Origin of the sequence: Phenylobacterium sp. SCN 70-31, from assembly GCF_001724605.1 — a bacterium.
Classification (GTDB): Bacteria; Pseudomonadota; Alphaproteobacteria; order Caulobacterales; family Caulobacteraceae; genus Phenylobacterium.
Window position 1 is genome coordinate 1 of the sequence record NZ_MEEX01000012.1, and the last position, 103,544, is coordinate 103,544.

Consider the following 103,544-nt stretch of genomic DNA (forward strand, 5'->3'; position numbering starts at 1 on the left):
GCCGCTGCGCCTCTCTCTCGACTACGGCTACAACCCCAGCAAGATCAAGAAGAGCCCGCTGCTGGTCGACGTGAACGACAACATCACCACGGGCGCGGTTAGCGTCGTGGGCAATTCCCTGCCCCAGGCGCCCAAGCACAAGCTGGCCCTGAACGGCCTCTACACCTTCGACATGGAACCGGGGAGCCTGACCCTGGGCGCCACCTACCTCTACCGCTCGAAGTCCTACGCCAACGTCTTCGAACGCGACTACAATTCGGCCCCGTCCTGGGACCAGGTGGACCTGCGGGCCATCTGGGCGCCCACCGGTGGCAAGTACACGGTCATCGCCTACGTGAAGAACCTTCTGGACGACGACGGCTACGCCGCCGCGATCCAGGCCTCGCAGCGGAACAACAACGCCGCGGTGCCGTCCGACCGCTTCCCGAACGGCGCGCAGGTGTACGAACTCACCCCGCCGCGCACCTACGGCGTGGAACTCCAGTACCGCTTCTGACGTCGAAATCCCGGCAGACCCCGTTTGTCCGGGGCTGCTGGGACACCCGACGCAGAGGACGACCGAAACAGGAAGGGCCGGCGGAGCGATCCGCCGGCCCTTTCGTCTTTCGCGGCGTCAACGCGCCGTCGGCAACCGGATTTCGGCGCGAGCGCCGCGTCCGTCCATTCCAGGCGTCCACCGGACCTCGCCTCCATGCCGGGCGGCCCGATCGCTCAACCCGCCCAGGCCCGCGCCTCGCGCCACCGACGCCGGATCGAAACCCACACCGTCGTCCTCGACCACCACCGTCAACCGGCCGTCCGCCGCCGAGAGCGCCACCCGCACCCTGGAAGCGCCCGCATGCTTCAGAATGTTGTTCGTGATCTCGCGCAGCATTGCCCGCAGGGACTGGGCCACCCTGGAGTCCAGTTCGGCGCCGGGCGTCGCTTCCGGCGGCCAGTCCAGCTCGATTCCCCGTGCGCCCAGGCGCTCAGCCATCTCCTTGCGGCTGCCGGCCAGGGTCTCGGCCAGGCCGGCGTCGTCGCCCGCCGGCTCGGTGACGATGCTCCGCAGGTCGGCCAAGGTCTCGCGGATGTAGCGGTCCTTGCGCTCACCGTCGCGGCTGTGCAGGGCGCTGAGCAGTGTGGCGCCCAGGTTGTCGTGGATGTCGCCGGCGATCCGCTGGCGCTCGACGATCACCCCGCGTTCGTAGGCGCGACGGCTCTCGACCACGAACCGCAGCATGTCGGCCAGCGCCTGAGCCTGGGCGATGTCGGCCGGCGAGAACAGCGAGCGCCCGCCGTGGGCGTAGGCGAGTCTGAACGACGGCAGGCCTTCTATCGCCGGCGTCACCAGCGCGAGACCGTCGGTCTCCAGCCGCGGCGCCTCGTCCGGGTCCGCCGGCTCCAGGCTCAGGGGATCGAAGCGCGACCTGAGCACTTCGGCCCAGCGCGTCACCTGTTCCTCGGATGACGCCGTCAGGCCGATCTGGACCACGCCTTCGAACAGCGCCCGATCGTCGCGGGGCCGACGCCGCAGGACACGTTCCGCGATCCAGCCTCGCGCCGGCAGCCAGATCAGGCCGCAGATCAGGAGCGCCAGCGAGAGGCTGACCTCGGCGGAGAAGCGCAGGCCGGCGAGGAACAGGAGATCCAGCATCACCAGCAGGACGAGGCCCAGCGTCCACGCGACGATGCGCACCCACCATTCGCCCAGCTCGAACAGCCGGTAGCGCATGATCCCGACCGCAAGGCCGGCATAGATCAGGATGAACAGCAGGAAGCCGTAGGGTTCGGCCGCGGACGTATCCACGCCGAACATCTGCGGCGCGAGGATCGTCAGGCAGAAGGCGGTGGCCACCACCACCCACGACAACAGGAACCAGCTCAGCGCCGCCCGTGCGATCGGATCGCGCCGCGTCAGGCGCCAGTGGATGGCCGCCAGCACGAAGGTGCCCGCCAGCGCGCACATCACGTGGAAGCGGCGCGCGAAAGTCAGATCGGGGAACCAGCCGAGCGCCTGGGCCGCATACCAGGCCAGGACGGCGCCGACCACCGCCACGCCCACCCAGCGCGGCGCGAGCTGGCGCGGATAGTAGAGCAGGAGCGAGAACAGGGCCGCCGCGAACAGGCTCCCGCCCAGGAAGTTGAGGCCGTTGATGAGATAGAACGGCAGTTCGGGAAGACCGAGTTCCCGGCTGGTATAGATGGGCCCCATCGGCGCGCAGATGAGCATGCCGAAGCCGCTCAACAGCACATAGCGCGCGGCGGCCTCCCTCGGGCGGAACACGAAGATCGCCGCGGCGACCAGCCCGGAGACGGCCCCGACCACGGCTCCGATCCAGAAGTCCGCACCCAGGGTGGCGATGGGCCGGCTGGGCGCAGGCCGGAGAGTCCAGTCCCGCCCCGAGGTGTCTGTGAACGTGATCTCGGGCTGGCGCTGCATGGAAGCGAAGCGGCCCTGGCGCGCCATGAACCGCTGGAAATCCGCGAACGGGCCGAAGACGCCATCGACCTGGCCCGTGAGGTCCAGCCGCTCGAAGGTCAGTTTGTCGCCCCCGGCGCGCACGCGTGTCATCACCACGCCGACCGGGACGTCCGACGCGGGCCCGGTCGCCGAGCGCACCACCATGCCGCCCGCCCCGGCGTCCCAGCTCAGGTCCAGGCCCAACCAGGGCTGGCTGACCGAGAAACCGATCGCCCCGCCGATCACCGCCGCCACGGCCACGACGGCCAGCACCAGCAACCGCAGCGGCGCGGCCACGCGGCCGACGGGCCCTGCTCTGGGCGTCGCAATACTCGCGTCCATCCTGCCCACTCGCCCCCGGGGGCAGACCCACGCCCCTGGACTTCCTTAGGGGAATCATTGGCCTGGGCGCCATCCGATATTAACGTCGACGTCAGAAACGTGGAGCGCGGCGACTCCCCGATGGTGCAGAACGGCGAAGGCCAGGCGGGCCCGGGCCAGGAGGGCTCAGGTCAGGATGGGGGCGCGCGGCCCGGGACGCCCTTCGGGCGCGGCTGCCTGATCGTCGAGGATCGCCCCGACACCCTCGAGTGGCTGACGGGCCTGGTCGCCGAATCGTTCCCCGACATGACCATCGTCTCCGCCACCAGCCTGCGCGAGGCGCGCCGCCGGATTGAGGAGCACAGGACCGCCCCCCGTTGGCGCCTGGCGCTGGCGGTCATCGACCTGGGCCTGCCCGACGGTTCGGGCGTCGATCTGGTGCGAGAGATCGCCGACGGTTTTCCCGAGGCCCAGCCGGTCGTCGCGACGATCTACGACGACGACCTGCACCTCTTCGATTCGCTGGCCGCGGGCGCCCAGGGCTACATCCTCAAGCAGGACGATCCCGAACAGGTGGCCGCCTGCCTCCGGCGGATCGAAGGCGGCGAGCCCCCGCTCTCGCCCTCCATTGCGCGCCGGATCCTCGAGCGCTTCCGCCCCAGGCCGGACGCGAGGCCAGAGGCGCGGCCCGCGGACGAGGCCAGGCTGAGCCCGCGCGAGACCGAGGTTCTGACGCTTCTGGCCCGCGGCATGTCCGCTCCCGAGGCCGCCAGGGCCATCGGCCTGAAGCCCCAGACCGTGGCCGGCTATGTGAAGGTGATCTACCAGAAACTCCACGTCACCAGCCGCGCCGAGGCCGTCCTGGCTGCGGCCCAGAGGGGCCTCACCTGAGCCCCCAAGGCCGCCCGAAGTCCGTTCCGCGGCCCTCCCCGCAAGTGACGCTTTCTTCCCTTTTGATCGAGCGGTACGCCGCAGTTCACATTTCGTCGTTCGACTATCCCTGTGCGGGAAAGGATTCGAAGATCATCGTTCGATTTTGGCCGCCCATTTCGAAAATGCGGTCTTTTCGCCACAGTCGGAAAAAAGGCGTCTGGCGGACGCCGTAAGTTATCATTGGTGAGTTGACCTTGGCGGTGAGGCGGGCCGAGGGTCCGGCCCCAAGGGCGCCTCCCCGCGCCCGTTCCGAAAACTCGATCAGAACACGAGGCGAGCGGCTCGACCGCACGCGCCTTGGGAGGACCATATGTCTCGTAAAACCGCGCCCGCCCGGGCGATCCTCGTCGCTGGCGCGTCGTTCGCCGTCCTGGCCGCGGCCCAGCCCGTGCTGGCCCAGGAAGCGACCCTCGAAGAACTGGTCGTGACGGCGGAGAAGCGCGAGCAGTCGCTCCAGGACATCCCGGTCGCCGTGTCGGCCTTCACGTCCGCGCGCCGCGACATCGCCGGCATCACCGGCATCCAGGACTTCGTGAACTTCACGCCGGGCATGAACTATTCCGGCACCGACCGCGTCAGCCTGCGCGGCGCGGGCCGCAACACCTTCTACATCGGCAACGACCCCGGCGTGGCGTCCTACTCGGACGGCTTCTATTCGGCCTCGTCGTCCGAGCTGTTCAAGACCCCGCTGTTCATCGAGCGGACCGAGATCCTGCGCGGTCCCCAGGGCACGCTGTACGGCCGCAACGCCATCGGCGGCGCCATCAACCAGATCTCGAAGCGCCCGAGCCAGGAGTTCGGGGGCGAGATCCGCGCCGGCTACGGCAACTACAACCGCACCAAGATCGAAGCCGTGGTCTCCCTGCCGGTGGCCGAGAACCTGCGCTTCAAGGTGGGCGGCAGCCAGGACCACCAGCGCGACGGCTTCATCAAGAACATCGGGACCGCGAACGACGGCGCCACCATCAAGCGCACCTACTTCGAGTTCCAGATGGAGGCCGAGCCCACCGAGAAGCTCGACATCTTCGTCCGCTACAATCGCTCGTCCTGGGACGACACCATGGGCGTGGGCGACCGCCTGTCGAACCTGGTCACGCCGTATGACACCACCCGCGTGTTCGGCCTGATCGGCCAACTCCAGGTGAACCCGCAGTTCGGCTACACGACCCCGAACCCGGGCGTCGAAGATCCCTATGTGATGAACACCAACACGGACGGCTACGGCCAGCTCCGGGGCAACCACGTCCTGACGACGACGATCACCTATGATCTGGGCTTCGCCGACCTGAAGTACACGGGCGGCTTCCAGCAGTACAACTATCAGACCGGCGGCGACTACGACGGCACCAGCCGCACCCAGCCGATCCTGGGCGTCCTGGCCGTGCCGTACTTCCCGACCCAGACGACCGACTTCAACGAGAAGAAGCGCTACTACTCCAACGAGATCAACCTGACCTCGAACGGCGACGGCCCGCTGCGCTGGATCCTCGGCGTCTACCAGTACGAGGAGGAGTACCGTCAGCGCATCCAGCTCGGGAACCCGAACCAGGCGTCGCTGGCCACCCCCCTGACCCTGGCCGGCACGCCCGCTGCGCCGAACCCCCTGCGCAACTTCGCCGACACCCAGGCGACCCTGAACTCGAAGGCGTTCGCCGTCTTCGGCCAGGCCACCTACGAGTTCAACGAGCAGTTCGCCCTGACCACCGGCCTCCGCTACACGAAGGACCGTAAGTCGGGCACCGAGTTCCAGCGGCTGATCATCCAGTCGCCGGCCATCGCGGGCGGTGCGGCGGCGTTCGACGTCTCCACCGACATAGACCCGCTCACGCCGGGGGTGCAGAACTTCCGCAATCTCAAGAACAGCTGGGACGCGGTCACGGGTGTCGTGAACCTCGACTGGACGCCCGACGCCGACACCCTGGCCTATGCGAAGTACAGCCGCGGCTACAAGTCGGGCGGCTTCCTGCTGGGCACCCTGTCGCCCCAGCCCGAGGCCGATCAGGAGCAGGTCGACGCGTTCGAGCTCGGCCTGAAGAAGACCTTCGGCGGCCGCTTCCAGCTGAACGCCGCGGCCTTCTACAACGAATACAAGGACCTCCAGCTCAATCTGGCCCAGTTGAATCCGGCGGGCACGGCGGCGTCCAACAACTTCGTCAACGTGAACGCCGAGGCCTACGGCCTGGAACTGGAGGCCATCTGGCGTCCGATCCGCGCCCTCGACCTGTCGGCCAGCTATGGCTACCTGCACACCGAGATCACCAAGGGCTGCTGCTTCTACGACCCGGCGGACCCCGGCGCGCTGGATCCCCGCGCGACCCCCTCGGGCGGCTTCGTGGTCTCGAACGGCACGCGGCTGGTGTTCCAGACGCTGGAAGGCTCGCGCATCTACCAGTCGCCGAAGCACAAGTTCGCCGGCAACGCGAACTACACCTTCAATTTCGACGCGGGATCGCTGATCCTCTCGGCCACCTACACGTGGACCGACGAAACGTACTACCAGCCGTTCAAGAGCGACGCGAACAAGGTCAAGGGCTACGACGTCACCGACTTCCGCGTCCTGTGGAACGACGGCGCCGACCGCTACACCGTGATCGGCTTCGTGAAGAACGCCTTCGACCAGAAGGGCTTCACCTCCAACGGCTCCACCACGCCGACGGCGATCTTCGACAATCCGAACCCGGGCGTGACCTCGATCGTCCAGACGCGCACCGCCATCACCCGCGGCCTGATCCAGCCGCGGACCTACGGCGTGGAGTTGCAGTACCGCTTCTAGGACGCCGGTTCCGGCTCGAGCGTCGGCTTCGCGCGGCGGCGGACTCCCGGGTCCGCCGCCGTTGTCGTCTGGGATCGCCGGAACGGCGCGATGCGCGACAATCCGCGCCCACGCACACCCCAGAATTGCAAATTCCGCCGGGAAAGCGCCCGGACTTAACTTATGTGCAAGCCGTAGACCACAAAATGGGTACCTGAGGTTCCTCCAGTACCGGCGGCCCATGTCCCTGCCAGAGTTCATTTCCGACCGCATCGCCGCCGAAGTCCGGCAGCAGATGGAAGGCGTCCTGGCCCTGACCGGCCAGCTCGCCCGCCAGCGGCTGACGCCCGATGGCGAGGCCTGCGTCGCCAGCGTGACCGAGGCCGCCGAAGGCCTACTTCGCATCATGACTGCGGCCGCCGATCTGCGGGCCACCATCAACCCGGGACCGAGAACCGTTCCCGAACCCGTCGTGCTGCGCGAAGTGATGGACGAGGTGCAGCAGCGCTGGGAGCCGCGGGCCGCCGAAGCCGGCGTCACCCTCCTGGTGTCGTTCAGCGGCGAACCCGAAGCGGCCGCCCTGGCCGATCGCCGCCGCCTGATCCAGATCTTCGACGGCTTCATCGGCGAGGCGGTCGGCGCCCAGGGGCGCGGCGCCGTGGAGGCCGGGCTCAGCGCCTTCGCGGGGCCCGACGGCGTCGTGCTCGAAGGCCGGGTGCGCGGCCCGCGAGACACGGGCTGGGACGACCGCGACGTCGAAGCCCGGGTCCGCAGCATCGACGAACGTCTGGGCCTGGAAGTGGCGCTGGGCGCGCTGCTCGCGCGCAGCGCTCTGGACGAGATGGGCGGGGAACTGCATCGCGAGGCCAATGCCGGCGCCTCCGACACCGCCGCCTTCACCCTGCGGCTCGACACCGTTCCGGAAAGCACGCCGACCGCCGCCGGGCCGACCGAAGACGCCGGCCGCGCGGCCCACATCCTCGTGGTCGACGACAACGCCACGAACCGGATGGTCGCCCAGTCGCTCGTCGAGATGTTCGACTGCACCAGCGAAGCTGCGGAAGATGGCGAGGAAGCCGTGGAGGCCGCGCGCAGCGGCCGCTTCGACCTCATCCTCATGGACATCCGCATGCCGCGCATGGACGGGGTGGCCGCGACCCGCGCCATACGCGCCCTGCCCGGCCGCATCGGCGCCACCCCCATCATCGCGCTGACGGCCAACGCCGACCCGGAGGACGCCGAAGCCTATCTCGCCGCCGGCATGAACGGGGTGGTGGAGAAGCCGATGAAGCCGGAACACCTGCTCCAGGCGCTCCAGGCGGCGCTGGACCCGGGCGGCGCGGCCGCCGCGGCCTGAACGACCGTTTCACCTGCAACTTTTTTGCGGAGGAGCGGCCTATTGCGCCCCCCTGCGCAATCCCTTAGTGGCCGGGCTCCTGTTTCGAGGGAGATTTATGTCCGCGCCCGGGCCAGAGGCCGCGCCGTCCCTGGAGAGCGTCCGCCAGCGCATCGATACGCTGGATGGCGAACTCCTGCGCCTGCTGGACGAACGGGCGAGCCTGGCGCGGATCGTGGCCGCAGCGAAGCACGCCCGCGGGGAAGGCGACCGCTTCGCGCTGCGCCCCGCCCGCGAAACCGCGATCCTGCGCCGGCTGCTGGCCGAAGACCGCCAGGCCGCGAGTCCAGGCCTCGTCGTCCGCGTCTGGCGCGAGATGATCGGCGACAGCCTGTCGGTCCAGGGGCCGTTCCACATCAATGTCTGGGGCGGGCGTGACCCCGGACGCGCCGTGGAACTTGCGCGCCATCGCTTCGGGGCCGCGCCGCCGCTCCGCCAGTTCGCCAAGGCCGAGGATACGATCGCCGCGGCGCGCGAGGCCGGTGGCGTGGCCGTCTGCGCGCTCACCCAGGACAGCGCGTGGTGGGGCCGCCTGCTGGCCGAGCCCCAGCTCAAGGTCTTCGCCGCCCTGCCCTGCCTCGCCGCATGGGGGCCGATGTCGGCCCTCGCCGTCGCCGCTGTCGACGTGGAGCCGACCGGCGACGACCGCACCTTCTGGGTCACCGACGCCCCCGTGTCCGCCGCCGCCGTGGAAGAGGCCCTGGGCCGCGACGGCGTGGCCGGCGAACTGGTGATCGAGGCCGGTGGCCTGAAACTGTTCGTGCTGGCAGGCTTCTATCAGGCCGACGACGCCCGCCTCGCGCGGGCGCCGGGCCGCCTGTCTGGGATTATTGGGGCTGCGCCTTCGCCGTTGGACGTGTAGACCAGCCCAACTGGTTTCACTTGCAACGAATTCACGTGACCGACATGACCGAAGCTCCCGACCGCGCCCGCGCCGCCCGCCCGCTCCCGAAACCTGGGATCATGGACATCCATGCCTATGTGCCGGGCAAGGCGCAGGCCGAGGGCGTGGCCAATCCGGTCAAGCTGTCGGCGAACGAGAACATCCTGGGCTCCAGCGAGGCGGCGCGCGAAGCCTATCGCGCCCATTCCACCGACCTCGAGGTCTACCCGGACAGCCGCACCACGATCCTGCGCCAGGCGATCGCCGAGCGGTATCGACTGGAGCCCGAGCGGCTCATCTTCGGCTGCGGCTCGGACGAGGTCTTCGCCCTCCTGAACCAGACCTTCCTCGAGCCGGGCGACAATATCGTGCAGGGCGAGTACGGCTTCGCCGCCTTCGCCATCGGCGCCCGAGCCTGCCAGGCGCAGGTGAAGTACGCGCGCGAGCCGGGCTACCGCATCGACGTGGACGAGTTGCTGAAGGAAGTGGACGAACGGACCCGGCTGGTCTTCCTGGCCAATCCCGGCAATCCCACGGGCACCTGGATTCCCTTCTCGGAAGTCCTGCGGCTGCATGCGGCGCTACCGCCTAGCGTGGTTCTGGTGCTGGACGGGGCCTATTCCGAGTTCGCCACCGACCCGGCGTTCCAGGACGGCCTCGACTTCGCGCGCGGGTCCGAGAACGTGGTGGTCACGCACACCTTCTCGAAGCTTCATGGACTGGCCGCGCTGCGGGTGGGCTGGGGCTATGCGCCCGCCGACATCGCCACCGCCGTTGACCGTATCCGCCTTCCGTTCAACACCTCGATCGCCGGGCAACACGCCGCCGTCGCCGCCCTCGCGGACGAGGATTTCCAGGCCCGTTCCATCGCCCACGTCGAACAGTGGCGCGCGTGGCTGACGCAACAGCTCGGCGGCCTGGGCCTGGAGGTCGTGGGACCGTCCGCCACCAACTTCGTCCTGATCGGCTTTCCCCGGACGGCGGGCCGGACGGCGGCCGAGGCGGATGATTTCCTCAGCGCCCGCGGCCTGCTGATGCGCCGGGTGCTGAACTATGGCCTGCCCGACCATCTCCGCATCACCATCGGCCTTGAGGAGCACAACCGCGCCGCGGTCGATGCGCTGGCCGAATTCATGAAGACCTGAGCCCGTGACGACGACGCCGATCTATCCCCGGATGGCCGTGATCGGCTGCGGCCTGATCGGCTCGTCGGTGATCCGCGCCGCGCGCGAGGCCGGCGTCGTGGGCGAGATCGCGGTCGCCGAGTCGTCCGAGGCCGCCCGCGCCACGATCGCCGACCTGGGACTGGCCGACCGGCTCACCGCCGATCCCGCCGAAGCGGTGCGCGACGCCGATCTGGTGCTGTTCGCCGTTCCGGTGCTGTCGATGGAGGCGGCCGCCCGCGCCGCCGCGCCGGGCCTGAAGCCGGGCGCCACGGTCACCGACGTCGGCTCGGTCAAGGGGCATGTGGCCGAGGTGCTGAACGCCAGCTGCCCCGACACGGCCCATGTGATCCCGGGCCATCCGATCGCCGGGTCAGAGCGCTCGGGACCGGAAGCCGGCTTCGCCGAACTGTTCCAGAACCGCTGGACCATTCTGACGCCGCAGGAGCGGGACGATCCGACCTACGCGGAAGCCCTGGCCCGGCTGACCGCCTTCTGGACCGCCCTGGGCGCCAACGTCGAGACGATGGACGCCAAGCATCACGACCTGGTGCTGGCCATCACCAGCCACCTGCCGCACCTGATCGCCTACAACATCGTGGGCACCACCGCCGACCTTGAGACGGTGACCCAGGCCGAGGTGATGAAGTATTCCGCCGGCGGCTTCCGGGACTTCACCCGTATCGCAGCCTCCGACCCCACGATGTGGCGCGACGTCTTCCTGACCAACAAGGAAGCGGTCCTCGAAATGCTGGGCCGCTTCAGCGAAGACCTCCAGGCGCTCAGCCGCGCCATCCGCTGGGGCGAGGGCGACAAGCTGTTCGAGCTTTTCAGTCGGACCCGCGAGATCCGGCGCGGCATCGTGGCCCTGGGCCAGGAAAGCGCCGAACCCAACTTCGGCCGCGACCGCGGCAAGCACTGATCCCGCCACAATGGCGTCGTATGACTCGGCGCGGGCGAGCCTCCAGCCTGCCGAACCAGAGGACCTGCTGATGCGCAAGACCACCTTCACGATCCTGGCCGCCGCCGCGGTCGCCGCCGCCCCGATGGCCGCGCTCGCCCAGATGCCCACGCCGGCCGACCTGGTGAAGAACTGGGACAAGGACGGCGACGGCGCCATCTCCAAGGCCGAATGGGTCGCCGCCGGCCGCCCGGCCGAGCGCTTCGACGCTGTCGACACCAACAAGGACGGCAAGGTCACCGTGGCCGAACTCGACGCCGCGATGAACGCGCTGCGGCAACGAGGGGGATGAGGCCTACGGCTTGCAGACGATCGGGAAGGTGACGTTCACCAGATTGACAGGCGGCGCCGACATGGCGGCTGGCGCGACGCGATAGGCGATCCCGTTCTCGTCGAGGAACGCCTGGAGAATCGTCACGGGCGCGGCGAAGTTCACGTTCTGCGGGAACGTCCCCGTCTCGCTGACCAGCCGGACCTCGTCCAGCTTGGCGGCGGTCACGCCGATCAGAGCGCCTGTCGCGTCGATCACAGGCCCGCCGCTGTTGCCCGGCTGGATCGGGGCCGAGATCTGGAACAGGCCGCGGTCGCCCTGCGGGCCGCTGAGTCCGGCCACCACGCCGGTGGTGATCTTCAGGCCGCCGCCCAGCAGTCCGCCCAGCGGAAAGCCGCCCACGCTCAGCGGCTCGCCGAGCCGCGGCCCGCGGCCACGGAGCGCCAGTGACTGACCGCTCGCCGACTCGAGCTTGAGAATCGCGAGGTCCGCGGGCCGATCGATGGCCACCCGCCGGGCAGGCCCCCAGCGCGGCGACTCCACCTCCCGGCACTGCGCGACGACATGGGCGGCCGTCACCGCGAAGCCGTCCGGGGTGATGAAGAACGCCGACCCCGAGCCGCCACCACCATTCCCGCGACCTGAGCCGCCCGGCGTGGTGTTTTGCGATCCGACATCCGGGGTCGAACGGGCCCCGGACGGCGGCGCGGACGATGGGGAGAGTCCCTTGCCCCACCAGCCCGACTTGCCGGCCACGCAGTCCGCCAACCCGTCGAGCACGCCGTCGATACCCGTGCCTTCCAGATTCATGGTCAGGACGGTTCGCCCATCCACAGCGATCCGGAACCGGCTCGCCAACCGAAGCGCCGCGAGCGCCCGATTGTTCAAGACGTCGTCCAGATAGAGATAGCCCTCGTCGTAGCTGGGCTCGAAGTCGAAGCTCCACGCGTCCGTCTCGAACGCGCCCTTCCGACCGGGTTTGACCGAGCGGGACGGGACCGCGCCGAACGAGACGCCGTCGCCTGTCGCGCTGAGCATGAACGCTCCGCCGCCGTCGAGGACGGAGATCGCCGCGCACCGTCCATCCTCCTCGTCCACGCTCAGCCGCCAATATCCTTCGGGGTTCAGCACGCCCGGGGGTTCGTCGGCGGCAAGCAGGGTCTGATCGACGCCTTCGCCCCACCAGCCGGCCTGCCCCTTGCCGCACGCCAGCACCGCATCGAGCGCCGCCTCGGCGCCCGTGCCCTCGAGGCCCACGTCCAGAACGGTGCGGCCATCGACCTTGATCTTGACGCCGCGGGCCAGCCGCAGCGCCGCCAGGACCCGCTCCGACACCGCCTGCTCCAGCATCAGGAAGTCGCCGCTGTCGTTGTATTCGGGGACGAACTGGAAGACGTGGGTGTCGGTCTCCAGCACGCCCTTCTTGCCCCGCCGCTGGGGCCGCTCGGTCAGCACCGACAGCCCCACCGTCGCCCCGGAGGCATTGATCATGAACAGCGCCTTCATAGAGGTCGGCACGCTCGCCAGGCAGTGCCTGCTGTCGGCCTCGCCCCGGCCGACCGACCAATAGCCCTGCCGTTCGAGCACCCTCTCCTCGGCCGCCTGTGCTGCGCCGGCGCATGCCGCCACTATCGCCGCCAGCAAACCGGCCAAAACTCTCCGCAACATCGGCATTCCCCCCGAAAGCCTCCGGCGCACACGTTGCGTGTCAACGGTGAAGATGAACTTACCCGACACTCAACCGTGACGCGTCGCATCCGTCAAGAACATATCGGGAACATCAACTCGGGCCGATGTCCGCCTTCCCCAGGAAAGCCGCCACCTGCTCGATCGCCTCCACCAGGCCCACACGCTGAAGCTCCACGCCCGGCGGCAGGCCGGCGAAGAGGCGCGTGGGGGACGAGGCGTCCAGCAGCACGAAGCAGCCCCTGTCGTCCGCACGGCGGATCAGGCGGCCGAAGGCCTGGGCGATGCGGGCGCGGGCGATGGCGTCGTCATAGCTCTTGTTCCCGAACCGGCTGCGCCGCGCCTTGTGCAGGATGTCGGGCCGAGGCCAGGGAATGCGGTCGAACACCAGCAGGCGCAGCGAGCGGCCCGGCACGTCCACCCCGTCCCTGACGGCGTCGGTGCCCAGCAGGCAGGCGTCCTCCTCGGCGCGGAAGATGTCGACCAGCGCGCCCACCTCCAGCGGATCGGCGTGCTGGGCGTAGAGCGCCACGCCCTTGTCGGCCAGCGGGCCGGCGATCCGCTCATGCACCGCGCGCAGGCGGCGGATGGCGGTGAAGAGGCCCAGGCCCCCGCCGCCGGCGGCCAGGAACAGCTCGCGCATGGCAGCCGCCACCTGGCGCGGGTCGTCCTTGGCCACGTCGGTCACCACCAGCGCGCGCGCCTGGTTCGCATAGTCGAAGGGCGAGGCCGCCTTCATCGTCTTCGGCCGCTCGGGCAGGCGGGCGGCGCCGGTGCGCATCTCGGCGAGGGCGAAGGGGTCGTCCAGCGTCGGGTCGGCCAGGGTCGCCGACGTGACCAGCACCCCGTGTGCGGGCGCGATGACGGCGTTGGTCAGGGGCTCGGTGGGATCGACCCAGTGCCGGCGGCTGGCGGCGTCCACCACCCGCCCGAACATGAAGGTCGCGTCGAACCAGTCCACGAAGTCGGGGTCGTCCTCGGCGTCCTCGTCGATGGCCGACAGCATCGAGCGCCACGCCGGAAGCTGCATCCGCGCGCGCCGGTCCAGCCCGCGCAGGGCGCCTTCGATCCGGGCCCGCTCGGATGGCGACAGGACCTCGGCCTCGACGTCCATCACGTCCTCCAGCGCCCGCGCCAGCGCCAGCAGCGGCTGCTCCAGCCGCGCCAGGGCCGAGGCCGCCGCCCGCGCCGTCTCCCGCACGAGGTCCAGGGCGGGCCGCGCGGCGCACTCCATCCCCACCTCGCTGGGCGCCGCCCGCGCCTTGAGCTGCTCCAGCACCGCCACCAGAAAGGCCTCGATGGGGCCGCTCGGGCGCACCTCGCCGTTGGGCGGTGCGATCCGTCCGCTCCAGCCTTCGCCCGGCAGCGCCGCGGCCGCTTCGAGCGCCGTGTGCAGCGCCCGCCGGGCCTCCTCCCGATCGCCCAGCAGGTCGGAGAGCCGCGCCTCCAGCCCGCGCCCACGCCGGCCGCGCCCCTCGGGACCACGGATCCAGCGGCGCAGCTCGGCCGCCTCCTGGCCGGAAAGCGCCGCCGAGAAGGCCGCATCGGCGGCGTCGAACAGATGGTGGCCCTCATCGAAGACGATGCGCTTCAGCCGCGCGGTCTCGGCGTCACCGGGGCTGCCGCGCGCCGCCCGCGCCCCGTCGAACGCCGCCTGGCTCAGCACCAGCGCGTGGTTGGCGATCACGATGTCGGCCCTCCGGCTGCCGCGGATCGCCTTCTCCACGAAGCAGGCGCGATAGTGCTGGCACCCGGCGTGGACACACTCGCCCCGGCGGTCGACCAGGTTCGCCGCACTGGCCTGGGCGGCGGGCGAGACGGCGAACAGGCCGGGCAGCCAGGCGGGGAAGTCTCCGCCCGTCATGTCGCCGTCGCGGGTGGCCCGCGCCCAGCGCGCCGCCAGCGCCACGCCCACGAGGTCGGCCCCGCCCAGTTGCGCCGCGTTCGCCTGTTCCTGGAAGTTCAGCAGGCACAGGTAGTTCTCGCGCCCCTTGCGCACGACGGCCTTCTTCGCGCGGGCCTTCTCGTCGGGCCAGATGGCGGCGCTCTCGCGCTCGATCTGCCGCTGGAGCGCGCGGGTGTAGGTGGAGACCCAGACGGCCGGGCCGTTCGCCTCGGCCCACAGCGAAGCGGGCGCCAGATAGCCCAGCGTCTTGCCGACGCCGGTGCCCGCTTCGGCCAGCATCATGTTGGGCTCGCCCTCGCGCTCGCGCGGCTGAAAGACATGGGCCGTCTCGGCGGCGTAGTCGGCCTGGGCCGGGCGCGGCTCGGACAAGCCCGCCTGGACCAGCAGGCCGGCCAGCCGGCCTCGTGCGTCGTCGGGTTGCACCGGTTTGCTTCCCGGCTCGCCCGGCGGCGCCTCGGCCTCCCACTCCGCCAGCCGCGTCCAGACATCCAGGCCCGAGCCGCGGAACATGTTGCCCGCCGGCGCCGAGCGCAGGGCGGCCAGCACCGCCACGCCCCAGGGCCAGCCGGCCCGCACAAGGGTCTCGGCCTGGGCGATCGCCTCCTCGCGGCTGGGCGTCGGCGCGGCGCCCAGTTCGGTCAGCAGCGCGCGGGCGGCCTCATGCAGACTGGCCGCCTGCTCGGCCGGCGCGCGCGGAATCGCCAGCCCCAGCGCCTGCGCCAGACCCACCGCCGAGGGCGCCGCGAACCGCGCCGGTCGCACGAAGGCGAACAACTCCAGCACGTCGAACCACCGCGGCCCGCGCGGCGGCGCGTGGAGGCCCAGCCGTCGCGCCGTCATGGCCGCATGGGCCACCACCACCGGCGCCCCTTCGAACAGGTCGCGCGCGTCCGGCGGCCGTATCGGCTGGGCGTCCCCGTTCGGCGCGCACACCCCGCACCGCGGCCCGGGCAGGACCACGAGCGCGGGCGCAAGCTGAAGCTGGGCGACGGTGAGCGGGAGAGTCACCCGCGGAGGTTAGGCCGGGCGGGCGGCGAACGGAAGGGGAACCGCAAGCTTCTGAATGAGTCCCGAAAGCCGACCGAAGGACCGTCGTCGTCTCCACTTGCATGCGCTGCACATGCGACTAGACTAATTACATGTCCATGATCCAGATCCGCAATGTCCCCGAGGCGCTTCACCGCCGGTTGAAGGCGCGGGCGGCGATGGCGGGCCTGTCGCTGTCCGACATGCTGCTGCGGGAGATCGCCGCCGTCGCGGAGCGCCCCTCGCCCGAGGAAATGCGGGCGCGTCTGGCGAAGCTCACGCCCGTCGACTTCGACGCGGCCGCCGCGGTGAGGGCCGAGCGCGACTCGCGGTGATCGTCCTCGATGCGTCGGCGGCGCTCGAGATCCTGCGGCGCGGTCCCGCGGAAGACACCCTCGTGCAGCGGCTGTTCGCACGGGACGAGACCTTGCATGCGCCGCACCTCATCGATCTGGAGATCGCCCAGGTGCTGCGACGCCTGGTGCTGAGCGGACAGTTGACGGAGTCGGCCGGCGCCGCAGCGCTCGACGTCTGGCGCGGGTTCCCCGTCCGCCGGCATGGGCACGAAACGCTCATGCCGCGCGTGTGGTCGCTCAGGACGACGATGACAGCCTATGACGCCGCCTATGTCGCCCTGGCGGAGGCGCTCGGCGCCGTGTTGCTCACCAAGGATGCGAAGCTGGCGCGGACGCCCGGGCACCGGGTGAACGTAGAGGTGATCTGAACCCCTACTTCTCCATCAGCGTCCACACCCCGTCCCAGCCCGCGTCCGGCGGCGCCTCGGCCAACACCTGGCAACGCTCCAGGTAGATCGCCGAGGGCCGGTCCCCCGGGTCCAGCTCCAGGGCCGCCCCGAACGCCCGCGCGGCGCCCTCGAAGTCCCGCGCCCGGTAGGCCGTCAGCCCTTCGCCGAACACCTTCAGCAACCCCGGCAACGCCGCTTCGCCGGCGCGGTAGCCGAGGGACTCGTAGACCGCCACCGGCCGGTCCTTGCCCTTCACCCGGATCAGGTCGATCTCGCGCAGCGTGGCGGGGCGCTTCAGGTCCCGGACGGTCATTTCGGAAAGCAGGACCTTCGCCCCGTACTGCTTGGTCACGCCCTCAAGCCGCGAGGCCAGGTTCACCGTATCGCCGATGGCCGTGTACTCCATCCGCCGCTCCGAGCCGATGTTGCCGATGACCGTGGGGCCGGTCGAGAAGCCGATCCCGATGTCCAGCGGCTCCTGGCCCGCCGCCATGCGTCGAGCGTTCAGCACGGCCAGCCGGGCCATCATGTCGTCGGCGGTCGACAGCGCGTTGTCGGCGTCGTTCGGCCCCACGAACGGCGAACCGAACAGGGCCATGATCCCGTCGCCCATATACTTGTCGAGGATGCCGTCGTGCTGGAAGATCACCTCGACCATCTCGGTGAAGTAGGCGTTCAGGAGCTGCACGGTCTCACGCGGGCCCAGCGCCTCGGCGATGGCGGTGAAGCGGCGGACGTCCGAGAACATCACCGTCACCTTCTGCTCCTTGCCCCCCAGTTCGGCCTCGCCCGCCGAGAGGAGCTGGTCGGCCACCTCCTTCGACATGTAGCGGCTCATGGTCGAGCGGACCCGCTTCTCCTCGGTGATGTCCTCCAGGACCAGCATCGAGCCGATCCGCTGCTCGGTGGCGTCGATCAGCGGCATGGCCGTCAGGTTCACCGAGGCCCTGGCGCCCGACCACTGGGCCAGCTCGGCGTCGACCGCGAGCACGGTCTCGCCCGTGGCCTGGGTCCGGGCCAGGCCGTCCAGCACCCAGGGGTTGGCTGCGAACAGCTCGCCCGAGGCCCGGCCCACCAGCGCCTCGCGGTTCTGGTCCAGCAGGGTCGTCGCCGCATCGTTCGCCGTCACGATCCGCCCCTCGGCGTCGAGGGTGACGATGGCGTTCGACGTGCTCTTCAGGATCGCCTCGTTGTAGTTCTTCATCGACAGCACGTCGTCGAAGAGCTTGGCGTTCTCCAGGCTGACCGCAATCTGGGCCGCGAAGGCCTTCAGCCGCGACTCGTCACGGGCCGTGAAGATCCCGTCCTTCTTGTTCAGGGCCTGGACCACCCCGATGCGGGCGCCCGCCTTGTTGGTGATGGGCACGCACAGGATCGAGCGGGTGCGGAAGCCGGTGCGCGTATCCACCTCGCGGTTGAAGCGCGGATCCTCGTAGGCGTCGGCGATGTTCTCGATCCGCCCCGTGGTGAAGACGGCGCCGGCGATGCCGCGGTCGGTGGGCACATGGATGCCGCGCGTCTCGACCCCGTCGGCGTAGACGGTGAACAGCTCGTCGGCCTTCTCGTCGTAGACGAACAGGCTGGCGCGCTCGGCGGCGAGCAGGCCGGTCGTCGCCTGCATGATGCGCGCGATCAGCACCTCCAGCACCAGTTCGCCGGCGAGATCCTGGGTCACCTCCAGGATCTGCTGCTCCTCGCGCAGCGAGGCGAGCATCAGGGCGAAGCCGCGGTTGATCTCGGCGTATTCGTCGGCGGTCAGCACCTCGACCCGGGCCTCGTCCAGCCGGCCGCGCTCCACCTGGCGGATCGCGTCCACCAGTCGCCCGGCCGAGCGCGAGACGTCGGTGGAGGTCAGGATCGCCATCGACACCGCGCCCAGGATGCAGACGGCCACCACCGCGGCGCTCCACAGATTGAGCGCGAACAGGTCGGCGTCGGGCACCGCGAAACCGTAGCCCGAGATCATCCGGTCGAACTTGTAGAGGAACGATCCCGCACTGAAGATCAGCGGCAGGGCGCAGACGAAAATGGCCAGGAACAACAGCTTGCTGCGCAACGGCACGGCGATGAGGTCCGCCTGCTGCTCGGGCGGTATCGGCCCGCCCAGCGCCCGGGCCAACCTCTGGATCACCGGCTCGACCGTGCGCCCGACGGCGAAGTACTCGAAGATCGCGTGGGCGGGCGAGGCGAAGACCAGGATCAGAACCGCCAGCCCGACGAACTGCCACATGGCGATGCCGCCGTGGAAGTAGGTGTTAATGGTGTAGATGGCGGCGCAGAGCGACAGTGTCGCCATCGGTCCGTGCAGCAGGGTCACCCGCACGGCCGACATCTGGGGCAGATTCAGCGCGCGGACAGCCGCCTCGGCCAGCGCCGTATCGGACGGTCGCTCACCCCGATCAAGGGCGCTCAGCACGGGCCCCAGGGGCTTCAGATGGCTGCGGATCACCAGGACGTCGATCGAGGTGAAGAACGCCGTGGCCGCCGGCACGCAGGCCCAGAACAGCAGCCATTGGCGCGGCGTGAACTCCAGCCCCAGCAGGCCCAGCCCCATCGAGACGGTGACCGCCGTGACCGTGGCCAGCAGGTAGATGGTGATGAGACGCCAGAACAGCGCGCGGCCAGAATCGGCGGCCGGCGGCGCCGCGGCTCCGGGAGAAACCCCAGGCGCGAACTGAGGCTTGATCTGGGGCGCGAGCTGCGACCCGACCTGATGGACGTGCGAGGTCTGGGTGCTCACGCGGGCTCCCGGCTGTGCGCGACCGTCCGACGATCCATGACCCAGCCCTAACCGACGCTCCCCGAACAGTATTCTAACGCCCGTTCGACGCCGCGCACAGACCCGGGGCTCGCCTTCACGTCCACGACATGGTTGAGTGTCCTTCGGGGAACACAAAGACTGCAACCAACGCCCGCGCCGGAGTCCCCGCCATGCCGCCATTCCGCATCCCCGCCGCAGGCGTCGCCACCCTTCTGGCCCTGGCGTCCACGGGGGCGGAGGCGACTCCGTCTCAGACAGCCGAACAGGCTGTGACCCACCAGGTTCTGGCCCAGGCGGTGCGCGCCCGGCCAGCACCCGAGGTCCGAATCTCGTACTCCCCCGAAGCGGCCGAGGCCCTGGCCCTGCGCCGCGCGGGGCTCGCCAAGACCTCGGTGGATCGTCGCCTGAGGGACGAGGACATGACGGGATCGCTGGGTTTCCTGTGCGGTCTCCAGTCCGGCGCCGACCGGGGCGGGGCCGCCGCAGCGCGCGGCGTCGATCCCCACGGCCGCTTCCTGGGCGCCAAGCTCAGCCTGTCGTTCCGCTGAACGAGCCCACGGACGGCTACCGCACGGCAAGGGTCAGGGGCGTCCCGTGGCCCCGCACCAGCCTGCGGAGCAGCACCGACACGGGACCGGCCGGAACGGGCGTGACCACATACTGCCGACCCGTCCCGCCGGTGTAGCTCGTGCGGTCCGCCCCGATCAGGCCGATGCGCAACACCTCGCCGGTGTCCTCGCGCACCGCGAACGTTTCGGGATAGTCCACGTTGAAGTCGGCCAGGGTGATGCGCACCCGTCCCCCCGCCGGCCGCCGGCCCCAGGTGCGCACGGCGTTCGACAGGCTCGACGCCACGACCGCCCGCATCTCGGCCTTCAGCGGCGTCTCGGGATCGAACCGCGGCGTGCAGTCGGTCGGCAGGTCCACGCGCAATTTCCGGGAAGCCCCGCCGTAGACGCGCCGGCGCTCGCGTTCGAACCCGGGCTCGCCGCGCAGCCGCTCGGCGTTGTAGCCGGATCGCTGGACCACGACGGCCCCGGCGCCGCGCTCGGCGACGGCGTAGGCGTCGGCCCAGTGCAGCACGCGGGGCACCGATCGCACGTCCTCGCTCCAGGCGTAGGTCATTCGCCCGTCGGTGCGGATGTCGAAGGTGGCGGTCTGCCCCAGCCGCGCATAGGGATCGCCCCACCAGATCCGGCTGAAGCAGACGTGGCGCTTCAGGGCCTCGGCGACCTGGGCGTCGGCCAGTTCGGCCCGGGCGGCTCCGCCCGCCGCCAGGACAGACAGCGCCGCCGCGATCGCCGGAACGCGGCGCATGGCTCGCAGATCAGCCGGCGATGGCCGCGGCGCCCTGTTCGCCGGTGCGGATACGCAACGCATGCTCCAGGTCGAGGACGAAGATCTTTCCGTCGCCGATCTTGCTGGTGTTGGCCGTCGCCTGGATCGCCTCGACCACCGCCTCGGCGATATCGGCGGGGACGGCGATCTCCAGCTTCACCTTGGGCAGCAGCTTCACCTCGTACTCCGCCCCGCGGTAGACCTCGGTCTTGCCCCGCTGTCGGCCATAGCCCCTCACCTCCGTGACCGTGAGGCCGGACGCGCCGGCTTCCGTGACGGCGTCGAGCACCGCATCCAGGCGGCTGGGCTTGATGACCGCGATGATCATTTTCATGTGCGCGGAGGCTCCTGCTCGAACTGGCTCGGGACCACAGCTAAGACCTTAGGCGCGACGGCGCCAAGCGCTCTCGACGCGACGGCTGGTCGGGTGTCCTCGAAACGGGCGCCGCGGCCGGCGACGGCGCGAGCGCGGGGCGGGCTGCGCGCACCCGCGCCCGCGTGCCCTTCGGCTTGACGGCGAAGGTCTGTTTCACGGCTTCCATGAGCAGGAGGCCTGCGAAACCGGGCCAGAGCCGCGAGCCGGCCTGCTCGAAGCCTTCGGCCCATCCCGCCATCCAGCCGACGGGTGGGACATACAGAGCCCGGGTCCAGCCCGCGGGCTCCAGCTCGGCCTCGCGCAGCAGTTCGGCGAGCTGGCTTCGCGTGTAGGGGCGACCATGGCCGAAGGGGGTCTTCTCGGTGTTGGCCCAGAGCCCGTTGCGCGACGCCACGGTGACGATCACCCGGCCGGTCGGCGCCAGCACGCGCCACACCTCCCGCAGGAAGGCCACGGGGTCGTGGCTCTCCTCGAGGCTGTGGACCACCACGATGCGGTCGAACAGGGCGTTCTGGAACGGCAGCCCGTCCTCGGGCGTCAGGGTCGCCAGGTTGCGGGCCTCGCCGCCGGGCCAGACCTCTACGCCCTGCTGGGCCGGCATGGCCGCCACCACCCGGCGGGCGCGATCCCGCAAGGGTGCGACGAACGGCGTCGCATAGCCCACGGCCAGGACGTCGAGACCGGCGGCGTCGCCCCACGCCTCCTCGAGCTTGCGCGAGACCATGGCGCGCGCAGCCCGGCCCAGGTCCGAGGCGTAGAACCGGCGAAGGTCGAGCACGTCGCGCCGCATGCCCCTGGCTAGCGCCGATCCGCGTCCCGTGAAAGCCGCGCGTGACGGGCGCGCGTGACGGGCGCGCGTGACGGGCGCGCGCCGCCTCGGGTCGACGCGAGGCCGCAGGGAGCCTAAATCGGAGAGGCGCCGTCCGGAGACCCGCCATGCCGCTGACCGTCCACCAGTTCCCCTGCCTTTCGGACAACTACGGCTTCCTCGTCCGCGACGAGGCGTCGGGCCGCACCGCCTGCATCGACACGCCCGAGACAGCCGCCGTCCTGCGGGAGCTGGAGACGCTGGGCTGGGAGCTGGACTTCATCTTCAACACCCACTGGCACCCCGACCACGCCGGCGGCAACGCCGACATCAAGGCGGTCACCGGCTGTACGATCGTCGGCCCCGCCGAGGTCACCCGCATCGCCCCCCTCGATCGCGAAGTCGGCGGCGGCGACAGGGTGGCGCTGGGCGATACGACCTTCGAGGTGATCGAGAGCGGGGGCCACACGCTGGGCCACATCGCCTTCTACGATCCCGCCGATCGCGTCGCCTTCGTCGGCGACACGCTGTTCGCTCTCGGCTGCGGGCGCCTGTTCGAGGGCACGGCCGAACAGATGTGGGACAGCCTGCAACGACTGGCGTCCCTGCCGGACGACACCACCGTCTACTGCGCGCACGAATACACCGCGTCCAACGCACGCTTCGCGCTGTCGGTGGACGACGACCCCGCGCTCAGGGATCGCGCCGCGGCGGTGTTCGCCGCCCGCGAGCGCGGCGACTGGACCGTGCCCACGACGATCGGCCTCGAGAAGGCCACCAATCCCTTCCTGCGCGCCCCGCTGCTGGCGGAACGCGTGAACGCCGCCGGACAGCCCGACGCCCAGGCCTTCGCCGCGGTCCGCGCCGCCAAGGACAGCTTCAAGGGCTGACCTTCCCGGGCCGGCTTCGCGGGAAAGGAAGGCTCAGTCCGCCGTGCGGATGGCCTTCGCGACCCGGTCCGAAGAGGGACGCCCGGCAAGACCGTGGCCCGGCGACACGACGATCGTCAGCACACCGTCGGCCAGCGACGCGGAGGGCCTTCGCCCCTCGGAGAAACGTACGCTGTCGACCTGCCCCAGAGCGTCGCGATCGCGGCCCGCGAGCCGCACGAAGGCCAGGCTGACCACCATCGCCGCGTCGGCGATCAGCGCGGCGGACGCCGGCGTCGCCTCGGCCTCGAACACCACCTGACGCCGCGCCGCACGCCCCGAGCGCACGCTGGCCTGGAGCATCCGCTCGCTGAGCGCCTGCGGACTGAGCCCGCCCAGGCGCAGCGGAACGCCACCGCCGGCCAGCGACACGGGTTCGCCGGCCGGCCGCTGGCGACTGAACAGGGTGACGCCGCCCAGCCGCGTCGCCCGCAGCATGGGCTCGCCCAGGTCGTTCTTGTAGATGACGTCGCCGCGCGGCGCGGGGCTGGGGCTGAGCACCCAGACCTCGGGACTGTCCTCGAACTTCAGCATCGGCGCCGGCTGCGTGCGGTCCAGCACGAAGACGCGGCCGTCCTGGGCGACGAATCGCGCGATGGGCGGCGCCGAGATTTCGGCGGAGCGGCCGCGGGAAAGGCTGTCCCGCAGCTTGTCGGCGGGACCGGCGAGCGCGGCCGCGCCCGGGAACAGGGTGGCCGACAGGGCGGCGGCGCCGGCCAGCGCCGCGCAGATCACCCTCCTCGACGCCTTGGGTCCGCCTGTCATGCCAAGCTAGGGGATGCCTCGGGATCGGGGCGCTTTTTGGACGCCCGCCGGGTGACTTCTGGCCGACGGAACAGCCGGCCGCTCACCCGACCATGTACTGGCCACCGTTAAGCGCGAGTGTCGTGCCCGTCACATAGCCGGCGCGCTCGCCCGAGAGGAACGCCACCATGTCGGCGATCTCCTCGCCCTTGCCCAGGCGGCCCACCGGGATCTGGGCGATGATGCCTTCCAGCACCTTCTCGGGCACGGCCTGCACCATGTCGGTGTCGATGTATCCGGGCGCGATGCAGTTCACCGTCACGCCCTTGCGCGCGTTCTCCAGGGCCAACGCCTTGGTGAAGCCGATCATGCCGGCCTTGGCGGCGGAATAGTTCGTCTGGCCCATCTGGCCCTTCTGGCCGTTGATCGAGCTGATATTGACGACCCGGCCCCAGTTGCGTTCGCGCATGCCCTCGATCACCTGGCGGGTCATGTTGAACAGGCTGTCCATGTTCACCCGGATGACTTCGCTCCACTGTTCGGAGGTCATCTTGTGGAACACGCCGTCGCGGGTGATGCCGGCGTTGTTCACCAGCACGTCGATGGGCCCGAGTTGCTTCTCCACCGCTTCGGCGGCGTGCTTGCAGTCGGCGAAGTTCCCGACGTTGCCCTTCACCACCATGATGCCGAGTTCCTTGGCGCAGGCTTCGGCGGCCGCGTCGTTCCCGGAATACCCGGCCGCCACCTGCATGCCGTCGGCCTTGAGCCGCTCGCAGATGGCGCGCCCGATGCCACGGGTCCCGCCCGTCACCAACGCAACCCTGGCCATTTCGTCGTTCTCCCTGAAGTCCCGGACCGACGCCCGTTGATCGGGCGTCCGGCTGTTATCAGACCTTTTCCACGCACATTGCGACACCCATGCCCCCGCCGACGCACAGGGTGGCGAGGCCCTTTTTCGCGTCCGAACGCTGCATCTCGTGCAGCAGGGTGGTCAGGATGCGCGCGCCGGAGGCGCCGATCGGATGCCCGATCGCGATGGCGCCGCCATTCACGTTCACCTTGTCCGAATCGAGGCCCAGTTCCCGCACCACGCACAGCGCCTGGGCGGCGAAGGCCTCGTTCGATTCGATCAGATCCAGATCGCCGACCTTCCAGCCCGCCTTTTCCAGCGCCTTGCGGCTGGCGGGGATCGGGCCGGTGCCCATGATCTCGGGCTCGACGCCGGCGTGGGCCCAGGAGGCGATCCGCGCCAGGGGCTTCAGGCCGCGCTTCTTGGCCTCGTCGGCGCTCATCAGCACCAGGGCCACGGCGCCGTCGTTCAGGCCCGAGGCGTTGGCCGCCGTCACCGAGCCTTCCTTGCTGAACGCCGGCCGCAGGCCCGACATCGCCTCGATGGTCGCGCCGTGCCGGATGTACTCGTCCTGATCGACCACCGTGTCGCCCTTGCGGCCCTTGATGGTCACGGGCGCGATCTCGTCCTTGAAACGGCCCGCCTTCTGCGCCGCCTCGGCGCGGTTCTGCGAGGTGACGGCGAACCGGTCCTGGTCCTCGCGGGTGATCTGCCAGCGCGCGGCGATGTTCTCGGCCGTCTGGCCCATGTGGTACCCGTGGAAGGCGTCCCACAGGCCGTCCTTGATCATGGTGTCGACCAGGGCCAGGTCGCCCATCTTCTGGCCGCCGCGCAGCTGCTGGGCGTGGGGCGACTGGCTCATGCTCTCCTGGCCGCCGGCGATGACGATCTCGGCCGAGCCGTCGAGGATCTGCTGGGCCGCCAGCGCCACGGCGCGCAGACCCGATCCGCAGAGCTGGTTCAGGCTCCACGCCGGGCTCTCCACCGGGATGCCGGCGTTCACCGCCGCCTGCCGGGCCGGACCCTGACCGGCGCCGGCCTGCAGCACCTGGCCCATGATCACCTCGTCGACGTCGCCGGCCGCGATGCCGGCGCGCTCGACGGCGGCCTGGATGGCCACCTTGCCCAGTTCATGGGCGGGCAGGCTGGACAGCGCCCCGTTGAATGACCCCACCGGCGTACGTGCGGCGGAAACGATGACGATGTCGCTCATGACGAATTCCTGCGGCTGATCTCGTGCGGCCCTGTCTGCATCTATCAACGGCAGCCCCGTGCAGGGCAAGGGGGATGAGAACGGGAAGACGACGCGCAAGGACAGGGCAGGCGCCCGGCCCATCGCCCGATGTCATTTGCTTATGCGCTCGCATCCGCGATACTGCGGTGCAGAAGGGCGGCCGAGTCATCGGCCTGCTGCGCAAAGGATTAGGGATGGCTGACACCGAAGGCGCCGGCGACGCCCCTGGAGCGACGGGTGGAGCCACGGGCGGACGGGGCTCGGGCGAGCGGGTCGTAATCAAGAAGTACGCCAACCGGCGTCTCTACAACACGGCCTCCTCCAGTTACGTCACGCTGGAACATCTCGCCGAGATGGTGAAACAGGGCGTCGACTTCGTGGTCTACGACGCGAAGACCAACGAGGACATCACCCGGACGGTCCTCACACAGATCATTTTCGAGGAAGAGGAGAAGAGCCAGGGTCAGAACCTGCTGCCGATCCAGTTCCTCCGCCAGCTCATCAGCTTCTACGGCAACTCGATGCAGGCGTTCCTGCCCAGCTACCTCGAGATGTCGCTGGCCAGCTTCACCCAGCAGCAGGAGCGCCTGCGACAGCAGCTCTCCACCTTCGGCCAGGCCGGGGGCATGGCGGCCTACGAGGAGCAGATCCGCCAGAACCTGCAACTCTTCGACCGGGCGATGAAGATGTTCTCGCCTTTCGCCTACGCCCCGCCCGCCAAGCCCGAGGAGCCGCCGACGGCGCCCAGGACCGAGGCCCCGGCGGCCTCGCCCGCGCCCCCGGCAGGAAACGCTTCGGCCGCCGACGAGGCGCTTCTGGCCTTGCGCAAGCAGATGGCCGACATGCAGGCTCAGCTCGACAAGCTGTCGAAAGGTTGAGTTCACGCCGTGGCCCACGCATTGCAGGTTGTGCGACATGATGTCCCGCATTGACCGCATCCGACGTGCGGCCCTGGTGCGAAGGGCCAACCGCGCCGAGGCTGACGGTCCCGACGCGGCGACCGCCGCCGAGCCGGGCCTTCCCGTGCCGGCCGGCAGGGTCGAAACGCCTCGCTCCTTCCGCGACGACCGCCGCGCCACTGACTCCGGGTTCGCCGCCCAGCTCATCGGCCAGGACGGTCAGCGCCGGGGCCTCCGCGCCGGCGCCTCGTTGCTCGACCTGGCCCGCGCCGCCTACAACCGCGTGGAGTGGTCGGGCAGCTTCGACCGGCGCGCCCGCAAGGGCCGGCAGACCAAGACCGAGATCTGACCCCCGGCCCGCCCCGACGGGACGCCACCCACGCCGGGCGCCGAGCCCGGTCTCGCCGAACGCCACAAAGCGCTTCGCACCGCCTCAGGCCGCCCGGCGGCTGATCAGTCCCGAGGCCAGGGTCACGGCGGCCAGCAGCTCGGCCGCCGTGAACGGCTTGCCCACGAATCCCAGGGCCACGTCCAGCTCCACCAGATGGGCGTTGGGTCCGCCCGAGATGAACAGCGCCTTGAGGTTCCAGCGCGCATAGAGGTCGCGCGCCAGGGCGACGCCGTCGTCCGCCCCGTCCAGCTCCACGTCCAGGATGGCGAAGTCGATCGCATGCTGGCCCGCCAGGACGGCGGCGCCGGCGGCCGTCGATGCGGTCGCGACGACCAGGTGGCCCGCATCGGTGAGAGCCTCCACGATCGAGGCCGAGAGATCCGGATCGTCCTCCACCACCAGCAAGGCGAGCGGAGGCGCCGGCGCCGCGAGGCCCTTCGCCTCCGCCGCGCCCTGGTTCGACGGAAGGAACACCTTGCCTGTGGGGGCGGAAGGGGGCGCGCCGGCGCGCTCGGCCTCGAACTGCTGCGCGAGCAGGGGGCGAACCTGCCGCCACAGGTCGCCGTCCGAAACGTCGGGATCGGTCGGCACGTCGAAGAGCCGCGCAAAGGTCTCCAGGGCCGCCCTGTCCTCCTCGTCCACCGGCGCGGCGCCGGGCTTCAGCAACGGATCGTAGCTGGCGCACAGATCGCGGAAGGCGTCCACGCGGACAGAGAGCGGAACGGCGTCGGCGCGGCCGGTCTGGATGTGCATTTGGGAGTCTCCCTCTGTCGACGCCGAAGCGCCATCCAAGCCATCGGTCGCAGCGCGGGCGCGCTGTGGACGCGAATGTCGACTGACGAAGTCGTATTTGACCGCGACCGTTCCGGGGCGTCAGCTTCACAATAAGTTTGATCGACCAGGCTTCCCCTGCGGCCGGGCGGAAGACTCACGCGATGTTGAAGCGCTGCGGCCGGGCCGGCTCAGACGTCGTGGCGCGCCAGCAACCGGGCCACCTGAGCCTCCAGCAGAGCCACGCGTCGTTCCAGCGCCGCGATCCGCCGGTCTCCATCCGGCTCGCGGGCGCCGGGGCCCGCCGCATCGCGGCCGTCGGCGTCGGAGACGGGCGTCGGCGTCGAGACGCCGGCGCGGTTCGCCACCTCTTCCGCGGTGACGCCCAGCAACTCGGCAAAGGCCGCCACCTGCCCGGCGGAAAGTTCCCCCTGATCCTTGAAGACCAGCGCCAGATCCGCCTCGCTCAGCCCCGCGACCGCAGCCAGCACGGTCCGCGAAAGGCCCCGCTCCTCCAGCTTTCCGTCGAACCAGGGGGCGTCGAAGAAGAGGGCCATGAGCTCACAGGGCGCGGCGCCGGCGTCTGGCGCCGGACTTGCTTAACCAAGTTCGAACCCGACCGCCACGGACGCTCCGATGCTGCTCTTCCTCTCCCGCGTCTTCGACGTCGCCGTCGTCACCCTGGTCCTCAGCGCCTTCACCTGAGCCCGCTCAGACCTCGTCGGCGCCGCCCGGGTCTCGCGCACGCGACTTGAGCCACATCACCCCCGCGAGGTCGGAGAGCGACGCCCAGAGGCGGCCCAGGTTGGTGTACTTGGAACGACCCGTCCGCCGGTGGCGATGGTTCACGGGCCGGAACGCCACCTCGTAGCCTTCGCGCAGCATCAGAGCCGGCAGGTAACGGTGGATGTGGTCGAAGTAGGGAAGCCGCAGGAACGCCTCGCGACGCATCGCCTTGAGGCCGCAGCCGGTGTCGTTGGCGGTGTCGTTCAGCAGGCGGCGGCGCACCCCGTTGCCCACCTTCGAGGCCCACTTCTTGGCGGCGCTGTCCTGGCGCTTCACCCGTTCGCCGCCCACCAGCGCCAGGCCCGACGGTCCGGACAGCAGGGCCTCGACCAGCGCCGGCGCGTCGGCCGGGTCGTTCTGGCCGTCGCCGTCCAGGGTGACCACCACCGGCGCGCGGGCCGCCAGGACACCCGTGCGCAGCGCCCGACTCTGGCCGGCGTTGCGCCGGTGAGCCACCACGCGAAGCTGCGGGATTTCCGCCGAAAGGGCCTTCAGCGCCGCCCGCGTGCCGTCGCGGCTGGCGTCGTCCACGAACACGATCTCGAAAGAGCGGCCCGCGAAGGCGGCGGCGATCTCGCGCGCCAGCGACGGCGCGGCCCCCTCCTCGTCGAAGACGGGAACCACCACGGAGATATCCGGCGTCGTCTCGGCCATGCTGCGTCATAGAGCGCTTTCGGGCGAAAGGCAGGCGGCTTGCGTGACGAAGGCCCGTTCGCCGGGCTTTTTCAGGGGTTGTTCAAGGCCCGAGGGGCGCCGCTTTCCTGTTTTCTTGGTTCTGAAGACCTGAACCGCGGCCGGCGCCGCAGCGGGTCGAAGGATCGTGCTATCAGGGCGCCATGAGTCTGGAGCGCACGCTGGAACGGTGGAGCGGGGGCTGGCGCGGGCCGGCGTTCGCCGCGCTGATCGCCTTTCTCGCCGGCTTGCCGGGCCTCATCGCGATGCCGCCGCTGGATCGCGACGAGTCGCGGTTCGCCCAGGCCACGAGCCAGATGCTGGAGCGCGACGACTACGTCGTCATCCGCTTCCAGGACGACCCCCGTTTCAAGAAGCCCGTAGGCATCCACTGGATGCAGGCCGTCAGCGTCAGCGCGCTGTCGCGGCCCGAGGCCCGGGAGATCTGGGCGTATCGCATTCCCTCCCTGGCCGGGGCGATGCTGGCCGCCGCCGCCTGCGCCTGGGGCGCCGGGGCGCTGTTCGGGGCGCGGGCCGGCGTTCTGGCCGGCGCCATGCTGGGCGCGACGTTCCTGCTCTCGACGGAAGCCTTCATCGCCAAGACCGACGCCGTGCTGGCGGGGATGACCACCCTGGCGCTCGCGGCGCTGGCGCGCCTCTACGCGGCGCGAAACGGTGGCCCTCCGACCTCGCCGCTAACGGTCTGGGCGTTCTGGGCGGCCGTGGCGGTGGGAGTGCTGGTGAAGGGGCCGATCACCCCGATGGTCGCCGGCCTGACCATGCTGCTCCTGGCCGTCTGGGACCGGCGCGCCGGCTGGCTGGCCGGACTCAAGTGGTGGTGGGGACTGATCGTCCTCCTGGCCGTCGTGGGGCCCTGGGCCGGCGCGGTCACCGTCGCCACCGACGGCGGGTTCTGGACCGAGGCCGTGGGCGGAGACCTGGCCCCCAAGCTGGCCGGCGGGCACGAGACCCACGGCGGGCCTTTCGGGTACCATACCCTGCTGACCCCGATCCTCGCGTTTCCGATCACGCTCCTCCTGCCGGCGGCGGCCGTGGCGGCGTGGCGCCATCGGGCCGAGCCCGGCGTGCGGTTCGCGATCGCCTGGCTCGTCCCCACCTGGCTGGTGTTCGAGATCCTGCCCACCAAGCTGCCGCACTATACCCTACCCGCCTATGCGCCGCTGGCCTGGCTGGCCGCGCGGGCGCTCGTGGCGCCGGGCGGAGGCGGCGAACCGATGGGGCCCCTGGTCCGCTGGCTGGGCGCGGGCCTGGCGACCGTCGTCGGCCTCGCCCTGGCCGGCGGAGTCTTCTATCTGCTGTCGCTGTACGCCGACCCGTCCGACGCCTCGATGCTCCTGTGGGCGGGCGCGGCGACCGCCGCGTCCCTGGCGTCCGCCGGCCTCGTCGGCGGCTGGCTCCTGGTGGCGCGCGCGCCGGTCTCGGCCCTCGCGGCCGCGCTGATCCTGGGCGTCATGGGCCACGGCCTGCTGGCGGCGGCCGTCGCGCCGAGCCTCGAGCCGCTGTGGGTTTCGGCCCGCCTTGAGGCCGCACTGGAGCGCGCCCGCCTCCTTCCCCGTCAAGGGATCGCCGAAGCGCCCGTCGAGGTGGCGGGCTACGCCGAGCCCAGCCTGGTCTTCGCCCTGGGCTCCGACACCGGCCTGGGGGGGGCCGAAGAGGCCGCGCGCGCCATCGCCGGCGAACGCCCGGCCATCGTCGAGCGCCGCGAGGCCGAGGCGTTCCGCAAGGCCCTGGCCTCACGTGGCGTCCGGGCCGTAGAGGTCGCCCGCATCAGGGGTGTCAACTACTCCAAGGGCGACGACGTGGACCTCCGGGTCTACGTGGCTCCCGAAGTGCTGGAGGAGGTGCGGCGATGAGCCGGCGTATCGAAATCGTCGAGGTCGGGCCCCGCGACGGCCTTCAGAACGAGAAGACCCTGTTCGACATCGACCAGAAGCTGGAGATGATCCGCCGCCTGGAGGACGCCGGCGCAAGGCGGATGGAGGTGGTCAGCTTCGTCAACCCCAAGCGCGTGCCCCAGATGGCGGGCGCCGAGGAGATCATGGCCGCCCTGCCGCACACGCCGGGCCGGTCGCGCATCGGCCTGGTGCTGAATCTCCGGGGCTGGGAGCGCTGCGTGGCGGCGAAGTGCGACGAGGCCAACGTCGTGGTCTGCGCCAGCGACGGCTTCGGCATCCGCAACCAGGGCGCCTCGGTGGACGAGCAGGTCAAGGCGATGGCCGACATCGTGGCCGTGCGCCGCAAGGAGGAGCCGCCGATCACCGTGACCGTTTCGGTAGCCTTCGGCTGCCCGTTCGAGGGCGAGGTTCCCGAGGAACGCGTGGTCGACATCGTCCGCGCCGCCGCCGACCTGCGCGTGGCCGAGATCGCGCTGGCCGACACCATCGGCGTCGCCGACCCCTGGATGGTCCGGCGGCGCGTGGAAGCCGCGCGCAAGGCGGCCGGCCACATCCCCCTGCGCCTCCACTTCCACGACACGCGCAACACCGGCCTGGCCAACGCCTTCGCCGGCGTCGAGGCCGGCGTCGACATCCTCGACGCCTCGGTGGGCGGCCTGGGCGGCTGTCCCTTCGCGCCCAACGCCACCGGGAACATCGGGACCGAGGATCTCGTCTACATGCTGGAGCGCGCGGGCTTCGAGACCGGCTACGACCTCTCCAAGCTTATCGATATCGGTGTCTGGGCGTCCGACCGGCTGGGCAAGCGCGTGGCCTCTTCGGTGGCCCGCGCCGGCGGCTTTCCGCAGCCCCAACCGGCCTGAGCGGCGTCGCGGCCGGCGACTAACCGCGCAGCCGCCGCACCAGCGGCCGGGCGACCGCCGCGGCGACCACCAGCGGGCCCGCCAGCCAGGCCGCCAGCCGCTGGCCCGGCCCCTGCGCGCGCTTGCGGAAGTATCGGGCCAGACCCACGCCCTTGTGGAACTCCACCTTCAGTGGGCTGGTCTGGCTGGTGCCGCCGATATGGATCACCTCGGCCTTGGGGTGGAAAAGCACCCGGCCGCCCGCCGCGCGCACGCGCCAGCACAGGTCCACGTCCTCGACGTGCAGGAAATAGCCCTCGTCGAACCCCCCAACGAATTCGAAGTCCTCGCGCCGCATGCAGAAGCACGCGCCCGAGATGGTGGGCGTCTCCACCGCCGCGTCGGGCAGGGTCTCGCCCTCCCAGTGGACCTCGAAGCGGCTGAGCGCCCGGGCCTTCGCCAGGCCGCTCATCGAGAGCAGGGCGCTGACCGCGGTGATGTCGCCCCGCCGCGCGCCGCGCTGTTCGGTGCGGTCGGGGTTCAGGACGCGTCCGCCCACCAGGCTGGGCACAGGTTGGCCCGCGATCTCGCGCACCAGGGCGGCCACGCATCCCGGCTGGAGGAAGGCGTCGGGATTCAGGAACACCAGATGGTCGCCGCAGGCCGTCCGCGCGCCCAGGTTCGCCCCCCGCGCAAACCCGACGTTGCCCTGGCCGCTCAACAGGGTGACGCGCCCGTCCTGGCCGGACAGGGCCCGCAGTCGCTCGGCCTGGGCCGGCGTGGAGCCGTTGTCCACGATCACCAGTTCGTCCACCAGCGGATCGGCCAGGACGCAGGGCACGCTCCGGTCCAGAGCTTCGCCGGTCATGTAGACCACCATCACCACCGAGACGCTGCGGCGGGCCCGCAGGACGTCCCGGTTCGGCGCCGCGTCCACGGCGACGATGGGCGCGGCGATACGGTTCATCAGGCCTCCGACCCCCGCCGGCGAATGTCCGGCGGTTGGGCCTCGGTGGCAAGCACGTTCGCCGCCTCGTCCAGGGTCAGGATCTGCTGGCCGTCGGATCCGAGGCGCCGGAGCGCGAGCTTGCCCTCTTCGGCCTCGCGCCGGCCGACGACGGCGATCACCGGGACCTTGGCCAGGCTGTGCTCGCGGACCTTGTAGTTGATCTTCTCGTTGCGCAGGTCGGTCTCCACCCGCAGCCCCGCGGCGCGGAGCCGCTCGGCCGCCTGCAGCGCGAAGCCGTCGGCATCGGACGTGATCGTGGCCACCACCACCTGCACCGGGGAGAGCCAAAGCGGGAAGGCCCCGGCATAGTTCTCGATCAGCACGCCGATGAACCGCTCCAGCGAGCCGCAGATGGCCCGATGCAACATGACCGGCCGCTGCTTGGACCCGTCCTCGGCCACATATTCCGCGCCCAGGCGCTCGGGCAGCACGTAGTCGAGCTGGATCGTGCCGCACGTCCACGTCCGGCCGATGCTGTCCTTCAGCACCCAGTCCAGCTTGGGGGCATAAAAGGCGCCGTCGCCCTCGGCGATCACCGGCTCGACGCCGGCCTTGCGGGCGGCGGCCAGCATCTGGGCCTCGGCCTTGTCCCAGAATTCGTCCGAGCCGGCGCGGACCTCGGGCCGCGTAGCCAGGGCGATGTGGTCGCGCTCCAGGCCGAAGTCGGCGTGGATCGAGTTGGCCAGCTCGATGAACCGGGCCGTCTCCTCCTCGATCTGGTCCTCGCGGCAGAAGATATGGGCGTCGTCCTGCGTGAAGGCGCGCACGCGCATCAGGCCGTGCAGGGCGCCCGAGGGCTCGTAGCGGTGGCAGGCGCCGAACTCGGCCATGCGCAGGGGCAGGTCGCGGTAGGACTTCTGGCCGAATTTGAAGATCTGCACGTGGCCCGGGCAGTTCATCGGCTTCAGGGCAAGCTCCTCGCCCTCCTCCGTCTCGCAGACGAACATGTTGGGCCGGTACTTCTCCCAGTGGCCCGACTTCTCCCAGAAGACGCGGTCCAGCACCTGGGGCGTGCGCACCTCCTGGTAGCCCGCCGCATCGAGACGCCGGCGCACGTAGGCCTCCACCGTGCGCCAGAGCGTCAGGCCCTTCTCGTGCCAGAAGACCATGCCCTTGCCCTCTTCCTGCATATGGAAGAGGTCCATCTGGCGGCCCAGCTTGCGGTGGTCCCGCTTCTCGGCCTCCTCGAGGCGGCGGATGTAGGCCTCGAGGTCGGCTTCCGAGGCCCAGGCCGTGCCGTAGATGCGCTGGAGCATCGGGTTGCGGTGGTCGCCCCGCCAGTAGGCGCCGGCCAGCTTCGTCAGCTTGAACGCCTTGCCCGCCGCCTTCGTCGACGGCAGGTGGGGGCCGCGGCACAGGTCCTTCCAGTTCCCCTGGCGATAGACGCTGACCTGCTCGCCGGCCGGGATGCCCTCGATGATCTGCGCCTTGTACTCCTCGCCGATCTCGCGGAAGTGCCGGATCGCCTCGTCGCGGTCCCAGACCTCGCGCACGATCGGCTCGTCGCGGTCGACGATCTGCTTCATGCGGTCTTCGATCCTGGCCAGGTCGTCCAGGCTGAACGGCTCCTCGCGGGCGAAGTCGTAGTAGAAGCCGTCCTCGATGGCCGGGCCGATCGTGACCTGGGTGCCGGGAAACAGCTCCTGCACCGCCTCGGCCAGGATGTGGCTGACGTCGTGGCGGATCGTCTCCAGGGCGTCGGGGGCGTTGCGGTCGAGGATCTCGAACCGGCCGCCCTTCTCCAGCGGCCGGTCCACGTCCAGCAACTCGCCGTCCAGCTTGATCAGCACGGCGCGCTTGGCCAGCGAGGGGGCGATCGAGGCCGCCACCTGCTTGCCCGTCGTCCCGGGCTCGTACGCGCGTTTGGAGCCATCGGGGAAAATCAGGTCGATCATGTTTCACACGTCCAGTTGCGCGAGGACTTTCCGGCCTTGTCGCGCGGTCTTGTCTCACGCGGCGGCGGCGGCGGGTCCCAGCCCGCACCGCCCCAGGGATGACATCGACACAACCGCCGCACGGTGAGCCAGGAGCCACGTACGGGGCCATGTCCGATCAGGGCCTGGGCGGCGTACTCCGAGCAGGTCGGAGAGAACCGGCACGACGGCCCGATCAGCGGCGAAAGCGTCAGCTTGTAGGCGCGCAAGACGCCCCTGACGCACCTCTCGTAGAAGCTCATGCCGGCCAGCGGTTGGTGGATCGAGCCCGTGCCTTAAGGCCGGACTCCGAGAGGTTCAAGCCGCGCCGGCGGTCGTAGTTCGCGCACGCGCCGCCATCGCGGACGCGCGCGTCAGGCGGAAACGATCGGAAATGTCCGTCAGACGAACCATGCCACGGCAGGTAGCACGGTCGCGCCGAAAACGGAACCTTCCCTTCCCGTTCGCGGGAAGGGGCGCGCTTCGAGAACCGCCGCGGCGAGACGCCCTATCCCATCGGCAGTTCGCGGATCTCCACCGTACCGCCGGCCTCGAAGACCGGGTTGCCGGTGAGCAGGGTGCGGGCCTCGGCCAGATCCCTGGCCGTCACCCGGATGAAGCCCGAGATATGGGCGATGGGCTCGGGCGCGCGACCCATCTTGCGCACACACTCGCCCGCGCCGATCGAGCTCCCGCCCTGGAAAACGCCGGCCTCGCGCAGCCGCGAGAGATACGGGTCCCAGTCCAGGCCGCCGTCGCCCGAGGCGTCGTCGTGGTGCAGGAAGATGAAGTCCGGCATCAGGTCCTCCCCTCAGGTCCTCTGGAGGCCCTTGCGGGCCACGGCGTCGGCCGCCGCCTCGGCCACCGCCTCGAAGGCGAGAAGGGTCGAGGTATGGCGGGCTGGATAGTCCTTAACCGGCTCCAGCAGGGCCAGGTCGCCGAACCGACCTTCCGGGACCGGGCCGCCGGACTTCAGCATCGCCCGGAAAGCGTCCCGCGCAGCTTCCAGTTCCGGGAGACTTGCGCCGATCACGTTCGCGCCCAGCACCGACGCCGCCGCCTGCCCCAGGGCGCAGGCCTTCACATCCTGGGCGAAGTCGGCCACCCGGTCGCCTTCGACGGTCACGTCCACCACGACGCGGCTGCCGCACAGCTTCGAGATCTTTTCCGCCGTGGCGTCCGGCGCGGCCAGCCGCCCGGCCCGCGGCAACTCGGCCGCCAGCCTCAGCACCTTCGTCGAATAGAGGTCGTCGATCATCCTCCCTAGGTCGCTATCGGCGGTTGGCTTGTCAAATGGCGCGATCCCGAGGCGTTCAGGAAACCGGGAACAGCAAGAAGCGGCCGCACCACATCCGGCCTTGCGGAGGCCGTCCGCTTCCTCATCCAAGGCCGAATGGCTCTGCTTTCACCGATCGGCCCTGACGCCCCTCAGGGCCTCACGAGCATGCGCTCCATCCCGCGGAAGAACGGCAGGGTGCGCCATTCGGGCGTCGCTTCGGGCTCGGCCAGCTTCAGGTCGGGGAACCGCTCGAACAGCCGCACGAGCGCCACCTGGGCTTCCAGCCGGGCCAGCGGCGCGCCGATGCAGATATGTGCGCCTCCGCCGAACGCCACGTGCGGCCGGTGCTTGCGGGTCACGTCGAACCGGTGCGGATCCTCGAAGACGTCGGGGTCGCGATTGGCCGCGCGCAGCACCACCGTCATCGCCTGGCCGGCGCGCAGCGGACACCCGCCGGCCTCCATGTCGCCCGACGCGATCCGGCCGGTGATGTCCACCGGAGGATCGTAGCGCAGCACCTCCTCGACGACGGCGTTGATGATTCCCGGGTCGGCCTTGAGCTTGGCCAGTTCGCCGGGATTCTGGATCAGCAGTCGGACGGCGTTGCCGATCAGGTCGGTGGTGGTCAGGTTGCCGCCCACCAGGAGAGCCTGGAGGTTGATGCGCAGTTCGTCGTCCGACAGGTCGGCGCCGCCGGCCTGAATCTGCACCATGTCGCTGATGAGGTCGTCTCGCGGCGTACGCCGGCGCTCGGCCATCGCCTGGGTGAAGTAGGCGTTCAGCGCCTCGCTGGCGGCCATCATCGCCGCGGTCTGCTCGGGCGTCCGGAACGGGTTCAACCCCTGGATCACGCCTTCGGACCATTCGCGGAAGTCCCCCAGCCGGTCGTGGTCCACCCCCAGGATCGAGGCTATCACGTCGATGGGGATCGGCACGCAGAACCGCGCCATGAGATCGAACTCGGGCTCGCCGGCCACGGCGTCCAGCGCCTCGGCGATGATCCGCTCCACCTCGGGCTTGAACTTGGCCACCCGCGCATAGAGGGCCTGCGCCAGCGGCTGGCGCACCCGGGCGTGGTCGGGATCGTCCAGCATCAGGATGCTGGTGGTGCTGGTGCGCGGCACGGAGGGGTCCAGTTCCGTGACGAACCGGCGCTGCATCACCGCGCCCTCCTCGGCGCGGATCGGGTCGCGCCACAGGCCGCGGTCGTTCACCACGGCCCGCACGTCGGCGTATCGGGTCAGCACCAGGCTGCCCGACACCGGGTCGCGATGCGCCGGACAACGGGCGCGAAGGTCGTCCAGCATCGTGTGCGGATCGACCCGGTAGGTCTCGTTCAGCGGTGTCAGCTCGAAGATCGACGGCAGGGGGCGCTCGGTCATGGCGGGTTTCCTCGCAGAAGGGTGTCGCGGAGGCGGCAGACCCGCCCTTCGAAAATGACACGTCCGTCAGCCTCCGCCCGAACGCCCGGCGGCGCAAGCGGGACCGCGCTACTGCCGCGCCATCTCGGCCTCGGCCACGGCCTCGCCGTCCAGCGCCTGATCGTCGTCCATGGTCACCGTGACCTTGTTCAGTTCGCCTGTGAACGTGAACGGCGCGGGGTAGTCGGCCACCGGGCTGCCCCGATCCAGGCCGATGTCCAGTCCCGACCACGAGATCAGGGTGACGAAGCCGTGGGTGGCCAGGCCCCGACCCGCGGGCTCGCCATCGATGGTCAGGGTGAAGGTGCGGTTCAGCCCCTCGCCCGTCGCCCGCGAGACCACGCCCAGCCGCCTGGCGGTGGCCGGCACGGGCCGGTCCGACCTCACCGTGGCCTTCTGGCCGCCGATGTTGAGCGTGTGATGCAGCCGCCCGTCCTTCAGATAGAGGCTGTAACCGCTGGTGGCGTCGCCGTGGGCCAGCAACACGCCCTGGTCGCCGCCGTCGAGGGCCACCTCGGCCTCGATGCGATAGGTGCGCGCCCGCACGTCCGGCGCCACGTCGGTCGGGATGTGGCCCATGCCCTTGTGGAACACGAACCGTCGCCGCGCGCCGTGGAACCGCGCCGAGTTCTCGGCGAACCGCGGCCCGAACCGATCGTCCAGCGGCAGCACCTTGTGGGTCTCGGCGATGGCCCACCATTCGTCGATCATGGCCTTGAGTTTCTCCGGGTCGCGCCCGGCGAAGTCGTCGGTTTCGGCCACGTCCCGGTCCAGGTGGAACAGCTCCCACCGGTCGCCTTCGAAGGGGGTTCCCGGCGGATGGAACGCCACCGCCTTCCAGCCGTCCTTCCACAGGCCGCGATGCCCGAACATCTCGAAGTACTGCGCCTTGGCGCGCGCCGGGGCGTCGGCGGACTTCAGGGCCGCGGCGAAGCTCTCGCCTTCGAGCGGCGCCTGCTTCACCCCCGACACCTCGGTGGGCGGCTCGATCCCGATCAGCTCCAGCAGGGTGGGGACGACGTCGCAGGCGTGCGCGAAGCGGCGGCGCACCTCGCCACGGGCGGCAAGCCCTTTGGGCCAGGAGATCACCAGCGGGTCGCGGACGCCGCCGCCGTGGGTGTTCTGCTTGTAGCGGCGCAGCGGCGTGTTCGACGCCATCGCCCAGCCCCAGGGGAAGTTCGAATGGGTGTCCGGACCGCCGATGTCGTCGATCCGCGCGATCTTCTCCTCCATCGGCTCGCCGCGGAAGTTGAACGGCCCCATGGCGTTGACGAAGCCCATCGGCCCGCCCTCCTGGCTGGCCCCGTTGTCGCTCATCACCAGGATCAGGGTGTCGTCGCGAACGCCAGAGCGCTCCAGGAAGTCCACCAGTCGGCCGAGATGCTGGTCGGTATGGTCCAGCATGGCGGCGAAGGCGCTCTGAAGGCGCGTGAACACCCGCCGCTCGTCCGCGGTGTGCTCGTCCCAGGCCTTCACGCCGTCGTTGCGGGGCGGCAGCGCCGTATCGGCCGGCACGATCCCCATGGCCTTCTGGCGTTCCAGCCGCCGTTCGCGCTCCACGTCCCAGCCGTGGGCGAAGACCTCGTCATAGCTCCGGATCAGGTCGGCGGGCGCCTGGTGCGGGGCGTGGCAGGCGCCCGGCGCCAGCCAAAGCAGCCACGGCGTATCGGGCGCGTCGGCCATGTGGTCGGCGAGGTAGCGGATCGACTGGTCCACCAGGTCCTCGGTCAGGTGGTAGCCGGTCTGGTAGGTCCCGGGCGGCGCGATCGGCGTGTTGTCGCGCACCAGCTCGGGCGCATACTGGTCGGTCTCGGCGTCCATGAAGCCGTAGAAGCGGTCGAAGCCGCGCCCCAGGGGCCAGCCGTCGAACGGCCCCGAAGGCCCGGTCTCGGTCAGCGGCGTCACGTGCCACTTGCCCAGCATGTAGTTGCGGTAGCCATGAGGCCGCAGCATCTCCGGTAGCGTCCCGGCCTCCTTGGCGATCTTGCCGCGGTAGCCGGGGTAGCCGCTGTCGAAGTTGGCGAGGCAGCCGACGCCCACCGAATGGTGGTTGCGGCCGGTCAGCAGGGCGGCGCGCGTGGTCGAGCACATGGCCGTGGTGTGGAAGCCGGCCATCCGCACGCCCTCGCCCGCCAGGCGGTCGATCACCGGCGTGCGGATCGGCGAGCCGAAACAGCCGAAGTCCGAGAAGCCCACGTCGTCGAACAGCACCACCAGAATGTTGGGCGCGCGCCCCGTCGGGCCTTGAGGCGGCTTGGGCGGTTCGGGCCACCAGGGCGTCGACTCCGCCACCGTCCGCCCGATCTTCGCCGCCATGGACGCCTCCCCTGTCTCTTACCCGTGTTCAGTCGGCGCGCACCTTGGCCGAGCGGGCCGCGATCGCCAAGGACAGGCGCCGCAATGTCGCGCCCGCGCTTCCCCAAATCGGGAGACACGCTCACATTGCGCCGGCGCTCCCGCGGCGGGCGCGTTGGGGGGATGCGTCATGGCCGGGCTCTGGGACACCCTGCGCTACTTCTTCGAGACCCAGGCGTTGAGTCCCCACGGCATATGCCTGCTCTGGCGGCCCGAGCTGATCTGGACCCACGCCGTCTCCGACCTGCTGATCGGCCTGGCCTATTTCTCGATCCCGCTGGCTCTCGGCGTGTTCCTGTACCGGCGGCGCGACGTGAAGTTCTCGTGGGCCGTCTGGATGTTCGTGGCCTTCATCCTGCTCTGCGGGGTCACCCACTTCATGATGATCTGGACGCTGTGGCGGCCCGACTACGGGGTCGAGGCCCTGGTCAAGGCCGTCACCGCCAGCGTGTCGGTCGTGACCGCCGTCGCCCTTTGGCCGCTGTTGCCCAAGGCCGTGGCCCTGCCCTCCACCGCCGCGCTCGAGGCCAGCCTGGCCGAACGCGACGCGGCGCTGACCGAGCTGCGGGCGGCCATGGCCACCATGGTCGAGATGCGCGAGCACGAGGCGCGCCAGAAGCTGCTGCTCGACGAACTGAACCACCGGGTGAAGAACACCCTGGCCTCGGTGCAGTCGGTGGCGGTCCAGACCCTGGACGACGCCAAGGACCTCGCCAATGCGCGCGAACTGTTCCTCGAGCGCCTCATGGCGCTGTCGTCCACCCACAACCTGCTGGTCAAGCGCGAGTGGGAGAGCGCCTCGTTCCGGGAGCTGATCGACGCCACCCTGACCCCCTACGGCCGGCCTTACGCCTACGACGGCCCCGACCTGCGCCTGGAGGCCAACCTGGCGGTGAGCCTGGGCATGGCCGTGCACGAACTGGCCACCAACGCCGTGAAGCACGGCGCCTGGCGGGGCGACGGGATCATCTCGATCACCGTCGCCGACGACGGCGCCGGCGGCGTCACCATCGTCTGGCGCGAGGCCGGGGGCCCGTCCACGGCGCCGCCCACGCGCCGGGGCTTCGGCTCGCGGCTGCTGGAACGCGGCGTCGCGGTCGAGATCGGCGGCGAGGTGCGCCTGGACTTCCAGACCGGCGGCCTCACCTGCACCATCCGCGCGCCCCAGAGCGCACGGCTTCAGCTGGTCGCGGCCCAGGCGGCGTAGGGCCCGCTCAGCCGCGCTGGCGCCAGATCGTCTCGGCGCGTTCCTTCAGCGCCTCGTTCATGGCCATGAAGCCCCGACGCACCAGGCCACGCACGCGCCGGCCGAGGGACGGCCCCATCAGCCCGCCGAAGATCTCGCCGTTGTCGACGATGCAACCCGCGTCGTGCACCGCCTGGATCTCGATGTAGCGCGTCGTGCGGATCAGGCCGCCCATCATGGTCAGCCGCCAGTGGAGCTGTTCGTTCGGAACCCACTCGAGCACCCGCGGCTTCAGCGGCTGGTGCGGCTGGTCGGGCAGCGCCAGGGTCAGATCCAGCGTCTCGCCGATCCGGATGACGCCCGAGGCCCTCGGATAGGTAGGATTCCATTCGGCCCAGCGATCGAGGTCGTGAACCACCTCCCAGATCACCTCGGCCGGCGCCTGGACGCCGATTCTGTGCTCCACGCGCACGCCGGACGGCCCCTTGGGCGGCGGCGGCTTGCCTTCCGTCTTCAGGGACATCGTCTTCGGCCCCATCGATCCGCGCCGGCCGAGCGGGCCGGACATGAGGTCGGGGGCGTTCTTGAGCGCCATCAGGCCTGCTCCTTGATCCGCCAGGTCGCGCCGGCCGGACCATCCATCACCTCGACGTTCAGCGCCGCCAGCTCGTCCCTTATACGGTCGGCTTCGGGCCAGTTCTTGGCGGCCCGCGCCGCCTGTCGCTCGCCGATCAGGCCTTCGACCCGGGCCTTCAGGCCGTCGTCGGCGCCGCTCTGGAACCAGCCCTGCGGATCGGCGCCCAGGAAGCCCATGAGCCGCCCCGCGTCCAGCAGCAGCCCGCGACCGCCGGCCACGCCCACCGCGTCCCGCGCCATGATCGCGGCTCGGACCTTGTCGGCCAGCGCGAACAGGGCGGCGAAGGCGGCCGGAGTGTTCAGGTCGTCGTGAAGCGCGCGCGCCACCTGGGCGTGCTCGGCCGCGCCCGCGGGACTCTGTTCGCCGTCCGGCGCAGGCGTCCCGGCCAGGAACCGTCCGGCGTCGTCCAGCACGCGGTACAGGCGGTCCAGCGCGCTCTTGGCCTGCTCCAGCAGCGTGTCGTTCCACTCCAGCGGCTGCCGGTAGTGGCCCGAAAGCAACGCCCAGCGCAGCACCTCGCCCGGCCAGGTCTCCAGCAGATCGTGCGCCAGGGCCACGTTGCCCAGGCTCTTGGACATCTTCTCCTCGGCCATGTTGAGGAAGCCGTTGTGGAGCCACCAGCCGGCGTACTCGTGGCCGTGGCCGGAGCACACGCCCTGGGCCAGTTCGTTCTCATGGTGCGGGAAGACGAGATCGATGCCGCCCCCGTGGATGTCGATCGGCAGGCCCAGGGCCGCTTCGATCATGGCCGTGCACTCGATGTGCCAGCCCGGCCGGCCCGCGCCCCAGGGGCTGGCCCACTCGGGCTCGCCCGGCTTCGACGGCTTCCACAGCACGAAGTCGGCCGGGTGGCGCTTGTACGGGGCCACGTCGACGCGGGCGCCGGCGATCATCTCGTCCATCGGCCGGCCCGAGAGCTTCCCGTAGTCGGGGAACGCCTGGGTGTCGAACAGCACATGGCCCTCGGCGGCGTAGGCCGCGCCCTGGCCCACGAGATCGCCGATCATCTTCACGATGGCGTCCATCGTCTCGGTGACCCGCGGCTGGAATGTGGGCGGCAGGGCTCCCAGCGCTCTCGCGTCGGCGTTGTAGGCGTCGAGGTAGCGGTTGGTGATGACGTCGATCCCGACGCCCTCTTCCGCGGCCTTCCGGTTGATCTTGTCGTCCACGTCCGTGACGTTCGCCGCATACAGAACCGCGTCCGCGCCGTAGACGTCGCGCAGCACCCGGAACAGCAGGTCGAACACCACCACGGGCCGGAAATTGCCGATGTGGGCGTAGTTGTAGACCGTCGGCCCGCACACATACATCGTCACCCGGCCGGCATCCTTGGGGACGAAGGCCCGCTTCGCGCGGGTCATGGTGTCATAGAGGCTGAGGGTCATGGCTCACGGTAACGCTGCGGAACGGTTGCCCCATTGGGGGTTGGCCCCATATACAGGCCGTCCGGATCGGAAGCCACGGCGCCTCGGATCCGACGTGAAGGGTGGCCACGCGTAATCTCCGGGACCGTCGTCCCGGCGCAACTCAGCCCTGGAAAGAACCCGCTCTCCCATGGATGCACCAGCCCGCGACCGAACCCTGATCGGGTCCGAGGACGGAACCCTTGAGCCCGTCAGGCGCCCCTCCCGCGAAGAAGCGATGGAAGCGGTGCGCACCCTGATCGCCTGGGCCGGCGACGATCCGCGCCGCGAGGGCGTGATCGACACCCCCAAGCGCGTGGTGGACGCCTACGCCGAATGGTTCGAGGGCTACAAGCTCGACCCGTCCAAGGAACTGTCGCGCACCTTCGAGGACGTCCAGGGCTACGATGACATCGTCATGCTCCGCGACATCGAGGTCGAGAGCCACTGCGAGCACCACATGGCCCCGTTCCTGGGCAAGGCCTATGTGGCCTACATGCCGACGAACAGGGTGGTGGGCATCTCCAAGCTGGCCAAGGTGGTCGAGATCTTCGCCCGCCGTCTCCAGACCCAGGAGACCATGACCCAGCAGATCGCCGACGCCATCACCGACAGCCTGCGTCCCGCCGGCGTAGCCGTGCTGATCGACGCGGCGCACCAGTGCATGACCACCCGCGGCGTGCACCATCGCCACGTCTCGACGATCACCACCCAGTTCACGGGCGTCTTCAAGACCGACCCGACGCTGCGCCAGCGGTTCCTGGACTTCGTGAACCGTCGATAGCCCCGTTCACCCCTCATCCCCGCGCAGTCGGGGATGAGGGCGCCGGTCTCCCTCGCGCCCCCGGCCTCCTGTGTCCCGGCCTCCTGTGTCCCGGCCTCCTGTGTCCCGGCCTCCCGTGTCCCGGTCGCGCCGCACGCCTTGCGCCAGGGACACCAGCACGAAGCTCAGCAGCATGAGAAGATACCAGGCCCCGAGCTTGCCCAGGCCCACGGGACGCCAGCCCGAGGCCTGTTCCGGATAGGTCCAGGCGGCGGTGAACGTGCCCACGTTCTCGGCGATCCAGATGAACAGGGCCACCAGCCCGAAGCCCAGCAGCAGCGGCATGCGCCGTGGCGTCCGGCCGGGCGTGAAGACCACCCAGGTCCGCGAGAACATCATCAGCGACAGCGCGAACAGCGCGATCCGCACGTCCACGACGTAGTGGTGGGCGAAGAAGTTGACGTAGGCGGCCAGCGCCAGAAGCCAGGGCGCCCAAAGCGGCGGATAGCCCGGGAAGCGGAAGTCCATCAACCGCCAGATGCGGGCGATGTACGAGCCGATGGCCGCGTACATGAAACCGGAGAACAGAGGCACGCCGCCGATCCGCAGCACGCTGGCCTCGGGATAGATCCACGAGCCCTGCGCCGTCTTGAACACCTCCATCGCCGTGCCGACCAGATGGAACACCAGGATGACCAGCGCTTCGCGCCGCGTCTCCAACCCCGCCGCCAGCAGCCCGGCCTGGACGGCCACGGCGAAGATCACCAGGGCGTCGTAGCGCGCGAACGACGCACCGGCCGGCCACCAGAGGTGCGTGACGATCAGCGCCGCCAGCATCAGACCGCCGAACAGGCAGGCCCAGGCCTGTTTCAGTCCGAACAGGATGAACTCGCCGACCGCGGCGGTCAGGCGGGAGACGGCGACGGCCTGCGGGGCCCCGGATGGCGTGACGCTCATGCCGCCATCCTGACGCCCGCGCCGCCAGCGATGATGCACGGGCGATGCAGAACGGGCGGGGCTCGCCTGTAGATTGGCAAGATCGCGTCGGCCATCCCGCGGCCGCATTCAGCGTTCAGTCACCCGGCTCGTGCGTCCATTGGGCGCGCGGCCCGCCGCATTCCCCTCCCGCCTCCCTTCGTATATCGCACTGCAACATGATCCTGCGCCCCATACTGCGCCAAGCCCTCGCCGCGATCGCCGTCGCCGGCCTGCTGGCGTCCGCCCTGTCGACGCCCGCCGCCGCGCAGGCGATGCGCGTGGAGCCTACCGGCCGCATCGAGCTGTCGGACATGATGGGCCGCTGGTACGAGGTCGCCCGGGTCCCCAACCAGCTCCAGAACGGCTGCGCGGCCGGGGCGTCGGACTGGACGCCCCAGTCCCAGGGCTTCGCGGTGGTCCAGTCGTGCCGCAAGGGCGGTCCCGACGGCAAGCTCGCGGTCTGGAAGGCGCGCGCCACGGTGGCCGATCCCCGCACCAATGCGAAGATCAAGATGAGCTTCTTCGGCGGCGTGGTGAGCCAGGACTATGTCGTGGTCGAACACCGGCGCGAACAGGGCTGGCTGGTCCTGGCGACGGCCAACGGCAAGTACCTCTGGCTCATGTCCCAACGTCCCACTCTGAACCCGGGCGTGAAGTCCCAGGCGATCGCGCGTATCCGCCAGCTCGGCTTCGACGTCGGCCGCCTGGAATTCCCCTCGCCCGACCGCTTCTGAATCCCGGCCGCCGACCGCGGCCCTTGCGCTGGGAACGAAGGCGGAACAAGGTGGCCGCATGGACGTCACGATCGTCACCGTCTCCCGGCCCGAGACCACGGCCTCGGTCACCCGCGGCGCCGCGCGCCTCCTGACGGCCCTGGGTTATGCGCCGCTGACCGAGGTGACCCTCCCGAACGGCCGCCGCGCCGACCTCATGGCCCTGGGTCCGAAGGGCGAGATCTTCATCGTCGAGGTGAAATCGGGTGTCGAGGACTTCCGGGTCGACCTGAAGTGGCCCGAGTACCGGCCTTACTGCGACGCCTTCGCCTTCGCGGTCGCCCCGGAATTTCCCCGCGAGATCCTGCCGGACGAACCGGGCCTGATCGTCGCCGACGGCTTCGGCGGGGCCGTCCTGCGCGAGGCGGCCGTCGTCCCGCTGGCCGGGGCGCGGCGCAAGGCCCTCACCCTCGCCTTCGCGCGCCTCGCCGCGCTCCGCGCCGCCGGCGTCGCAGCGACCGATCTGTAGGCCGAGCAGACTGTAGAAGACCGGACCGCGTTCAGTCCGAGACGAACGCCGCCTCCGCATAGCCCTGGAAGTAGAGCAGCGCGGTGAGGTCGGCATGGTCGACCTTGGCGTGCGCCTGGGCGGCCACGATCGGCTTGGCGCGGTAGGCCACGCCCAGGCCGGCGGCCTGGATCATGGCCAGATCGTTGGCGCCATCGCCGACGGCCAACGCCGCCGAGGGCGGGACGCCCAGCTCGGCGGTCAGCTCCTCCAGCGCGGCCAGCTTGGCTTCCTTGCCCAGGATCGGGTCGCCCACCTCGCCGGTCAGGCGGCCGTCGGCCTCGATCAGGGTGTTGGCGCGGTTCACGTGGAAGCCTGCCGCCTCGGCGACCCGCGAGGTGAAGAACGTGAAGCCTCCCGAGACCAGGGCGCAGCGCGCATCGTTCGCGGCCATGGTGCGGACCAGGGTCCGGGCGCCGGGGTTGAGGCGGACACGCTCGTCGTACGCCTGCTGCAGGGCCGTGGCGGCCAGGCCCTTCAGCATCCCCACCCGCTCCCGGAGCGCGCCTTCGAAGGCCAGTTCGCCGCGCATGGCGCGTTCGGTGATGGCGCTGATCTCGGCCTTGAGGCCGGCGAAGTCGGCCAGTTCGTCCAAGCACTCCACATTGATGATCGTGGAGTCCATGTCGGCGATCAGCAGCCGCTTGCGGCGGCCCGCGGCCGGCTGCACGCAGGCGTCGACGGGCAGGCCGTCCAGTTCGGTGGCGACCAGGGCTTCGACCGCCCCGCGGTCGGCGATCAGGGGCAGGTCGAAAGCGCCTGCGCCCAGCGGCCGCGGCGCCTTGACGGCCATGCCGGCGCCTGCGAGCGCTGCCTTCGCGCGATTCGCGGCCGCGGCCGCCGAGGCGGGGTCGGGGCTGACGAGCGTGAGGACGAGTTCCATGACGGCCCTTTCATGACCGGCCGCATCTGGCTGATCGCCGGACCCACCGCAAGCGGCAAGTCGGCCCTGGCCCTCAGCCTGGCCGAGGCCCTGACGGCCGAAGGCGGGGGCGCCGAGATCGTCAACGCCGACTCCATGCAGCTCTACGCCGGCCTGCGCGTGCTGACCGCCGGGCCTTCCCCCGAGGAGACGGCGCGGACGCCGCATCACCTGTTCGGCGTGGTCGATCCCGTCGACGGCTGGTCGGTGGGTCGCTGGCTGCGCGCCGCGCGGACGGCGCTGGACGACATCGCCGGGCGGGGACGCCACGCGGTCGTGGTGGGCGGCACCGGCCTATATTTCCATGCGCTCACCCAAGGGCTCGCCGAGATCCCCGACGTGCCGGTTGCGGCGCGGCGGGCGGCGGCCGGCGACTACGACGCGATGGGCGAGGTCGCCTTCCGCGCCCGGCTGGCCGAGGCCGATCCGGCCGCCGCGGGCCGGATCGCGCCGGGCGATCGCCAGCGGCTGGTCCGCGCATGGGAGGTCTACGCCGCCACCGGCGTCTCGCTCAGCGACCACCAGGGCCGAGCCGACGGCGCCCTTCCCGCCGGAAGTTGGCGCGCCGTGGCGATCGACCCGCCACGGACGGCGCTCTACGCACGCTGCGACGCGCGACTGGCGGCGATGGTGACGTCCGGCGCCCTGGACGAGGTGCGGGCGCTCACGGCCCGGAACCTCGATCCCGACCTGCCGGCCATGAAGGCCGTGGGCGTGCGCGAGTTCGCCGCCCACCTGCGGGGCGAGACGACGCTGGACGACGCCCTGGCGGCGGCGCAGCGGGAGACCCGCCGCTACGCCAAGCGCCAGTCGACCTGGATGCGCGGCCGGATGGCGGACTGGCCCCGACTGACCGGCCTCGATCCCCGCGACCATTGGAGGCAGTTTCTTGCGCTCCACCCCGGCTTGACGGCCTGAGCGGGGCATGCGAAAGCCCGTTCCGATCAACCGCGGGAAATCTCGTGCGCACTATCCTCGTACTCGTTGGGCGACCGTAACGGACTGACAGGCTGTCAGGACCGACCGGTCGCACGTCCCAGGCCCCTCGCGGGCCTTTTTTATTACCCTGTTCCACCCTCTGCTTCAGGTTCGCCCCATGACCGCCCACCAGACGATCGAAGCCGAAACCACCACGATCTCGGGCGCCGAGATGGTGGTGCGCGCCCTCATCGACCAGGGCGTCGAAGTGCTGTTCGGATATCCGGGCGGAGCGGTGCTGCCGATCTACGACGCCCTGTTCGCCGAGCCGCGGCTCCAGCACGTGCTGGTCCGCCACGAACAGGGGGCCACCCATGCGGCCGAAGGCTACGCCCGATCCACCGGCAAGTGCGGCGTGGTGCTGGTCACTTCGGGGCCGGGCGCGACCAACGCGGTCACCGGGATCGTGGACGCGCTGATGGACTCGATCCCGATGGTGGTCATCACCGGCCAGGTGGCCACCCACCTGATCGGCACCGACGCCTTCCAGGAATGCGACACCATCGGCATCACGCGGCCCTGCACCAAGCACAACTATCTGGTGAAGGACGTCGCCGACCTGCCGCGGATCATCCATGAGGCCTTCCACATCGCCACCTCGGGGCGACCCGGCCCCGTGGTCATCGACATCCCCAAGGACGTGCAGTTCTCCAAGGGCGCCTACCAGGGCCCGGCCGAGGTGAAGCACGCCCACAACTACGCCCCGAAGCTGAAGGGCGACGCCGGCAGGATCGCCGAAGCCGTCGCCCTGCTGGCGCGCGCCAAGAAACCGATCCTCTACACGGGCGGGGGCGTCATCAATTCGGGGCCCCGCGCCTCGGAACTGGTGCGCGAGCTGGCGGCCCTGACCGGCGCGCCCGTCACCTCCACGCTCATGGGCCTGGGCGCGTTCCCCGCCTCCGACCCGCAATGGCTGGGCATGGTGGGGATGCACGGCAGCTTCGAGGCCAACAACGCCATGCACGACTGCGACGTCATGGTGGCCGTCGGCGCGCGGTTCGACGACCGGGTGACCGGCCGGCTGGACGCCTTCGCCCCCACCTCGCGCAAGATCCACATCGACGTGGACGCCAGCTCCATCGGCAAGAACGTGCGCGCCGACGTCGGCATCGTGGGCGACGCGGCCTCGGTGCTGGAGGACATGATCGCCGCCTGGAAAAGCCGCAACCTGTCGATCGACGCGCCGGCCCTGAAGGACTGGTGGACCCAGATCGACGCCTGGCGGGCGCGCGACTGCTTCCGCTATCGGCCGGACGCGAAGCTGATCAAGCCGCAGCACGCGATCCAGCGCCTGTACGAGCTGACCCGCGGTCACGACACCTACATCACCACCGAGGTCGGCCAGCACCAGATGTGGGCGGCCCAGTACTTCCACTTCGACGAGCCGAACCGCTGGATGACGTCGGGCGGATTGGGCACGATGGGCTATGGCCTGCCGGCCGCAGTGGGCGTGCAGATGGCCCACCCCGACAGTCTGGTCATCGACATCGCCGGCGACGCCAGCGTCCAGATGACGATGCAGGAGATGTCGACGGCCATCCAGTACGGCCTGCCGATCAAGATCTTCATACTCAACAACGAGTGGATGGGCATGGTGCGCCAGTGGCAGCAGCTCCTGCACGGCGAGCGCTACAGCCACTCGTATTCGGCCTCGCTGCCCGACTTCGTGAAGATGGCCGAGGCCTTCGGCTGCGTCGGGCTGCGCGCCGAGACGCCCGACGAACTGGACGACAAGATCCGCGAGATGATCGCGGTGAAGAAACCCGTCCTCTTCGACTGCCGGGTGACGAAGGAAGAGAACTGCTTCCCGATGATCCCGTCGGGCAAGGCGCACAACGAGATGATCATGGCCGAGGAGACCCGCGACCTGGGCTCGATCATCGACGACGCCGGCAAGCGGCTGGTCTGATGGCCATCCACGGCGGCGGCTGCCTTTGCGGCGGCGTGCGCTACGAGGTGGAAGGGCCGCTGGCGCCCGTCCAGTTCTGCCATTGCGGCCAGTGCCGCAAGACGCAGGGCGCGGCGTTCGCGGCCAACATGCCGGTGGTCAGCACGGCGTTCCGGCTGCTCCGGGGCGAGGACCTGCTGCGCGAGCATCGCGCCTCGCCCGGCAAGCGGCGGGTGTTCTGCGGCGCCTGCGGCAGTCCGATCTTCAGCCAGCGGGACGACACGCCCGAGGTGAAGCGCCTCCGCGTGGGCTCGCTGGACGGCGACGGCGCCGCCCTGACGCCGGGCTTCCACATCCAGACGGCGTCGAAGGCCGCCTGGTGGCCGATTCCGGACGGGCTGCCCGCCTGGCCCGGGGAAGCGCCGGACTGAAGAGCCTGGGGCGTCAGGCGCGAACCAGCGCGGCCCCGTGCGCGGCCCTGGGCGGGATGTCCTGCGCCAGCCCCTCGATCCGCAGGGCGGCGACGCCGCAGGTTTCGCCTGCAGCGATCGTTATCCCCTGCCCGCCGGGGTCGTCCCCGAGGTAGCGCGCCAGGCGCGCCGCATAGCCCGTGGGATCCGGGTGACTCAGGTCCAGCGCAGCCACGCGCCGGGCGCCGTTCACATGGCGCCGCGCTTCCGGCGGCTGGTCGTCGGCGGGACGGTACGTCCCCATCAGGAACGGCAGCTCCAGGTCCGACGGCATCGACAACCACCAGGCCAGTTCGATGCCGTCCGGCCGTCGGCGTCGCGCCCGGAACGGTCGCGACATCAGGAAGCCGGCCTTCTTCAGGTCGGCCCGGGTCGCGCCCAACTCGAAGTCCGGAATCTCCACGGCGTACTCGATGGGCCCTTCGCCCGGCGTCGCCCAGCGCCGGATCCGCGCGGCGGCCCGGGACCCCGCCACCAACGAGATCGCGCCGTCGCGCGCCTTGGACGGCGCCGGCGGGGTGAAGAGTTCCAGGAAGGGACCCTCCTCGAAATAGATCAGGGCGTTGTGGGCGCGGGCCGGGTCGGAACCCCAGACGCAGGTGAAGCCCAGCGCGCGATACGTCGCCACCGCCGCAGGCAGGTCGGCGACGCGGATCAGGACATGGGAAAGCCGGCGCGGACTCATGTCGCCTCCCTATGGGCCGCGCCGCATTATACCTGCGAACGACTCGCAGATGCAACGGGAGCCCGGACGGCTATGTCGCCGGCTGGATGGGCGCCGCCACCGGGCAGGTCAGGATGGCGCGCAGGCCGGGCCGGTTGTCCGCGAACACCAGTTCGCCCTGAAGCTGGCGGACCATGGCGGTCATCATACGGCTGCCGAAGCCTTCGCCGGGCGCCTGCTTGCCCTGGCCCTGGTCGGCCACGACCACGCGCAGATTGGTCCGCTGGGCCTCCAGCGTCACCTGGACGGGGCCCGGCGCGCCGCCATACGCGTACTTGTTGGCGTTGATGACGAGTTCGGTCACCACCAGGCCCAGCGTCACCGCGCGGTCGGTGGGAACCAGGAGCGGGCTGGCCTCGACGGTCACCAGTCCCTCCCACTCGCGGCCCAGGGACGCGTTCATGTCGGCCACCAGTTCTTCCAGGTAGCGACCCAGCTCGATCGTCTCGATCTGATCGGCGCGATACAGACGGCGGTGGACCAGGGCCACGGCCTGAAGGCGGCGGCGGGCCTCGTCGAAGGCGGCGTGGATACTGGGATCGGCCAGCGACCGCGCCTGGAGACCCAGGAAGCTGGAGACCAGCTGAAGGCTGTTCTGGATGCGGTGGTTGACCTCCTTGATCAGCAGTTCCTTCTGCTGGAGCAGTCCGTCCTTCTCGCGCACCGCATCGCTCAGGCGGATGTTCAGCTCCTGGAGTCGACGATGGCTGCGGGCCTCGAGCAGCGTGTCGCGCAGGCGCGCCGCGGCGTCGACTTCGGCCAGACTCCAGGGCCGCGACCGCCCTTCCACCGTCTCCCGCCAGGCCTCGAACGAGGCGCGCGGGGTCAGGGCCTCGTCCGGGCCGAGAGCCACGGCCTTATGGGGATTGCCGGCCCATTCGACCACCTGGACTTCCTCGGCGCGGAACCAGAGGATGACGAAGGGTTCGTCCGGCGCGACGACCAGCGCCAGGAGGCCGCTGGCCTGCGCCTGGAACGCCCGGGCCGCCGGGTAGTCCTCGGGCAGCCGGTCGGTGACGACGGGGTGGGCCCCGCGGGCCTCGACCCACCGGACCAGATCCAGAACCTGGCTCTCGGGCGGATGGACGCCTTCCATATGGAGCTCGCCGGCGCGGAAGGCCACGACGCCGTCGGCGGCCAGCATGCGTCGCAGCGTGGGCGCCGCCTCGGCGAGGTTGGCGTCCAGTCCGCCGTCTCGGGCGAACCGCGCGGTGACCTCGTCCTCCAGCCCGCGCAGGCGGAGGCGTTCGCGATAGCCGTCGGCCTCCTCCTTGGCCTTGACCTGCCGCGCGAACCCGCCGGCCAGGGTGCGCGCCGCGGCGCGCACGTCGTACGGCATCCGCTTCGGCTCGCGATGATGACAGGCGATGAGGCCCCAGAGGACGCCATCCATCACGATCGAGACCGAGGCCGAGGCGCCAACCCCCATGTTGCGCAGATACTGCATGTGGACCGGCGAGACCGAGCGCAGGACGCAGTCGCTCATGTCCAGAGGGGCGTCGGTCCATGCCGGCTCGAGCGCCGCGGGCGCGTAGGCGACGTCGGGGATCACCCGGACGAGATTGCGGACATAGAGCGCGCGCGCCTGCGCCGGGATGTCCGACCCAGGAAAGTGATGGTTCAGGAACGAGGGCATGCCCTCGGCCACATCCTCGGCCAGCACCGCGCCGGCGCTGTCGTCCAGGAAGCGGTAGATCATCACGCGGTCGAAGCCGGTGATCCGACGGAATTCCACCACCGCCCGGTCGCACAGCGCCTTGAGGCTCGCGGCGCGCTCGAAGGCGGCGCCGGCAGCCTCGAGCTGGCCCAGGATGGCGGTGGCCGGCAGCGGCGTCTCGAGGCCGGGCTCGATCTCCACGATCAGCCGGTCTCCATCCACATGCGCCGAGATGTCGAGCGGCGCGACGACGCCGTCCCCGACGCCGACGTGCCCGGCGTAGCCGCCGCTGGCGCTGGACTGGGTGATTCGTGCGATGCGCTGGGCCAGCCCATCGCCCAGGACCTCGCCGAGCGTGCGGCCGATCCAGGCCCGGACGCCCAGCAGGCCGGCGACGTCGCCGGCGCCGTGGGTGATCTCCTGGGTGGTGCGGCCGGCCACGAGCAGGGCGCCGTGCGGCTGGATCGCACCGGGGATATGGATGGGCTCCCGCGCGCAGGCGTCGCCGACGTCAGCATTCGGGACGTCAGCATTCGGGCCGTCAGGATTCTGGGGCGGTATCGGATCAGCCAACCGCCGGAACCCCACACAGGCGGGCCTCGGCCAGGGCGAAGCCCCGGCGCGCGCCGGCGATCAGGGACACGATGTCGTCTTCACCGGCGGCCCAGGCGTCGACGACCGCCAGGAACGCCCTCCAACGGGGTCCGGTCTCGGCGCCGTAGGGATCGAGGAAGCCGAGGCCGGTCATGGTCACGCCCGTGCGGGCCGCTTCCCGGCGGATCACCTGTCCGCCCAATGTGGAGCCTTCCAGGACGTACATGAGGCCCAGGGCCTCGGGCCGGCCGGCCAATTCGACCGGCTCGACGTCGGGCGCGCGTCCGTCCGCGGCGGCCAGGTCCCCGGCCAGCACCGCGCTTCGGCGACGCGCGGCGAAGTCGAGGTCGGGGAGATCGGCCAGCCAGGGCGCCATCGCGGTCTCCGCGTCGCGATGCAGGCCGTAGAATCCCTCGACCAGCCGCCGACGCGCCTGCGGCTCGGCGATGCGCCGCAGGATGTCGACCCGATGTTCGAGTCGGTCGTGATCGGCCCGCGTGGCGTCGCGCAGGCGTCGGTGGGCTTCACTGATCATTCCGGCTCTGGATAGGAAATCCAAGCGGCAGGATAGAGGCCCCGCGCGCCGGGTTCGGTCGGAAATCCGACTCAACGCCATTTCGTTCCCGACGACCGCCGGCAGACCCGCTGGGGCGAAGGGGCTTGATCCGGGCCCGGCGGGGCGTCATCAGCGCGCCCCATGAGCCGAGCCACGCCCGCCACGCGCGCCCTCGACGCCGCCGGCGTGACCTATGCGCTGGCGACATACGCCTACGACCCGAACGCCGAGCGGGTGGGCCTCCAGGCGGCCGAGGCGCTGGGCGCGCCGCCCGGCGAGGTGCTCAAGACGCTCATGGTCAAGGTGGACGGCCGGCCCGCCTGCGTCGTGCTGGCCTCGGACCGCGAGGTCTCGATGAAGCGGCTGGCGGCGGCGCTCGGCGGCAAGGCGGCCGAGATGATGAAGCCCGCCGACGCCGAACGGATCACCGGCTACCGCGTGGGCGGGGTCAGCCCGTTCGGCCAGAAGAAGGCCGTGCCCACCGTGATCGACGCCGACGCGGCGGCCCTGCCCCAGGCGTTCATGAACGGCGGCCAGCGCGGGCTCCAGGTCCGGCTGGCGCCGGCCGACCTGGTGCGGGTGCTGGGGGCGGTGGTCGCGGCCGTGAGCTGAGATCGCGCCTGACGGGCGCCGTCAGGCCTTGAAGCGGATCTGGCCCATGTAGTCGCGCTTGCCCAGCGGCACGCCCTGCGCCCGCAGCACGTCGTAGCCGGTGGCGGCGTGGAAGTGGAAGTTGGGCAGGGAGAACGACAGCAGGAAGTCGGCGCCCCGGAACGGCATCTGGCGCGGGCCCAGCTCGAACACCAGGTCCTTGTCCTCCAGGGCGTTCACCGCCTCGGGCGTGAGCGCCGAGAGTTCGGCGACGGCGTCGGCGACCAGCTTCCGGAGCCCGGCGAAGTCGAAGGCCGCGTCGAACGCCGGCGGGCGGAAGGCGCCGGCCTGGACCCCGGCGATGGCGCCCCGGGCATGGTGGACGGTCGCGATCACCTGGCTGCGCAGCGGCCACATGTCGTCGTAGAGCCGGGCCTCCAGCAGCGACTCCGGGTCGCCGCCCTGGCCGGTGACGTGGGCGTGGGCCTTGTCGAGGTAGCCGGCGACGCCGCCCAGCGTCTGAAGGTACGAACGGACGGTGGCGTCGTAGAGCGTGACGGCCATGGATTTCCCCTCTTGGATTCGCAGCGGTGGTAGCACGGCTCCGCTACGGCGCCCCAGGCCATAGGAAGCGCAGCGGATCAGCGCGCGCCGAGGCGAGCCATGACCTCGCGCGGGACGCCGTACTGGGCGACGACGGCGGCGCGATCGCGGAGCCCCATCACCTCGCGCTGGACCAGGAAGCCCCAGACGGCGTCGCAGGCGGCCTTCAGCACCGCGGCGCGCTCCTCGCCGCCGGGATGGGCCGCCAGGGCGGCGAGGGCCGCCTCGACCTTGCGGCCGGCGCGGCCCAGCGAGCCGGCCTGCTCCTCGAGCAGTTCGTACCGGAGGACGGCCTCGCCAGTGTCGCCCAGGCGGCGGCCGAGGCTCTGGATCGCCAAGGTCTGGGGCATTCGCAGCGACGACATGGCGGCCATGTTGGCCTCCGCCGCAGCTCTGGCAAGGGCGCTCTGGCAAGGGTCAGTAGTAGAACCGCTCCTCGGCGATCCGGCCCTCGCGGATCGTGTAGACACCCACCTCGTCCAGCACCTGGCGGGCGCCGCCCTTGGGCGTGATGTCCATGCGGAAGCGCACGGCGAACTGGTCGCCGTTGAGATAGGGTCCCTGGATCTCGACGCCGTGGATCTCGTGGTTGGCGCCCCACCACTCGCCCTTGGCCCGGACCCCGGCCTTGCCGCGGATCTCGCCCATGTCGTCGCCGGGCATGTTCTCGTAGCTGACCACGTCGTCGGCCCAGTACCGCTCGCCGGACTCGTCGAACCGGCCCGCCTTCCACATCGCCACGAGGGCGTCGGCGACATCCTGGGTGGTGGTCTGAGTGGTGGTCTCAGTGGTGGTCATGGGGGGCTCCCGAAGCTGTTCCGAACCCCACTGTCGGCCAGGCCTCATGACAGCGTCATGGCAGCAGCGTGGCGGGAATTCAGGGTTCGGGCCGACCGGAACGTCCGGCCGGCCCCCAACCCCTACCCCTTCACGCACACCACCTGACGGAGCGTGTGCACGATCTCCACCAGGTCGGCCTGCGCCGCCATGACGGCGTCGATGTCCTTGTAGGCCATCGGCGTCTCGTCGATGACGTCGGCGTCCTTCCGGCACTCGACGGCCGCGGTGGCCGCTACATGGTCGTCGAGCGTGAACCGGCGCTTGGCCTCGGCCCGGGACATGGCCCGGCCCGCGCCGTGCGAGCAGGTGCAGAACGAGTCCGGGTTTCCCTTGCCGCGCACGATAAAGGACCGCGCCCCCATCGACCCCGGGATGATCCCGAGGTCGCCGAGGCCCGCCCGCACCGCGCCCTTCCGGGTCAGCCAGACGTCCTTGCCGAAGTGCCGCTCCTGGGTGACGTAATTGTGGTGGCAGTTCACCGCCACGTCCGTGGCCGCCAGGTCCGGGAACGCATCCCGGAGCACGGCCAGCACCCGGTCCATCATCACCTCGCGGTTGGCCAGGGCGTACTTCTGCGCCCAGCTCACCGCCCGGATGTAGGACACGAAGCCGTCCGACCCTTCCGGGAAGTAGGCCAGGTCCTTGTCCGGCAGGTGGATGAACCACCGCTCCATGTCCTTCTTCGCCCGTTCGACGAAGTAGGACCCGAACCGATTGCCCACGCCCCGCGAACCGGAGTGCAGCATCACCCACACGTCGCCCGCCTCATCGAGGCAGAGCTCGATGAAGTGGTTGCCCGTGCCCAGCGTGCCGAGGTGGCCGAGGCCCCGGGCGTGCGCGGCCTTGGGATCGCGCTCGACGATGGCGTCGTAGCCTTCGACCAGTTCGGCCCACTTCTCGACCGCGAGCGGCGGCGGGTCGCCCCGATGGGCGCCGACGTCGTTGCGGCCGCCATTGTCGGTCCGGCCGTGCGGCACGGCCGCCTCGATCGCGCTGCGCAGCGACCCGAGCGAGTCCGGCAGGTGCTCGGCCCGGATGGAGGTCTTCACCGCCATCATGCCGCAACCGATGTCCACGCCCACGGCCGCCGGGATGATGGCGCCGAGCGTCGGGATCACGGAGCCCACGGTCGCGCCCATGCCCCAGTGCACGTCCGGCATCACCGCGACATGGCGGTGGATGAACGGCAGGCCCGCGACGTTGCGCAGTTGCGCCCTGGCGCTGTCCTCGACCTGGACGCCGCGCGTCCACGCCTTGATCAGGCCGGCTTCGCTTTCGATCACTTCAAATCCGCTCATCGGACATTCTCCTGGAACTTCCTGTTCCTCCCGGCCCCCCGCGGCGGGCGAAGCGTCCTTCCGAAACGAAGAACCCCTCCGCGGCCGGGCCGGGAGGGGTTCTTTCGGGCGATCTCAAGGATGGCTGAGACCTAGACCGAAGCGTCCTCCCACGCGCGCACGCCATTCCGCTCGACCTGGCGGTCGAGTTGGGTGGCAGGCATGCTGTAGAAGGCGATCTTCGACATGGCTCTCATCCTCGAGGGCGGCGCCGATACCACGTTCGCCGACGTCGGCAAAAGCCCTGTTTCAGATGAAACCAACCTTGGCCACGCGCTGTGGCCGCAGAACCACGGTCATCCGGGCGGGCCGGTGGGCCATCGCCTCGACGGATCGGCGGGCGGCGTGCGTGGCGGCGTCGATGGGCCGGATGAAACTGGAGCGGACGAAACTGGGCCGGACGCCGCCGAGCCCGCCAGACGCGCACGGAGGGCGGCCGGCGCGGGGGCGCGGTGCGGCGACCTGTCCCCGGACGGAGCCGTCACCCGGGCGAGAAGCTCTCGCAGGGTGGGAAGTTCGGCCGGCGGCGGGCCGGGAAGGCAGGCCTCGGCGTCGGCGACGACGCCTTCCAGCGTGCGCAGGAGCAGGGGGAAGCTGGCGCGCTCGACCTCGCGGTCGCGGTCGCGCTCGTCGTAGCGCTCCTGTTCCGGAGGCTCGCGTTCCGGACGTTCGCGCTCCGGCGCCTCATGTTGGGAGGCCTCGCATTCAGGACCTTCGGGCCGCGCCGTCCCATCGGCGACGCGCCTGGCTTCCTGGCGCAGGCGCAGGTCCAGCGCGATGGCCACGCGGACCGAGAAGAAGCAGCGGTTGAAGAGTTCGTAGGCCGCCACGCGCTGCGCCGTCGTCAAGGCGCCCTCGGCCTCGGCGCCGAAGACCAGACCCAGCCGATAGGCGCATTCGCGCAGTTCCAAGAGCTGGGTCGAGGCGTCGGTCATTTAGAACAAATATAGAACAAACAGCGCAACCGTCAAGGCGGCGCATCGGCGCCCGCACCCGGCTCGACCCGGACCTTGCATCACACGTCGAGGGGCTGGTCCGAAATCGAGCTTTTGTGGTCCTTACTCAGAGTGGATACAATTGGAATGAAATGCGCATCCTCCTGCTGCTGTCCGTGGGCTTGCTGGCCGCTGCAACGCCAGCCAGCGCATGCCGGGTTGGAGGAGACGACCTGATCTTCGTTGAGCGGCCGACACCACCGACTGGCGACCAATTTTCCACGATCGCCCAAGGAATACTGTCCGGTGAAAAGCCCGGACCGGATCTGAGGCCGACAACCGATAGCCCTCGAGGCTTCCTTGTTGGCGCTCTGGAGGTGCGCAACGTCTTCCGCGGACCAAGGCTCCCGAAACGCCTTCCCGCGTACCTCGAAGTCGTCACATCGTGCTCCAACTTTTTCCGCGGTCCCAAAGGACTATTCACGACGTCGGGGTATGTGGTGGGCCGCCTCGCCGTCGACCGACAGGGTCCGTACCTGATCCTCCGCGAGCGGAACGCTTCACGGGAAGTCTGGAACTAGGGTGGAGTTTCGGCGCGAGGCCTCCGAAATCCAGTTTCGCGCGCCGTTGCGGGTCTCGGCTGGACTCGGCGGCGATGGGGCCGCTAGCTTCGCGGGATCGCGAAGGTTGGGGGTTTCGGCATGAGGGCGTTCTTCCTCGGGGGTCTTCTACTGGCCGTGGCGGCGTGCAGCGGCGGCGGCGAGGCGACGGCGCAGCGGGACCCGCAGACGGCTTTCCAGAACGCGCCCTTCCCGGGAGCGCCCCCGCAGGGGGCGCCGCAGCCGGTCTATCAGGGCGGGCCGCAGCAGGTTGCGCAGGGTGGTCCTCAAGGGATGCCGCAGTACGGGCCATCGGGCGGCCCGCAGCAGGTGGCCCAGGGCGGACCCCAACAGGCCCCCGAGAACGAGGCCCAGCAGGCGTTGCAAGGGCTGTACGCCATCCGGCAGCAGCAGTGCCAGAGCGGCAACACGCTGGCGTGCCAGACCCTCGGCCAGTTCCCCGGCTTCAGCCAGCAGCTCAACCAGACGGCGCAGGGGTGCCGCTCGGGGGTCCAGCAGGCCTGCGCGGCGTACAACAGCCTGTCGCAGCGGATCTTCAAGGCGTATGCCGAGAGCGCCCAGGTGATGCAGCAGGGGGCGCAGGCCTCGGCGCAGATGGACGCCTGGCGGTCGCAGATGAACGCCAACCACGCGAACAACATGGCGCGGCTGGGCGCGCAGGCCGCCGCCGGCCAGGCGGCGCACCAGGCGCGGCAGGAGAGCTATGCCGCCCAGAACCAGGCCTGGGCGAACGGTCAGGCGTCCGCCGAACGCAGCACCGGCCGGTTCAACGACTACGTCTACGAGGGCACCACGGTGAACGGCGCGGGCGTGCAGACCCGCATTCCCTATGGATCGACGGGCTACACCGACGGCCGGGGCAACGTGGTCGCGGTGCCGGACGGCGGCACGCCCCCGGACGGCTGGCAGAGGATGAACCCAACGTACGCGGCGCCGAACTGACCGGCCACGTTCGGTCGGTTCCCATCCCGCGCGGCGAGGCCGGTGCGGGCGCTCACCGAACGCTCTCGCCCCGGGAAGACGGCGTCCAGGGAAGATGGCGAGCGTCGCGACGATGGCCTTCGAGGAGCCTGAGGAGGTCCTCGGGGCCGGTGTCCCACGACCCCACGAGCGCGCCGTCGAGGCGCAGGCAGGCGCGGTAGACCGGCGCCAGCGGTCCGGGCGCCGCGACCCCGGTCCGCAGCTCGTACATCACCACCGCCGGCGCGCTGCGGTGGGTGGCGTAGTCGCCCCTGAAGGTCTCGAACCGCTCGATGTCGCGCCAGCCGATCCGCCGCGCCGCGCCATAGGGATGGACGTGGATCAGAGCCTCCGGGGTGAGGATCAGCCGCGGCGGCCGCAGGAAGGCCGCCAGGGCGAGGAGCCCCATCGCGCCGAACATCGCAGAGGCCGCAACGCCGATGGCCGCCTGGGCGCCGTCCGACGGTCGCCCCAGGCCCCACAGCGTCAGCAGAGCGGCGAGCATCAGCCCGAACGCGGCCACGCCCGCCGTCGACCGGCCGCCCCGGATCACCCGCTCGCTCGTCGTCTCCATGACCCCCCGCCGGCCCACGGCGCCAGCATGGCCAAGCCGGTCCGACGTGTCGATGCGGGGCTTTCCGCAGGCGCGAGCGGCCTGGGTGCGGGCGACGTCGCGGATCGGATCGAGGCGGAGCTGAGCGCGCGCCTGCATCCGTAGGGTCCGGAAGGCCGGCCGCCCTACCCCGGATTGGCGCTGAAGCCGCCGTCGACGGTGAAGACGACGCCGGTGGTGTAGGCGGAGCGATCGGAGGCGAGGAAGGCCATGAGGTCGGCGATCTCGCGGGGCTTGGCCGCACGGCCGAGGGGATAGCCGGCCATCAGCTCGCGGAAGCGGGTCTCGTCGCCGAAGCGCGTCCGGGCGGCGGCCTTCATGCGCGCGACCAGGCGGTCGGTCTCGACCGGACCGGGACTGACCCCGACCACGCGGACGCCGTCGCGCAACGCCCGGCCGCCCAGCGCGCGGGTGAAGGCGTAGAGGGCCGCGTTGCCGGTGGAGCCGGCGATGTAGCTGGCGTCCATGCGTTCGCCGGCCGCGCCGATGTCGTTGACGATCACGCCGCGGCCGCGGGCCTTCATGTGGGCGTAGATGGCGCGGGTGAGGTTGATGTAGCCGAAGACCTTCAGCTCCCAGGCGTGGCGCCAGCGCGCCTCGTCCACGTCCTCCAGCGTGCCGCCGGGGATGTCGCCGGCGTTGTTGACCAGGACGTCGGCGTCGCGGCCCGCCTCGGCCAGGGCGGCGAGCTGAGCCGGATCGCGCAGGTCGGTGGGGACGGCGCGGGCCTGGACCCCGTACCCGCCGCTCAGGCGCTCGCAGAGGGCGTCCAGGGCCTCGGCGCTGCGGGCGGCGAGGATCAGGTGGCAGCCCTCCTCGGCGAAGGCCTCGGCCGCGGCGGCGCCGATGCCCTTGGACGCGCCCGTGATCAGGACCGTCCGGCCCGCGAGGTTGAGGTCCATGCGATATTCCTCCGTCCCGGCAGAAGAGCCTGATCGGACTCCCGGCTCAAGTGTTGACAGGCTCATCATGTTCCTGAATTGTTCCGAAACGGAGGGAGCATGTTCGAGAAGCTGCGGCGCGACTGGCACATGCGGGACATCGAGGCGCGCATCCGGCGGCATGGCTGGACGGCCATCTATGTCGGCGACTTCCGGGCCTCGCCATCGTGGGCCTACAGCATAGGTTTCGAGGACCGGCTGGGTCAGCCCGAGGTCATCGTGTTCGATGTCCGTCAGGACGACGCCAACGCCTTGTTGCGGGAGATCTACAGGTCGATCGAGAGGGGCGACCTCACGATGAAGGACGGGGAGGCATGGACACCGGAAGGCGAGGTGATCGGCGTCTGGCGGGAGGTCCATCCGACTCAGGCGGATGCGGCCGACGGCTGGTTCGCCGCCGGCGTCGAACGATGCGCCCGCGCGGGGAAGGACGGCCCCTTCCGGGCGTTCCAGCTGGTGGTCCGGGACGGCGGGGGACGGTTTCCGTGGGAGGCGGGCTACGACGAACGACTGCGCTACAGGCAGCCGGCGCTCTATCTTCCCGCCGAGAACTACGGGCCGGGGCCTCTGTCATCTCCCGACCGGGAGGCTCTCCGGCTGGCCGACGAACGGGGCTGGTCGATACGGATGGTCGACGTCCCGGAACTGAAATGGGCCTACACGATCGGGCTGTCCGCGCTGGGACACCCCGAGTTGATCGCCATCCTGCCGTCCGCCGACGGCGCCGCGAACATGCTCAACGAGGCGCCGGCCTATCTGGCGCGCGGCGATCTGGTGCTCGAGGACGGGCTGCGCTGGGACGCCCTGGGATTCGAGTGCTGCTGGCGTCGGGTGCACGAGAGCCAGCACGCGGCGCTGAACGTGTTCTTCCTGGCCAAGCTGCGGCACGAGCATCGGACAGGCCGGCGCGAGGCGATCGAGACCTATCAGCTGTTCCTGCCGGACCACGACGGGCGTTATCCCTGGGACCCCGGCTGCAAGGTCCGGGAGAGCCAGCCGCTCCTGTTCGAACCCTTCGACCCGACGCAGCTCGAGCGAGGACCGCTTGCGGCCCTGATGCGCATGTGACACCTGAGCGCCGATCGCCGAGGACCCGCCGCATGACCGACCCCGCACCCCAGCCCGCTTCCGTCTACGACCTCTCCCACGCCGACCAGGAGGAGAGCCGCGCCACCTTCGCGGTGCTGGTGGACAACGAGCCGGGGGTTCTGCACCGGGTGGTCGGCCTGTTCGCGGCGCGGGGCTACAACATCGACAGCCTGACGGTGGCCGAGACCGACGGCCAGGCTCACACCAGCCGGATCACCATCGTGACCCGCGGCACCGTCCAGGTGCTGGGCCAGATCGAGGCGCAGCTCCAGAAGATGGTCTCGACCCGCCACGTGCAGGACGTGACCCGCGACCCCAACGGCCTGGAGCGCGAGCTGGCCTTGGTGAAGGTGCGCGGAACGGGCGTCGAGCGGGTGGAGGCGCTGCGCGTCGCCGACATCTTCCGCGCCAAGGTGGTGGACACCACGCACGAGAGCTTCGTCTTCGAGATCACCGGTGCGTCGTCCAAGGTCGACAAGTTCGTGGGCCTGATGCGACCGCTGGGGCTGGTCGAGGTGTCGCGCACCGGCGTGCTGTCGCTGCAACGGGGCGTCGAGGTCTTCTGAGAACCGCGCCACGGAACCGGCGCAAACCTGAGGCTCTTTCGACGGCGTGTTCTTTCGCGCCGCCTCCGCCGTCCCCTCCATCGGACTGGCCATCGGATTGGCCACGGGCCTCCTCGCGACCCTGGCCCAGAGCGCGCCGGCGTATGGCCAGATCCCGCTGATCGTCCCCATCCCGCGCAAGGCGCCCGCCTTGCCGGAAGGGCCGCGGCCGCCGCCGGACGACCTGTCTCCCGCGGAGGCCGAGGTCTGGCCGTTTCCCGCCCCGGACCCGCAGACCTGGTGGACGGACAAGCGGCCGGTTCCGCCCGAGGCGGCCGACCCCCTGGGCGACCGACGTCTTCGGCGGGGCGAGCGCCTGCCCGAGCCCGTCGGCGGCGTCGATCCGTCCACCTATCGCCTCTGGGGGCTGAAGCCCCTGCAGTGGCAGGTCCTGCGGCGGGACGAGGCGGTGCTGGAGGTGTGGGCCCGGCCCTCAGGCGACGTGCGGCAGGCCGTGGTCCGGGTGACCGTCCGCGGCGACGGTCGGGCGTTCGTCCAGGGGCGCGCAGGCCTGGCCTGCTGCGACGCGCTGATCGGCCGGCGGATGGGCTTCGACGCGGCGCTGCCCGAGGATGCGGCGGCCCGGTTCCGGGCGCTGACGCGCCAGGCGCTGTGGACGTCGCCGCGCGACGTGCGGGTGGAGGAGCCGGGGGCGGCCGACGCCGTCTGCCTGGACGGAACCGCCTACGATCTGGTGATGGCCGTTCCCGGCCGGACCGTCACCCTGCGGCGCGCCTGCGATCCGGCCGAGGTGGGCGAGGCTGCGGACGTGCTGGAGGCAGTGATGGGCGCGGGCCTGGGCCACGACGGCCGTTTCGACGCGGTCTTCCCGCGCGGCGCCGATTTCTCGGCCGCACGGCAGGCGCACGCCCGGCTGCTGGCGGACGGCGGACGGCTCAAGCCCAACCCGGACGCGCCGCGCCCGGCCCCCGGACGAGAGGGCGCGCCCGAACAGGAGCCGGAGCCGCCGACCCCCGCTCCGGATCGCCTGACTGCGGCGCCTTCTGCGGCGCCTTCAATTCCCGGACCTTAGGGTCTATATGTGGGGCGTCGGGTTCGCCCGACTATGGAGATAAACGCGCGCATAATAAGCGGACTGGACCCGGGTGCGATTCCCGGCGGCTCCACCAATCTTCCCCGGGTTATCGCCGGGCAGTGCGGGGCCGATCAGCATCGACAGACGTCTAAAGGCGTTGCTTTCTCTCGGCCTGACCCACCGTTCCGGGTCTTAAACCAAATGCGAACGATAACTTCGCTGAGGAAGTTCGCCTGGCTGCGTAATGCGGTCCGGTAACATCCGAACCAAGTCCTAGGGGTTCAGATCCCTAGGCGGGGCCCGGAGGGCGCCTGGCAACAGAAGCCCTCCACTTTCCACTCCCGCGCAAAGGCGCCCTCCTCTCTTCCAGACCCGTTCAGGGGGCGCCTGGCAACAGAAGCCCTCCACCTTCCACACCCGCGCAGAGGCGCCCTCCTCTCTTTCAGGCCGCTCAGGGGGCGCTCTGGTCCCGTTCCCGGTTGAACAATGCGGCGAGCGGGGCGACAGAATCCTCCGCCTCATCCGCAAAAGGGTCGACCATGCGCGCCTATCGCTTCGACAAGCCCGACAGTCTCGACAGCCTGCGCGCGCGGGACGAACCCGTCGGGGAACCCCAGCGGGGCGAGGTGCTGGTCCGCGTCCGCGCCGTCTCGCTGAACTATCGCGACATCGCCGTGATCCTGGGCCGCTATGTGTGGGACGCCATTCCGGGGCTCGTGCCGTGCAGCGACGCGGCCGGCGAGATCGTGGCGGTCGGCGAAGGCGTGACCGCCTTCCGCCCCGGCGACCGGGTCATCAGCATCTTCCACCCCCGCTGGTTCGGCGGCCGGCCGCCGAAGGGCGTGGCCATGCAGACCTATGGCAGCGGCGCCGACGGCTGGCTCACCGAGTACAAGGTCGTCTCGCAGGAGGCGGTGATCCCGTTGCCCGACGGGATCTCGTTCGAGGACGGCGCCACCCTGCCCTGCGCGGCCACCACGGCCTGGACCGCGCTGTCGGGCCAGACGCCGGTGCGCGCCGGCTCGACGGTGCTGACCCTGGGGACGGGCGGGGTCTCGATCTTCGCCCTGCAACTGGCCAAGGCGATGGGCGCACGGGTGATCTCGACGACGTCCGGGGCGGCCAAGGCCGAACGCCTGCGCGCGCTGGGCGCCGACGAGGTGGTGAACTACGTCGAGATCCCGGAGTGGGGCCGCCACGTCCGCAAGGCGCTGACCGGCGGCGCCGGCGTGGACTGCGTGGTGGAGGTGGGCGGCCCGGCGACGGTCGGGGAATCGCTGCGCGCGGTGCGTCCCGGCGGCGAGGTGGTGCTGATCGGCTTCCTGAGCGAGGCCAACCCCGGCATCGACTATTTCCTCCTGAAGGGCAGCAACGCCATCGTCCGCTCGATCGGCGTCGGCGACCGGGCCGCGCTGGAGGATCTGGTCCGGGCCTGGAGCGGGGCCGGCCTCTCGCCGGTGATCGACCGGGTGTTCGGCTTCGACGAGGCGCGCGACGCGTTCGCGCACCTCCAGGCGGCGCGGCATGTGGGGAAGATCGTCGTGCGCGTGGGCGACTGACCGCCGCGCCGCACCACGCCCGGCGCCGGGCGAGATTTCCGCCAGCGGCCTTTGCGCAGGCCGCGGCAGGCGCTACCTTCACAGGATTGTCCCCCGCTCGGAGTGATGGCGTGGCCCAGGAGCCGCCGGTTCAGGATCTGATGAACTACGAGGCGATGGCCCAGGACGCCCTGCGCGGCGTGGCCAAGGCCTCGCTGAAGCGCGCCGCGTCGCCCGAAGGGCTGCCCGGCTCGCACCATTTCTACATCACGTTCAAGACCGACGCGGCGGGGGTGTCGGGACCGGTCGATCTGCTGTCGAAGTATCCGGACGAGATGACCATCGTGCTCCAGCACCAGTACTGGGATCTGGCGCCGGGCGAGACGTTCTTCTCCGTGACGCTACAGTTCGGCGGCCAGCCCAAGCGGCTGTCGATCCCGTATGCGGCCATCACCCGGTTCTACGATCCCTCGGTGCAGTTCCTGTTGCAGTTCGAGCCGCCGCCGTCGGCGCCGTCCGAGGCCCGCCCCGAGCCCAAGTCGGACGCCAGGGCCGAACCCCAGGCCGAGGAGCCCCCCAAGGGCGAGGCCACCATCGTTTCCCTCGACCAGTTCCGGAAGAAATGACCGTATGACCGACGTCGCGAGCCCCGAGGCGGAGACGCTGACGGACGAAGCCATCCTGGCGCGCTTCCTGCGGACCAAGAACCAGCCCACAGGATCTCAGACCCTGGGCTTCCGGATGGTGGCCGTGAACCAGGCCGAGCGTTCGGTGGAAGTCGAGTTCGACGCCAAGGCCGAACTTCTCCTCAATCCGATGAAGCAGATCCAGGGCGGGTATCTCTGCGCCATGCTGGACGAGGCGATGAGCGTGGCCTGCATGGTGGCTTCGGGCATGACCGCGGTGGCCCCGACGCTGGAGATGAAGACCAGCTTCCTGCGCCCCGGACAGCCCGGGAAGATCAAGGGGATCGGCAAGGTCGTGAAGTGGGGTCGCCAGGTGGCGTTCACCGAGGGCGAACTCTACGATCCCGAAGGCCGGCTGCTGGCCAAGGCCACGGGCACGGCCATTCCCACCCCCTTCCAGAAGTACAAGAAGTAGGCCTCGCTCCTTGGCCCGGCTCCTCTCCCTCTTCGCAGGCCTCTGGCTGGCGGCGGCGGGCGGGGCGCCGGTCTTCGCCGCGCCGGCCTTCGCCGACTGGGCCGCGGTGGTGGTGGCTGGCGACTGGCACGCGGCCGACGGCGGCCCCACCGAAGGCTTCGACAACGCGCGCCGCGACGTGACCCTGGCGCTGGGCCAGGCCGGATTCCAGGCGGGCAACATCCGCCAGTTCTCGGTGCGGCCGGAACGCTACAGCGACACCCGGCCCGAGAAATCGGACGTCCGGGCCATCTACAACGCGCTGGTCGAGGGGGTCGGCCGCGCGCGCAGCGGCTGCCTCTTCTATCTCACGTCGCACGGTCTGCCGCAGGGGGCGCAGGTGGACCAGGGCATCCTGCGCCCCGCCATGCTGGCCAGCATGCTGGACCAGACGTGCGGAGATCGCCCGACCGTGGTGGTGATCTCGGCCTGCTTCTCGGGAGTCTACGTGCCGGCGCTGGCCAAGCCGAACCGCATGGTGCTGACGGCGGCGCGGCCCGACCGGACCTCGTTCGGCTGCGGCCAGGACAACAAGTATCCCTTCTTCGACGACTGCTTCCTGTCGTCCATGCCCAACACGCGGGACTTCAGCGGACTGGCCGGAGCCGTGAAGGAATGCGTGCGCATGCGCGAGGCCGCGGAGAAGATGACCCCGCCGTCCGAGCCGCAGATCTGGGTGGGCCCGCAGCTTCGGCCGATGCTGCCGCTGTACGCCTTCGAGAAGGGCCTCAGGCCGGATTGAGCGCCCGCGCACGGCGACGGCGCAGCGCTGCGCCCAGGCCGAAGAAGCCGGTGAGCATCAGGGCCCAGGTCCCCGGCTCGGGAACTTCCGCCAGGGTGATGCCGTCCAGGATCAGGAAACTGGGATCGAACGGGTCCGAAGCGTTCGAGACGCCCGCCTCGAAGGTGTACGTTCCGGCGGCCAGCACCACCGAGAACGGGTTCCAGGGCGTATGCCCGTAGTCGCCGACGCCGGCGATGTCGGAGGTGAAGAGGTTGACGATCCCGCCCGGGCCGACGAGGCGCACGAACGCCGCGTCGTTCCACGGCAGGGCGTCGCCGCCCGAGAACGCGGCCCACCCCGAGAACAGGCCGCCTACGGTGGTGAAGGTCTGGCTGATCACGAACGGGGTATCGGCCTCATAAGGGGCGGTCAGCACCCCCAGCAGCAGCCCGTCCACCGGCAGGTAAGTGTAGGTGACCTCGCCCGCCTCGTTGCGGTGATTGAACTCGGTGAACGTCTGGACGAGGCTGGGGTCGGCCGTCCAGTTGGAGACGATGTCCTCGAAGCTTCCGTTCTGGAAGGTGGCGGCCTGGGCGGGCGCCGCCAGGACGGCGGCGGCGAAGGCGGCGGCGAGCGAGGCGACGATCGGGCGGCGCAGGGCCATGCGGGAACTCCGCGACGAGGCGTGTCAGATCGCCGATATACAGCGTTCGCCCTTGTTATCCATGTCGATTCTCGGCCCAAGGGGAAGACGGGCCGCGCGACTCAACCGAGGTGATATGTTCGGCGCAACCAGCAGCGGAGCGAACCCGACCATGCGGCGACTCGCCAACGCGATTCCCTCGGCCCTGGCCCTATTTTCGGCCCTGCTGGCGGCCTTGCTGGCCGCGCCGGCCGCCGCCCAGGACGCCGCGCTGCCCGACACGCCGATCCCCTACAGCCAGGTCGCCCCGCGCAAGGCGCCCGCCCGCGCCGCGCCGGTCGCAGCCCCCTCGCCCCCCGCAGCGACCGCGACGCCCGGCGAGCCGATGCGGCCCGGCGCGCGCCTGGCGCCCGGCCAGCCGATCGATCCGGCCGACCTGGAAGCGTTCGTCGACGGCTGGATGACCGACGCGATGACCCGCGAGCACGTGGCCGGCGCCACGGTCTCGGTGGTGCAGAACGGCCAGGTGGTGCTGAAGAAGGGCTATGGCTTCGCCAAGCTGGACCCGCGGCGACCCGTCGATCCCGATCGCAGCCTGTTCCGTATCGGCTCGATCTCGAAGACGTTCACGTGGATCCTGCTGATGAACGAGGTGGAGGCCGGCCGCATCCGGCTGGACGCCCCGATCAACCTCTATCTGCCCGAACGCGCGCGCCTGCCCGGCCGCCTGCGCGAGGTGACCGTCCGAAGCCTGCTGGACCACTCGCCCGGTCTCGAGGACCGCGCCCTGGGGCAACTGTTCGAGAACAACGCCCGCCGGGTGCGACCGCTCGAACTCTACCTGCGCCAGGAGCGGCCGGACCGGGTCCGCGCGCCGGGCGTCCTGTCCAGCTACTCCAACTACGGGACCGCCCTGGCCGGCGCGGCGGTCACGTTCGGCAAGGACAAGACCTTCGAACGGATGGCCGAGGAGGAGATCTTCCTGCCGCTGGGCATGACCCACACCACCTTCCGCGAGCCGCGCCCCGATCGACGCGGGCTACCGGGCGCCATGCCCGCGCGGCTCCGGCCCGACGTCACCGACGGATTTGGCTGGCAGGCCGGCGGGTTCAAGGCCCACAGCTACGAGTACGTCGGACACGCCGCGCCCGCCGGCTCGGTCTCGTCGACGGCCGGAGACATGGCCCGGTACATGCTGGCGCTGCTGGGCGACGGCACGTGGAACGGCGTCACCATACACGGCGTCCGCGCCGCCGAGGCGTTCCGCACGCCCCTCCAGCGCACGCCCGAGGGGATGAACGGCTGGCCCCACGGCTTCATCGCCTACCACCTTCCCGGAGGGTTCCGCGGCTACGGGCACGACGGCGCGACCCTCGCCTTCCATTCGAGCATGGTGGTCTCGCCGGCGCTGGACCTCGGCGTCTTCGTCAGCACGAACAGCGCGGGCGGCGCCGAGCTGGCCGGCGCCCTGCCGGGCGCGCTGGTGCGACGCTACTACGCCGCGCCGGCGGCCTTCCCGCGCCCGGGCTCGCCCGACCTCGCGAAGGCGGCGCAGCGCTTCGAAGGCGCGTACCTGTCCACCCGCCGCGCCAACGGCGGCCTGGAGGGCTTCGTCGGGCTGTTCATCGGCGCCGTGGACGTGGTCGTCACCCGCGACGGGCGGCTGCTGACCGTGCGGATGGGCCAGGAGCAGGCGTGGGTTCCCGACGGCCCTGTCGACGAGGGACGGTTCGTGTCGGCCGACGGCGACCAGCGGCTTTGGTTCCGCATGGCGGACGGCCGGGCCGTGAGCTTCCGCGACGCGTTCAACGCCTCGACCCAGCAGCGCGCCGGCTTCACCGAACGGCTGTCGACGCTGGCGCTGGCGGCAGGCCTCGCCGCCTTCGCTTCGGCGGCCACCCTGGTCGGCCTGGTCTGGCGCAGCCGCCGCGAGGTGCGCCAGAACCAGATCCAGGCCCGCGCCGGACTGATCCAGGCCTTGCAGGCGGGACTCTGCCTCGTCGCCATCCTGCTCTTCGCCATGTGGGCCAGCGGGGCGAGCGACCTGGAGGCCGTCTTCTACCGCTGGCCCGGCGCCCTGATCGTCACCGCCTCGGCCTGCGCGCTGGTGCTGGCCGCCCTGACGCTGATCACCATCGCCGCGCTGCCGGCGGTCTGGCAGGGCGGACGGCGGGTCGACAGCTGGAGCGCCGGCCGCAAGCTGCTGTTCACCCTCACCGTGCTCATCTACGCCGGCTTCTCGGTCCTGCTGGCCCTGAACGGGGCGCTGGAGCCCTGGAGCCGGTAGGTCGACATCGGGCGCCCCCTGCGGCGCCTGGTCGCGACAAGAACCGCCTCAGCTACGGCCAAGTCTAAACCGGGCCTTAACCAAGGACTGGGTAAATCCTGCCTACCTGAGGGGGCGAGCGCGCCTGCGCGTCCCTCTCGCGTGTGGGGAAGGGGCCAGTCGCCTTGAATCAGTTCACGGCCTTGGTGCAGCGTTTCGGGGTCGGCCGCCTGGCCGCGATCCTCGGCATCGCCGCGGGCCTCGCCGCCGTCAGCGCCGCCATCTTCCTGAACCTGGGCCAGCCCAAGGCCCTGCTCTATTCCAACCTGGACCTGAAGGAGGCCGGCTCGATCACGACCGCGCTCGATCAGGCGGGCGTCAAATACGAGGTCAAGGGCGACGGCTCCACGATCATGGTGCCCCGGGATCAGGTGGCGTCGACCCGCCTGATGCTGTCGGGCAAGGGCCTGCCGACCGCGGGCTCGGTGGGCTACGAGATCTTCGACCAGGCCAATGCGCTGGGCCAGACCGACTTCGTCCAGCAGCTCAACCGCCAGCGCGCGCTGGAAGGCGAACTGGCCCGGACCATCCGCGGCCTGGAAGGCATCAGCGCCGCGCGCGTCCACCTCGTCCTGCCCCGGCGCCAGCTCTTCGAGAGCGAGGCCGAACAGCCTTCGGCGTCGGTGAACATCACCGTCGGGGGCCGCGATCCCAGCGCCGATCAGGTGCGGGCGATCCAGAACCTGGTCGCGGGCGCGGTGCCCAACATGAAACCCGACCGGGTCACGGTCGTGGACCAGCACGCCAAGACCCTGAGCGGCGGCGACGTGGGCATGGCCGCCGAGGCCGACGGCCGCAAGTCCGAGGTCGAGCAGCGCATCGCCAAGCAGGTGAAGAACCTGGTCGAAGGCGTGGTGGGCGCCGGCAAGGCGCGCGTCAACGTCTCGGCCGAGGTCGAGCTGGCGCGGGTGACCGTGCAGCAGGAGACCTTCGACCCCGACGGCCAGGTCATCCGGTCGGAAAGCACCAGCGAGGAAAGCGCCCGCGAGAACGACGCCAACGGCGTCGGCCAGGTGGGCGCCGCCGCCAACATCCCCGGCGCGCCGGGGTCGGACCTGGCCAACAACTCGTCCACGAGCGGCCGCACCGACTCGACGACGAACTACGAGATCTCGAAGACGGTCCGCACCGAGGTGCAGGAGCCCGGCCAGATCAAGCGCCTGTCGGTGGCGGTGGCCGTCGACGGGGCCACCGCCGCCCCGGGCGCGGACGGCAAGCCCGGCGCCTACACGCCCCGTTCGGCCGAGGAGATGCAACGCATCGAGCAGCTCGTCCGCACGGCGGTGGGCTTCAACCAGGACCGCGGCGACCAGGTGAGCGTCATCAACGTGCGGTTCCCGACCCCGGAGGCCACCGGCGGGGTCGAGGCGGCCAACCCCCTGATGGGCTTCGACAAGAACGACATCATGCGGGCGGTCGAACTGGCCGTGCTGGGCATCGTCGGCGTCCTGATGATCTTCTTCGTCGCCCGCCCGCTCCTGGGCGGCGGCAAGGGCAAGGGCGGCGCGCCGGGCGGCGGCGGCCTGATCGCCGCGGGTCCCATGGCCCAGCGCGTGATGGTCAGCCCGGACGGCCAGCCGATGCAGCTCGCCGCCGACGGCTCGGGCCAACTGGCCCTGCCCGGCCCGGACGGCGAGAGCCGGATCGACATGGCCCGCGTCGACGGTCAGGTCCGCGCCAGCGCCGTCAAGAAGGTCTCGGAATTCGTGGAGCGCCACCCCGACGAGTCGGTCGCGATCCTTCGCTCCTGGTTGCATGAGACGACCTGATGGCGGCCACCCGCAGCTCCGGCTCCAAAAACATCGTCGATCCTTCCCGACTGAACGGGGCGGAGAAGTGCGCCGTGGTCCTGCTGGCCCTCGGCGAGGAACACGCCCAGGTCTGGCAGTCGCTGGACGAAGAGGAGATCAAGGAGATCTCCCAGGCCATGGCCAGCCTCGGCACGGTGAGCGCCGGCGTGGTCGAGGAACTGCTGGTGGAGTTCGTCTCGGGCGCCTCGGGCACCGGGGCGATCATGGGCTCGTTCGAACAGACCCAGAAGCTGCTCACGTCCATCATGCCCCCCGACAAGGTGGACTCGCTGATGGAGGAGATCCGCGGCCCGGCCGGACGGACCATGTGGGACAAGCTGGGCAACGTGAACGAGGCCGTTCTCGCCAACTACCTGAAGAACGAATACCCGCAGACCGTCGCGGTGGTGCTGTCGAAGATCAAGTCCGAGCACGCCGCGCGCGTGCTGGCCGCTCTGCCCGAGGACTTCGCCCTGGAGTGCGTCATGCGGATGCTCCGCATGGAGCCGGTGCAGCGCGAGATCCTGGACAAGATCGAGCAGACGCTCCGGAACGAATTCATGTCGAACCTGGCGCGCACGTCGAAGCGCGACAGCCACGAAATGATGGCCGACATCTTCAACGCCTTCGACCGCCAGACGGAGTCGCGCTTCATCACCGCGCTGGAGGAGCGCAACCGCGAGGCGGCCGAGCGCATCCGCGCCCTGATGTTCGTGTTCGAGGACCTGTCGAAGCTGGATCCGGGCGGCGTCCAGACCCTGCTGCGCACGGTCGAGAAGGATCAGCTGGGCCTGGCCATGAAGGGCGCCTCGGACAGCCTGCGCGAGATGTTCTTCTCGAACATGTCGGAGCGGGCCGCGAAGATCATGCGCGAAGACATGGAAGGCATGGGCCCCGTCCGCCTGCGCGATGTCGACCAGGCCCAGATGAACATCGTCCAGGTCGCCAAGGACCTCGCCAACAAGGGCGAGATCATGCTGGCCGGCTCGGGCTCTGACGACGAACTGGTCTACTGATGTCCGAAGCCCTCGCCAGATTCGCCTTCGACACCGAGTTCGACGCCAAGGGCGGCGTGGCCTTCCAGGCGCCCCGGCCCAAGCGCCTGTTCCCGATCGAGGAGGTCGAGCAGATCCGCGAGGCCGCCCGCGCCGAAGGCGAGCGCGCCGCGCTGGCCGGAGTGGCGGCCCAGCAGGCGAACGCCCTGAGCCAGATCGCCGCCGCCTGCGCCCAGGCGCTGCCCCGGCTGGCCGAGGTGGCGCACGAGCACCGGCAGGGATCGGCCGGGCTGGCTCTGGCCTGCGCCCGCGCGATCGCCGACGCCGCGCTGGCGCGGTTCCCCGAAGCCCCGGTGCAGGCCGCGCTGGAATCCCTGGCCCGCGAGATCGACGCCCAGCCCCGGCTGGTGGTCTCGGCCGAGCCCGCCCTGGCCGAGGCCCTCGCGGGCGTCCTGGACGAGACCGCCCGCAACCTGGGCTTCGAGGGCGCCGTCGTGGTCAAGCCCGACGGAGCCTACGGACCCAACGCCTTCACCCTCGACTTCGGCGACGGCCAGGCGGCCTTCGACCCCGCCCAGGCCGCCGAACGCGTAACTCAGACCCTGATCGCGGCCCTGGCCGCCGAGGGCTTGCACGCCGAACCCCTCATCCCCGGCTCGGAGAGCTGAATCCCATGGCCGACGAAGACCTGAAACTCGACGAATTCGCCCCGGAGGACGGCGCGCTGGCCGACACCTTCGCCGAAGACAAGAACGCCGGCGACCTGGCGACCGTGTTCGACGTGCCCGTGGCCATCTCGGCCGTGCTGGGCCGCTCGTCGATGTCGGTGGCCCAGCTCCTCCAGCTGGGTTCGGGCTCGGTGCTGGAGCTGGACCGCAAGGTCGGCGAGGCCATCGACATCTATGTGAACAACCGCCTGGTGGCCCGCGGCGAGGTCGTCATCGTCGACGATCGCCTGGGCGTGACCATGACCGAAATCATCAAGGACGGCGACACGCAGGCCTGAACGGCGGCGTGGACAGAGGAGTTATACGGATGCGGCTTCTGGTCGTCGGAAAACTGAGCGGGCAGCTCTCCACCGCCGTGAAGATGGCGATGAGCGCAGGCGCCAAGGTGAGCCACGTCGAAACCATCGAGGCGGCCACCCACGCGCTCCGCGCGGGCCAGGGCGCGGACCTGCTGATGGTCGACTACGACCTGGACATCGCGGGCCTGATCTCGGCCAACGAGGCCGAGCGGATCCGGGCGCCGGTGGTGGCCTGCGGCATCGCCGCCGACCCGAAGCGCGCGGCCGACGCCATCCGCGCCGGAGCCAAGGAGTTCATCCCCCTTCCCCCAGAGGCCGAGCTGATCGCGGCGGTCCTGTCGGCCGTCAGCGACGACAACCGCCCGATGGTGGTGCGCGACCCGGCCATGCAGCAGGTCATCCAGCTGGCCGATCAGGTGGCGCCGTCGGACGCCTCGATCCTGATCACCGGCGAGAGCGGCGTGGGCAAGGAAGTCATCGCCCGGTACGTCCACCAGAAGTCGCGCCGGGCCGGCAAGACGTTCATCTCGGTCAACTGCGCCGCCATCCCCGAAAACCTGCTCGAGAGCGAACTGTTCGGCCACGAGAAGGGCGCCTTCACCGGCGCGCTCGCCCGCCGGATCGGCAAGTTCGAAGAGGCCAACGGCGGCACGCTGCTGCTGGACGAGATCAGCGAGATGGACGCCCGTCTCCAGGCCAAGCTGCTGCGGGCCATCCAGGAACGCGAGATCGACCGCGTGGGCGGCAGCAAGCCGGTCAAGGTCGACATCCGCATACTGGCCACCTCGAACCGCGACCTGGCGCAGGCCGTGAAGGAGGGGACCTTCCGCGAGGACCTGCTCTATCGCCTGAACGTCGTGAACCTGCGCCTGCCGGCCCTGCGCGAGCGGCCCGGCGACGTCATCGCCATGGCCGAGTTCTTCGTGAAGAAGTACGCCGCCGCCAACGGCATGGGCGAGAAGCCGCTGAGCCCCGAAGCCAAGCGGCGCCTGGCGGCCCACCGCTGGCCCGGCAACGTTCGCGAGCTGGAAAACGCCATGCATCGCGCGGTGCTGCTCGCGATCGGCCCCGAGATCGACGAGACCGCCATCCGCCTGCCGGACGGCCAGCCGCTGGCCCCCGCCGACGCCCACGCCCGCACCGCCCAGGCCGCCGCCGCCGCCGCCGAGACCGCCACCCGCTCGTTCGTCGGCCAGACCGTCGCCGAGATGGAGCAGACGCTGATCATCGAGACCCTGGAACACTGCTTCGGCAACCGCACGCACGCGGCCAACATCCTGGGCATCTCGATCCGGACGCTGCGCAACAAGCTGAAGGAATACACCGAGGCCGGCGTCCCGGTCCCCGCACCGCAGATGGGGGCGAGCGCGGCGTGACCCCCGCGCGGCGCCCTGGCCCTGCGCGCCGGTCAGTCCTGGCCGGCGGCGCGGCCGCCCTGCTGGGCGGCGCCAGCGACGCGGCGGCGGCGCCAGCATGGGCGTCGCTGGAGGCCCGGGTCGGCGGTCGGCTGGGCGTCTTCGGCGTCAATTCGGGCAACGGCCGCACCTTCGGCTGGCGCGCCGACGAACGGTTTCCGATGTGCTCGACCTTCAAGGGCCTCCTGGCCGGCGCGGTGCTGGCCAGGGTGGACGCCAGGCGCGAACGGCTGGACCGTGAGGTCCAGCTGTCGCCCGCGGACATGGTGGCCCACGCCCCGGTGACGTCGCGCTACCTCGCCGCCGGCGCCGTCCGGGTCGAAACCCTCTGCCAAGCCATCGTCGAGGTGAGCGACAATCCAGGCGCGAACCTGCTGCTGAAGACCCTGGGCGGCCCCCGCGGCTTCACCCGCCACATCCGCGCGCAGGGCGACCGGGCGACGCGCCTGGACCGCTACGAGACCGAGCTGAACAGCGCGATCCCCGGCGACCCGCGCGACACCACCACGCCCGCCGCCATGGTCGGCAGCTATCGCCGCCTGCTGCTCGGCCCGGCGCTCACGCTCGCGTCGCGCCGACGGCTGGCCGGATGGATGGAGGCCGCCTCAACCGGGCTCACGCGGCTGCGGGCCGACCTCCCGGCCGGCTGGCGCGCGGGCGACAAGACCGGCAGCGGCGCCCACCACACCGCCAACGACGTGGCCATCCTGTGGCCGCCCGCGGGCGCGCCGATCCTCGTCGGCTGCTTCTCCACCCAGGCGACCGCGCCCGAGGCGCGCGACGCCGTGATGGCCGGGATCGGTCGCCTCGCCGCGGAAACCCTCGCCTGATGTCCGACGTCCGCCCCACCTATCGCTACGACACGGCGCCGACCGCCCGCGACCTGATGAGCATGGTCATGCGCGGCGAAGTCGCGATGGCCCTGGGCATCGTGGGCATCGTCGTCCTCCTGATCCTGCCCATCCCGGCGTTCCTGCTGGACGTTCTGCTGTCGATCTCGATCGCGATGTCGATCCTGATCCTGATGACGTCGATCCTGATCAAGAAGCCGCTGGAGTTCACGGCCTTTCCCACCGTGCTGCTGGTGGCGACGCTGTACCGGCTGGCCCTGAACATCGCCACGACCCGCCTGATCCTGAGCCACGGGCACGAGGGCTCGCACGGGGCGGGCGCCGTCATCGACACCTTCGGCCGCCTGATGATGGGCGGCAACTTCGCCATCGGGGTGATCGTCTTCATCATCCTGGTGATCGTGAACTTCGTGGTCATCACCAAGGGTTCGGGCCGGATCGCCGAGGTGGCGGCCCGCTTCACCCTGGACAGCCTGCCCGGCAAGCAGATGGCCATCGACGCCGATCTCTCGGCCGGCCTGATCGACCAGGACGAGGCCAAGAAGCGCCGCAAGGAACTGGAGCAGGAGAGCACCTTCTTCGGCGCCATGGACGGCGCGTCCAAGTTCGTGCGCGGCGACGCCATCGCCGGCCTGGTGATCCTGGCCGTCAATGTCATCGGCGGCATCCTGATCGGCGTGCTGCAACACGACGTGCCGCTGGCCCAGGCGTTCTCCAGCTACACGATCATGTCGATCGGCGACGGCCTGGTCAGCCAGATCCCCGCGCTGATCATCTCGATCGCCGCCGGCTTCCTGGTCTCGAAGGCCGGGGTCGAGGGCTCGGCCGACAAGGCGCTGGTGACCCAGATGGCCACCAACCCGGTCAGCCTGGGCATGGTCTCGGCCGCCGCGGGCGTGCTGGCCATCATCCCCGGAATGCCGCTCATCCCCTTCGCGGCCCTGTCGGTGGGCGCGGGCGCCCTGGCGTGGCGCCGCTCGCAGCAGGCGGCGCAGCCCCCGGCGGTCGAGATCGAGCCCGTGGCCGCCGAGCCGGAAGAGGAGCCGATCGCCCAGACCCTGGCGATCGACGAGATCAAGATCGAGCTGGGCTACGGCCTGCTGCCGCTGATCAACGACCTGGAAGGCCGCCGGCTCACCGACCAGATCAAGGCCCTGCGGCGCACGCTGGCCGCCGACTTCGGCTTCGTGATGCCCTCGGTGCGCATCCTGGACAACATGCGCCTGCCGTCGATGGGCTACGCCATCCGGATCAAGGAGATGGAGGCCGGCGCCGGCGAGGTGCGGATCGGCTCGCTGATGGCCATGGACCCGCGCGGCGCCCAGGTGGAACTGCCCGGCGAGCACGTGAAGGAGCCGGCGTTCGGCCTGCCGGCCACCTGGATCGACGACGCCCTGCGCGAGGAAGCCACCTTCCGCGGCTACACCATCGTGGACCCGGCCACGGTGATGACCACGCACCTGACCGAGATCCTGAAGGAGAACATGCCCGACCTGCTCACCTACGCCGAGGTCCAGAAGCTGCTGAAGGACCTGCCGGACGAGCAGAAAAAGCTGTCGGAAGACCTGATCCCGAGCGTGGTCTCGGCGACCACCGTGCAGCGCGTGCTCCAGGCCCTGCTGCGCGAGCGGGTGTCGATCCGCGACCTGGGCGCCATCCTGGAAGGGATCGGCGAAGCCGCGCCGCACACCGCCTCGATCACCAACCTGGTCGAACAGGTCCGCGGCCGGCTGGCCCGGCAGCTCTGCTACGCCTACCGCGGCGACGACGGGGCCCTGCCGATCGTCACGCTCTCGGCCGAGTGGGAGCACGCGTTCTCCGAGGCCCTGGTCGGGACGGGGGAAGAGAAGCAACTGGCCCTGGCGCCGTCGCGGCTTCAGGAGTTCATCCGGGGCGTGCGCGAGACCTTCGAGCGCGCCGCGCTGGCCGGCGACACGCCCGTGCTCCTGACCAGCCCGACCATCCGGCCCTATGTTCGCTCCATCATCGAGCGTTTCCGCGGTCAGACCCCGGTGATGAGCCAGAACGAGGTTCACCCCCGGGCGCGGCTGAAGACGGTCGGCGCGATATAGGCCTCGTCGTCCCGGGAGGCGGCGGGCCTCCCGCCGGTCGGCGCTCGACCGGGAGACTTGAGGGGAACGCATGAACACGCGGATTTTCGGACGCGTCACGCTGGCCGCCGCCGCGGCGCAGGTGGGCATGGTCGTGGCCGGGCATTATTCCGCCCCGATCCGCGACAACCTGTTCGCCCTGGGGGGCATGGGCATCTCGATGCTGGCGGGGCTGTTCTACGCCCGGATCCGGGGCGGCGGCTGGGCGGACAGCCTCGTGGGCGGCCTGCTCAGCGGCGGCGCGTGCGCGTTCCTGGGGATCGGCGTCTCCGTCTTCCTGGGCGACGTCCCGATCTCGCTGCTGGCGTTCGGCACGGCCGGATCGGCCATCGCCGGACTGATCGGAGGCGCCGCCGGACGCCTCACGGCGCCCCGGCCCGGACCCTAGAGCGCGCCGTCGGCGTTGCAGCGGGACGTCCCGGCTGATAGCGGTTCGGGCCTCGGCTTGGAGACTCGGGTTTCGGATGCGGCGACCAACTCAGCGACCCCAGGGCTCGGGCGGACGGTTCTTCTGGGACCTGCTGACCTTCGAGCGGCTGATCACCGGCACGCTCGTCCACCTCGTCTACTGGGCCGGGCTCGGCATCATCGGGGTGATGGCGTTCGGCGTGCTGGGCGCCTCGATCGGCGTGGCCATCCGCGAGGGCGGATGGGGCATCCTGCTGGCGTTCGGCGTGCTGGCCGTCGGCCTGCTGGGCGTGTTCGTGGCCGTGCTGCTGTGGCGGGCGTTCTGCGAGTTCTACGTCACGATCTTCAAGATCAGCGACGATCTGTCGGTCCTGCGCCAGGACGTGGAGCGCGAACGCGCCGGACGATAGGCGCGATTCGCCGCCCGTCCGGTCGCTCCGTCGCGGTTCAGAATTCCAGCACGATCTTGCCGAAGTGCTCGCCCCCGGCCATGGCGGCGAAGGCCGCGGGCGCCTCGGTGAACGGAAACACCTTGTCCACCACCGGCTCGATCCGATGCAGTTCGATCGCGCGGCACATGGCCTCGAACATGTCGCGCGACCCGACCGAGAGGCCCTGAAGCCGGGCGGAATTGCCGATCAGCGTCGCGGGATTGAACGGCTCGCCCGCGCCCGCGACCACGCCGATGACGGCGATGTGCCCGCCCACCTTGATGGCCTTCATGCTCTCGTGAATCGTCCCGCCGCCGCCGACCTCCATGATGAAGTCCGCGCCCCGGCCGCCCGTCGCGGCGCGCACCGGGCCCGACCACGCCGGCGTCGTGCGATAGTTCACCAGGTGATCGGCCCCGAGCGCCTGGGCCCGACCCAGCTTCTCGTCCGACGACGAGGTGACGATCGTGCGGTAGCCCGCGGCGTGGGCGAACTGGAGGCCGAAGATCGAGACGCCGCCCGTGCCCTGAAGAACCACGGTGTCGCCGGGGTCGAGCCGGGCGTCCTGGAACACGCCGCGCCAGGCCGTCAGCGCCGCGCAGGGCAATGTCGCCACCTGATGGTCCGTGAGGAACGCGGGGACCTTGGACAGGCCCTCCTGGCTGAACACCTGGAGTTCCGAACCCGCGCCCGGGATCGGGAAGCCCAGAGCGGACATCAGCTTCTCCACGGTCGGCGGCCCCGACACCCAGTTCTGGAAGAACAGGGTCGCAACCCGGTCGCCCACGACGAACCGGGTCACCCCCTCGCCCACGGCCTCGACCACGCCGCAGCCGTCGGAGAACGGGGTGATGACATCGTTCGTCGACGCGGCCCCGCGACCGTACATGCCGTTGACCATCAGGAGGTCGCGGTAGTTCAGCGACACCGCCTTCATCCGCACCAGCACCTGGCCGTGGCCGGGCTTCGGATCGGGCAGGTCCACCACCTTGATGGCGTTGGGCCCCCACGGGGCGGCGACGTTCAGCGCACGCATGTTTTGTCCTCCACTGGCCGGGCATGATGACGAGACGGCGGCGCCCCGGGCAACCTTGTCCCCACGTCAGGATCGCGCGACGTCAATCCCGGAGAGGCGCATCAGGACCGCGCGAGGGGCAGCACCGGCCGTTCGCCCCACTGGTCGGGGTCGTGGCCGAACACCATCACCGTTTCGGGGGCGCGCAAGGCCAGGAGCGACTCCAGGGAGCGGTTCATCGCCGCGTGATCCGAGATGGCCGGGAAGCGCCGGCTCTCGACGACGCCGGCGTGGTAGCAGGCGTCGCCCACGAGGATGTGGTCTCCGGCCGCGCTCCGGACCCGTAGCGACTGGTGTCCCGGCGTGTGGCCGAAGCTGGGGACACAAACGGCCGCGCCATCGCCGAACAGGTCGTGTTCACCATCCACCAGACGCACCTCGTGGCCCAGGTCGAAGTACCGCTTTCGCAGGCCGTAACGCTGGGAGAGCGCGGGCTCGAACCCGGCCTCCCACTCGCGCCGCTGCACCACCAGGGTCGCATTGGGCAGCTCGCGCAGCCCCCCGGCGTGATCGAAATGCAGATGGGAGAGCACCACGTAGCGCACCCGGAGGGGATCGACGTCGAGGGCGTGGAGTCGCTGCGTCACGGTCTCGGCCGGCGTCAGGCTGACGTCCATGCCCAGAGGACGCAGGGCCCGCAGGTAGCTCTCCTCCGGATCGCACATGGCCGCCGGCAGGCCGCAGTCGAACAGCGCGACACCGTCGGGATGCTCCAGCACGTAGAACGGGATCGGGACCGAGACCCGCTCGGCGTCCATCCCCATGCCCTCGCCGGAACTGTGGAACTGGCCGCAGACGCAGCCGAAGAGGTTGAGGCCCATGCCGCGAGCCTACGCCGGATCCAGGCGGCGCACACCATAGAGCCGCAGGGCGCCCATCAGTCCGGCCAGCGCCATCGCCGACATCAGCAGGTAGCCCTGGGCGCCGAAGCGGTCGAACAGCGGCCCGGAGATCATCGTCGCCACCCCCATCAGCACGCCGGCCGACAGCGCCGAGTTGATCGTCTGGGCCGCCGAGGCGTTGCGCGGGGTGGAGAGGCGCTCTACGAGCTGGAGCGAGGCGAGGAAGGTCGCCGCATAGCTGAACACGTGCAGCGTCTGGAGCGGGAACAGCGCCCACAGGGGCGGCGAGAACGCCAGGGCCGTCCAGCGGACGACCGCCGCGACGCCGCCGATCACCAGCAGGTTCCGGGGCCCGATCTTCCGACGCCAGGGCTCCATGAACCACATGAACGCCACCTCCACGACGACGCCGACGCTCCACAGCACGCCCGTCAGGCTCTCGGGCAGGCCCTGCTGCTTCCACGCCAGGGTCGAGAACCCGTAGTAGAAGGCGTGCGCCGACTGGATCAGCCCCACCGAGACGGCCGCGGTGAGGAAGGCCGGGTCGCGCAGAAGCTCGCCCAGGCCGGCGAACCGGTCGGACGCGCGGACGGTCTGGCCACCTTCGTGCACGGGATCGGGCGGCAGCAGGTAGCGCGCGGCGAGCGCGCTCAGCGCCACGGCGGCGGTGATCCAGACCAGGACGAGGTCGGGCGTCCCCCAGGTCAGCAGGGCGCCCACCACGATGTTGGCCACGATGAAGGCCACCGAGCCGATCCCGCGCGGCCAGCCGTAGTTGAAGCCGTCGGTGCGCGCACGGTTCAGGACGATCACGTCGGCCAGGGGCGACAGGGTGGCGAACGCCGACGAGGCCACGAACCAGACGACCGTCCAGCCGGCGAAACCCAGCGGCAGCGCCATCGCCGCATAGGCCGCGGTCACGCCCAGGCTCATCACCATCAACGCGGTGCGGCGCAGCCGGAAGCTGTCGGCCCAGACCGCGATCAGCGGCGCCGTGAACACCCGCGCCAGCATCGGCAGCGACAGGATCAGCCCGATCTGCGCGCCCGAGAGGCCCCGGTCGGCGAACCACAGGGGCATGTACGGCGAACTGGCGCCCGTGCCGACGAACAGCGCCGAATAGAAGAGGCCGAGACGCACCGGGAGCGACATGGAGCATCGCATACCGGGAGTCGCCCGCCGCCCGTGAGCCCGCCTTCCGCGCGCGAGCCATAGACGGCGCGGCCGTCGCGTCTAAAGTCTCCTGAACAGCGATAAGGGAGGCGCGGCATGGCCGGAGCCAACAGCCGGGACCGGCAGCTTCGGGAGCGGGCGGCCGCGGTGATCCCGGGCGGGATGTACGGGCATCAGTCGGTGGGCCTGCTGCCGGACGACTATCCCCAGTTCTTCGAGCGCGGCGAAGGGGCCCACATCTGGGACGCGGACGGGCGGCGTTACCTGGACTTCATGTGCGCCTATGGCCCCAACCTGTTCGGATACGCCCATCCCGAGATCGACGCCGCGTTCGTCCGCCAGCTGGGCCAGGGCGACACGCTGACCGGCCCCACCGGCCTGATGGTCGAGCTGGCCGAGGCGCTGACGGCCCTGGTCTCACACGCCGACTGGGCGATCTTCTGCAAGAACGGCACCGACGCCACGACCATGGCGCTCACCACGGCGCGGGCGCATACGAAGCGGCGTACGGTGATCCGGGCCAACGGCGCCTATCACGGCGCCCTGCCCTGGTGCACGCCCCGGCCCGCGGGCGTGATCCCGTCCGACCGGGCGCACCAGATCTTCTGCGACTACAACGACCCGGCCAGCCTGGAGGCTGCGGCGGCGCAGGCCGGCGACGATCTGGCCGCCATCTTCGCCGCGCCGTTCCGCCACGACGCCTTCGTCGACCAGGCAGAGCCCGATCCCGCCTACGCCCGCAAGGCCCGCGACCTGTGCGACCGCACCGGCGCGCTGCTGGTGGTGGACGAGGTGCGCGCCGGCTTCCGCCTGTCGCGCGACTGTTCCTGGAGCCGGATCGGCGTGCAGCCCGACCTGTCCACCTGGGGCAAGTGCGTGGCCAACGGCCATCCGCTGTCGGTGATGCTCGGGTCGGACAAGGCCCGCGCCGCGGCTGCGTCGATCTATGTGACCGGCTCGTTCTGGTTCCAGGCGGCGACCATGGCCGCGGCGCTGGAGACGCTGCGGCTGATCCGCGAGACCGACTATCTGGAGCGCATCACGGCGCTGGGCGAGACCCTCCGCGCCGGCCTGGCCGAGCGCGCGGCGGCGGCCGGCTTCGGCTTCCGCCAGACCGGGCCCTCGACCCTGCCGCTCTTCCTGTTCGACGACGACCCGGACCTCAGGAAGGGGTTCTGCTGGTCGTCCGAGATGCTGGCGCGAGGCGTCTACGTACACCCCTGGCACAACATGTTCCTCTGCGCCGCGATGACCGAGACCGACATCGCCCAGACGCTGGACGCCGCCGAGGGCGCCTTCGCCGCGCTCAAACGCCAGGCGCCCGGGCTCGCGCCGGTCGAGAAACTCGCCTTCCTCTCCGCCGGAGCCCGATGATGGACGACTATTCCGAATACGACGGCCTGGGCCTGGCCGAGCTGGTCCGGTCGAAGCAGGTCTCGCCCGCCGAACTGACGGAAGCCGCGATCGCCCGCGTCGAGCGTCACAACCCGAGCCTGAACGCCGTGGTCTACAAGGGCTACGACGACGCCCGGCGCGACGCCGCCGGTGACCTGCCCGACGGGCCGTTCCGGGGCGTGCCGTTCCTGATCAAGGACCTGGGGATGCCCGTCGCCGGCTGGCCACGGAGCTGCGGCAGCCGTTTCGCCCGCGGACTGACGGACGCCGAGGACGGGGGACTGACCGCCCGCTACCGCCAGGCCGGCGTCGTCCTGGTGGGCAAGACCAACACCCCCGAGTACGGCATCACCGGCACCACCGAGAGCGCCGAACTGGGGCCCTGCCGCAACCCGTGGAACCCGGGCCACATCTCGGGCGGCTCGTCCGGAGGCTCGGCCTCGGCGGTGGCGGCGGGCATCGTCCCGCTGGCGCACGCCTCGGACGGACTGGGCTCGATCCGGATTCCCGCCGCCTGCTGCGGCCTGGTAGGGCTGAAGGTCACGCGCGACCGCAACCCCAACCTGCCCGACGGCTTCGACTATGCGCTGGGCAATGTGGTGGACCACGTCGTCACCCGCACCGTGCGCGACAGCGCCGCCATGCTGGACGCCACCGGCTATCCCGACCCGTACGCCTCCTATCCCGCCCCGCCGAAGGATCGGCCCTACATGGAGGAGATCCAGCGCAGTCCCGGTCGCCTGCGCATCGCCTGGTCGTCCGAGACGCCGGCGGGGCGACCCATCGACGCCGAGATCCAGGCCGCGCTCGAACGCACCGCCGTCCTGCTGAAGGGCCTGGGCCACGAGGTGGTGGAGAAGGGACTGGGTGTGGACTACCGCGCCCTCTTCGCCTCGCGCGGGGCCGCCGCCGCGGCCAACTTCGCCGCCGGCATGGACCGCCTGATCGAACAGCTCGGCCGCGAGCCCGAGCCGGACGAGCTCGAGCCGCTCACCTGGGCCACGCTGAAGGCGGGTCGCCGCCAGACCGGCGCAGACGCCATGCGCTCGCTCCAGGAGACGCGGATGCTCAACCGGCGCACGCTCGCGTTCTTCGAGGCCGTGGACATCTACCTGACGCCCGTGCTGGGGACGCCCGTGCCCGAGATCGGCTTCATCGACCCGGTCAACCTGGAGCCCAGGGAGGTCAACCGCCGCCAGGCGCGGGTCTTCCCCTACACGCCGCCGTTCAATTTCTCGGGCCAACCGTCGATGAGCCTTCCCATCGAGACCGACTCGGGCGGTCTTCCGGTCGGCATGATGTTCACCGCCCGGTACGCCGACGAGGCCGTCCTGTTCCGACTGGCCGCCCAGCTGGAGAAGGAAGCGCCCTGGAAGGATCGCCGGCCGCAGGTGTGGGGCTGAGGAATTCGGGGGATCCATGGGAGTCTGGACGCGTCGCAACTGGATGACGCTGGCGGCGGCCGGCGGCTTCATCGCCGTGGCGGTGGGGGCCTTCGCGACCCACGGCGTCCAGGACCCCAAGGCGCAGGAGTGGCTGCGCACGGGCGCCATGTACGGGTTCATGCACACCATGGCGACCTTCGCCTGCGCCACCTTCATGAACATCGGCGCGCGGCGCGCCCGGCTGGCGCCGCCCTTCTTCCTGGGCGGGGTGGTGCTGTTCTCGGGCTCGCTCTACGCCATGGCCCTGGGCGCGCCCCGCTGGCTGGGGATGGTCACCCCCGTCGGCGGGCTGATGTTCCTGGCGGGCTGGGCGATCCTTGTCGTGGCCGCTCGCGGAATCGACCCCCAGGGTTGAAGCTCGGAAACGAGCCTCAGGGCTGCGGCTTCGGCAGCGCCAGCCGGTGGAGCGCGAGCGCCGAGCCGGTGAGGGACACCAGCATCACGACCGCCATCGGCCGGGCGGTGCCGTCGTGGAACGCGCCGGCGAGGCTGGCCGCCAGGGCGCCCACCGCGAACGACGCCGCACCCGAGAGCGCCGACGTCGATCCGGCCCGCAACGGATCCACGCTGAGCGCGCCGGCCATCGTGTTGCCCTGCATGAAGCCGAAGCTGGCCAGCAGCACGAACAGCAGCGGCAGCACGCTCCACCGTTCGCCCCATCCGGTGACCGCGGCCAAGACCAGCAGGACCGCGACGCCCACCGCGATCAGGCTGACCCGCGCCAGCACCCGATCCGGCGTCACGCGGCGCAGGATCCACCGGTTCACCTGGCCCGCGCCGATGACGGCGACGGCGTTCAGGCCGAAGACCCAGGGGAACACGGCGGGCGAAAGGCCATAGGCGCCCATCATCAGGCCGGGCGACGAGGCGATATAGGTGAAGAGCGTGGCGCCGTTCAGGGCGCCGGCCAGGGCGTAGCCGACCAGGCGCGGCTGGCGGATCAGGGCCAGGTAGGATTGCAGCGGATTCTCGCTGGCCGCCTGAATCGCCGCGGCCTCGGATCGCGACTCCCGCAGCCGCGTCAGCACGGCGGCCGTGATCAGAACGCCGAACACGGCCTGGAACCAGAAGCTGCTGGACCAACCGCCGAACGCCAGCAGCAGGCTTCCCAGGATGGGCGCCAGGATCGGCGCGAGCCCCATGATCAGCATCATCAGGCTGAGCACCCGCGCCGTCTCGGTGTGGTCGAACAGGTCGCGGACCACGGCGCGCGCCACCACGCCGCCGGCGCAGGCGCCCAGGGCCTGGACGAAGCGGCCCGCCAGCAGGAACTCGATCGTGGGCGCCAGCGCGCAGGCCACCGATGCGACGGCGAAGATCGCCGTTCCGATCAGGAGGGGCGGCCGACGGCCCACCCGGTCGGCCCAGGGGCCGTAGAACACCTGGCCGATCGCCATGCCCGCCAGGAAGGCGGCGACGGTGGCCTGGGTCGCCGCGGGGCTGGCGTTCAGATCCGCGCCGATCGCCGGCAGGGTCGGCAGGTACATGTCGATGGCCAGTGGGCCCATCGCGGTGATGGCCCCCAGCAGCACGACGAGCCCCCAGGGCGTGGCGGGGGGCGAACCGGAAGGCGAAGACTCTTTGGCGGACGTCACGGCGCCTGCCCTACTGGGTCGGTGGGAGTTCAACAAGCCAGGAGAACCGCCGATGTCCGCGCTGGAGACCATGATGCCCGCCGTGAAGCGCGCGGCGGTGAACGGCGTCGAAATCGCCTACTACGAGGCCGGGCCGCGGGAGGGCGTCCCCATCGTCTTCAGCCACGGCTTTCCCGAACTGGCGTTCTCGTGGCGCCACCAGATCCAGGCGCTGGCCGACGCCGGCCGCTGGGTGATCGCGCCCGACCAGCGCGGCTACGGCCTCTCGTCGAAGCCGGACCGGGTGGAGGACTACGGCATCGACAAGCTCACCGGGGATCTGGCGGGACTGCTCGATCACGTGGGCGCGGAGACAGCCGTCTTCTGCGGCCACGACTGGGGCGGGTTCGTCGTATGGCAGATGCCGTTCATGCATCCGGAGCGGGTGGCGGGCGTCATCGGCCTGAACACGCCCTTCTCGCCGCGGGCGCCGGCCGACCCCATCGCCATCATGCGCAAGCGCTTCGGGCCGGACATGTACATCGTCTGGTTCCAGACGCCGGACGAGCCGGAAGCGGTGCTGGGCGCCGACACGACGCGAACCCTGTCGTTCTTCATGCGCAAGCCGATGGATCCGGCGGCGGCCGCCGCGGCCATGACCGCCGCTGCGGCGTCGGGCTCCACGTTCGCCTTCCGGGACCTGCTCAAGGCCTGGGACGGCACGTCCGGCGGCGAGCCGTTGTTGCCCCCCGACGAACTGGCGGTCTTCGCCGACGCCTTCCGCGAGGGCGGCTTCTTCGGCCCGGTGAGCTGGTATCGCAACTTCACGCGGAACTGGGAGATGACCGAAGGACAGGCGACGCGCATCGACGGCGTCCCCTGCCTGATGATCACGGCCGAGCGGGACGCGGTCCTGCCGCCATCGGCGGCCGAGCCCATGCCCGGGTTCATCGGCGATCTGGAAACGCACATGGTGGCCGGTTCCGGCCATTGGACGCAGCAGGAGAAGCCCGCGGAGGTCAACCGGCTGATCCTGGACTGGCTGGAGAGGCGGTTCCCGAAGTAGAAAGGGGCATGGACCGCACCGCCCCGGCGCTCACCGTCTCGACCTCCGCCCATCGGCGAGGCCTCTTCCGCGAGAGCGAGCCGTTCTCCAGCGGCTGGCTGCCGACCGGCGGACCGCACGAGATCTTCTACGAGGAGTGCGGCAATCCGACCGGCAAGCCGTGCGTGATCCTGCACGGCGGGCCGGGCGGCGCGATCAACCCCACCATGCGGCGGTTCTTCGATCCGGCGAAGTGGCGGATGGTCCTGTTCGACCAACGCGGCTGCGGCCGGAGCCGACCCAACGCCAGTCTGGAGGACAACACCACCTGGACCCTGATCGAAGACATCGAGCGCCTGCGCGTCCGCCTCGGGATCGAAAAGTGGTGCGTGTTCGGCGGATCGTGGGGCTCCACCCTGGCTCTGGCCTACGCCATCAAGCACCCCGAGCGGGTCGAGAGCCTGGTGCTGCGGGGCGTGTTCCTGGTGACGGCGCGCGAGTTGCGCTGGTTCTACCAGGACGGGGCCTCGATGATGTTCCCGGACGCCTGGGCCCGCTTCTGCGCGCCGATCCCCCTCGAGGAGCGCGGGGACATGATGGCCGCCTATCACCGGCGGCTGACCCATCCCGACCGCCGCGTCCAGGCCGAGGCGGCGGCCGCCTGGAGCCAATGGGAGGGCGACACGATCTCGATCCGCGGCCCCGAGGCGCGGCCGTCCAAGTTCAACGAGATCGACTTCGCCATCGCGTTCGCGCGCATCGAGTGCCACTACTTCGTCAACGGCGGCTTCTTCGACACCCCCGACTGGCTGATCGAGAACGCCCACGTGCTGAAGGACATCCCCGGCTGGATCGTCCAGGGCCGCTTCGACGTGGTGACCCCGCTGGAAAGCGCCTGGCGGCTCCGGAACGCGTGGCCGACCGCGCGCTTCGAGGTGGTCTGGGACGCGGGCCACGCCTCGACCGAGCCGGGCGTCGTGGACGCCCTGGTCCGGGCGACCGATCAGGCGTTGCGGATCTGACGCCCCGCGCGCTTCCCTTCCGCCGGGCGGAAGGGACATCGCACGTCACACGAAGCTGCCCTTGCCGCTGGTCACCTCCGAGTAGCGGTGGACGCGCACCGACTGGACGAGGCCGAAGCCGATCATCACGGTCAGCATGACGGTGCCGCCGTAGCTCAGCATCGGCATGGGCACGCCCACGACCGGCGCCAGCCCCATGACCATCGCCCCGTTGATCAGCATGTAGACGGTGAAGGTGGCGGTGACGCCGGCCGCGGCCAGCCGGCCGAAATGGCTGTGGCTGACATAGGCGGTCCGCAACGCCATGAAGATCGCCGCGGCGTAGAGAACCAGCACCGAGACGCAGCCCACGAACCCGAACTCCTCGGCGAGCGCGGCGAAGATGAAGTCGGTCTGCTTCTCGGGCAGGAAGTTGAGCTGGCTCTGCGAACCCAGGCCGTAGCCCTTGCCGAGCGCGCCGCCCGAACCCAGGGCGATCATCGACTGGAGGATGTGATAGCCGGCCCCGGACGGATCGCTCTCCGGGTCCAGGAAGGTCATGACCCGCTGGCGCTGGTAGGGGTGCATCACGAACGCGACAAACGGCGGTACGATCGCCATGAAGAGCGCGACGCCCGCCCCGATGATCTTCCACGAAAGGCCGGCCAGGACCACGATCGCCACGCCCGTCATCAGGATGAGCATGGCCGTGCCCAGGTCGGGCTGGTGCGCCACCAGCAGCACCGGCGCGGCGATCATCGCCGTCGGAACCAGCAGCCACCAGGAGAGCCGCGCCCGCTCGGCCGAGACGCCGTGATAGAGCCGCGCCAGCGCCAGCACGATCCCCAGCTTCATCACCTCGGACGGCTGGAAACTGAACCCGCCGATAGAGAGCCATCGCTGAGCGCCCAGGCGAACGTCGCCCGCCACCTCGACCGCCACCAGCAGCAGCAGGCCCACCGCGTAAAGCGGATAGGCGATGGCGAACCACACCCGGATGTCGATCACCGCGAGGACCAGCAACAACAGCAGGCAGATGCCGAACCTCGACGCATGGTTCCAGGCCCACGGCTGCCACGAGGAGCCGGCGATCGAGAACAGCATCAGCGAACCGGCGCCCGCGATCAGGCAGAGCACCAGCACGAACAGCCAGTCGATCTCGGACAGCTTGACGACCAGGCGGTCGCGTTCGCCGGGCCGGGTGAGAGCGGAGGCGGTCATGCGGGCCGTCCTCGGGCGGTCGGCGTCGCCGGCGCGGACGCGGGTATCGGGTCTCCGTCGGGCGTCAGCAGCGTCGGCGGATCGGGCAGCAGGTCCAGCTCGGGATCGGGCGTCATCTGGGGCATCGGCAGCGGCTTCTGCACGCGGGCCAGGATCTCGGGATCCTTCAGCAGGGCCGTCCGCATGATCTCGCGCGCCCGGGGGGCGGCGGCGGTGGAGCCGCCCATGCCGTGCTGCACGATCACCGCCAGGGCGTAGCGCGGCTCGTCGATCGGCGCGAAGGCCACGAACAGGCCGTGGTCGCGCAGCCGCCAGGGACCGCCCTTTCCGCGATGGCCGCCCTTGTCGTAGTTGCGCACCTGGGCCGTCCCGGTCTTGCCGGCCATGGTGATGTCGCCAAGGCCGAGCTGGCTGGCGCGCCAGGCGGTGCCGCCCACATCGGTCACCGCGGCCATGCCCCGCCGGACGTAGGCGATATGGTCGGGATCGAACGGAAGGTCGGGGACATCCGAGCCGCGCGGCCGCTCCCTGCCGCCCACCGACATGACGAGGCGGGGGTTCAGGGCCTTCTGCGCATTGGCCAGCCGGGCGGTCATGACGGCGAGTTGCAGACAGTTCACCTGGAGGTAGCCCTGGCCGATCGCGTACGAGAGGTTCTCGCCCGGCCACCATTCGGCCTGGGCGGGGTTCTTGGCGAAGTAGCTCTTCTTCCAGGCCCGGTCCGGGACCGTCCCCTTCTTCTGCCCGGGGATTCCGATGTCGAACACCTGACCCAGGCCGAACGCGCGCGCCGCCTCGGCGATGCGGTCGGGCCCGACCCGGAGCGACATGGCGTAGAAGTAGGTGTCGCAGGAGTTCTTGATGGCGTCGTGCAGGTTCTGGGAGCCGTGCCCGCCGCGCTTGTGGCAGTGGAAGAAGCGGCCGCCGAAGTTCATCCCGCCGCCGCAGCCCACCCGCTCTTCAGGGCTGATCCCGGCGTTCAGGATCGCCAGCGCCGTCATCATCTTGAAGGTGGAGCCCGGCGGGTAGAGGCCCGACAGGCACTTGTCGAGCAGCGGACGTCGCTCGTAGTTCGCCAGCGCCCGGTACTCGCCCCCGGTCAGGCCGCGCACGAAGCGGTTGGCGTCGAACGAGGGGGCCGAGGCCATGCAGAGGATGTCGCCGGTGCGGCAGTCCATCATCACCGCGCCGCCGCTCTCCTCGCCGAACACCTCCAGCGCGCGGTTCTGGATATCGACGTCCAGGGTGAGCTGGATCTCCTGGCCGGGAATGGCCGCGATGTCGCCGCCGTCATCGTGGCCCACCTCGCGGCCGTTGGCGTCCACCTCGACCTTGCGCGCGCCGGGCCGGCCGCGGAGTTCGAGGTCGAAGGCCTTTTCCACCCCCTGCTTCCCGATGCGGAAGCTGGGATGCATCATGATCGGGTCGGCGTTTGGGCCGGTGGCGGCGATGTCCTCGCGGTTCACCTTGGCCACATAGCCGATCACGTGGGCGAAGGCGCCGCCGTGGGGATAGACCCGCACCTCGCCCATGTCGGCGGTGACGCCCGGCAGCTCGGGCGCCCGGATGTTGATGGCGGAGAACTGCTCCCAGCTCATGTCCTCCATCACCGAGACCGGCGCGCGCCGGGGGGCGCTGTTGATGTCGCGCAGCAGCCGGCGCTGGCGCGCATCGGTCAGAGGAACGAACTCGGCCAGGGTCTTGATGGTGGTCTCGGTGTCGAGGCCGGTGTCGCGGGCCACCAGAAGACGGAAGTTGGGGCGGTTGGCCGCCAGGACCGCGCCGTTGCGGTCCACGACAACGCCGCGCGGCGCCGGCGCGAGCTTGAAGTTGAACTGGTTCGACGTGGCCAGCTTCTCGAACCGTTCGGTCTGGTAGAGCTGGAGATAGGCCAGCCGTGCGGTGAGCGCGCCGATCCCCAGCCCGGCGCAGGCCCCCAGCAGGATGGCGCGCCGATGGAACACGCCCTGCCGTTCGTTGACCTCCTCGAAGAAGATGGCGGGTTGGGTCATGGGCCTGTCACCGGAACCGGACGTCGGCGTCCTCGAACCGGTCGATCAGCCGGTGCGCGAACGGATAGAGAATGACAGTGGCGAGAAATTGCCAACCCACACTTACGGGATCGGGCGCCACCTGCGTCTCCAGCATGGTGATGAGATAGCCCGCCCCGAGGGCTACGCCCGTGGCGGCGGCGTACCATGTCCACATCATGAGCTGGCTCTGGCCCGCCAGCATTCCCCGCCCGCCCAGCACCAGACCGTAGGGCAACAGCAGGCAGACCGCCCAGAAGCCCGCCGGCGTCCCCCACAGCATGTCGAGGAACAGGCCCAGAAGCAGCGCTGCGGGCGGCGCCAGCATGGCCGGCCGGATCACCGCCCAGGCGAACACCACCGGCATGGCGAACAGCGGTTCGGGCAGCGACAGGCCCCAGAAGCGCAAGGGCAGGGCGAACACGAAGGTCACCGCCATGACCTGAAGCATCGGCACGCCGAGCCAGCGCCAGGGCGGCAGGCCGCGGGCCGCGCTTCCGGTCATCGCCCGCCCCCGGGCGATGGCGGGGCCTTGGCGGGCGGCGTCGCGCCGCCGCGCGCCGGCGAAGCGGCAGGGGCCGAGGCGCCGGCCTTGGGCGCGGGCGTCGCCGCAGTCGGGGGCGGCGCCACCAGCCTGGGCGGCGGCGGCAAGGTCTCGGCGCCCGGCGTGGGCGGCGGCGCGCCCGCCGGCGTCAGGTTCTGGGTCCGGGCGAGCTGGGTGAAGTCTTCGAACAACAGGATGCGCACGTAGTCGACCGGCGCCTTGTCGGCCGCCAGGGCCACCCGCCAGCGGCCGTCGAGCCCGCGCACCGCCACGCCCACCGGCAGGCCGCGCGGCAGCAGACCGCCGTCGCCCGAGGTGAGGATCACGTCGCCCTCGCGCACCGCCGCCGAGCCGCGCAGATATTCGAGGCGCGGATTGGGGCCGCCGTCGCCGGTCAGGATGGCGCGCGAATTGGTCCGGTCGATCATCACCGGCGTGCGCGACGCCGGATCGGTGAGCAGCAATATTCGGCTGACGTCCTGGCCGGCGCCCACCACGCGGCCGATCAGGCCGTTCTCGCTCATCACGGGGTTGCCGGGCTTGATCCCCCGCTCGGTCCCGGCGTTGGCCAGCCGCGACTGGGCGAACGGGCCACGGCTGTCGGTGACCACGCGCGCGCTCGCCATCGGGATCGGCGGATCGGTCTTCAGGCCCAGGATGGCGCGATAGCGTTCGTTGGTGTCCTGGAGGGAGACGGCGATCTCCTGCCAGCGGCGCGCCTTCTCCAGCTCCTCGCGCAGCCGGCGGTTCTCGGAGACGGCGAAGAAGTAGCCGCGCACGCCTTCCACGCCCTGGCCTGTCAGCCGTCCCGGCGCCGAGGCGATCTCGCCCACGGGCGCGAGAACCCGATCGGACAGGGTGCGGGGATTGCCGTACTCGTCGGTGTCGAACGCCTCGCGCCGATCCGACAGTAGCGCCGCCACCGCGACGATCAGCACGACGATAAAGGCGATCCCCGCCGTCCAGGTCAGCGGGACCTTCAGTTCGCCGAGCGGATTGTCCCTCAAGGGCATCCCGGTTCGCCCCTACCGCCCTTGCGGCGCGGCCCTTACGCCAGGGTGGATTCCAGCACGCCCTTCATCCACTTGGGATGTTCGAGCACCTTGCCGCAGCCCAGGGCCACGCACGACAGCGGATCGTCGGCCACCGTGACCGGCAGGCCGGTATGGTCGCGGATCTCGGCGTCCAGGCCACGGAGCAGCGCGCCGCCGCCCGTGAGCATGATGCCCTTGTCGGCGATGTCCGAGGCGAGTTCCGGCGGCGTGGCTTCCAGCGCCATCTTCACGGCGTCCACGATCTGGCCCACCGGCTCGGACAGGGCGTCGGACGCCTGCTTCTCGCTGATGCGGACTTCGCGCGGCACGCCCTGCATCAGGTCGCGGCCCTTGACCTCGATCGACAGGCCCTCGCCGTCGGCGGGCGCGCGGGCGGTGCCGATCTCCTTCTTGATCCGCTCGGCCGTGGTCTCGCCGATCAGAAGGTTATGGTTGCGGCGCATGTAGCTGATGATCGCCTCGTCCATCTTGTCGCCGCCGACGCGGACCGAGCGGGAATAGACGATGCCGGAAAGCGAAAGGACGGCCACCTCGGTGGTGCCGCCGCCGATGTCGACCACCATCGAACCGGTCGGCTCGTGGATCGGCAGGCCCGCCCCTATGGCGGCGGCCATCGGCTCGTCGATCAGGCCGACGCGGCGACCGCCGGCGTTCAGGCAGGAATCGTTGATGGCGCGGCGCTCCACCGCGGTGGCGCCCGACGGCACGCACACAATCACCTTGGGGTTCACGAAGCCCTTGCGGTTGTGAACCTTGCGGATGAAGTACTTGATCATCTCCTCGGCGACTTCGAAGTCGGCGATGACCCCGTCACGCATGGGACGGATGGCTTCCATGTGGCCCGGCGTACGGCCCAGCATCTGCTTGGCCTCTATGCCGACGGCGTGGACCACCTTGCGGCCGCCCACGTTGCGCAGCGCCACGACCGAGGGCTCGTTCAGCACGATGCCCTTGCCTTTCATGTAGATCAGGGTGTTGGCGGTGCCGAGGTCGATGGCGATGTCGTTCGAGATGGCGCCGAAGAGAGACGAGATCATGCAGGGCCCTGGAGCAAGGGGGCGAAGGGGGCGGACCGACAGAGGTGGCCAAAGCCGGCGCGACTGACACGTAAGGATGCGGCGAGTCGGCGCGCTTTGTCTGGCGGGCTTTCAGCGTCCCTCTGCCCTGAGGAATTGGGCATTTCAAGGCTTAAAGAGAGGTATGAGGATTCGCGCCGCGCGCGAGCCGAAGAACCTTGTTTCGCCGTGGAATCGCCCGATTTCCATCGCAGGGCGGGAATGGGCCGGTCTACCGCGCGTTGAGCAGGGGAATGGTGATCCTCCGCTCCAGCCGCAGGAAGCTGAGCACCACGGCGAAACCGAAGGCCGCGAGCAGGGCCGCCATGGCGTGGGCCCGGTCCCATTCCAGGGATTCCACGGCCTTGAAGATCTCGATCGACAGCACGTTCGTCTCGCCGGGAATGCCGCCGCCGATCATCAGCACCACGCCGAACTCCCCGATGGTGTGGGCGAAGGTGAGAATGGCGGCCACCACATAGCCGGGAACCGAGAGCGGCAGCGCCACGCGGACGAAGGTGGCCCAGCGCGAGGCGCCCAGCGTGGCCGCGGCGTCCAGATTGTCGTCGCCCACGGCCTGGAAGGCGTTGCGCAGCGGCTGCACGGCGAACGGCAGGGAATAGAAGATCGAACCGATCACCAGACCCTCGAAGGTGAAGGCCAGGGTATGGACGCCCAGCGCCTGCAGCGGCGCCATCAGCGGGCTGTTCGGCCCCAGGGCGATCAGCAGGTAGAAGCCCAGCACCGTCGGCGGCAGCACGATCGGCAGCGCGACGAGGGCGCCCACGATCTCCGGAAACCACCCACGCCGACGCGCCAGCCACCAGGCGAGCGGCGTCGACAGCAGCAGCAGGATGACCGTGGTGACGGCCGCCAGCCGCAGGGTCAGCAGGACGACATCCAGGAAAGGCGTCACGGGACCTCGTAGCCGTAGCGTCGGATGATCGCCTTGGCCTCGGCGCCCTTCAGAAAGGCCATGAAGGCCCGGGCCGCCGGGTTGCCCGCACCACGCTTCAGCAGCACCGCCTGCTGGTCGATCGGCGTATGCAGGCCGGCCGGCACCAGCCAGCGCGAGCCCCCCTTGGCCGAGGCCACCTGCGACAGGGCCACGAAGCCCAGCTCCGCCGCCCCGCTGTCCACGAACTGATAGGTCTGGGCGATGGACGTCCCCTGGACCAGCTTCGGCGCCAGCCTCGCGCGCAGACCCATCCGGTCGATGGTCTCATGGGCCGCCAGGCCATAGGGCGCTGTCTTGGGATCGGCCACCGCCAGCTTGCGGAAACGGTCGGTCCGCAGCACCGCTCCGCGCCCGTCCACCAGGCCCGGCGTCCTCGAATAGAGCACCAGCCGGCCGACGGCGTAGGTGAACCGGCTGCCCGGCTGCGCCAGCCCCTCGGCGTCGGCCCTCTCGGGTCGCTGGCGGTCGGCCGACAGGAAGACCTCGAACGGCGCCCCGTTGGCGACCTGGGCGTAGAACTGGCCCGACGAGCCGAAGCTCAGCACCGCATCGTGCCCGGTGCGGGCCTTGAACCGCGTGGCGATCTCGCGCGCCGGCTCGGTGAAGTTGGCGGCCACCGCCACCAGGGCCCGGCCTGGGACAGCCTGGCCTGGGACAGCCTGGCCTGGGGCAGCCTGGCCTGGGGCAGCCTGGCCTGGGGCAGCCTGGGCCGCGTACGCCGGCGCCGCCGGGATCACGCCCGTGATGATTGCAAAAAGCAATGCGCGGCGTCGCATGACGGCAAGGGCTCCATTCGTTATGTAGCGACTCTACATAACGCGAACGAGGGCGGCGATGACTTTGAGAATCCTACTGCTGGGCTCCACCCTAGCCCTGAGCGCCGTCGTGGCCCAGGCCGCCGAGCGCGAGGCGGCCGGAACGGAAGTCTACGACCTCGGCGAGCTGGTCGTCACCGCCAAGAGCCGCTCGGGCGAGGCGATCGGCGGCGCCAAGATCTCGGGCGAGACCCTGCGCAGCTACGCCAAGTTCTCGGTCGATCAGGCCCTGTCGCTCGTGCCTGGGACCAATGCCTCGAACACCGGCGGCTCACGCAACGAGCGGGTGATCTTCGTCCGCGGGTTCGACCGGTTCCAGACGACGCTCTCGATCGACGGCGTCCGGGTCTTCCTGCCGGCGGACAACCGGATCGACTTCGCCCGCTTCCTCACCGCCGACCTGGCGCAGGTGCAGATCTCGAAGGGCTACGTCTCGGTCCTAGACGGACCCGGCGGCCTCGGCGGGGCGATCAACCTCGTCACGGTCAAGCCCACGCGGGCGTTCGAGGCCGACCTCCAGGGCTCGATCTTCGCCAACCGCCGGCTGAGCGGCGAGGCCGGGGTGCTCTCGGGCCGCGTCGGCGGCGTGAGCGGAGACCTCTACTGGCAGGCTTCCGGCGCCTGGTCCGACCGCGACCACTTCACGCTCTCGAAAAAGTTCGACGCCACCCCGCTGGAGAACGGCGGCGTTCGCGGCAACTCGGGCTCGGAGGACTGGCGGATCAATCTCAAGGCCGGCTGGCGACCCAACGACACCGACGAATATTCGATCAACTACACGCGCAGCGAGGGCGAGAAGAACGCCCCGTACAGCGTACGCGACGCCGCCAACACCCGGTTCTGGAGCTGGCCCTACTGGAACACCGACAGCCTCGCGCTGCTCACTCGCACCCGGTTGAGCGACGACCTCACGCTGCGCACGCGCCTCTACCGCAACACCTTCGACAACCTGCTGTCGGCCTTCGACAGCGCCACCCAGACGACCCAGAGCCTGCCGCGCGCCTTCAACAGCTACTACGAGGACCACGCCGTGGGCGGGAACATCGCCGTGGACTGGGCGATCAGCGACACCAGCCAGCTCAAGGGCGTCTTCTACGCCCGGCGCGACGTCCACCACGAGCGCCAGGACGGGTTCACGCGGACGCCCGCGACAGGCAATCCGTCGGTCAACGCCCCCTATTCCGAGCCGCGCCAGACCAACGACGAGCACACCTACTCGGTGGCCGGGGAATACACGACCGCGCTGGGCGAAGACCTGGATCTGGTGGTGGGCGCGTCCTACGACTGGACAGACCTGAGGGTCGCCAACGACGTCAACGTCCAGGTCGTCGGCACGACGACCCAGAACAGCGTCATCAACTTCCTGCCCGTGACCTATCCCAAGCGGAACAACGAGGCGCTGAACGGCCAGGCCGCCCTGCTCTGGAGGGTGGACGACACCACCCGCCTGCACGCCAGCGTGTCCAGCCGCGCCCGCTTCCCCACGGTGTTCGAGCGCTTCAGCGCGCGCATGGGGACGGCCATTCCCAACCCAGACGTGAAAGAGGAACGCGCCACCAGCTTCGAGCTGGGCGCCGAAGTCGAGGCCGCGCCGGGCGTGCGGCTGACCGGGGCCGTGTTCTATTCCGACCTCAAGGACGCCCTGATCCAGATCCCGGTCAACGTCCCGGGCTTCGGCAACGTCAACCAGACCAAGAACGCCGCCGACGGCGAGTATTACGGCGTCGAGGGCAGCGTGGCGGCGCAGCTTTCCGAGACCCTCGACGCGGGGGGCAACGTTACCTGGCTGCACCGCAAGCTGACCGACCCCACCAACCCCGCCTTCCGGCCCCAGGGCGCCCCCGACTGGAAGGCGTTCCTCTATGCGAACTGGCGGCCGATCCCGCGGCTGACCGTGCGGCCGAACGTCGAGTACGCCAGCCAGCGGTGGACGGTCACCACCACGGCGCCGACCGTCTGGTACAAGACCGGGTCGTACCTCCTCGTGAACCTCGCGGCCGACATCGAGATGACGGACAGTCTCACCGCCACCCTCGCCGTGCAGAACCTTGGCGATCAGGACTACCAGCTCACGGACGGGTTCCCCGAGGCGGGCCGCTCGTTCTATGCCACCATCCGGGCGAGGTTCTGACGGAGGCCCCACGATGCCGGACGACGGCCTGATCGCGACCCTGACCCTGCGGCGGGGCGCGCTGGCGCGGGTGGGCCTGGAGCGGGTCGCCCTCGTCGAGGCCGTCGCCGAGCTGGGCTCGATCAGCGCCGCGGCGAAGCGGCTCGGCCTCAGCTACAAAGGCGCCTGGGACGTCGTCCAGGCCCTGAACAACCTGTTCGACACCCCGCTGATCGAGGCCGCGCCCGGCGGCCGCAGCGGCGGGGCGGCCGTGGTGACGCCCCGCGGTCGCGCCGTCGTCACGGCCTTCCGGCGGGTGCAGACGGAACTGGACGCCGCGCTCGCCAAGCTGGACTCTGCGCTGGGCGGCGAGCCCGCCCACGACCTGTTCTGGAGCCTCGGCATGAAGACCAGCGCCCGCAACGCGCTCCGCGGCGTCGTCACCGAGATCACCCCGGGCGCCGTCAGCGGCGAGGTGACCCTGACCCTGGCCGACGGCGTGGCCATCACCGCCGTGCTCACCCGGCGCAGCATCGAGGACCTGGAGCTGGCGGTCGGAAGGCCGGCCATCGCCCTCATCAAGGCCAGCTTCATCGTGCTCGCCACGGGCGGCCCCCTGCGCACCTCGGCCCGGAACCAGATTCCCGGCGCCGTGGCCTGGCGCGAGGACGGCGCCGTCAACACCGAGGTCGGGCTCGACATCGGCGGCGGCAAGACCCTGGTCGCCACCGTCACCCTGGAGAGCGCCCAGGCCCTGGACCTCAAGCCCGGCGACGCGGTGACCGCGCTGGTCAAGGCGCCGCATGTGATCCTGGCGGTGGAGTAGCCGCGTTCGTCGCGTTATGTAGTCTTTTCACACAACGCCTCGGAGGGACTCTTGCGCCGGACCCACGCCCTTGCCGTCCTCGCCGCGCTGTTCGCCGCGTCCGTCTCGACACCCTCGGGCGCGCTGGCCCAGGCCTCGACGCCACCGATGGAGGATGCGGCATGCTCGGGCGTCGTCGCTCCGCCGGCCGACCTGGCGGGCTGGAGTCACGCCACGCCGCTCCCGGCCGCCGGCGCGCCCGAGAACCTCGACACCGCCCGCCTGCCCCTGGGCCATGCCGCGGCCGCCACCCTGCCGCGCACGCCGGAGGTGACCTACGCTCTCCGCCCCGCGAAGCCCGGCGGGTCGGTCAGCTACGGCGGCCTCTTCGCCTTCGACGCCCCGAAGGCCGGGACCTACACCGTCGCCCTCTCCACCGGCGCCTGGATCGACGTGGTGCGCGACGGCAAGGTGGTGGAATCGACCGCGCACGGGCGCGGGCCCGCATGCACCGGCATCCGCAAGATGGTGGCGTTCCCGCTGGAGCCCGGCCGCTACGTGATCCAGATCGCGGCGAACGGCGCGCCGGACCTCTCGATCCTGGTGGCCGAGCGGCCCTGACGACGCCATCTCCATGACGCGCGCGCGGCCCGGCGACCGGGCCGCGCCCTCGCCGGCGGACACCGCCCGCCTGGTCGCCTTCCTGGAAGGCCTCACCGACGAAGGCTTCCTGCGCGACCCGCGCCACGCCCTGCCCCGCACCGCACCGCCTGCGACCGCCCGCTCTGAACCGCGCCCGGCCTGAAGTGTCCCGGACTTGCTTCGGGCCGTTTCGAGGCGCTATGCGCTGGGCCGCAAGGCGGGAGAGCGACATGAGCGACAGCGAGGAATTCGTCTATGACGAAGCCAGCGGCGAATGGGTCAGCGCCGCCGAAGCCGCCGCCCGGACGGGGCCGGCCGCCGTCGAGGTCCGGGACTCGGTGGGCAACGTGCTGGCCGACGGCGACGCCGTGACCCTGATCAAGGACCTCAAGGTCAAGGGCGCGGGCCAGACCCTGAAGCGCGGCACGACGATCCGCTCGATCCGCCTGACCGGCGATCCCCAGGAGATCGACGGCCGACACGAGACCATCAAGGGTCTCGTCCTGCGGGCGGAGTTCGTGAAGAAGGCCTGAGCCTGCCCTTCAGCGCGGGATCAGCGCCTCGACCGTCGCCGTGACCTGACCGCCGCTCTCCTTGGCCCCGCCCCCGATGGCGTAGACGCGGCCGCCGATCCCCACGCCCGCCAGGCCGTGACGGGGCGTGGCCATCCCGGGCTCGCCCGTCCACCGGTCGGTCTTGGGGTCGTACGACCAGGTGTCGGCGATCACGCCCGGCCCACCCTCTCCGCCGAAGACGTAGAGCTTCCCGCCCGCGGCCGCCGCGGCCAGGCCGCCAGCCGCCCTGGGCATGGGGCGCAAGGTCGTCCAGCGGTCCGTCTTCGGGTCGTAGGCGTCCAGTTGCGCGGAATTGCCCTCGCCGACGCGCCGGCCGCCGGCGAGATAGAACAGGCCGCCGATCTCGGCTCCGGCCGCGCTGTTGCGGGCCAGAGGGCACGGCCGCGCGGTGTCCCACCGGCCGGCGCGGGCGTCGAACACCTGATGGGCGTCGATGTCGCCCTGGTCGCTCCATTCCAGATTCTGCTCGCCCTTCGGCGCCCGTCCGCTGGCGAGGTGGATGCGATCGCCCAGGGCGACGGCCACGGTCTCGCACTGAAGCCTTGGCATGGGCGGCAGCGGTCGCCAGGCGTTCCCGTCCAGGACCAGCGCGTCGGGAACGGCCATCCAGCCCCCCTCGGCCACTCTGTACCCGCCGAGAACGTGAACGCGATCGCGCGCGGTCGCCAGAACCGGGTGGTGGCGCGGGAACGGCAACTTCGCCCCTTCGCGCCACGCGTCCGTCGTCGGGCTGTAGATCCCGATCCGATCCTGGGGGTTGATCCCCGCACGCACGCCCTCGGCGGTCCTCTGGAGTCCCGGCGACATGCCGCCGGCGATCACCGCCTGGCCCCGCCAGACCGTCCCGTAGACCTCCTGAACCGTCCAGGGGACAGGCGCACACGACCGCCACCCCGCCCCGGCGTCCGGATTTGCGGTGGCGGTGGCCGGGGCGAGGCCGGCGGCCATCGCGGCGAGAACGGTGCGGCGATCGATCATTCCGCCATGCCAACCCGCGCGGCTGCTCCGGTCAAGGCGGGCTTGCGCCCCGTCATCCCTAGGCCGTCAACCCAGAGCCGTCATCACCACGCCGACGCCGGTCAGCGCCCCGCCGATCCATTGGCGCGGGGTGGGCGTCTCGCGGAACAGGCGCCGCCCGACGGCCGCGGCGATGGGCGTCTCGATCACCCCCACGGCCCTCACCGGCCCCGCCGGCGCGAGCGACAGCGCCGCGAACCAGCAGGCCGAGGCCGCCGAGCCGAAGAAGCCCGCGCCCAGCGACGGCCGCCACGAGGCTCCGACCGCCTTCAACGCCCTGGGATCGCGCGCCGCCAGGATCGCGGTGAGCAGCACCGACTGGAACGCCTGCGCGCAGACCAGCGCGGCCATCGCCGAATAGATCGGATGCTGCGCATCCAGCGCCAGACCGGCCTGACGGTAGCTGTTCAGCGCTATGCCGAACGCCGCGCCGGACCCGAGCCCCAGGAGCGCGCCCGCCATGCCGCCCCGGAAATCCTCCCGACGGGGCCAGGACAGGACCACAAGGCCCCCCGTCGCCACCGCCACGCCGATCCAGGCCGCCCCGCTCAGGCGGTCGCCCAGGAGCACAAGGCCCATCAGGGCGCCCAGCGGCAGCGACGACTGCTGCATCACCGTGGCCACCGCAAAGCCCGACTGGCGCATGGCCAGCAGAAGGAGACCGGTCGCCGCGATCTGGGTGATCGCGCCGACCATCACCGCCAGCGCGAACCGCCACGACGCCTGCGGCGCGGCGTCCGGGGTCAGCACCACCACGACGGCGAACATCACGATCGAGAACGGCAAGCCGAACAGGAAGCGCACCAACGTCGCGCCCCACGGGCCGGCGTCCCCAACCAGTCCGCGCTGCAAAGCATTGCGGGCGACCTGCAGCGGCGCCGCAGCCGCAGTCAGAAGAATCCAGAGCACATTCTCACCCCGCTCCGATCGTCGCGGCCGGCCTCTTCCGGGTCATCCAGACGCACTGGCGACGCCGGAAATCGACGCGGCGACGCCGCGTCCCGGAGGGTCTGCGATCGGTGGATATGGATGGCCGGGCGAGCCCGGCCATGACGCCGTCAGGTTCCAGGCAGCCCCTAGAACCCGCTGGCCACCCGCGCGGCGGGCGCGCTCTTCTCCTTGCGGGCGAAGAGGTTGTTGAGCGCGTTCACATAGGCCTTGGCCGAGGCGGTCAGGGTGTCGGTGTCGGCCGCCGAGCCGGTGGCGATCCGGCCGTCCTCTTCGAGACGGACCGAGACCTGGGCCTGGGCGTCCGTGCCCTCGGTCACGGCATGCACCTGGAACAGGCGCAGGACCGCCTCATGCGGCACCACCGCATGGATCGCGTTGAACACGGCGTCCACCGGGCCGTCGCCGGTGGCGTTGGCGCTCTTCTCGTCGCCGTCGATGGTGACGGTCAGGAAGGCCTCCTGCGGCCCCTCGGTGCCTGCGATGACGCGCAGGTGCTTGACCTGGACCTTGTCGGAGCCGCTGGCCAACGCGTCGTCCACCAGGGCCACGATGTCGTCGTCGAAGACGTGCTTCTTCTTGTCGGCCAGGTCCTTGAAGCGCTGGAACGCCTCGTTCAGCGCGTTCTGGCCCAGCTCGTAGCCCAGGTCCTTCAGCTTCTCGCGGAAGGCGTGGCGGCCCGAGTGCTTGCCCATGACCAGGTTCGACTCGATCTGGCCCACGTCCTCGGGCTTCATGATCTCGTAGGTCTCGGCGTTCTTCAGCATCCCGTCCTGGTGGATGCCGCTCTCGTGGGCGAAGGCGTTCTTGCCGACGATGGCCTTGTTGAACTG

General features: G+C 70.6%; 101 protein-coding genes and 1 other RNA gene. 53 read left to right on the top strand and 49 right to left on the bottom strand.

Features of this window, described 5'->3' with window-relative positions; genetic code table 11:
• A partial coding sequence (locus tag ABS78_RS10780) for a TonB-dependent receptor (protein ID WP_293378418.1) occupies positions 1 to 496 on the top strand: 496 nt, incomplete at its 5' end.
• A gap of 117 nt (positions 497 to 613) precedes the next feature.
• Here ABS78_RS10780 and ABS78_RS10785 read toward each other — a convergent pair.
• Entirely contained in the window at positions 614 to 2,785 is a 2,172-nt protein-coding gene (locus ABS78_RS10785; protein ID WP_293378421.1) for an ATP-binding protein, read from the bottom strand.
• Positions 2,786 to 2,905: 120 nt separating this feature from the next.
• Between ABS78_RS10785 and ABS78_RS10790 the strand changes: the two genes are divergently transcribed.
• From ABS78_RS10790 to ABS78_RS10820, 7 genes are all read left to right on the top strand, one after another.
• A complete protein-coding gene (locus ABS78_RS10790) occupies positions 2,906 to 3,655 on the top strand; it encodes a response regulator transcription factor (RefSeq protein WP_293378426.1) in 750 nt (249 codons plus the stop codon).
• A gap of 352 nt (positions 3,656 to 4,007) precedes the next feature.
• A complete protein-coding gene (locus ABS78_RS10795) occupies positions 4,008 to 6,470 on the top strand; it encodes a TonB-dependent receptor (RefSeq protein WP_293378429.1) in 2,463 nt (820 codons plus the stop codon).
• Between the two features lie 220 nt (positions 6,471 to 6,690).
• Positions 6,691 to 7,806: a response regulator gene (locus ABS78_RS10800; RefSeq protein ID WP_293378433.1), complete on the top strand. Its 1,116-nt coding sequence runs from the start codon at positions 6,691 to 6,693 to the stop codon at positions 7,804 to 7,806.
• A 97-nt stretch (positions 7,807 to 7,903) separates the two neighbouring features.
• A complete protein-coding gene (locus ABS78_RS10805) occupies positions 7,904 to 8,707 on the top strand; it encodes a chorismate mutase (protein ID WP_293378436.1) in 804 nt (267 codons plus the stop codon).
• A 44-nt stretch (positions 8,708 to 8,751) separates the two neighbouring features.
• Positions 8,752 to 9,873 (top strand): histidinol-phosphate transaminase, encoded by a 1,122-nt coding sequence (locus ABS78_RS10810; protein ID WP_293378439.1) that lies wholly within the window; start codon positions 8,752 to 8,754, stop codon positions 9,871 to 9,873.
• A gap of 4 nt (positions 9,874 to 9,877) precedes the next feature.
• On the top strand, positions 9,878 to 10,813 hold the full coding sequence (locus ABS78_RS10815) for a prephenate/arogenate dehydrogenase family protein (RefSeq protein ID WP_293378441.1): 936 nt from the start codon (positions 9,878 to 9,880) through the stop codon (positions 10,811 to 10,813).
• Positions 10,814 to 10,883: 70 nt separating this feature from the next.
• Positions 10,884 to 11,144, top strand: coding sequence for an EF-hand domain-containing protein (locus ABS78_RS10820; RefSeq protein ID WP_293378444.1), 261 nt, complete (start codon positions 10,884 to 10,886; stop codon positions 11,142 to 11,144).
• Positions 11,145 to 11,147: 3 nt separating this feature from the next.
• Here ABS78_RS10820 and ABS78_RS10825 read toward each other — a convergent pair whose 3' ends face one another.
• Together ABS78_RS10825 and ABS78_RS10830 are read right to left on the bottom strand one after the other, a co-directional pair.
• Positions 11,148 to 12,710, bottom strand: coding sequence for a serine protease (locus tag ABS78_RS10825; RefSeq protein ID WP_293378447.1), 1,563 nt, complete (start codon positions 12,708 to 12,710; stop codon positions 11,148 to 11,150).
• Positions 12,711 to 12,903: 193 nt separating this feature from the next.
• Entirely contained in the window at positions 12,904 to 15,723 is a 2,820-nt protein-coding gene (locus ABS78_RS10830) for an ATP-dependent DNA helicase (protein WP_293378451.1), read from the bottom strand.
• 131 nt (positions 15,724 to 15,854) lie between these two features.
• Here ABS78_RS10830 and ABS78_RS10835 point away from each other — a divergent pair, with 131 nt between their 5' ends.
• The gene (locus ABS78_RS10835; protein ID WP_293378455.1) at positions 15,855 to 16,076 is read left to right on the top strand and encodes a hypothetical protein; all 222 of its coding nucleotides are present in this window, start codon (positions 15,855 to 15,857) and stop codon (positions 16,074 to 16,076) included.
• Entirely contained in the window at positions 16,073 to 16,465 is a 393-nt protein-coding gene (locus ABS78_RS10840; protein WP_293378459.1) for a type II toxin-antitoxin system VapC family toxin, read from the top strand. Before ABS78_RS10835 ends, ABS78_RS10840 begins: the two co-directional genes overlap by 4 nt.
• A gap of 4 nt (positions 16,466 to 16,469) precedes the next feature.
• On the opposite strand, the gene ABS78_RS10845 is transcribed toward ABS78_RS10840, so the two are convergent.
• Positions 16,470 to 19,226, bottom strand: a complete 2,757-nt coding sequence (locus ABS78_RS10845; protein WP_293378462.1) for an adenylate/guanylate cyclase domain-containing protein — start codon at positions 19,224 to 19,226, stop codon at positions 16,470 to 16,472.
• A 191-nt stretch (positions 19,227 to 19,417) separates the two neighbouring features.
• Here ABS78_RS10845 and ABS78_RS10850 point away from each other — a divergent pair, with 191 nt between their 5' ends.
• Complete coding sequence (locus ABS78_RS10850) at positions 19,418 to 19,795, top strand: hypothetical protein (RefSeq protein ID WP_293378465.1); 378 nt, start codon at positions 19,418 to 19,420, stop codon at positions 19,793 to 19,795.
• A gap of 16 nt (positions 19,796 to 19,811) precedes the next feature.
• Here the strand turns inward: ABS78_RS10850 and ABS78_RS10855 are convergent, their stop codons facing one another.
• From ABS78_RS10855 to ABS78_RS10865, 3 genes are read right to left on the bottom strand one after another with little or no spacing between them, the layout of a single operon-like run.
• Positions 19,812 to 20,564 carry a hypothetical protein gene (locus tag ABS78_RS10855; protein ID WP_293378468.1) on the bottom strand — a complete coding sequence of 251 codons (753 nt, stop codon included), beginning with the start codon at positions 20,562 to 20,564 and terminating at the stop codon, positions 19,812 to 19,814.
• A 10-nt stretch (positions 20,565 to 20,574) separates the two neighbouring features.
• Positions 20,575 to 20,919 carry a P-II family nitrogen regulator gene (locus ABS78_RS10860; RefSeq protein ID WP_293378471.1) on the bottom strand — a complete coding sequence of 115 codons (345 nt, stop codon included), beginning with the start codon at positions 20,917 to 20,919 and terminating at the stop codon, positions 20,575 to 20,577.
• A gap of 40 nt (positions 20,920 to 20,959) precedes the next feature.
• Entirely contained in the window at positions 20,960 to 21,751 is a 792-nt protein-coding gene (locus ABS78_RS10865; protein ID WP_293378474.1) for a class I SAM-dependent methyltransferase, read from the bottom strand.
• A 146-nt stretch (positions 21,752 to 21,897) separates the two neighbouring features.
• Between ABS78_RS10865 and gloB the strand changes: the two genes are divergently transcribed.
• Positions 21,898 to 22,659, top strand: a complete 762-nt coding sequence (gene gloB, locus ABS78_RS10870; protein WP_293378479.1) for a hydroxyacylglutathione hydrolase — start codon at positions 21,898 to 21,900, stop codon at positions 22,657 to 22,659.
• Between the two features lie 33 nt (positions 22,660 to 22,692).
• On the opposite strand, the gene ABS78_RS10875 is transcribed toward gloB, so the two are convergent.
• From ABS78_RS10875 to ABS78_RS10885, 3 genes are all read right to left on the bottom strand, one after another.
• The gene (locus ABS78_RS10875; protein ID WP_293378482.1) at positions 22,693 to 23,463 is read right to left on the bottom strand and encodes a DUF4908 domain-containing protein; all 771 of its coding nucleotides are present in this window, start codon (positions 23,461 to 23,463) and stop codon (positions 22,693 to 22,695) included.
• An 82-nt stretch (positions 23,464 to 23,545) separates the two neighbouring features.
• The gene (locus ABS78_RS10880; protein ID WP_293378485.1) at positions 23,546 to 24,271 is read right to left on the bottom strand and encodes a beta-ketoacyl-ACP reductase; all 726 of its coding nucleotides are present in this window, start codon (positions 24,269 to 24,271) and stop codon (positions 23,546 to 23,548) included.
• A 58-nt stretch (positions 24,272 to 24,329) separates the two neighbouring features.
• Positions 24,330 to 25,505 (bottom strand): acetyl-CoA C-acetyltransferase, encoded by a 1,176-nt coding sequence (locus tag ABS78_RS10885; RefSeq protein WP_293378488.1) that lies wholly within the window; start codon positions 25,503 to 25,505, stop codon positions 24,330 to 24,332.
• 215 nt (positions 25,506 to 25,720) lie between these two features.
• Between ABS78_RS10885 and phaR the strand changes: the two genes are divergently transcribed.
• Together phaR and ABS78_RS10895 are read left to right on the top strand one after the other, a co-directional pair.
• The gene (gene phaR / locus ABS78_RS10890) at positions 25,721 to 26,404 is read left to right on the top strand and encodes a polyhydroxyalkanoate synthesis repressor PhaR (RefSeq protein ID WP_293378491.1); all 684 of its coding nucleotides are present in this window, start codon (positions 25,721 to 25,723) and stop codon (positions 26,402 to 26,404) included.
• Between the two features lie 37 nt (positions 26,405 to 26,441).
• Entirely contained in the window at positions 26,442 to 26,774 is a 333-nt protein-coding gene (locus tag ABS78_RS10895) for a hypothetical protein (RefSeq protein ID WP_293378494.1), read from the top strand.
• Positions 26,775 to 26,858: 84 nt separating this feature from the next.
• On the opposite strand, the gene ABS78_RS10900 is transcribed toward ABS78_RS10895, so the two are convergent.
• The 3 genes from ABS78_RS10900 to ABS78_RS10910 form a co-directional block, all read right to left on the bottom strand.
• Positions 26,859 to 27,569: a response regulator gene (locus ABS78_RS10900; protein ID WP_293378497.1), complete on the bottom strand. Its 711-nt coding sequence runs from the start codon at positions 27,567 to 27,569 to the stop codon at positions 26,859 to 26,861.
• Positions 27,570 to 27,778: 209 nt separating this feature from the next.
• Entirely contained in the window at positions 27,779 to 28,144 is a 366-nt protein-coding gene (locus ABS78_RS10905; protein WP_293378500.1) for a helix-turn-helix transcriptional regulator, read from the bottom strand.
• A gap of 154 nt (positions 28,145 to 28,298) precedes the next feature.
• Positions 28,299 to 29,027: a glycosyltransferase family 2 protein gene (locus ABS78_RS10910; protein WP_293378503.1), complete on the bottom strand. Its 729-nt coding sequence runs from the start codon at positions 29,025 to 29,027 to the stop codon at positions 28,299 to 28,301.
• A 182-nt stretch (positions 29,028 to 29,209) separates the two neighbouring features.
• On the opposite strand from ABS78_RS10910, the gene ABS78_RS10915 reads away from it, so the two are divergent.
• Both ABS78_RS10915 and ABS78_RS10920 read left to right on the top strand, forming a co-directional pair.
• Entirely contained in the window at positions 29,210 to 30,919 is a 1,710-nt protein-coding gene (locus ABS78_RS10915) for a glycosyltransferase family 39 protein (RefSeq protein WP_293378506.1), read from the top strand.
• The gene (locus tag ABS78_RS10920; protein WP_293378509.1) at positions 30,916 to 31,824 is read left to right on the top strand and encodes a hydroxymethylglutaryl-CoA lyase; all 909 of its coding nucleotides are present in this window, start codon (positions 30,916 to 30,918) and stop codon (positions 31,822 to 31,824) included. Before ABS78_RS10915 ends, ABS78_RS10920 begins: the two co-directional genes overlap by 4 nt.
• A 19-nt stretch (positions 31,825 to 31,843) precedes the next feature.
• Here ABS78_RS10920 and ABS78_RS10925 read toward each other — a convergent pair whose 3' ends face one another.
• The 7 genes from ABS78_RS10925 to ABS78_RS10955 form a co-directional block, all read right to left on the bottom strand.
• Positions 31,844 to 32,770, bottom strand: coding sequence for a glycosyltransferase family 2 protein (locus tag ABS78_RS10925; RefSeq protein ID WP_293378512.1), 927 nt, complete (start codon positions 32,768 to 32,770; stop codon positions 31,844 to 31,846).
• Positions 32,770 to 34,707, bottom strand: a complete 1,938-nt coding sequence (gene thrS / locus ABS78_RS10930) for a threonine--tRNA ligase (RefSeq protein WP_293378515.1) — start codon at positions 34,705 to 34,707, stop codon at positions 32,770 to 32,772. The genes ABS78_RS10925 and thrS overlap by 1 nt, the downstream gene beginning before the upstream one ends.
• Positions 34,704 to 34,988, bottom strand: a complete 285-nt coding sequence (gene yidD / locus ABS78_RS10935) for a membrane protein insertion efficiency factor YidD (protein WP_293378518.1) — start codon at positions 34,986 to 34,988, stop codon at positions 34,704 to 34,706. Before yidD ends, thrS begins: the two co-directional genes overlap by 4 nt.
• Before the next feature lie 245 nt (positions 34,989 to 35,233).
• The gene (locus ABS78_RS10940; RefSeq protein ID WP_293378521.1) at positions 35,234 to 35,524 is read right to left on the bottom strand and encodes a hypothetical protein; all 291 of its coding nucleotides are present in this window, start codon (positions 35,522 to 35,524) and stop codon (positions 35,234 to 35,236) included.
• Between the two features lie 12 nt (positions 35,525 to 35,536).
• Positions 35,537 to 35,983 carry an iron-sulfur cluster assembly scaffold protein gene (locus tag ABS78_RS10945; RefSeq protein ID WP_293378524.1) on the bottom strand — a complete coding sequence of 149 codons (447 nt, stop codon included), beginning with the start codon at positions 35,981 to 35,983 and terminating at the stop codon, positions 35,537 to 35,539.
• A gap of 170 nt (positions 35,984 to 36,153) precedes the next feature.
• Positions 36,154 to 37,386 carry a cytochrome P450 gene (locus ABS78_RS10950; RefSeq protein WP_293378527.1) on the bottom strand — a complete coding sequence of 411 codons (1,233 nt, stop codon included), beginning with the start codon at positions 37,384 to 37,386 and terminating at the stop codon, positions 36,154 to 36,156.
• 108 nt (positions 37,387 to 37,494) lie between these two features.
• The gene (locus ABS78_RS10955; RefSeq protein WP_293378530.1) at positions 37,495 to 39,741 is read right to left on the bottom strand and encodes an arylsulfatase; all 2,247 of its coding nucleotides are present in this window, start codon (positions 39,739 to 39,741) and stop codon (positions 37,495 to 37,497) included.
• Between the two features lie 169 nt (positions 39,742 to 39,910).
• Between ABS78_RS10955 and ABS78_RS10960 the strand changes: the two genes are divergently transcribed.
• Complete coding sequence (locus tag ABS78_RS10960) at positions 39,911 to 40,987, top strand: sensor histidine kinase (protein ID WP_293378533.1); 1,077 nt, start codon at positions 39,911 to 39,913, stop codon at positions 40,985 to 40,987.
• 7 nt (positions 40,988 to 40,994) lie between these two features.
• On the opposite strand, the gene ABS78_RS10965 is transcribed toward ABS78_RS10960, so the two are convergent.
• Together ABS78_RS10965 and cysS are read right to left on the bottom strand one after the other, a co-directional pair.
• Complete coding sequence (locus tag ABS78_RS10965; protein WP_293378537.1) at positions 40,995 to 41,561, bottom strand: SRPBCC domain-containing protein; 567 nt, start codon at positions 41,559 to 41,561, stop codon at positions 40,995 to 40,997.
• A complete protein-coding gene (gene cysS, locus ABS78_RS10970; RefSeq protein ID WP_293378541.1) occupies positions 41,561 to 42,988 on the bottom strand; it encodes a cysteine--tRNA ligase in 1,428 nt (475 codons plus the stop codon). The genes ABS78_RS10965 and cysS overlap by 1 nt, the downstream gene beginning before the upstream one ends.
• 169 nt (positions 42,989 to 43,157) lie before the next feature.
• Here cysS and folE point away from each other — a divergent pair, with 169 nt between their 5' ends.
• A complete protein-coding gene (gene folE, locus ABS78_RS10975; protein WP_293378544.1) occupies positions 43,158 to 43,790 on the top strand; it encodes a GTP cyclohydrolase I FolE in 633 nt (210 codons plus the stop codon).
• Positions 43,791 to 43,796: 6 nt separating this feature from the next.
• Here folE and ABS78_RS10980 read toward each other — a convergent pair whose 3' ends face one another.
• Complete coding sequence (locus ABS78_RS10980) at positions 43,797 to 44,726, bottom strand: DUF817 domain-containing protein (RefSeq protein ID WP_293378547.1); 930 nt, start codon at positions 44,724 to 44,726, stop codon at positions 43,797 to 43,799.
• 197 nt (positions 44,727 to 44,923) lie between these two features.
• Here ABS78_RS10980 and ABS78_RS10985 point away from each other — a divergent pair, with 197 nt between their 5' ends.
• On the top strand, positions 44,924 to 45,481 hold the full coding sequence (locus ABS78_RS10985) for a lipocalin family protein (RefSeq protein ID WP_293378550.1): 558 nt from the start codon (positions 44,924 to 44,926) through the stop codon (positions 45,479 to 45,481).
• 58 nt (positions 45,482 to 45,539) lie between these two features.
• Positions 45,540 to 45,989: a DNA repair putative endonuclease MmcB gene (gene mmcB, locus ABS78_RS10990; RefSeq protein ID WP_293378553.1), complete on the top strand. Its 450-nt coding sequence runs from the start codon at positions 45,540 to 45,542 to the stop codon at positions 45,987 to 45,989.
• Positions 45,990 to 46,020: 31 nt separating this feature from the next.
• On the opposite strand, the gene serB is transcribed toward mmcB, so the two are convergent.
• The gene (gene serB, locus ABS78_RS10995) at positions 46,021 to 46,911 is read right to left on the bottom strand and encodes a phosphoserine phosphatase SerB (protein WP_293378556.1); all 891 of its coding nucleotides are present in this window, start codon (positions 46,909 to 46,911) and stop codon (positions 46,021 to 46,023) included.
• A 12-nt stretch (positions 46,912 to 46,923) separates the two neighbouring features.
• Between serB and miaA the strand changes: the two genes are divergently transcribed.
• The 3 genes from miaA to ABS78_RS11010 all read left to right on the top strand — a co-directional run bounded on the left by miaA (position 46,924) and on the right by ABS78_RS11010 (position 50,247).
• The gene (gene miaA / locus ABS78_RS11000) at positions 46,924 to 47,868 is read left to right on the top strand and encodes a tRNA (adenosine(37)-N6)-dimethylallyltransferase MiaA (protein WP_293378560.1); all 945 of its coding nucleotides are present in this window, start codon (positions 46,924 to 46,926) and stop codon (positions 47,866 to 47,868) included.
• 178 nt (positions 47,869 to 48,046) lie between these two features.
• On the top strand, positions 48,047 to 49,837 hold the full coding sequence (locus ABS78_RS11005) for an acetolactate synthase 3 large subunit (RefSeq protein WP_293378563.1): 1,791 nt from the start codon (positions 48,047 to 48,049) through the stop codon (positions 49,835 to 49,837).
• The gene (locus tag ABS78_RS11010; RefSeq protein WP_293378565.1) at positions 49,837 to 50,247 is read left to right on the top strand and encodes a GFA family protein; all 411 of its coding nucleotides are present in this window, start codon (positions 49,837 to 49,839) and stop codon (positions 50,245 to 50,247) included. Before ABS78_RS11005 ends, ABS78_RS11010 begins: the two co-directional genes overlap by 1 nt.
• A 13-nt stretch (positions 50,248 to 50,260) precedes the next feature.
• Here ABS78_RS11010 and ABS78_RS11015 read toward each other — a convergent pair whose 3' ends face one another.
• The 3 genes from ABS78_RS11015 to ABS78_RS11025 all read right to left on the bottom strand — a co-directional run bounded on the left by ABS78_RS11015 (position 50,261) and on the right by ABS78_RS11025 (position 53,796).
• Positions 50,261 to 50,971 carry a VOC family protein gene (locus ABS78_RS11015; RefSeq protein WP_293378568.1) on the bottom strand — a complete coding sequence of 237 codons (711 nt, stop codon included), beginning with the start codon at positions 50,969 to 50,971 and terminating at the stop codon, positions 50,261 to 50,263.
• 70 nt (positions 50,972 to 51,041) lie between these two features.
• On the bottom strand, positions 51,042 to 53,240 hold the full coding sequence (locus ABS78_RS11020; RefSeq protein WP_293378572.1) for a histidine kinase dimerization/phosphoacceptor domain -containing protein: 2,199 nt from the start codon (positions 53,238 to 53,240) through the stop codon (positions 51,042 to 51,044).
• Positions 53,233 to 53,796: a biliverdin-producing heme oxygenase gene (locus ABS78_RS11025; RefSeq protein ID WP_293378575.1), complete on the bottom strand. Its 564-nt coding sequence runs from the start codon at positions 53,794 to 53,796 to the stop codon at positions 53,233 to 53,235. Before ABS78_RS11025 ends, ABS78_RS11020 begins: the two co-directional genes overlap by 8 nt.
• A 162-nt stretch (positions 53,797 to 53,958) precedes the next feature.
• Here ABS78_RS11025 and ybaK point away from each other — a divergent pair, with 162 nt between their 5' ends.
• Positions 53,959 to 54,429 carry a Cys-tRNA(Pro) deacylase gene (ybaK, locus tag ABS78_RS11030; RefSeq protein ID WP_293378578.1) on the top strand — a complete coding sequence of 157 codons (471 nt, stop codon included), beginning with the start codon at positions 53,959 to 53,961 and terminating at the stop codon, positions 54,427 to 54,429.
• A 21-nt stretch (positions 54,430 to 54,450) separates the two neighbouring features.
• Here ybaK and ABS78_RS11035 read toward each other — a convergent pair whose 3' ends face one another.
• The 5 genes from ABS78_RS11035 to ABS78_RS11055 form a co-directional block, all read right to left on the bottom strand.
• A complete protein-coding gene (locus ABS78_RS11035; RefSeq protein WP_293378581.1) occupies positions 54,451 to 54,972 on the bottom strand; it encodes a DUF1993 domain-containing protein in 522 nt (173 codons plus the stop codon).
• Between the two features lie 77 nt (positions 54,973 to 55,049).
• Positions 55,050 to 55,385, bottom strand: a complete 336-nt coding sequence (locus ABS78_RS11040; protein ID WP_293378584.1) for a DUF6665 family protein — start codon at positions 55,383 to 55,385, stop codon at positions 55,050 to 55,052.
• A gap of 43 nt (positions 55,386 to 55,428) precedes the next feature.
• Positions 55,429 to 55,809, bottom strand: coding sequence for a nuclear transport factor 2 family protein (locus ABS78_RS11045; RefSeq protein ID WP_293378587.1), 381 nt, complete (start codon positions 55,807 to 55,809; stop codon positions 55,429 to 55,431).
• A gap of 122 nt (positions 55,810 to 55,931) precedes the next feature.
• Entirely contained in the window at positions 55,932 to 57,149 is a 1,218-nt protein-coding gene (locus tag ABS78_RS11050) for an RtcB family protein (RefSeq protein ID WP_293378592.1), read from the bottom strand.
• A gap of 335 nt (positions 57,150 to 57,484) precedes the next feature.
• Complete coding sequence (locus ABS78_RS11055; RefSeq protein ID WP_293378595.1) at positions 57,485 to 58,123, bottom strand: hypothetical protein; 639 nt, start codon at positions 58,121 to 58,123, stop codon at positions 57,485 to 57,487.
• Positions 58,124 to 58,824: 701 nt separating this feature from the next.
• On the opposite strand from ABS78_RS11055, the gene ABS78_RS11060 reads away from it, so the two are divergent.
• Positions 58,825 to 59,685 carry a hypothetical protein gene (locus ABS78_RS11060; protein WP_293378598.1) on the top strand — a complete coding sequence of 287 codons (861 nt, stop codon included), beginning with the start codon at positions 58,825 to 58,827 and terminating at the stop codon, positions 59,683 to 59,685.
• Between the two features lie 52 nt (positions 59,686 to 59,737).
• Here ABS78_RS11060 and ABS78_RS11065 read toward each other — a convergent pair whose 3' ends face one another.
• Complete coding sequence (locus ABS78_RS11065) at positions 59,738 to 60,415, bottom strand: hypothetical protein (protein ID WP_293378600.1); 678 nt, start codon at positions 60,413 to 60,415, stop codon at positions 59,738 to 59,740.
• Between the two features lie 26 nt (positions 60,416 to 60,441).
• On the bottom strand, positions 60,442 to 61,218 hold the full coding sequence (locus tag ABS78_RS11070) for a short-chain dehydrogenase/reductase (protein WP_293378602.1): 777 nt from the start codon (positions 61,216 to 61,218) through the stop codon (positions 60,442 to 60,444).
• Positions 61,219 to 61,317: 99 nt separating this feature from the next.
• Here ABS78_RS11070 and ABS78_RS11075 point away from each other — a divergent pair, with 99 nt between their 5' ends.
• From ABS78_RS11075 to ABS78_RS11110, 8 genes are all read left to right on the top strand, one after another.
• Positions 61,318 to 62,325: a DUF4262 domain-containing protein gene (locus ABS78_RS11075; RefSeq protein ID WP_293378605.1), complete on the top strand. Its 1,008-nt coding sequence runs from the start codon at positions 61,318 to 61,320 to the stop codon at positions 62,323 to 62,325.
• A 32-nt stretch (positions 62,326 to 62,357) separates the two neighbouring features.
• Positions 62,358 to 62,912, top strand: a complete 555-nt coding sequence (gene ilvN, locus ABS78_RS11080; RefSeq protein ID WP_293378608.1) for an acetolactate synthase small subunit — start codon at positions 62,358 to 62,360, stop codon at positions 62,910 to 62,912.
• 46 nt (positions 62,913 to 62,958) lie between these two features.
• Positions 62,959 to 63,984, top strand: coding sequence for a hypothetical protein (locus ABS78_RS11085; protein WP_293378611.1), 1,026 nt, complete (start codon positions 62,959 to 62,961; stop codon positions 63,982 to 63,984).
• Positions 63,962 to 64,320, top strand: a transfer-messenger RNA (tmRNA) gene (gene ssrA / locus ABS78_RS11090). Before ABS78_RS11085 ends, ssrA begins: the two co-directional genes overlap by 23 nt.
• A 206-nt stretch (positions 64,321 to 64,526) precedes the next feature.
• Positions 64,527 to 65,546 carry an NAD(P)-dependent alcohol dehydrogenase gene (locus ABS78_RS11095; RefSeq protein WP_293378614.1) on the top strand — a complete coding sequence of 340 codons (1,020 nt, stop codon included), beginning with the start codon at positions 64,527 to 64,529 and terminating at the stop codon, positions 65,544 to 65,546.
• A gap of 110 nt (positions 65,547 to 65,656) precedes the next feature.
• Positions 65,657 to 66,151: an SspB family protein gene (locus ABS78_RS11100; protein ID WP_293378617.1), complete on the top strand. Its 495-nt coding sequence runs from the start codon at positions 65,657 to 65,659 to the stop codon at positions 66,149 to 66,151.
• A gap of 4 nt (positions 66,152 to 66,155) precedes the next feature.
• Entirely contained in the window at positions 66,156 to 66,626 is a 471-nt protein-coding gene (locus ABS78_RS11105) for a PaaI family thioesterase (protein ID WP_293378620.1), read from the top strand.
• Between the two features lie 10 nt (positions 66,627 to 66,636).
• On the top strand, positions 66,637 to 67,407 hold the full coding sequence (locus ABS78_RS11110; RefSeq protein WP_293378623.1) for a C13 family peptidase: 771 nt from the start codon (positions 66,637 to 66,639) through the stop codon (positions 67,405 to 67,407).
• Here the strand turns inward: ABS78_RS11110 and ABS78_RS11115 are convergent.
• Positions 67,394 to 68,053 (bottom strand): PEPxxWA-CTERM sorting domain-containing protein, encoded by a 660-nt coding sequence (locus ABS78_RS11115; RefSeq protein WP_293378626.1) that lies wholly within the window; start codon positions 68,051 to 68,053, stop codon positions 67,394 to 67,396. The genes ABS78_RS11110 and ABS78_RS11115 overlap by 14 nt on opposite strands.
• A gap of 151 nt (positions 68,054 to 68,204) precedes the next feature.
• On the opposite strand from ABS78_RS11115, the gene ABS78_RS11120 reads away from it, so the two are divergent.
• The 10 genes from ABS78_RS11120 to ABS78_RS11165 all read left to right on the top strand — a co-directional run bounded on the left by ABS78_RS11120 (position 68,205) and on the right by ABS78_RS11165 (position 79,365).
• Positions 68,205 to 70,319 (top strand): serine hydrolase domain-containing protein, encoded by a 2,115-nt coding sequence (locus ABS78_RS11120; protein WP_293378629.1) that lies wholly within the window; start codon positions 68,205 to 68,207, stop codon positions 70,317 to 70,319.
• Between the two features lie 164 nt (positions 70,320 to 70,483).
• Positions 70,484 to 72,127, top strand: a complete 1,644-nt coding sequence (gene fliF, locus ABS78_RS11125) for a flagellar basal-body MS-ring/collar protein FliF (RefSeq protein ID WP_293378632.1) — start codon at positions 70,484 to 70,486, stop codon at positions 72,125 to 72,127.
• Entirely contained in the window at positions 72,127 to 73,164 is a 1,038-nt protein-coding gene (gene fliG / locus ABS78_RS11130) for a flagellar motor switch protein FliG (RefSeq protein WP_293378635.1), read from the top strand. The genes fliF and fliG overlap by 1 nt, the downstream gene beginning before the upstream one ends.
• Positions 73,164 to 73,811, top strand: a complete 648-nt coding sequence (locus ABS78_RS11135) for a flagellar assembly protein FliH (protein ID WP_293378638.1) — start codon at positions 73,164 to 73,166, stop codon at positions 73,809 to 73,811. The genes fliG and ABS78_RS11135 overlap by 1 nt, the downstream gene beginning before the upstream one ends.
• A 5-nt stretch (positions 73,812 to 73,816) precedes the next feature.
• Positions 73,817 to 74,149 (top strand): flagellar motor switch protein FliN, encoded by a 333-nt coding sequence (fliN, locus tag ABS78_RS11140; protein ID WP_293378641.1) that lies wholly within the window; start codon positions 73,817 to 73,819, stop codon positions 74,147 to 74,149.
• Between the two features lie 29 nt (positions 74,150 to 74,178).
• Positions 74,179 to 75,546, top strand: coding sequence for a sigma-54 dependent transcriptional regulator (locus tag ABS78_RS11145; RefSeq protein WP_293378644.1), 1,368 nt, complete (start codon positions 74,179 to 74,181; stop codon positions 75,544 to 75,546).
• A complete protein-coding gene (bla, locus tag ABS78_RS11150; RefSeq protein ID WP_293378647.1) occupies positions 75,543 to 76,415 on the top strand; it encodes a class A beta-lactamase in 873 nt (290 codons plus the stop codon). The genes ABS78_RS11145 and bla overlap by 4 nt, the downstream gene beginning before the upstream one ends.
• Complete coding sequence (gene flhA / locus ABS78_RS11155; protein WP_293378649.1) at positions 76,415 to 78,508, top strand: flagellar biosynthesis protein FlhA; 2,094 nt, start codon at positions 76,415 to 76,417, stop codon at positions 78,506 to 78,508. Before bla ends, flhA begins: the two co-directional genes overlap by 1 nt.
• A 70-nt stretch (positions 78,509 to 78,578) precedes the next feature.
• A complete protein-coding gene (locus ABS78_RS11160; protein WP_293378652.1) occupies positions 78,579 to 78,935 on the top strand; it encodes a hypothetical protein in 357 nt (118 codons plus the stop codon).
• A gap of 76 nt (positions 78,936 to 79,011) precedes the next feature.
• Positions 79,012 to 79,365: a DUF4282 domain-containing protein gene (locus ABS78_RS11165; protein WP_293378655.1), complete on the top strand. Its 354-nt coding sequence runs from the start codon at positions 79,012 to 79,014 to the stop codon at positions 79,363 to 79,365.
• A 37-nt stretch (positions 79,366 to 79,402) separates the two neighbouring features.
• Here ABS78_RS11165 and ABS78_RS11170 read toward each other — a convergent pair whose 3' ends face one another.
• From ABS78_RS11170 to ABS78_RS11180, 3 genes are all read right to left on the bottom strand, one after another.
• Positions 79,403 to 80,422 carry an NAD(P)-dependent alcohol dehydrogenase gene (locus ABS78_RS11170; RefSeq protein WP_293378658.1) on the bottom strand — a complete coding sequence of 340 codons (1,020 nt, stop codon included), beginning with the start codon at positions 80,420 to 80,422 and terminating at the stop codon, positions 79,403 to 79,405.
• A gap of 101 nt (positions 80,423 to 80,523) precedes the next feature.
• Positions 80,524 to 81,282, bottom strand: a complete 759-nt coding sequence (locus ABS78_RS11175; RefSeq protein ID WP_293378661.1) for an N-acyl homoserine lactonase family protein — start codon at positions 81,280 to 81,282, stop codon at positions 80,524 to 80,526.
• Positions 81,283 to 81,291: 9 nt separating this feature from the next.
• Positions 81,292 to 82,455, bottom strand: coding sequence for an MFS transporter (locus tag ABS78_RS11180; protein ID WP_293378664.1), 1,164 nt, complete (start codon positions 82,453 to 82,455; stop codon positions 81,292 to 81,294).
• Between the two features lie 117 nt (positions 82,456 to 82,572).
• Between ABS78_RS11180 and ABS78_RS11185 the strand changes: the two genes are divergently transcribed.
• Genes ABS78_RS11185 through ABS78_RS11195 form a run of 3 tightly spaced genes read left to right on the top strand, consistent with a single transcriptional unit; the run spans position 82,573 to position 85,671 of the window.
• On the top strand, positions 82,573 to 83,850 hold the full coding sequence (locus ABS78_RS11185) for an aminotransferase class III-fold pyridoxal phosphate-dependent enzyme (RefSeq protein WP_293378667.1): 1,278 nt from the start codon (positions 82,573 to 82,575) through the stop codon (positions 83,848 to 83,850).
• Positions 83,850 to 85,274 (top strand): amidase, encoded by a 1,425-nt coding sequence (locus ABS78_RS11190; RefSeq protein WP_293378670.1) that lies wholly within the window; start codon positions 83,850 to 83,852, stop codon positions 85,272 to 85,274. Before ABS78_RS11185 ends, ABS78_RS11190 begins: the two co-directional genes overlap by 1 nt.
• A gap of 16 nt (positions 85,275 to 85,290) precedes the next feature.
• Positions 85,291 to 85,671 carry a DUF423 domain-containing protein gene (locus tag ABS78_RS11195; RefSeq protein ID WP_293378673.1) on the top strand — a complete coding sequence of 127 codons (381 nt, stop codon included), beginning with the start codon at positions 85,291 to 85,293 and terminating at the stop codon, positions 85,669 to 85,671.
• Between the two features lie 16 nt (positions 85,672 to 85,687).
• On the opposite strand, the gene ABS78_RS11200 is transcribed toward ABS78_RS11195, so the two are convergent.
• Positions 85,688 to 86,911 carry a multidrug effflux MFS transporter gene (locus tag ABS78_RS11200; RefSeq protein WP_293378676.1) on the bottom strand — a complete coding sequence of 408 codons (1,224 nt, stop codon included), beginning with the start codon at positions 86,909 to 86,911 and terminating at the stop codon, positions 85,688 to 85,690.
• A 52-nt stretch (positions 86,912 to 86,963) separates the two neighbouring features.
• Between ABS78_RS11200 and ABS78_RS11205 the strand changes: the two genes are divergently transcribed.
• Both ABS78_RS11205 and pip read left to right on the top strand, forming a co-directional pair.
• Positions 86,964 to 87,956, top strand: a complete 993-nt coding sequence (locus ABS78_RS11205; RefSeq protein ID WP_293378679.1) for an alpha/beta hydrolase — start codon at positions 86,964 to 86,966, stop codon at positions 87,954 to 87,956.
• An 8-nt stretch (positions 87,957 to 87,964) separates the two neighbouring features.
• Positions 87,965 to 88,957 (top strand): prolyl aminopeptidase, encoded by a 993-nt coding sequence (gene pip / locus ABS78_RS11210; RefSeq protein WP_293378682.1) that lies wholly within the window; start codon positions 87,965 to 87,967, stop codon positions 88,955 to 88,957.
• A gap of 45 nt (positions 88,958 to 89,002) precedes the next feature.
• On the opposite strand, the gene rodA is transcribed toward pip, so the two are convergent.
• From rodA to modA, 7 genes are all read right to left on the bottom strand, one after another.
• Entirely contained in the window at positions 89,003 to 90,157 is a 1,155-nt protein-coding gene (rodA, locus tag ABS78_RS11215; RefSeq protein WP_293378685.1) for a rod shape-determining protein RodA, read from the bottom strand.
• Positions 90,154 to 92,169, bottom strand: a complete 2,016-nt coding sequence (mrdA, locus tag ABS78_RS11220) for a penicillin-binding protein 2 (protein ID WP_293378689.1) — start codon at positions 92,167 to 92,169, stop codon at positions 90,154 to 90,156. The genes rodA and mrdA overlap by 4 nt, the downstream gene beginning before the upstream one ends.
• A gap of 7 nt (positions 92,170 to 92,176) precedes the next feature.
• Positions 92,177 to 92,692, bottom strand: a complete 516-nt coding sequence (locus tag ABS78_RS11225) for a hypothetical protein (RefSeq protein WP_293378692.1) — start codon at positions 92,690 to 92,692, stop codon at positions 92,177 to 92,179.
• The gene (gene mreC, locus ABS78_RS11230) at positions 92,689 to 93,744 is read right to left on the bottom strand and encodes a rod shape-determining protein MreC (RefSeq protein ID WP_293378695.1); all 1,056 of its coding nucleotides are present in this window, start codon (positions 93,742 to 93,744) and stop codon (positions 92,689 to 92,691) included. Before mreC ends, ABS78_RS11225 begins: the two co-directional genes overlap by 4 nt.
• Before the next feature lie 35 nt (positions 93,745 to 93,779).
• Positions 93,780 to 94,823 carry a rod shape-determining protein gene (locus ABS78_RS11235; protein ID WP_012522835.1) on the bottom strand — a complete coding sequence of 348 codons (1,044 nt, stop codon included), beginning with the start codon at positions 94,821 to 94,823 and terminating at the stop codon, positions 93,780 to 93,782.
• A gap of 250 nt (positions 94,824 to 95,073) precedes the next feature.
• On the bottom strand, positions 95,074 to 95,757 hold the full coding sequence (gene modB, locus ABS78_RS11240; RefSeq protein WP_293378698.1) for a molybdate ABC transporter permease subunit: 684 nt from the start codon (positions 95,755 to 95,757) through the stop codon (positions 95,074 to 95,076).
• On the bottom strand, positions 95,754 to 96,422 hold the full coding sequence (gene modA / locus ABS78_RS11245) for a molybdate ABC transporter substrate-binding protein (protein WP_293378701.1): 669 nt from the start codon (positions 96,420 to 96,422) through the stop codon (positions 95,754 to 95,756). Before modA ends, modB begins: the two co-directional genes overlap by 4 nt.
• Positions 96,423 to 96,633: 211 nt before the next feature.
• On the opposite strand from modA, the gene ABS78_RS11250 reads away from it, so the two are divergent.
• The 5 genes from ABS78_RS11250 (at position 96,634) to ABS78_RS11270 (ending at position 100,704) form a co-directional block, all read left to right on the top strand.
• A complete protein-coding gene (locus ABS78_RS11250) occupies positions 96,634 to 98,745 on the top strand; it encodes a TonB-dependent receptor (protein ID WP_293378704.1) in 2,112 nt (703 codons plus the stop codon).
• Between the two features lie 13 nt (positions 98,746 to 98,758).
• A complete protein-coding gene (locus tag ABS78_RS11255; RefSeq protein ID WP_293378707.1) occupies positions 98,759 to 99,550 on the top strand; it encodes a TOBE domain-containing protein in 792 nt (263 codons plus the stop codon).
• 51 nt (positions 99,551 to 99,601) lie between these two features.
• A complete protein-coding gene (locus ABS78_RS11260) occupies positions 99,602 to 100,150 on the top strand; it encodes a homogentisate 1,2-dioxygenase (RefSeq protein WP_293378710.1) in 549 nt (182 codons plus the stop codon).
• Between the two features lie 13 nt (positions 100,151 to 100,163).
• Positions 100,164 to 100,334: a hypothetical protein gene (locus ABS78_RS11265; protein ID WP_293378713.1), complete on the top strand. Its 171-nt coding sequence runs from the start codon at positions 100,164 to 100,166 to the stop codon at positions 100,332 to 100,334.
• 175 nt (positions 100,335 to 100,509) lie between these two features.
• Positions 100,510 to 100,704: an alkylphosphonate utilization protein gene (locus tag ABS78_RS11270; protein ID WP_293378725.1), complete on the top strand. Its 195-nt coding sequence runs from the start codon at positions 100,510 to 100,512 to the stop codon at positions 100,702 to 100,704.
• 9 nt (positions 100,705 to 100,713) lie between these two features.
• Here the strand turns inward: ABS78_RS11270 and ABS78_RS11275 are convergent, their stop codons facing one another.
• The 3 genes from ABS78_RS11275 to ABS78_RS11285 form a co-directional block, all read right to left on the bottom strand.
• Positions 100,714 to 101,724 carry a kelch repeat-containing protein gene (locus ABS78_RS11275; RefSeq protein WP_293378716.1) on the bottom strand — a complete coding sequence of 337 codons (1,011 nt, stop codon included), beginning with the start codon at positions 101,722 to 101,724 and terminating at the stop codon, positions 100,714 to 100,716.
• A gap of 66 nt (positions 101,725 to 101,790) precedes the next feature.
• Positions 101,791 to 102,672, bottom strand: coding sequence for a DMT family transporter (locus ABS78_RS11280; RefSeq protein ID WP_293378719.1), 882 nt, complete (start codon positions 102,670 to 102,672; stop codon positions 101,791 to 101,793).
• A 167-nt stretch (positions 102,673 to 102,839) separates the two neighbouring features.
• The coding region (locus tag ABS78_RS11285) for an alpha-isopropylmalate synthase regulatory domain-containing protein (RefSeq protein ID WP_293378722.1) at positions 102,840 to 103,544 on the bottom strand (705 nt) is incomplete at its 5' end.

Coding starts and splice junctions, on each gene's coding strand:
- ABS78_RS10785 (WP_293378421.1), bottom strand. CDS start 2,785: ATGGACGCGAGTATTGCGACGCCCAGAGCAGGGCCCGTCGGCCGCGTG.
- ABS78_RS10790 (WP_293378426.1), top strand. CDS start 2,906: ATGGTGCAGAACGGCGAAGGCCAGGCGGGCCCGGGCCAGGAGGGCTCA.
- ABS78_RS10795 (WP_293378429.1), top strand. CDS start 4,008: ATGTCTCGTAAAACCGCGCCCGCCCGGGCGATCCTCGTCGCTGGCGCG.
- ABS78_RS10800 (WP_293378433.1), top strand. CDS start 6,691: ATGTCCCTGCCAGAGTTCATTTCCGACCGCATCGCCGCCGAAGTCCGG.
- ABS78_RS10805 (WP_293378436.1), top strand. CDS start 7,904: ATGTCCGCGCCCGGGCCAGAGGCCGCGCCGTCCCTGGAGAGCGTCCGC.
- ABS78_RS10810 (WP_293378439.1), top strand. CDS start 8,752: ATGACCGAAGCTCCCGACCGCGCCCGCGCCGCCCGCCCGCTCCCGAAA.
- ABS78_RS10820 (WP_293378444.1), top strand. CDS start 10,884: ATGCGCAAGACCACCTTCACGATCCTGGCCGCCGCCGCGGTCGCCGCC.
- ABS78_RS10835 (WP_293378455.1), top strand. CDS start 15,855: ATGTCCATGATCCAGATCCGCAATGTCCCCGAGGCGCTTCACCGCCGG.
- ABS78_RS10850 (WP_293378465.1), top strand. CDS start 19,418: ATGCCGCCATTCCGCATCCCCGCCGCAGGCGTCGCCACCCTTCTGGCC.
- ABS78_RS10855 (WP_293378468.1), bottom strand. CDS start 20,564: ATGCGCCGCGTTCCGGCGATCGCGGCGGCGCTGTCTGTCCTGGCGGCG.
- ABS78_RS10860 (WP_293378471.1), bottom strand. CDS start 20,919: ATGAAAATGATCATCGCGGTCATCAAGCCCAGCCGCCTGGATGCGGTG.
- ABS78_RS10865 (WP_293378474.1), bottom strand. CDS start 21,751: ATGCGGCGCGACGTGCTCGACCTTCGCCGGTTCTACGCCTCGGACCTG.
- gloB (WP_293378479.1), top strand. CDS start 21,898: ATGCCGCTGACCGTCCACCAGTTCCCCTGCCTTTCGGACAACTACGGC.
- ABS78_RS10875 (WP_293378482.1), bottom strand. CDS start 23,463: ATGACAGGCGGACCCAAGGCGTCGAGGAGGGTGATCTGCGCGGCGCTG.
- ABS78_RS10880 (WP_293378485.1), bottom strand. CDS start 24,271: ATGGCCAGGGTTGCGTTGGTGACGGGCGGGACCCGTGGCATCGGGCGC.
- ABS78_RS10885 (WP_293378488.1), bottom strand. CDS start 25,505: ATGAGCGACATCGTCATCGTTTCCGCCGCACGTACGCCGGTGGGGTCA.
- phaR (WP_293378491.1), top strand. CDS start 25,721: ATGGCTGACACCGAAGGCGCCGGCGACGCCCCTGGAGCGACGGGTGGA.
- ABS78_RS10895 (WP_293378494.1), top strand. CDS start 26,442: ATGATGTCCCGCATTGACCGCATCCGACGTGCGGCCCTGGTGCGAAGG.
- ABS78_RS10900 (WP_293378497.1), bottom strand. CDS start 27,569: ATGCACATCCAGACCGGCCGCGCCGACGCCGTTCCGCTCTCTGTCCGC.
- ABS78_RS10905 (WP_293378500.1), bottom strand. CDS start 28,144: ATGGCCCTCTTCTTCGACGCCCCCTGGTTCGACGGAAAGCTGGAGGAG.
- ABS78_RS10910 (WP_293378503.1), bottom strand. CDS start 29,027: ATGGCCGAGACGACGCCGGATATCTCCGTGGTGGTTCCCGTCTTCGAC.
- ABS78_RS10915 (WP_293378506.1), top strand. CDS start 29,210: ATGAGTCTGGAGCGCACGCTGGAACGGTGGAGCGGGGGCTGGCGCGGG.
- ABS78_RS10920 (WP_293378509.1), top strand. CDS start 30,916: ATGAGCCGGCGTATCGAAATCGTCGAGGTCGGGCCCCGCGACGGCCTT.
- ABS78_RS10925 (WP_293378512.1), bottom strand. CDS start 32,770: ATGAACCGTATCGCCGCGCCCATCGTCGCCGTGGACGCGGCGCCGAAC.
- thrS (WP_293378515.1), bottom strand. CDS start 34,707: ATGATCGACCTGATTTTCCCCGATGGCTCCAAACGCGCGTACGAGCCC.
- yidD (WP_293378518.1), bottom strand. CDS start 34,988: ATGAGCTTCTACGAGAGGTGCGTCAGGGGCGTCTTGCGCGCCTACAAG.
- ABS78_RS10940 (WP_293378521.1), bottom strand. CDS start 35,524: ATGCCGGACTTCATCTTCCTGCACCACGACGACGCCTCGGGCGACGGC.
- ABS78_RS10945 (WP_293378524.1), bottom strand. CDS start 35,983: ATGATCGACGACCTCTATTCGACGAAGGTGCTGAGGCTGGCGGCCGAG.
- ABS78_RS10950 (WP_293378527.1), bottom strand. CDS start 37,386: ATGACCGAGCGCCCCCTGCCGTCGATCTTCGAGCTGACACCGCTGAAC.
- ABS78_RS10955 (WP_293378530.1), bottom strand. CDS start 39,741: ATGGCGGCGAAGATCGGGCGGACGGTGGCGGAGTCGACGCCCTGGTGG.
- ABS78_RS10960 (WP_293378533.1), top strand. CDS start 39,911: ATGGCCGGGCTCTGGGACACCCTGCGCTACTTCTTCGAGACCCAGGCG.
- ABS78_RS10965 (WP_293378537.1), bottom strand. CDS start 41,561: ATGGCGCTCAAGAACGCCCCCGACCTCATGTCCGGCCCGCTCGGCCGG.
- cysS (WP_293378541.1), bottom strand. CDS start 42,988: ATGACCCTCAGCCTCTATGACACCATGACCCGCGCGAAGCGGGCCTTC.
- folE (WP_293378544.1), top strand. CDS start 43,158: ATGGATGCACCAGCCCGCGACCGAACCCTGATCGGGTCCGAGGACGGA.
- ABS78_RS10980 (WP_293378547.1), bottom strand. CDS start 44,726: ATGAGCGTCACGCCATCCGGGGCCCCGCAGGCCGTCGCCGTCTCCCGC.
- ABS78_RS10985 (WP_293378550.1), top strand. CDS start 44,924: ATGATCCTGCGCCCCATACTGCGCCAAGCCCTCGCCGCGATCGCCGTC.
- mmcB (WP_293378553.1), top strand. CDS start 45,540: ATGGACGTCACGATCGTCACCGTCTCCCGGCCCGAGACCACGGCCTCG.
- serB (WP_293378556.1), bottom strand. CDS start 46,911: ATGGAACTCGTCCTCACGCTCGTCAGCCCCGACCCCGCCTCGGCGGCC.
- miaA (WP_293378560.1), top strand. CDS start 46,924: ATGACCGGCCGCATCTGGCTGATCGCCGGACCCACCGCAAGCGGCAAG.
- ABS78_RS11005 (WP_293378563.1), top strand. CDS start 48,047: ATGACCGCCCACCAGACGATCGAAGCCGAAACCACCACGATCTCGGGC.
- ABS78_RS11010 (WP_293378565.1), top strand. CDS start 49,837: ATGGCCATCCACGGCGGCGGCTGCCTTTGCGGCGGCGTGCGCTACGAG.
- ABS78_RS11015 (WP_293378568.1), bottom strand. CDS start 50,971: ATGAGTCCGCGCCGGCTTTCCCATGTCCTGATCCGCGTCGCCGACCTG.
- ABS78_RS11025 (WP_293378575.1), bottom strand. CDS start 53,796: ATGATCAGTGAAGCCCACCGACGCCTGCGCGACGCCACGCGGGCCGAT.
- ybaK (WP_293378578.1), top strand. CDS start 53,959: ATGAGCCGAGCCACGCCCGCCACGCGCGCCCTCGACGCCGCCGGCGTG.
- ABS78_RS11035 (WP_293378581.1), bottom strand. CDS start 54,972: ATGGCCGTCACGCTCTACGACGCCACCGTCCGTTCGTACCTTCAGACG.
- ABS78_RS11040 (WP_293378584.1), bottom strand. CDS start 55,385: ATGGCCGCCATGTCGTCGCTGCGAATGCCCCAGACCTTGGCGATCCAG.
- ABS78_RS11045 (WP_293378587.1), bottom strand. CDS start 55,809: ATGACCACCACTGAGACCACCACTCAGACCACCACCCAGGATGTCGCC.
- ABS78_RS11050 (WP_293378592.1), bottom strand. CDS start 57,149: ATGAGCGGATTTGAAGTGATCGAAAGCGAAGCCGGCCTGATCAAGGCG.
- ABS78_RS11055 (WP_293378595.1), bottom strand. CDS start 58,123: ATGACCGACGCCTCGACCCAGCTCTTGGAACTGCGCGAATGCGCCTAT.
- ABS78_RS11060 (WP_293378598.1), top strand. CDS start 58,825: ATGAGGGCGTTCTTCCTCGGGGGTCTTCTACTGGCCGTGGCGGCGTGC.
- ABS78_RS11065 (WP_293378600.1), bottom strand. CDS start 60,415: ATGCAGGCGCGCGCTCAGCTCCGCCTCGATCCGATCCGCGACGTCGCC.
- ABS78_RS11070 (WP_293378602.1), bottom strand. CDS start 61,218: ATGGACCTCAACCTCGCGGGCCGGACGGTCCTGATCACGGGCGCGTCC.
- ABS78_RS11075 (WP_293378605.1), top strand. CDS start 61,318: ATGTTCGAGAAGCTGCGGCGCGACTGGCACATGCGGGACATCGAGGCG.
- ilvN (WP_293378608.1), top strand. CDS start 62,358: ATGACCGACCCCGCACCCCAGCCCGCTTCCGTCTACGACCTCTCCCAC.
- ABS78_RS11095 (WP_293378614.1), top strand. CDS start 64,527: ATGCGCGCCTATCGCTTCGACAAGCCCGACAGTCTCGACAGCCTGCGC.
- ABS78_RS11105 (WP_293378620.1), top strand. CDS start 66,156: ATGACCGACGTCGCGAGCCCCGAGGCGGAGACGCTGACGGACGAAGCC.
- ABS78_RS11115 (WP_293378626.1), bottom strand. CDS start 68,053: ATGGCCCTGCGCCGCCCGATCGTCGCCTCGCTCGCCGCCGCCTTCGCC.
- ABS78_RS11120 (WP_293378629.1), top strand. CDS start 68,205: ATGCGGCGACTCGCCAACGCGATTCCCTCGGCCCTGGCCCTATTTTCG.
- fliG (WP_293378635.1), top strand. CDS start 72,127: ATGGCGGCCACCCGCAGCTCCGGCTCCAAAAACATCGTCGATCCTTCC.
- ABS78_RS11135 (WP_293378638.1), top strand. CDS start 73,164: ATGTCCGAAGCCCTCGCCAGATTCGCCTTCGACACCGAGTTCGACGCC.
- fliN (WP_293378641.1), top strand. CDS start 73,817: ATGGCCGACGAAGACCTGAAACTCGACGAATTCGCCCCGGAGGACGGC.
- ABS78_RS11145 (WP_293378644.1), top strand. CDS start 74,179: ATGCGGCTTCTGGTCGTCGGAAAACTGAGCGGGCAGCTCTCCACCGCC.
- flhA (WP_293378649.1), top strand. CDS start 76,415: ATGTCCGACGTCCGCCCCACCTATCGCTACGACACGGCGCCGACCGCC.
- ABS78_RS11160 (WP_293378652.1), top strand. CDS start 78,579: ATGAACACGCGGATTTTCGGACGCGTCACGCTGGCCGCCGCCGCGGCG.
- ABS78_RS11165 (WP_293378655.1), top strand. CDS start 79,012: ATGCGGCGACCAACTCAGCGACCCCAGGGCTCGGGCGGACGGTTCTTC.
- ABS78_RS11170 (WP_293378658.1), bottom strand. CDS start 80,422: ATGCGTGCGCTGAACGTCGCCGCCCCGTGGGGGCCCAACGCCATCAAG.
- ABS78_RS11175 (WP_293378661.1), bottom strand. CDS start 81,282: ATGGGCCTCAACCTCTTCGGCTGCGTCTGCGGCCAGTTCCACAGTTCC.
- ABS78_RS11180 (WP_293378664.1), bottom strand. CDS start 82,455: ATGTCGCTCCCGGTGCGTCTCGGCCTCTTCTATTCGGCGCTGTTCGTC.
- ABS78_RS11185 (WP_293378667.1), top strand. CDS start 82,573: ATGGCCGGAGCCAACAGCCGGGACCGGCAGCTTCGGGAGCGGGCGGCC.
- ABS78_RS11190 (WP_293378670.1), top strand. CDS start 83,850: ATGGACGACTATTCCGAATACGACGGCCTGGGCCTGGCCGAGCTGGTC.
- ABS78_RS11195 (WP_293378673.1), top strand. CDS start 85,291: ATGGGAGTCTGGACGCGTCGCAACTGGATGACGCTGGCGGCGGCCGGC.
- ABS78_RS11205 (WP_293378679.1), top strand. CDS start 86,964: ATGTCCGCGCTGGAGACCATGATGCCCGCCGTGAAGCGCGCGGCGGTG.
- pip (WP_293378682.1), top strand. CDS start 87,965: ATGGACCGCACCGCCCCGGCGCTCACCGTCTCGACCTCCGCCCATCGG.
- rodA (WP_293378685.1), bottom strand. CDS start 90,157: ATGACCGCCTCCGCTCTCACCCGGCCCGGCGAACGCGACCGCCTGGTC.
- mrdA (WP_293378689.1), bottom strand. CDS start 92,169: ATGACCCAACCCGCCATCTTCTTCGAGGAGGTCAACGAACGGCAGGGC.
- ABS78_RS11225 (WP_293378692.1), bottom strand. CDS start 92,692: ATGACCGGAAGCGCGGCCCGCGGCCTGCCGCCCTGGCGCTGGCTCGGC.
- mreC (WP_293378695.1), bottom strand. CDS start 93,744: ATGCCCTTGAGGGACAATCCGCTCGGCGAACTGAAGGTCCCGCTGACC.
- ABS78_RS11235 (WP_012522835.1), bottom strand. CDS start 94,823: ATGATCTCGTCTCTCTTCGGCGCCATCTCGAACGACATCGCCATCGAC.
- ABS78_RS11250 (WP_293378704.1), top strand. CDS start 96,634: ATGACTTTGAGAATCCTACTGCTGGGCTCCACCCTAGCCCTGAGCGCC.
- ABS78_RS11255 (WP_293378707.1), top strand. CDS start 98,759: ATGCCGGACGACGGCCTGATCGCGACCCTGACCCTGCGGCGGGGCGCG.
- ABS78_RS11265 (WP_293378713.1), top strand. CDS start 100,164: ATGACGCGCGCGCGGCCCGGCGACCGGGCCGCGCCCTCGCCGGCGGAC.
- ABS78_RS11275 (WP_293378716.1), bottom strand. CDS start 101,724: ATGATCGATCGCCGCACCGTTCTCGCCGCGATGGCCGCCGGCCTCGCC.